Here is a 115,343-nt window from a genome sequence, read left to right on the forward strand (position 1 = left end):
CAGCACCACATAATCCCGATCAGCTTGAACCACCGGTTCATCTTTGGGGTGAATAATCAGTGCGCCGTAATGACCATCCTGTTCCTGTAACGCACTATGCGCGTGATACCAATAGGTGCCATTTTGACGAAGCTTAAAACGATAAGTAAACGTTTCACCGGCTTTGATGGCTTCATAACCACCCAGACCTGGGACACCGTCCATTTCAGGCGGCAGCAGTAATCCGTGCCAATGCACAGATGTCGGCTCATCCAGTTTGTTCACCACATGGATAACCGCTTCATCACCTTCGGTAAACTCCATAATCGGGCCGGGAATGCCACCATTCACGGTGATGCGTTCTACTGTTTTGCCAGTGATATTGACCAGTTCACGGTCTATGACCAGTGTGTATTCCGTCACGCCAGCAATGGCTGCGGTATGGAATATTGCAGCTGATAACAGCATCAGCCAGCGACTAACTTGTTTCATGAGATCTATCCTCAGTTAATTCGGGTAGGTATCAGAGATACCGAACAGAAAAGAGGATTAGCTGCGGGGAGGGCGTTCTAGTTTGGTGGGAGATTGGCTAACAAGCTGCTCAGCAGTAATTGCCAAACGGCTTTGCGAATAAAGGGAGGCCATAAAAATCGGTTGAAAACCTAACACACCAGAAGCATGGCAGTTCGCTGCAGCACACTGACAATTGTCACTGGCGCAATGTGAATTGGTAGTGTGCTTTGGTTGAGGTTCAGCATCGGAATGACAATCATGCTGTTGCTCGCTCATTTCATGGTGCACAGCCATATCATTATCTTCTGCATGCGCAGCAGGCAGCAGCATCGACAGCATAAACAAGCCGATAAGCAAATAATGAAAAAGAGACTGTGGTTTTGTCATTAAACAATTACCAATAAATAACGTTTGGTTAGACACAGAATAAGCCAAAAGTTTTTTTGATGCCAAAATTCTTCGAGAAAAGTAGAGGCTAAAATGTACCTTGACAGTAATTGCAACGTAACTACAATGTAATTTATGAAACACCTTATCTTTGAGTGGGATCCAAGTAAGGATGCCGCCAACCAAAAAAAACATAACGTCACATTTCAAGAGGCAAAAACAGCCTTTACAGACGAGTTCGGTCGGCTTATAGCTGATCCAGATCATTCAGACGAAGAGGATCGTTTCATACTTTTAGGAACAAGCATTCATTCGCGTTTGTTAGTGGTGTGTCATTGCGTCAGAGAAGCTGACACCATTCGAATCATCTCTGCTCGTAAAGCAAATAGGCGAGAACGAAAAATTTATGAAGGATATAGACATGCGTGATCATTACGATTTTTCCGATTCAGTTAAGAATCCATACGCCAAGAAACTCAAAAAGCAGGTTACGATTCGGCTTGATGAGGATACCGTGGAGTATTTCAAGAATCTCGCTGAAGAGAAGAACCTCCCTTATCAGAGCCTTATTAATCTCTATCTGCGTGACTGTGCTCAATCGCATAAAGAGTTAAAGATTGAGTGGCAATAATCATTATGAGGCCAACTCATGCGAAACATTGAAGCTGTAACGCCAGGCGAATTATTGAAAGAAGAATTTCTTGATCCAATGGGGATCTCTCAATATCGTTTGGCTAAAGAAATTGGGGTGCCTGCTCAGAGAATCGGCCAGATTATTGCTGGAAACCGTTCTATAACTGCAGACACAGACCTGCGACTTTGTCGCTTTTTTGGTTTATCTAATGGCTACTGGTTGCGAGCTCAGGCTGCCTACGATACTGAGATTGCGGCAGATGCCCTTGAAGATAAGTTGAAGAATATTCGCCCTTGGAATGCTGTATCACAAACCGGGCATGGGGCATAAGCAACGGCTTAACAATGACTCTATACTCGAGTTTTTAAACAGATCTTAAATTTATTGAAAATGAGTAACGAAACCTTGAGCGCGGAAGAGCTTGGTAACAAGCTACTTCAATCAGTAAAAGAAATGAAAGCGGGCAAAGCCGCGCGGGTCAGTCGTGTTGAGCCCAATGAAGTGGCAGAGGCGCGTAGTAAAACGGGCCTGACACAATTAGAGTTTGCGGAGGTCCTTCATATCTCCCCAAGGACCTTGCAGGAATGGGAGCAGGGGCGTCGTAAACCTTCGGGACCAGCAAAGGCGTTAATTGATATTGCATTTCGTCATCCGGAAGTGATTTGGGGAGACCTCGAAATAAGAGTTAAAGATTGAGTGGTAATAATTATTATGAGGCCAAGGACCTCATTAACATGCTGATATGCAATAAGAGGTAAAAAATGAACAAAGGAGTATTGACGTTTTTTTGCGGAAAAATGGGAGCAGGGAAATCGACAAAATCGCTCGAAATCTCTCAGAAACGAAACGCCATACTGCTTTCAGAAGACGAATGGCTTGAATCAATGTTTCCGAATAGTATTGAGACCTTGGAAGATTACATTAAATATTCTGGTCGGCTTAAGCCCCAAATGAAGAAACTGGTTCAATCGATCCTGACAACAGGAACTGATGTGGTAATGGACTTTCCAGCAAATACGATTCCACAACGAGAGTGGTTTAGAAGCATTTTTTCAGAGATCCAGGCTCCTCATGAGCTAATCTACATTGACCAGCCAAATGAGATTTGCCTAGAGCAGATTGCAAAAAGACGCAAGGAACAACCACAGAGGGCGGCAACTGATACTGAACAGATGTTCGAGCTGGTTAAAAAGTACTTTGTTGAGCCCACCACAGATGAAGGGTTCAACCTAACTGTAATAGCAGAAAATGCATAACAATTTTTTGAAAACTGATGAGCTCACTAACATACTTAATCTTGCGGTAAAGCTCTAAAAAACCAATTGACATTAGTATCAATATTGGTATCATTTTCCCATGGCAAAAGTTCAAGATATTCTCAACCAGATGAGAGAAAATCCTAAAAGCATCAAATTCAATGACCTATGTAAGGTTTGTGATGCCTATTTCGGAGAGCCAAGACAATCTGGTTCGAGCCACAGAGTTTATCGGACCCCATGGAAAGGAGATCCCAGGGTAAATATTCAGAATACCAAAGGGATGTCTAAAGCCTATCAAGTGAAGCAGGTGCTTCAGGCTGTTGAACGGATGGAGGTGCAAAGTGGCAAAAAATATTGATCGTTATACGTACAGAGTGACATGGTCTGAAGAAGACCAGGAGCATGTAGGGCTGTGTGTTGAATTCCCAAGCCTTAGTTGGTTGGCTGAAGATCCTGAACATGCCTTGAAAGGTATTCGTCAATTGGTTCATGACTGCGTTGAAGATATGCGTAAAAATAACGAGCCAGTTCCCGAACCACTGTCGTCAAAACAATATAGCGGTAAATTCATGGTGCGCGTGCCACCAGAAACACATCGAATGCTAACGATTGAGGCAGCAGAGTCAGGAGTAAGTTTGAATCGGCTAATTTCCAGCAAGCTTCATCAACCTGGTATGTAACAATTTCAGGTAAATGAACACCGGGTTTGTTGATGCCGAGGTCGGTGGGTAGAGTCTTATTAATCTATATCTGCTTGACTTTGCTTAATCACATACAGATTTATCGGCAATAATTTTTCTGGATTTAAGAGAATGCAATTAATCTATGCATTAATAATTTTATTATTACCATTGCATTCTGCTTTCGCAGAAAAGTGTGCAAGTGATGAGCTGTTTACAGCTAAATATATGATATTAAATGGCGATGAAGAAGCTCAGCATATTGCTTTTAACTCACTTCATAAATCCAAAGACAGCATTAATACTGGCGAGGCAGAATTCTATTTATCTGTCATAAAATACAGACAGAACCAATCATCAGATGCTCTAGCTTTTATGCAACAGTCACATGAAAAACTTTTCTTTTTATCTAATGCCTTTTATGCCACGGCCTACTCACTAGGCTTATTTGGTTTTGATAAAAATGAAAATGAAGCTAATAAATATTTTGAACAGTATCTGGAGCTTGGTAAAAACTGCGAATCAATGACGAAAGAAATGCAACAACCTGAGCAAATTTTTACTTTGATTCTCAAAATATTTGGTGTTCCCACCCAAGAACGTCAATGAAATTTCTAATCGGACGAATCTATCTGTTGATTAGTGCATTTTGTATAACAAGCTAAATCATTAGCTACGATTTAACCTCAATCATATCGCCTACGACCATTCTTCCTTAGAGTCTGTCATATCAATAATCTATTAAAGAGATAAATGTTGGTATGAGTGACGACCCATCCAAAACAACTGATAGCGAGCAAACACCTGAGCCTGAAAATATTCAGACAGAACATGAGAGCGCTGATCAGTCTCTAATAAATCCAAAGAAACGAAGCATACGAGCCTGGTTACTTTTTGGTCTGTTAGCTTTATTAGTCGTTCTACTGACTGTGCGTGATGACTTAAGACAAAACGCAGCTGAAAGCAGCGAGAATGCAGTCCGATACGTTGCTTTTGATATTCTGGGATGGTCACCAAGAGATATCTTTGTCTGGCGTTTGCGATTGGCAGGATTGTTGGATAGTCCATTGGGGCAGCGCTGGGCAGAAGCTGTCGATCGAGCAGCTGAACAGCCTGTTCAAGCTGTGGGTCAGTACCGCACAACTGAATCCTTTGCGAGCGATGAAATTGAGGCACATGTTTATCAGGTGGCGCTTGAGCGAGGCGAAAAGCTGATATGGCAATTCTCACGAATGGATTCGTCTGAAAGTCGGCTTTACGCCAGCCTGGAACGGCGCGAAAAAAACGATCAAGAATGGTCAACCGTCACGGATTTGGACTCAGATGACTTAACCAATAGTCAGGTTGTGTCCAAAGCGGGTGACTACCGCATCGTTCTCCAACCAGAGTTATTTGCCAGTGCAGAATATTTATTGGCGATGGCTAATGGCGGTTCATTACCGTTCCCCGTAGAAGGGGCAGGGCAACGGGATATCGGCAGCGCCTTCGGTGTTGCTCGTGATGGCGGCGCCCGAAAGCATCACGGTGTGGATATATTTGCAGAGAGAGGAACACCCGTCACAGCGTTGATTGATGGCTATGTCCGAACCGGAACAGGTGCCAGAGGAGGCGAACATGTTTGGTTATCGGGCAGCATGATTGGATTCGGCATCGCCCGGTATTATTACGCCCATCTGGATTCATTCGCGGTTGAATCCGGCGATAAGGTTAAAAAAGGGGACATACTCGGATATGTCGGCAACACTGGCAACGCTATCACCACCCCACCGCATCTTCACTTTGGCATTTACTCAGGCGGGCCGGTTGATCCAGCACCGTTTCTGAAACCAGAGCCAGAGTTGCCAGACTAACGGAGGATGAATCATATGGTTAACCTAAAAAAGTATTTATCTGTTTTATTGCTTGTCCTGCCAAATTTCGCATTTTCAGCCGATCGTGAAGCGACCGTATGTGGATGGTTTAAAGAGCGATTGGTTTTTACCATGTGGAGTTCGATGGCCCCGACTCCAGATGCATCCAGGGTTGCCGGAAACGACCTTATACAGAGAACAGAATTTACCACCGCGGATAACAAAATTCTGAAAGGTTACAAATATCAGGCACAAGATGAAAACGGCTTAGCAACAGAACCTGAAGGCTACATTCTGGTGGCGATGGGTAACGCCATGATAGCCGACCTGATGATTACTACTTTAGAGCGCTTTTCTCAACGAGGTTACGATATCTATATTTATGATTATCGCGGCTACGGCGAGTCACAAGGCAAACGCAGAATTAACGCCATCATCGAAGATTACAAAGAATTAGTGGCTCATCTGAACACACAGTATGAGAAACAACTGCTTTATGGGATTTCGCTTGGTGGCGCTGTAATGGCAAACGTAATCGGAAGTGGAGCCCAGTTCGATCGCGCAGTGATTGACTCCAGCCCAAGCAGATTGTCCCCTCACGGCTGTCCAGAGCGTATTGATCCTGTAGCAAATATTCCAGATGATGCGATAAATATGCTGCTCATAATGGGCGAAAAGGATTCTGTTCTTGGCCCCGAAATGACCTCTGAGTTTAGAGAACGAGCTGAACAAAAAGGAGCGAGTGTTTATATCGGCTCGAATTATGCCCATCCTTTTATGGATAGCAGCCATGAGATACATAATGAACGGTTAAATCGGGTGATTATTTTTCTAGATGGCAGTGAAAGCAATTGATTGTTGTTTTTTTCCTTTTATTGAAATCCAGAGCTGGTGTTGCCTAATCGTTGAGCCTCTTAATGGACACCTTAAACCTGATTGCTCAACTACTTATCACTACTTAATTTGCTAGTAATTCAAATCTATGAAATATTCAGGCCATTACAATCAATGGATTGGATAAATGAATACCAGTTGGCTGACACGTGAAACACTAAAAGGAAATCTCTATGGCTTTGTATTTTGTAACCTACGATTTGAGAAATTCGAGGCGCTATCAGCCACTATATGATGAACTCGAAAATCTCAGTGCTGTACGAATTCTTGAATCTACTTGGTGCTTCAAGCAGATGAATACAACTGCCAAGGACTTGAGGGAACACTTTGCTCAATTCCTCGACAGCGATGATGGATTTGTTGTTTCCGAAGTTACAGGTTGGGCATCTCGAAAAACAGATGGAACTCCAAATGATCTCAAATAGCGCTGTTTAAGGATAATCAAAAAGGGGGGGCAGGCACATTCGAGTTACTTAGTGTTCTGGATCCGAAATGGATATTCCTCCCAAACAGAAATATCAATCGAGTCTGCTCCCTTGGTCCCACGCAGACGCTACTAGATGAATAAATTCAAAACTCTCTGCTCTAATTTAATCAAAAAATCATTTAAAGAAGCATGATAAAGAAAACTGTGAGAAGATCTTTCCTCTCTAGGATGGAGCATCAAATGAATTTTCGATTATCGCAATATGATGCGATTTCTTGGTTAAAATCAATAGAGTCAGAATCTGTTGACTTGGTAGTTACCGACCCCCCGTACGAATCTCTTGAAAAACATCGTAAAATTGGCACGACCACTCGACTAAAACAAAGTAAATCCTCATCAAACGTATGGTTTGAAATTTTGCCAAATGAAAGATTAGAAGCTTTAATGAGCGAGCTATATCGAGTATTAAAAAAAAATACACATTGCTACATTTTCTGTGATCAAGAAACTATGTTTTATTTAAAGCCTATTGGTGAAAAGGTGGGGTTTAAATTTTGGAAACCGATCGTTTGGGATAAACAAAGAATAGGAATGGGATATCATTACAGAGCACGTTATGAATTCATCTTATTTTTTGAAAAAGGTAAAAGAAAGCTAAACAATTTGGGGATTCCTGATGTACTTGGTTATCCAAGAGTACATAGAGGATACCCTACAGAGAAACCGGTAGATCTGGCAAAGGTGCTCATTGAACAAAGCACATCAGAGGGGGAATTAGTAATAGACCCTTTTTGTGGATCCGGAGCATTTGGTGTCGCGGCATTAGAATTGGATCGTGACTATTGGGGTAACGACACTAATGCAGAAGCAATAAAGCTTACGTCCACAAGACTAAATCAATTATAGACCTTTGAATTCTTCAATCCAGCGTTTGAGTGTTGCCCCTCTCCTTTGAGCTGTATTTTTACTCAGACCTCTACAGTGCTCAATCAAAAAATCTCCAGCTGCATTCTCATTTAAACTGGTAGCTGACGTTACGCCAGAGACATTCATCCAAATGTAGCCACACTCAGTTTCTTCAAATTGATTTTTTAATAAACCAACAAAATCATTACGTCCCAACTCAAGAGCCCTCAAACCGATTGGTGTTAATTTACCATAATCATGCAGTAATCCTAATAGGATTACTGCATCACGGTAATAGCTCACTTGACGGGGTGTTTTATCAAAAGTGTCAGCTGTCACATAACCATGTTGATTAATTAATTCAATATAACGCTTGATAGAATCTAAATGGTCCGCTTGAGGTACCATCGTGCTATCAAGATATATTGTCAGCTTTTCATCAAGCTCTGGTAAAAGATTTTGAACATCCTCGGCTCTTAACTTTAAAATAACCTCTGTGCTACTTTCTTCAATTAACTCAATATCAGTATCATTATCTTTAAGTAAACCGAATAACTTTCTCATACTCACTAAATCAATTTGTGCAGTCGCTATAATTTCTTGCAAACCTTCAAATGACGAAGCATTCCTGAATGTCGGGTAAACCTTCTCTTGCAAGTCAGAAATATTCGAAGCCTTGACCCTGAAATTAAATGAGCCTGAGGTTGCATCGATGGTTGCAAGACTTGAAGATACATTTTGAGACTTTCGTAGCGCGTTGTAATAATTAGAGAAAGCTTGAAAAAGTGCAGCCAATTTATCAGGCAAAAACTCATGTGAATTTTCTTTGCTTAGTCTCACACGATGAGTATGTTTACGCGAGCCATCGACATTGATATTGTCAACTATGTATACAGAGCTTTCAGGCAAAGTGAAGGGCAATTTTTTGCGAGTGGGTACATCAATTCTCTCAAGCTCACCTTTGTCATCAAATGGAAATCGGAACATAAATATATATTCATATCCAGAAGGTTTTATAAGCTTTGAAATAGGGAATTTTTTTTGTTCTAGTTTATTAATTAACTCTCCCGATACTGGGTTAATAATCCAATATTCAGCCTCTTGATCCTCCTTAATCCAATAGCAAAAGTACAGCTGACCAAATTCATTTTTTGCACTAAATATAGTTGGCTCGTCATAATAGGCATAAACATTATTAATTTTTAGACTGCCAAAAGGTGTAGTTGCAAATTCAATATCAAACATCGTTACACCTTAAACCCAGTAGGGAAACAGCCTTCATAAAACCAAAGACAGACATGCTTAGTTTCCTTCAAACTGAGCCCTAGCTCTTGGGAGACTGCCCCGTTAGTAATTAATTTTGTGGCAAAGCCATCGGGGTGCATTTCTTGTAATTTATCTAATTTGCGTTTACAGGTAAAAAATGACGTACCATAAAACCTTGGGTTATTTTGATGTTTTTTTCGATACCGGTCTGTGCATGGCTCATTACATCTTGCTCTGAAATCACTGGAAGTGGCTGGGCTAGCATCCGCAAATCTATACAGACATTCAAATGATTTTTCTGTTGCATCTTGATGTGGAACAGTTATGTGGGTTGGATAAAAACTCGGGAATTTTTTTGTACTCATATGGCACTTCCATGTCTGCATCTTTATAAGTGATAGTGGTACCGCTGTGTGAGTATATTAGCACTAGCAATATGTTGAGTGCACATATATGGCTAAATAAAGAGGAATGGACATAATCAGGTTCAGGGAAAAACTCAAAATTTGTTAGTTTTTTAGTTCATCCTGGACCAAAAGGGTCAGGGACCAAAAGGGTCAGAGTCAATTGAAATCCATCCGGCTATCAGTGATAAAGTCGTAATAAAAAACCAGTATCAGTTGATAGCCAACCGTCTACAAATCTATATTCGCTTGAGGTGCAAACATGGATGAATTAAAACAGAAAATAGCATTATTTATTGATGCGGATAATGCGCCCGCGAGTAAGTTTGAAGATGTTCTGAGCGAGGTCGCGAACTATGGTGTGGTCACTATCCGTAAAGCCTATGGCAATTGGAAGTCGCCGACGCTAAAGGCCTGGGAAGATCTGTTGCATGAATATGCGATTCAGCCCATCCAACAATATGATTTAACCAAAGGGAAAAATGCGTCGGATATTGCATTGGTTATTGATGCGATGGATGTGATGTATACCAAGCAGATTGACGTGATGTGTTTTGTGTCATCGGATTGTGATTTTACGCCGATGGTGACCAGAGCCTTAGCTGAAGGCAAGGTGGTATTGGGGTTTGGCGAGCGGAAGACACCATCGGCATTTGTGAACGCATGTTCTAAGTTTCTTTTTTTGGATCAAGAAAAAGAAGTCACCAAAACAGCGGTTAAACCCAAGAACATCAAATCCGATACCAAATTGATACATTTGCTGCGGCAGGCCATTGAGGCAACCGAAGATGAAGATGGCTGGGCGGCGCTTGGACCTGTTGGAGCAAACATCTCTAATAAAACCTCGTTTGATACCCGAAACTATGGCTTCAAAAATCTCAGTGGCCTGTTTAAAGCCATTGATTTATTTGAATTAAAACGTGGCCCCGGAAATTCGTTTTTAGTACGCAATGTACGGAATAAGTAAGACGGATTAAATCAACGCAGAGGGTTACCACTTTTCCAGATTTTTTGGTGAGCCTTAGTTCACATTAATTTCAAAATTAATAGAGTTGTCATAAAAACCCACTACCTTCATTTCTGATATCAATGTTCAGACTTGGAGGTAACGTGAGACATACACACAAATTAATTTTCGCTTCAGCACTGGCTTTGGTCAACGTGCCCGTTATGGCAGCAACCTGTATTCCGGGCGGCACTGCTGATTCACCGACGCTGCTCTGTACTGCGACAGACAGTGGCAATATCAATGACAACCGAAACAATTTGTCCGTAACCATCGAGAGTGATGCAGAGATTATCCGTGCCAGTGGGCGTCCGGTTCAATTGGAGGGCTCGAATCAATCGGTCAATAATCAGGGGCTGATTGAAAGCGGTAACGATGACGCGATTCGGGGCAAGGGCGCGAATCTGACAATTGACAATTCCGGCACCATTCGTGGCGGTGACCGCGGTATTCGCCTTCAGGATGATGCGGATAATTTCACATTGATAAACCGGGAAAGCGGGAAAATCTTTGCAGAAAATCAGGCTGTCAGGTTGGACAATGACGCTGAACTGGAAAATGCTCATATCACCAACTACGGCCTGATCCAAAGTACTGATGGGCGCGCCATCCAGAGTCGTGGACCGGGTGGTACCGTGATTAACCACGGTACGCTTCGTGGTGGTGAGGAAGTGATTGAAGCACGTGAGGATTTCACGCTTGAAAATCGCGGCACTGTCGCCCTGAACGGGTTGTCTTGGGATGCGGACACAAAGACCTGGACCAATACCGGTGCCACTGACGATGAAGACGGCGTACAATTCGCCAGCGGAACGGCAGATAACTATGGTGTGATTCTGGGTACCGATGACGGGATCGACATTGATGAGGGCAGAGTGCATAACCATGCCACTGGTGTGATTGTCTCTACTGGGTCTGCAAGTGATCCATTGAATGGCGGTAGCGGCATTGATGTTGACGCACTGTTCGAGCCTACACAGGGTGAGGTTCGCGATGCTGGTCCTCTGACCATTATCAACGAAGGTTATATCGAAGGTGTCCGGGCCATTGGTGCAGATGAAGCCAGCACTTCTGAGATCACCATTGAGAACAGCGGCACTTTAGTGGGCCGGGGAGGGAATGCCATCGAGTTTGCACCTAATCAGGGTAACAGCAGCCTGTTACTGACAGGCAACAGCGAGATTATTGGTAATGTTATTTTTGGCAGTGGCGATGACTCGCTTATCGTAGATGGGCTGACCTCGGGCATGCTCAGCACCGGCTTCTTTGATGGGGGGCTGGGTAATAACAGCGTTTTCTTTAACGACTTTTCACTATCCAATATTTTGTCATTTGATATGACTGACGCGCTGATATATATGTCCTTTGGCGTTTCGGGTGATGAACTGTTCTCAGGAAAATTCATCAACTTCTCTTCCTGGACGTTTGGTAATGATGGCACTTTCACCACCGCGGAACTCGCAAGTCAGTTGAATCCGGTGCCATTACCAGCGGCATTGCCGCTTTTCGCTTTCGGTCTTTTTGGACTGTGGGCTGGTCGGGCACGCCTGTTGGGGTAACAATCGACGAAGGACCGAACTAACAGCAGGTCGATTATGACTTAGGGTTTGGTTCCGGCATCAGCTTAATATTTAGGGTCAGTTTAAACACTCAATATGTTTGCACTGGCCCTAAATCATTTTGATATCTACGATAGAATTTTATAAAAAACGCAGGCCTTGATATTTTATGGCTAAAGCGTTTGTCCAGTTTTTTTAATTTTTAGGAAGTGAGTTATGCAACAAAAGCGTGTGGATCCGATAACCGAGGGCGCGACGGCGGTGATTACCCATCAGGTTGATAAGGACAAACACGCCGAGTATGAAGCCTGGCTAAATGAAATCGCCCCGCAATCTAAAAGTGCCCCGGGGCATCTGGATTTGAACGTTATCCGTCCCATTGCGGGGTTGACCGAAACCTACACGATCATTATCCGCTTTGATACGCAGTCACATTTGCGTGGCTGGATGGAGTCGGCCAAACGCAGTGAGTTGATAGCGAAAGTGTCACCATTGCTGGTCAAAGGCGATGATTTTTATATCAATAGCGGGCTGGATTTCTGGTTTACCCCGGAGCAAGCGAATACCAAAGTGCCCATTCGCTGGAAACAGGCATTGGTCACCTGGTCGGCTATCTATCCGCTGGTATTGATATTGCCGTTTCTGCTACTGCCACTTCACCAGCTGGGGCTGCCTGACAACCATTATCTGGATACCCTGATCATCACCGGCATTGCCGTATTGCTGATGGTCTATGTGGTGATGCCACGCTATACCAAGCTCATTCATGCCTGGCTGTTCCGTGGTTGTTAAATAAGAATTGCGCCACAGGTAAATTTGAGGCCGTGTAAGAATCGAAACGTGTTAGATTTTTACACCGCCTCCCAATAATTAATCTCGTTGCCCGGCCCGTTTTTTAACTATCAAAAGAAGTCCGAAAGCGTGCGGTGAGGTTGTTCATCGAATTCGCTTCGGTTTTCAATGCGATACTGATGGCTCTGCTGCCAGCGATGGTTTCACTGACGGTTGATGCATGATTATCAAGTGTTGCGAATCGCAAACCGACCCGGTCAATCTCTTCTCGTTGCATTGAAAGGGCTTGGTTAATGGTTGTTGTCCGTTGCTCTAAATCGGCAAACCAGTGATTCATGGTGGCAAGCTGTTCTTTAAGTTCGTTTAAAGTGTGGCGATTGCCATCCCCGGCATGTTTCATTTCTGTGATTTGGTCATCAACGGCTTCCACAACCTGAATCAGATCATGTACCCATTGCCGAATTTGTCCCGTAGAGTCGGTGGTGCGCTGCGAAAGAGTTCGCACTTCGTCGGCAACAACGGCAAATCCTCGACCATGTTCGCCAGCTCTGGCGGCTTCAATGGCTGCATTAAGCGCCAGCAGATTGGTTTGTTCAGCTATTTCGGCGATGACGCTAATGACTTTTTCAATTTTTGAGGTTGATTCTGTTAGTTCTTGTATTGAGCTCGTCACTCTTGCAATCACTTCAACGGTATTATCTGCCGCCATTTCGCTTTTTTTGAGGCCTGATTGAATAACAGCATTCGCTGTTACGGCAGATCGAAGGGTCTCAGTTGAGTCTTGCGTTGATGTTTCAATTGTAGAAGCCTGTTCGGCCATTGCCTGCATCGACAGGGTGACTTCCTGAATATGATCATGTGTCGTTCGGGATGCGGACTCCAGTTCTCTTGCCTGGCTATCAAGGTGATCGGAACGCTCATTCACGATTTTCGAGGCATTTCTGATATCGCCAATAAATCCCTCAAATCGGCCTACCAGTCGAATCAAAGCGGTCGCCACACCAGCTACTTCGTCGGAACCAGCCAGAGTCGGTGGGGTGGCCAGATCCGAATTTTTATCCATTGCCTGAATATCCTGCTCGATCCGTTGCAGCCGGAAAATAACGGTTTTTCTTAACCAGAAGGTCATCAACACAATTACGGTCAGAAAAAATATGAAGCCGCTGATCAATGAAACCTGTTGCCGGCCAAGATAATTTAGCAGTTCATCTGAGTCCTGGGAGATATGGTTGCGACTGGTTTCCTTGCGGATATTTATTTTTTCCAGCAGGGGGGACAGCACCGGAAAGAGGGAGAAATCCACGGTTTTCCCCGCCTGATAATAGCTCTGCTCGGCGATTCCTGCGCCCAGTTCGTCAAGATAAGCCGCCAGCGGTTCGCGAAGATCGGTGCTTTCGTTGTACCAGTTACGTAGTTGTGGATTTTGCTCAATCGCATGCAATTTGGCAGGAATTGATTGTGAAAGCACTTCAAATTGCTGGTTAATTTCACTCCATAGCAGTAACTGAGCCTTGGTTTTAAATGAGAGATCTTGCAAGTGACGGAGATCCTGTTCCAAATCAGTCAATAACCAGGATTCAGTCAGGCTGTTTTGGATAAGTTGTTCAGCGGAATTTTGCGCCTTTCCAATGATTGACCAGGACAAAAATGCCAGCGCTGAGAGCGCAAAGACAGAGAAAGAAGAAAAGAACAGAATCCTGCTACGAACCGTTTTAAGCATCATACCACCACATACAAATGGGAAATCATGATGCAGATTTGTTATGACATTACGATGACGGCTACCATTAAATTGCTTGTGGTTTACCTGTTTGATTTTTCAAACCGAACATCATACTTCGCACTCTCAAGCGGACGTTTATTCATCTTTCAAGGCAAAGCTAAATCTTAAAAAACTTTTACTTACCCAGAGGTAATACGACATGACATTGGAACGGAAAATTGCCGGGATTTTTAAGCTTGATGATGAAAACTGGATGCGACACGCCAATCCCGTGAGTGTCTGGACAAGATATTCTGTGCTTCCTTTTATCGTCATTGCGTTCTGGAGCAGGGAGTGGATTGGCTGGTGGTGTCTAGGGCTTGTTGATCTTTCAGAGCCGCCTCTGTTGTGACTGAAAATGCACCAATCAAGGCGCGAGGAGTGTGATTTAGTCGTTCTAAATAAACGACAAGCAACACAGGCCGGCGCGCGCCTCCCTGGCGCGCCGGCATACAGTCCATCCGTGGACATAAGTGGTGCATTTTCAGCCACAACCCGCAGGGCTGGGACTATTTTTCCGCCCCTCGGCGTTGGAAATGACTTATGTTGAACAACTACATCGCATCATTTCCGCCTTGTTGGACGAAAAAATAGCCTCCAGCAGTGGTGGCTCTGAAAGATAAACAAGCCCTAGTGCCAGGTCTGGCATCTTTGTTGTGGTTATTTTTCAATCCTATCTTGTTCAAAAAACCGAAATCTACCAAAAACTGGGCATCAAAAGCCGTTCTGGGCGAGCGCGTTTATTTAAACCGGGATATGGTTCCAATACCGGATCGGCATACCATTCCATTACATGGTTTTCTTAATGGTATTTCCTTCACAGGCTTGCTGTTAGCGGTCTGGGCTACTGTCTATTTTTCTGTCTGGGGCGCGATTCTGGGTGTGTCTTTGGCCTATCTTGGTAAAAGCTGGTTCCTGGATCGAATGGTCTGGCTTTACGAGGATATGAAGGAAGCGAACGAACTTTATCGCAGCTGGGAGTATTAGCAGAGCCAATAAAAGGTATCCAGCACAAACAAGGTGCCGAGTTTAGGGGAGCCGATCACGCTATCCTGTGTTGCCATGAAAAAGTCGTTACGACTTGAACCATAAAATTTGTTTATGCCGTCCATAAATATTTATGTCTTTTATTTATTGCGTTGCTGGTCTAGATTAAAAAACCATAAATAACGGGTCATCAGTGACACGCTTTTCCGCCTATGGAATTGCAAATCGAAAGGATGAATATTTTGGCATTACTAGATCTGGCAACAGCATGTAAAAACATTTCTTTTACGGTTGATCGAGGCGCCATTACTGGCATGTTGGGCGCTTCGAACTCAACCAATGTAAAGGGTAAACCCCAACTTCAGCGCGATATCATTACTAATGACATCCTGGTCGATTCCTTCTCGTGGACTGGCTACCTAGCCCGGAAATTGTACTCGTAACAAAGTCAAATCCGCCTCCCAATGTTCACCATCAAGGAGAAGGCTTAAATGTCTATTTCCCACCCGATTATTGCCGTTACCGGCTCTTCAGGAGCCGGTACTTCAACCGTAAAACATGCTTTTGAAGATATTTTTCGCCGGGCAAATATCAAACCCGTCGTTATTGAGGGCGATAGCTTTCACAAATACACCCGTGAAGAAATGCGCGCTGAAGTCATCAATGCTGAAGCAGAAGGTCGCTCGCTGACCCACTTTGGGCCGGAGGCAAACTGCCTGGATAGATTGGAAAAACTGTTCCAAACTTACTCTGAAACGGGGCGTGGCGAAAAGCGTCACTACATTCATGATCAGTGTGAAGCCACCAGATATAACCAACCACCAGGCACATTTACCAGGTGGCAAGAAATCGATAATGACAGCGATTTACTGTTTTATGAGGGGTTGCATGGTGGTGTTGTCACCGATGAGGTCAATATTGCCCAGTACACCGATCTGTTGATTGGTGTGGTCCCGGTTATCAATATCGAATGGATTCAGAAAATCAAGCGTGACTGCGCCAACCGTGGCTATTCGCAGGATGCCGTGGTAGACGTCATCCTCAAACGGATGCCGGATTATATTCATCATATTACGCCACAATTTTCGCGTACCCATATCAACTTCCAGCGGGTGCCGCTAATCGATACTTCCAACCCGTTTGTAATGCGCGAAATCCCGTCGGCTGATGAAAGCCTCTGTGTCATCCGTTTCAAAAACCCAGAAGTAGCGGATTTTCCTTATTACCTGTCAATGTTGAAAGACTCATTCATGTCGCGTCCCAACAATATTGTGGTGCCAGGCGTCAAGATGGGCCTGGCGATGGAAATCATTCTGACACCGTTCGTCGATAGGATAATGGAGAAACGCAAGCGTGGTTAAAGTCCTTGTAAAGGTCGATCAAGAGAGCGTTTCAGTCAGGAAGATTTGGATTAAGAAACGTTATGAATTTTTATCGACTTAAAATTTACACACCAAAAAAACGATAGAAATAACGTAGTTTTTCCTGAGCTTCTTCCAGCGAAATCTGTGTAAATCTCACTTCGGTATTGGCTTGCTGTTGCGCCAGTAAAAAAGCATCGAGCACAAACAGCGTGCCTAGTTTTGGGTAGCCGCCCATGGTCTGGCGATCTTTGAGCAGGATAATTGGCTGACCATCCGGGGGAAGTTGGATAGTGCCATAGGCAATGCCTTCGGAAATAATGCCTTGTACATTGGGAATAATCGGTTCGCCTTCAAGCCGGATCCCCATGTTATTACTGTGCATCGAAATGCGATAGGTCCAGTGATAGAGCTTTTCCTGTTCTGCTATATCAAAGTGATCGGTTTGGTCGGTGGGAATCACACTGAGAATTAAAGGTTGTTGATAATCCGGGATAAATAACGGCGGAACATGGGTTTTTAATCTGGGTCGGTTTTGACTGCACGGTAAAAAGTCATCTGCTTTTAAGGGATTACCATCGCCATCAATGCCACCCATTTTTTCGCGCATCACCGTGGCAACAGACCCGAAGCATGGCTCAAACTGAAAACCATCCTGTATCGCCAGATAGCTGCGGATACCTGATTTGGCATGAGCAAAGCTGAGTATATCGCCGGTGCTTATTGGGTGTGTTTGCCAGTTTTCCAAAGGCTCGCCATTAATGCTGGCCTGCATATCAGCGCCGGTGATGGCGATATTGGTATTGGTTAATGCTTCAAGTTGCAAGCCACCAAAGCAAATTTCCAGCGCTGGGTGATTGGGCCGGTTATCCAATAAGCGATTGGCCCATAAAAACGCATGTTCATCAGCTGCACCGCCGGGGGAGAGGCCAATATGTTGATAGGCAAAGCGGCCCAAGTCCTGCACCAGCGTCAGGATGCCGGGTTTGAGGACTTTTAAACCCGGCTGCTTCATTCCAGCTGACCGCCTGCCAGCAGAAATTCAGCCTTACTGACCGGGATAAATTGCACTCGATCACCTGGTAACACAGGGCATAATTTTGGACTTTGCCGATCAAACATTTTCATGGTGGTACGCCCCAGAATGTTCCAACCGCCGGGTGTGTTAATGGGGTATACCGCTGTTTGTTGATCGGCAATCGCTACCGAACCAGCAACGACATTGGGGCGGGGCGTTTTCAGTCTTGGTGTAGCGAGTTGATTGGAGACATTGCCCATATAAGCAAATCCCGGTGCAAAACCGATGGCAAAAATTTGATAGATGGTGTCACTATGGCGTTGAATGACTTCATCAATGCTGATCTGATGAAAGTCGGCCACATGGTGCAAATCAGGTCCGACATCAGGGTGATACCAAACCGGAATTTCAATCAATTTGCCCATTTCAGCATGGTTGGTATTCAAGTTTGAAAGGTGTTGCTGAATTTTATCCTGGATGCCTGGAAAGTCATTTTTCCGTGGGTCGTAACAGAGCATTAACGTAGTATAGCTCGGTACAAGGCCCCGAATTTCTTCCTGTAATTCTTTATGCAGCCGTTTGGTCGCGGCGCGAATCACGGGCACCAGATCGGTGTTTATCTGTTCACCAAAGCGAATCAATACTGCGTCAGGGCCTGCCTGTTCAATCTGAAACATGATCAGCAGCGGTATAGTTTGTTGAACGTATTACGGATATGTCGAACGGCCTTAACGGATTCGGCATTATCGCCATGGACGCATAGCGTATCGGCATCGAGCTTCAATCGCTGACCATTGCGGCTGATGACGCTGCCTTCGGTGGCCAGTAATAACGCCTGTTCAAGGATTTGCTGCTCCGAACGAAACACAGCGCCTTCCTGATTTCGCGGACGTAACAGACCGTTATTTTCATAAGCCCGATCAGCAAAGGCTTCGAATAGTAATTTGATACCAAACTCGGCCGCAATGGATTCGGTTTTGCGATTATCAGTTGATGCCAGAACCATTAAGGGCAGATTGCTATCGTAGGACGCTATCGCCTCCAATATTGCTCGCAGAATATCGGCATCACGCATCATATCGTTGTAGAGCGCACCATGCGGTTTGACGTAACTTACATGGCTGTCATGTGCCCTGCAAATTCCATCCAGTGCACCAATCTGATATTGCACCATCGAGATAATTTCCAGAGGTGTGCATTGCATACTGCGACGGCCAAAACCAATCAGATCCGGATAACTTGGATGGGCGCCAATCTGAGTTTGGGATTGTTTTGCTAAAAGCACCGTCCGCGTCATGGTGAGCGGATCGGAAGCATGAAAACCACAGGCGATATTGGCCATGTCCACCAAGGGCATCACCTGCTCATCCATCCCCATTGACCACGGTCCAAGACTTTCGCCCATATCACAATTAAGCAGCAGTTTTTTGATTGGGGGCTGGCGTTGGTTCATGGCTTGGCATGTTCAGCAAATTAAACGGTAGGTAAAGGATACACGCTTATTTTAGTGACAGAAATTAAGTCTTGGTTAGAAATAACATTTAATAGGTGGTTTGCTTATTTAGCGAGGTAATTCTTGCGGCATGAACTTATAAAAAAACCGATTTGTCACAGGTTTATTCGCTTGGCGTCAGCATCATAAAAAACTGAACGAGTGTGATTAATATCAAGCCAAGCGTTTGCCAGGAGAGAGTAGCTAACGTCAAAACGATGGGCTGTTTTCTGTTCGAAAATAATTAATTGATAACAATCAAGGGCAGGTGCTTATGGTATCCAACGATCTAAATAATAGTTCGACGCCTAACTGGGCCAGTATTCTTGGCGTAGTGGCGATCATGCTAGGCGTCTTTCTGACGGCGATGCATGGTACAGAGTTAATGAAACAATCTGTTATGACCTCAAATATGCCGGTTTCGGGGGTAATGCCTGAAGCCGATTGTCCTTTAGGTGAGCTTGATGAAGAAGGTATCACGCTGGAGCAGTGTGAATTTCTTGTTGATTATGTGCAAGGTATTGCACAGTCTACCCCCGACTGGTTTCCCGACACGATGATGAAACTGGCTTTAGTCGGTACATTACTTGCGTTTGCCTCAGTCATCATTGGTGGGGCATTAGTGAATTACACCCCGTGGTCTACGACGGCCGCCATCGCAGTGTTTATCGGACTGGCGGCAGTTGATTTGCTGCAGTTTGCTGCTGTGGTGATGACAGGGCCTTTATTGCGGGATATGTACCTGTGGAGCATCCTGCTGTGGTTCCTTCTGCACTTGATGTTACTGGTCGGCGCTATTGCAGGTCGGCATACCGAAGCGGCACGCATCCAACGCGACGTTGCCTGATTCTCACAAATAATTAATTGGAAGATAATTATGCAAAGACAAGGTTTTAACAGAGCGGTCGTTGTCCTTCACTGGTTGCTGGCCGTTTCAATATTTTTTCTCTTTATTTCCAGCTGGTGGATGATGGGCCTGCCATTACCCTCTGAAGAGCTGCAGTTCCGGGCATTCCCGTTCCAATTGCACAAGAACATCGGCTTGACGCTGGTAGTACTGTTGATCGTAATGCTTTACATGCGATTTAAATATCCACCTGCACCACCGTCGGCACAGGATATGACACCGTGGATGCATAAGTCAGCGATACTGGCGCACATTGCCATTTACGGGCTTATCTTTTTTGTCTGTATCAGTGGTTATCTCTCTTCGGCACATACCAAGTGGGATACAACTGTTTGGTGGTTATTTACGCTGCCACGCATTGCTGAAGCCAACGAAGATATGAATGAGTTCTGGGGTGAATTACATACCTATTCAGCATGGATTCTGCTGGCATTGATTGCGGTGCATGTCAGCGGGGCGATTTACCATTCCTACCGGAATGACGGCATTATCAGACGCATGATGCGGTGGTAATAAGCACGACTCGTGAAACAGAAAGGGCCGCTTAGCGGCCCTTTTTTTATCGGACAAGCTCAATCGAAATTTTCAAGGTTGTTGCAAATGTTCAATCAACGCCTGATGAAATCGATCCGGATCCTGGATTTGGGGTGAATGGCCTAAATCCTCAAACGTGACTAAAGTGGCATCCGGAATTCTGTCTGCAACTTCCCGGCTGATTTTAGAATAGTTACCAAGTGCAGATCGCTTATCCTCCGGGGCCAGGTTTTTACCGACCGCCGTATTATCTTTTTCGCCAATCAGCAGCAGAGTGGGCACTGGCAGATTCCCGAATTCATAAAATACCGGCTGAGTCAGTACCATGTCGTAGGTCAGCGCTGAATTCCAGGCGACACTTTCCTGCCCCGGGCCTTGAAATAGTCCGGCCTGCATATTAACCCAGCGATCATATCCCGGTTCCCAGGTTCCGGCGTAATAAGTACTTTTCTGGTATTGGCGAATGCCGTCGGCATTGGTTGTTAATTCACCTTGATACCAGTCATTAATTTCACGGTAGGGCACACCTTTGGCCAGCCAGTCTTCCAGACCGATAGGATTGACCATAACCAATTGTTCAACCTTTTCAGGATTAAGTAATGCATGACGGGTTGCCAGCATGCCACCCATCGAATGGCCCATGATGATGTAGTTGTCAATATCCAGTTGAGCAAGTAAGGCGCTGGTATTGGCAGAGAGTTGATGAAAACTGAACTGATAATGTTCGGGCTTGCTGGATTTACAAAAACCGATCTGATCCGGTGCGATAACACGGTAGCCATTGTCTGTCAGAAAGTGAATAGTCCCTTCCCAGGTGGCGGCGCAGAAGTTTTTACCATGCAGTAACACGACGGTACTTCCACTAGGTTTTTCAGGTTGAATATCCATGTAAGCCATTTCATGTTGCTGGCCCTGAGAGGCCAGTCGAAATATTTTTACCGGAAAAGGATAGTTAAACCCCTCCAGCTGCGGACCGTAGGTTTTCTGTTCAGCCAGAACAGGAAAGGCAACCACGAAAAACACTATGTAAATAAAACGGGACATTGCTGTTTTCTCCCAAAAATTCAATAGACCCTTGTGAGCCCGAGAGTTCGATGCAAATAGCAAAATGCCCGCGAGGCGGGCATTTTAAATGGAAGCTGACTGAGAACTTAGCGTTGTTGCAGTAACTGCACAACCTCACTGCCCATAGTACGGGCTGAGTTCGGGTTTTGGCCTGTGACCAGACGCTCATCGACACTGACTTTTTCCATAAATGGAATCCATGACTTGCTGACATTAGCTCCGCGTTGTTCCAGGCGGGTTTCCAGTAAAAATGGCATATCACTGTAGAGTCTGACGATGCGTTCTTCAATATTGGTAAAGGTGCTGACCTCACGATTGGCAACCAGGTACTCGCCATCCGACAAGGTGACATTCACCAACGCCGCCGGACCATGGCAAACTGCTGCCACAACACCATTATTTTCATATATTTCTCTGGTCAGACGTTGAATATCGGCATTGTCCGGAAAGTCCCACATGGTGCCGTGCCCACCGGCAAACACAATCGCAGCATAGTCGTCTGATTTGATCTCTTCCAGTCGCAATGATGTTTCCATTTTGCCCCAGTCTTCGGGCGTTTCCATAAAGCGTTTGTTGTCATCATCCGATAATTTATAGCTACCGGGATCCATTGGCGGTAATCCCCCTTCAGGGCTGGCAATATCAATCTCAAAACCGGCCGCTTTTAATTCGTAATACGGGTGCGTGACTTCAGACAGGAAGTAACCGGTATCCTTTTTACTGGAGGCTTCATCTTCACCAATATAGCCATGGCTGGTGACGACGATAAGTACTTTATCGCTGGCCATGGCTGTCAGAGACAGCATACCTAACACGATAAACAGCAAGGGCTTAAAAAAACGATAGATGGTATTTGTCATGATAAGTTCTCTCTCTGGTTGAGTATAAGCCGCTTTATCGTTGTTATTAAATGAAATCAGGTCGCGGCAAAACAAGTTACTACTTATAACAAAATACGTTCATGGTTTAGTTATTGATTGCGGATATCAGCAGTCCGAAGATCCAGCTGATGAATACAATCAGTAGAACCAGAATGCCCAGTAATAATCCAATAAACAAGATGTTTTGAATCAATGATTTGCGGTAAACCTGTTTGGGTTGTTGCTGATAATCGTCCAGTAAGACGACATTACGCTTGTTGGCTTTCCAGACAAAGTCAAATACATCACCAGCAACAGGAATAGCACCCAATACCGTGTCGATCACCATATTGATAATCATTCTGCCCAATATCATTCGTGGCACACCCAGTTGGTGAGCTTTGTAAATAATGACGCTGGATAACAGTCCACCAATAAAATCGCCGATACCCGGTATCAGACCAATAAAACCATCCAGACCGATTCTATAGCCACCGGGCAGGGGGATACTCTCATCCAGAAACCAACTTAAACGTTCGATAAAGCGACTTTTTGTTTTCATGACCCGCTATCCCTTTCCATTGGCATCACCTCATTCAAGCCTTGACGATAAAACTGATAACGCAATGGTGCCTGAGGTTTCACTAATTCACCTTTGAGTGATAGTTAACCATTTTTTACCGGAATGTTTTTTAATTTCAGTCAGCATGAATTTTAATACGATTTAAGTACTTGTCTTTTATGGATAAATACCTTAAAAGTAAATTTGTTTATTCACTAGGAATGGCATGGGGGGGGGTGGGATGAAACAGCTCAAAAAAGTAATGTTCGGCTTTTTTTGTTTTAGTTTTATGACAACAGCAATTGCCGACGATTTTGATATTGTAGGTCTTAAATTAGGGATGAGTTTTGATGAAGTGCAACAGACGCTATTAACGCACGGAGCAAAACCGGAAAGTATCCAGCAGCAACATCAATATTTTCAGTACCACGACGGAGCAGAGGTCCACAAAACAGAGTCCTTTCTGCATAGCGTGACCGCCGGAAAAGATGTGATGGGAGAAAAAGGGCGGAACCAGGAGAGTTTCAATGTGTTTTTTTCACCCCCGCCTGAACAGTCAAGCGTCGTGGCGATTATCCGAACCATTAATACGCGTAATAATCCCACCACAAAAGGCCAATACATGACAGCCCTTAACGATAAATATGGTGAACCCCAGACTATCGGCAGTCGACTGGTCTGGTGGTTTCCTGAGGGAAAACAGAGTTGTTATGCCGCTACCAATCTGGTGATGATGCCGGATATTGATCAGATTATGAATGGTATCTTTTTGTCGAGTGGTAAACGTTATTTTCTGGATCGGTTTCAAAATACCAAGCTCACCAGTATTGATGATTGTGCTGGATATCTGGTCTATGACATGGGCATGTTGCAACCTGATTCACCCGCAAATAGAGTCACTGCCACCATGATAGATGCCCCGACCTGGGTGAAAGCCAACCTGAAATCCATGGAGTGGGTTGAACAGCTGCAAACGGAAGCGACTGAAGCCAGACTTGCTGGCAGTAGTAAACCTACTTTATAAGGAATAAGCAGATGAAAAAAATACTTATTATTAGTCTGTTTTCTCTCTGGCTGACAGCCTGCGGCTCAGGGCTTGAAGGCACTTATACAGATGACCTTGGCATCTATCACTTCACGTTTGAACCGAATGGCAAAGTCATGATTCGTGAAAAAGGTCAGATGCAGGAATATGAATATAGAGTTGATGGTGACGAGGTGTTAATTGAGTTGAGTGAAGAGGACGAAGAGGTCTTGGTCATTAACGAGGATGGTTCTCTGTCACCTAAAGGGTTGAAAAATGTTTATTTGATCAAGCAGGAATGAATTCGGTAATTTAAAATTGCACTTTTGAAAAGGCGCTTTTTTGCGCCTTTATCTTTAAATATCAATGAAGTTTATGAATATCACAGTAGTGACATTGCTCGGTTTCATGCTACTAAGTTGCCCAAATTGATATTGAATTTCAAGGGGACTGACTGACCATTATTTGTTAAATAAACACCATCAGTATTCGATTCTGCCGAAATTACTGACAGGCTGTTGCCAATAGACGATATCACGTCCCACTGCCTCGGCCAGACCGGAGAGAATCAGTGGTATGGTCGACACATTAACAATCAGTTCGTATTGAGAACGCTTGCGCCTCCCCGAGACCTGCTCTGCCACGCTAAGCCCATGCTGCTGACCATGTCCGTACACTGTGTATGAGCTAAAGCCCACAATCTGCTCAATGGAAAGCAGGTAGTCAACCAGATCTTCCTCAAGCTCCGGTGCAATGTTGAGCATCAGTATGCAGATTTCCTCGGCGGTTTGTTCATGCGTTGACGTGTTCATACACTGTCTCCAGAGCTGTTGAGGGGACGATGAAATGCCTTATAAATGATCGGAAGCATAAAAAGTGTCAGCAGTGTGGAGCTTATCAGTCCACTGATCACTACGATCGCCAGTGGTCGCTGAATCTCCGATCCTGGGCCGGTAGCCAGTAACAGTGGCACCAGTCCGAACGCACAGATTGTGGCTGTCATCATCACTGGACGCAGCCGACGAAGTGCTCCCTCGGTTACTACTGTGGCAATATCCAGACCTTTGGCTCGTAACTGATTGAAGTAAGTCATCATTACCACGCCGTTCAATACTGCAATACCCAGCAGGGCGATGAATCCCACCGAAGCTGGCACAGATAGAAACTCACCGGTCAGCCACAAACCGATTAGTCCGCCTGTCAGGGCAAAAGGAATGTTAGACAGAATGATTAGCGTCTGTTTAATGGAATGGAACGTCAAAAATAGCAACAGTGCGATCAATGCAAGTGCAAGTGGCACCACGAGCATTAGACGTGCGGCGGCGCGCTGTTGATTTTCGAACTCACCGCCCCATTCCAAACGATATCCATCCGGCATCTCGACATTATCTGCGATCAGCTTCTGTGCCTCTTCTACAAAGCCCACCAGATCACGTTCTGCTACGTCAGTGCGGATCACGCTGAAGCGCTGGCCGGATTCACGGGAGATAATAATTGGGCCTTCGACACGGGCAACGGTTGCTATCTCTGACAGCGGAATCTTGCCACCATCAGGCAAGTCAATAAAGCTGTCGCTAAGACGCGTCAGGCCGTCACCTTCAATAGCTTCGTAGCGCAACATCAGGGGAACACGCGCGCTGCCTTCAATTACATTGCCCACGTTGACGCCTTCAATCTCCGCACGCAGACGGGTCTGCAGTGCATCAGCATCCAGTCCCAGCCGCCCGGCCATGATGCGGTCGATACTCACTTGCAGATATTGAGCGCCCTCATTAAGTGTTGCAAAGGTATCAATAGCACCGGGAATAGCTTCCACTTGCGTGGCGATCTGCTGTGCGATGGAGTTTAGGGTGTCCAGGTCTGGACCGAACAGTTTGATAGCAACATCACCACGCGAGCCGGTGAGCATCTCCGATACACGCATGTCGATCGGCTGTGTAAATCCATAGTTAAACCCAACGAAACGATCCATGACCTCGCGAAGATGCTGTTCAAGTTCTGTCTTGGTCGCGACACGCCATTCTTCGACGGGACGCAACTGCAGGAAAATATCAGTCTCGTTTAGTCCCATCGGATCCATGCCCATCTCATCTGAACCGATACGTGAGACGATGCGTGCTACTTCCGGAACCTCATCAAGAATCGCACGTTCTACCTGAAGCACGATACGAGTGTTTGCCTCGAGACTGATCGAAGGAATTGTTTCCAGCTGGATGAGAATGTCACCCTCATCCATAGTAGGCATGAAGGTCTTGCCAACCAGTGGAAACACCACAAAGCTGGCAGCCAGCAATACTCCTGCGGCTCCTAAAACCAGGGCAGGATGCAGCAATGCCTTGCGCAGCAAAGGTTCATAAGTTTTTGCCAGGGTCCGGCTCAGCCATGGTTCGGCATGAGCATCGGAGCGGACAAGGAATGACGCAATGACGGGAATCAATGTCAGGGATAACAGCAGCGATCCCAGCAGTGCGAAGACGATGGTTAACGTTACCGGGCCGAAAAGCTTGCCTTCAAGCCCTTCCAGTGTCAGTAGCGGCAGGAACACGATGACGATGATAATGATGCCGGAGGTCACAGGTGCTGCCACATCACGCACCGCACGGTAGATAATATGCAGATGTGGCAATCGTCGTATGCCGCGCTGGTGCGCAAGTGAGGAGACAATGTTTTCGACGATTACGATAGACGAATCCACCAGCATACCGATGGCGATAACCAAGCCCCCCAGGCTCATCAAATTGGCCGACATCCCCATATTTCCCATCATGAGAAATGTGAACAAGGCTGATAAGGGCAGGATGATAGCCACAGTGAGTGCGGCACGCACATTGCCAAGGAACAGACCAAGCAGAATAATAACCAAAACCACAGCTTCCAGAAGGGCAGAGGATACCGTACCTACGGCACTTTCAATTAGTACCGTACGGTCATAAAAAACTCTGATCTGTGTGCCTTCTGGTAAGGTGTCTTGCAACGCCTGAAGCCTGGATTTAACGCCTTGCACAACTTCACGGGAATTGGCGCCACGCAGCCCGATCACCAGGCCCTGCACTGCTTCTGCTCCACCATCCGCCGTAACTGCGCCGTAGCGCTCCATACTCCCCGTGGTGATATGTGCCACTTCGGCTAGCGGAATGCGATCACCCTCAGCGTTTACGACATAGGTATTGCTGATGTCTTCAAAGCCGTTAATCGCACCTTCTACGCGAACCAGAATGACTTCCTCTCCCTGATCAATCCGTCCAGCACCATCATTTTTGTTGTTGGCGCTGAGTGCGTCGGCGATATCCTGCAAGTTAACGCCCATTGCCCTCATGGCTTCACGAAGAGGTTTGACTTCATAGGTGCGAACAAAGCCGCCGAGCGAGTTCACATCAGCAACCCCAGGCACGTTACGCAGCGCCGGACGAATGGTCCAGTCCAGCAGGAAGCGCTTTTCCTCCAGGGTCATGGATGGATTGTCGATGGTGAACATAAACATGTCGCCCAGTGGTGTGCTCATCGGCGCTAGTCCACCGCTGATGCCGCCGGGTAGATTGTCCCAGACATTGCTGAGTCGTTCGGTGACCTGTTGGCGAGCCCAGTAGATGTCGGTACCGTCCTCAAAATCCAATGTGATGGAGGTCAGTGCGTACTTGGAGATGGAGCGCAGCATGGTTTGGAACGGGATGCCCAGCAATTCCACTTCAACAGGTTGCGTAATAAGCGATTCTACTTCTTCCGGGGTCATTCCCGGCGCCTTGATGATGATCTTTACTTGTGTCGGCGAAATATCGGGGAAGGCATCAATAGGTATATTGAGCAGTGCTCGACCACCAAAACCAATCAACAATATTGACAGCAATAAGACCAGCAGACGCTGGCTGAGGGACCATTGAATCAGTGAAGACAGCATTACTCAGTCCCACCCAATCCGAGTTGAATACCCTTGAGAACAGCCGTGCCCTGAATGGCGATCTCCTCGCCAACCGCAATGCCTTCGGAGGCCAGATAGTCATCCCCGATAGATTGCAGTTCCAGAGCACGTGCTTCAATCCCTGCGGCCGTTCGCACATAAATTATCGTCTCACCGCCAGTATGCACGACCGCACGGTCAGGGATGAGCACACCCTTACCGACCGGTGGCAGCACAATAGATAAGACCTGCCCCGTGGTGAAGGAAGTATCGGCGTTAAACTCCGCCAGCAACTTAATTGTCTGATTACTGCTGTCGATGACCAGATCCTTCTGGCGCAAGGTCAACGTCTCGCCACTGTTAGCAATACTCAGCTGATGGCCAATCTCCAATGCGTCTGCTGCTTTGGCAGGAATATGAGTGCTGGCCCAACGGCGAGTGCCTGCATTCAGCGTAGCGATGATTTGCCCAGCCTCTACATAGCTGCCGATGTTATACATGCGCTGTGACAGGACGCCATCCTCCTGCGCAACCAAATAGAATTCTCCCAGGCCTGATCCATGCTTTCGCAGCACCTCGAGTTTTGCTGTATCGAAACCGCCTTGTGCCAGATGTGATCGCGCAGTGCGTTCAGCGAACACCGCCTGTTGTTTTAGCAGACGGGTTTTTGTCAGACGCTGTTTCGAGATAACGCCCTCAGTGTATAGAGACTCGTCTTTGCGCAGTTCGAAGTCGGCTCCTTCCAGAGCAGAGACGGCATCGATCCAGGTGTTTTGCAGTGGCAAGATGGAAGGGCTACTGAAAGTGGCGAGAATAGTGCCCGCACTTGCACTCTGTCCGGGTATAAGAGCCCATGAAACCAGTGTACCTGCCCAGGGCGTTGTCACACTTGCGGCGCTGTCTGGTGAGTTGACGACTGTCGCGGCATATCGTGCGCCGGTGCTTGTGTCTACTGGGATAGCCGGAGCAAAGACAATGCCCATCCTGGTTACATCTTCGCTGTTAATGGGCACGATTTCCTGAGCATTGAGGGATGCGGAAAAAATTGCCAAAACAGCCACAACGAATTTCTTGCGGGAAAAAAAGCTCATGGCAGGACTCCAACGATTTGGTTAAATTCAGTAATCAGGCGGGTTTGTCGCAGAGTAATCACTTCAAGATCACGGGCGCTCCGGCGCTTCTGCTGCAAGGCGATGACTACCTGACTTATATCGGTCTCGCCGGAAACGAAAGCGGTTTTTGCCATCTCCCACTGCTGACGTGCCAGCTGGGCCTGCTCCTTGCTGAGTGGCAGAGATTCATTCAAGGTGAAAAGCTCGTGTGCAACTTCGTGAAGTTGCAGGTTCAATTCACGGTAAGTATTGAGGTAGCGCACATCAGCGTCGACCTTATTGCGGCGCGCCGAACTGGTGGATGCATTGACATGAGCGCGACCACCAAAGGGGATGGTTACTGAGAGTGCCAAGGCATCTTGATAATCGTTCTGATTACCCGCTCTTTGTCGACGTGAGCCAATGCTGATAGTGGGGTTACCTAGTGCCTCCAATTCTGTCTTGTTGATTTCGGCGGCTGCCAGATCGATATCGCTTCTTAACAGTCGCAATAGAGGATGTTCTGGGCTAACCTCTTCAGTCGTTTGAAGGGTTTCGATATGCGGCTTTTCTGGTCGGATATTCAGACCAGTCAGCATCTGGTATTTACGTTCAGCATCAACACGGGCTGCCTCTGCTGCCAGTTCATTTCGTTGCTGGGCCAGCAGCAATGTTTGAGCCTGCAAAACATCACGCCGTGCAGTTTCGCCCGCAGAGTGCAAGGACTCAGCAATTGACAGTAATTGCCGGGCATCTGCTGTAGCGTGTTGTTCTGTTGCCAACAGAGAATCTGCATCCTGCATGTCTGCCAGTACCTGGCGTAGTCGTCCTGCCATCGTCAGAGTAAAAGCTTCTTGCCACGCTGCTACCTGGACATTGTATTGTTGTCCCCGGGCTTGCATGGTGTTCCTCTCACCAGATCGCCACAGGGGTAAAGTGATGCCATAAGTGAGCTCGCGTTCACCGAGGTTACTGAGCATTTGATCGTCGATATAGTCTAGTTGCGCGCTTGGCCGGCCAGCAATCCAGCTTTCACCAACATCTACCATGGCCTGCGCCTGCTCTGTCCGTACTTCGGTTTCCAAAGCTTCAGGGGCATGTGCCAACGTCTGTTCCAGCAGGGTAGTAAAATTTAAATCTTGAGTCGTGATAAGTGGCGCATGATCGAGTTCCTGAGCGTGGAGATTTGGCGTGGCCAAGAACGCAACTAAAATGGTTAGTGTTGTAAGGCGTTGTAGGTGTGTTTTTTTCACTTTGTAAAGTTTCCCTTTATCAGTTGGGATAGGGTGAAAGCTTTTACGTCAGCCTAAGTCAGAAGTTGTAAATAAATTGTCAACCCGTTGAGTTGACTTTTTTTTGACATGGGCCGATTGACACTGACAAAGTTATTAATTGGTGTAAGGAGGTGGCAGTGAAAGTGCTGGTAATCGAAGACAATCGCGACATCGCAGCAAACATTGCTGACTATCTGGAGCCCAAGGGGCATGTGCTCGATTTTGCTGCGACTGGACCACATGGTTTGAAGCTCGCGCTGAGCGAGCGTTATGACGTGATTGTCCTTGACATTATGTTGCCAGGACTTAATGGCATGGAGGTATGCAGACGTCTGCGGAATGAAGGCAGCAACGATGTGCCGGTGCTGATGCTGACAGCGCGTGATCAGCTTGACGATAAATTAGAGGGATTTCAGGCGGGGGCCGATGATTATCTTGTGAAACCTTTTTCCGTGAAGGAGCTCGAAGTGCGGCTGCAGGCACTCATAAAACGTGGCAGCTCTCACACACCACGGACATTGATAGTGGGCGATTTACACTACGATCCCCAGACTCTTGCTGCTACAAGAGCTGGTCAGCTGTTGGAACTCAATCCAGTGCAACGCAAAGTGCTGGAGCTGTTGATGAGAAATACGCATCGTGTTGTCACCCGTGAAGAACTGGAGCAGCACATCTGGGGAGATATGCTGCCCGATAATGATGTGTTGCGCATGCATATCTATAGCCTGCGCAATGTGGTTGATAAACCGTTCGCCACCAAGCTGATTCACACTATTCATGGAGCGGGCTACCGACTGGTTGCCGAGCCATCACTTCCATGAAATCTAAAGCATCCGTTAAATTTCGAATACTCACTGCACTTGTACTCATCGTCAGCGTCACTAGTTTTTTGTTTGCAGGAGGCGTGTTGCTCATCAAGTCACAACTGGAGGCAAGAGTTTTCGGTGACATGGTCGCTGAGCAGTTGCGGGTGCTAACGGCGCAACTGGATGATGGCACTTATCATGAAAATGCATTATTCACTGGCTGGGAATTTCTTATTGGTGGTAAAAACACAAATATTGCCCCAGAGTTCGCTGAGTTGGAGCCAGGATCACATCACACGGTCTCGATGGGAGGTTCGGTTTATCAGGTTGAAGTGGGCGAATGGAATGGGAGTCCTGTTTATTTGACCTACGATATTACCGAATGGGAAGCACAGGAACATGCTGTATTACGTATGCTTCTCTATGGCCTTTTTCTGGTATTGATCGTGGCAATTGCCATGGGTTTGAGTGCTACACGGGCTATATTGGCACCGGTGCAGAATCTGTCGCGGCGACTCACCGATATTGAGCCGGGACAAACGGGCTTACGTATTGCTGATGATTATGTCGGTACGGAGATCGGTCAGATTGCTTCCTCGTTTGATAAATATCAGGAACGTTTGGAGAAATTTGTCGAAAGGGAGCGATCTTTTACTGCAGCGGCAAGTCACGAGCTACGCACACCGCTGACAGTGATGATGGGCGCCCTGGATGTACTCTCGGCCGATACTCATAGCCCGGCGTCGCAGCGAGCGTTGGAACGTATAAACCGAGCCTGTACAGAAATGCTTGCCTTCATCGAAGCGACGCTTCTTTTATCGCGCGAAGAAAGCAGCCAGATCTATCAGGACAGCTCAATAGACCTCGCGGCTCTGGTAGAGCAATGTCTGGAAGATTATGCCGGACAGATCGCTGACCAATCATTGTTGATTGAACGTAATTATTTGGGTTCACCACAATTATTTCTGCCCGTTAATCTGGTGCTGATAACCGTTAGCAATCTACTGCGAAATGCTATCGAGCATACTCAGGGAGGAATCATACGGATTCACATTAGCGACAATGAATTTTCGATCAGCGACACGGGTGAAGGTATCCCAGCTGACAAGCTAACTCAGGTGTTTGAACGTAGTTACAGTACCAAGGTTGGTGGAACAGGGCTGGGACTAAATCTCGTCAAAAGGATATGTGATCGATTGCACTGGACTATTAACTTAGATAGCACCCTTGGTCACGGAACAGTAGTCACAGTGGTTTTCCAACAAAAAGAAAAGGAAATCCCTAATCCACTTTAAGGTTTTTTTTCGGCAGGACAGCTTAAGAATCGCGTCCCAGAAGGATCTCAAACTCCAAAAAAATGACCAACCAAAGCCGTCAGTCCCATTGCCAATGCCCCCCAAAACACAACACGTGAGACGGCTTTTGTAACGGATGCTCCCCCAATCATTGCTGATAATGCGCCCAAAATCGCTAATGCTATTAAAGCACTGATGGAAACACTTATTATCAATCGATTACTTGAGACCAAAAGCACCACCATCAAGGGTAATAACGCGCCAACCGTAAAGGTAGCCGCGGATGAAAATGCTGCCTGGACTGGTTTTGCGGTGAAGTCTTCTGATATGCCAAGCTCATCTCGAGTATGAGCAACTAACGCATCTTTATCCATCAGTTGTTTTGCTACTTGTTGAGCAAGCGATTTATCCAGACCGCGATGAATGTAAATCGCGGTCAATTCTTCATACTCATGAAGCGGATCAGTTGCTAACTCGACGCGTTCACGCTCAATATCGGCTTTTTCAGTATCAGCCTGAGAACTAACGGAGACATATTCTCCTGCCGCCATGGACATAGCACCTGCAACCAGGCCTGCTACACCTGTCATAAAGATGATCTCAGTTGATGCGCCTGCAGCTGCTACACCAACAATAAGACTGGCTGTGGAAACAATGCCATCATTTGCCCCCATTACCGCAGCACGAAGCCAACCAATATGTTGCGTTTTATGAGCTTCAGTATGTTTTTTCATTATGATTTTCCGATTTTATTTTCAGGTGTGTGGTTATTAAATCAGCAGACTCTTTACGGATAACGTTATGTTTTAAAGAGGTTATTCAGCGAGATTGTTGATAGGAAAAATCACTACAGTATTCATTTTCTTGCTTTTTAATGTATCTAAATAAACTTAAGTTTCCCTTAAGCATGAAGACTGACAATGCCACTTCCTTTCCTTATCAGAGTGAGCATGTCATAGATGTCAAACCTGGATACCAATCAACTTGAATTTTCAGAAAAATATAATGAACTTCATGCCAAAGCCTACTTTTATAAGCATGCAGATGGTTTAGCAAGAAAATTGTCAAATTGGCGAGATCAGCAGATCGCCAGAAAAGCCTTAAAAATTGCGGGTGATCCACTTAGCGTGCTCGATGTACCTTGTGGAACAGGACGCTTTTGGAAGGTACTGACTGAAAACCCTGAAAGAATTGTCTTCGCCAGCGATAACAGTCAGAAGATGATTGATATCGGGTTACAGTATCGTGAAAAACAACTCTCAAAGAAAGTACATACCTTTAAAGCGTCTGCTTTTTCATTACCGGTAAGTGACGGTTATGTAGATAATATTTTCTGCATCCGTTTATTACACCATATTGGTCAATCCGAAGACCGTCTTAAGCTGTTAAAAGAATTTCATCGTGTCAGCAAATCAACTGTGATTGTTTCATTGTGGGTGGATGGAAATTTTAAAGCATGGCGGCGAAAAAAACTCGAGTCCAACAGGGCAAATCGAGATTATCAAAACCGATTTGTCATTCCAAAAAACATTATTGAAAAAGAATTTACGCAAGCGGCTTTTCGTATAAAAGCCCATCTGGATTTTCTGCCGAAATACGCGATGTGGCGGACTTATATTCTCGAAAAAGACGAGAACCTGTGATGCCAAATAACATGAGTCTATCAGGCTTTGCCGCAGGCCAGAACAGCGATACTTTCGATGCCTTTTGGCGTAATAACTCACCTTGGTTTGAAGCACCCAATATTCGTCGTGGAGGCTGGAGTGGTGTTGTGAAATGTGTGGTTGATAGCTTCGGTCAACCGCAAAAAGTCTTTATCAAAAGACAAGAAAATCATGTGACGAAAACGCTAATGCACCCGATTAAAGGCATTCCAACGTTTTTGCGTGAATACCGCAATATTCAATTACTTAATGCTAAAAACATCCCAACTTTGGATGTTTTATATTTTGAAACAAAAGCATCCAAAGCTGTTCTGGTTACCAAAGCGTTAGAAGGCTATGTCAGCCTGGATAAAATTGATTTTCAGCTGTTACCTTCGTGTGACAGAAAAGCTCTGCTAACAAGCACTGCCAAATTGATCCATCATCTGCACCAATACCACTATCAGCATAATTGTCTCTATCCAAAACATATTATGGTTCGTCAGCTAGCCAACGAATGGGATGTAAAACTTATCGATCTTGAGAAATTAAAATATCGGTTATTTAAAAAACGTGCTGCGATCCATGATTTAACAACCTTTATTCGGCATTTGAATGGTCTATGGAGTGCCAAGGATATAGTGGTGTTTTTCCAAGCTTATTTCGGCCAACCTAAAATATCACTCCATTCAAAAAAAATTATTCATAAGATGTGCAAAAAAATCCATCGTAAAGCTCAAGCCAAACAACATGTCCAGTCAGTGTTTACCTCTTGATGACGGTAACAAAAACAGATTTGCCCCGTGCGGATGCGTTTTACAATAAACTTCTGATACTGGGTGCAAAGATAATGGTTTCTGCCTGATATCTTGTAATCAACATTATACTTTCAATAAATGGCGCTTTGGCGCCTTTTTCATGTTTATCTGATGAAGGTACTTTTATGAACCGCGTAGCGCTGATTTTTATTCATTGTGGCTTATTCTTATCTGCAAATACATTCGCTGAAGTGGATACAGAAGTTCGGCCAGACTGGCAGACAATTTTTGATAACCATGCTGCACAAGGCACGATAGTTGTGTTGGATCAGCGCATGGGGAATTCAAAACTAATGGTGTTTAATGAGCCGAGATCTCAACAGCGTTTGCCACCGGCATCGACATTCAAAATTCCCCATGCTTTGTTTGCCCTTGATGCGGGTATCATCAAAGATGAATTTCAGATTTTTCCATGGGATGGTGTGGAGCGTAGTTTTGCCCCGCATAATCAGGATCAGGATTTGCGTTCATCAATGCGCAATTCTGCGGTATGGGTCTATGAGCAATTTGGTGAACAGATCGGTGAGGAAAAGGCGCGTGACTATCTGAACAAAATTGATTATGGCAATGCTGATCCAACTGGAGACTCCAGTACTTACTGGATTGATGGCAATTTGCGAATCACAGCTCAGGAGCAGATTCAGTTTCTCAAAAAGCTTTACCAGAACGAATTACCGTTTGATAAAGCGGATCAGCGTTTGGTGAAAGATATTATGATTGTTGAAGCCGGACGAGAGTGGATACTTCGGGCAAAGACGGGTTGGGAAGGACAAATCGGCTGGTGGGTAGGCTGGGTTGAATGGCCAACCGGACCGGTGTTTTTTGCCTTGAATATGGATACACCAAACCGGCTTGAGGACTTATACAAACGCGAAGCAATCACTCGCAAAGTGCTGCAAATCATCGAAGCATTACCCCGAACTTAATTAAACAGATAAATAATGTCGCCTGAACATAAAACAGATACTAACCTCAACAGTATCACAGACTTTTTTCTTGAACTGGACGCACTTAAACATGTGGAGCGGCGTAGTTTTATTACCGGTGGTAAACGTCGTGAGAACTCGGCAGAACATTCCTGGCATCTGGCAATGGCATGCTGGTCAATCGCCGAACATTTCAATCTTCAACTCAATATGGAAACAGTGTTCAAACTGGCTTTGGTACATGATTTGGGTGAAATTGATGCAGGCGATACGTTTTTGTATGCCAGGGTTCGCAGTGCTGCCCACCATGCCGAACGCACTTGTCTGCAAAGGTTAAACGCTCATCCGGGAAACAGCATTAACGATCTGACTGATTTATGGGAAGAGCAGGAGCTGGGTAACAGCGACGAGGCAATGTTACTTAAGGTTGTTGATCGAATACTGCCATTTTTATTGAATATTAATAATGATGGCAAACCGTGGAAAGAGCACAAAGTAAGAAAGTCGCAGGTCGCAGGAGCGCATGCTTTCATTGCAGAGTTGTTTCCGGAGATTCACCAGTGGATAACACATAATATCGAACGGGCAGTGGCAAAAGGCTGGTTACTCGATCATTGACCAAGCATAATGAAGAAGATATGACTTATTTTTCGCTCACTATTCTCTTGTGAATAACCCATTTTGTTCAATGTGGCGAACGCGTAATGATTGAGTTTTCAGCACAATTCCATCTTCAGCTTTGGATTAAGGGAAACAAAACATGCTGAATGTGATCTACAGCAATTCGATGTCGCAACTGGCTGCGCATCTGGCTGAAACCCAGCAGTTAAATCCCTTACCGCCATTACAAGCTGAAACCGTGATGGTGCAGAGTAATGAGCTGGCCCGCTGGCTTAATTTATTCCTGGCTTCTAATCAATCGATTGCTGCACATATTGAATTTCCGTTTCCGTCTGCATGGTTATGGAAGCTTTTCCGCCAGGTCTGGCCGGAAATTCCCCGCGAGTCGCCGTATTCAACCGATGCGATGAGCCTGAAAATCTTCGAACTGCTACCAACGATCGGAAAACAACCAGAATTTGAAGCGATCAGTCGTTATCTTGGTGAAACTGATGATGCTCGTCAAATGCTGGATCTGGCACAGCGTATTGCCGATAGTTTTGACCAGTATCTGATGTATCGCCCGGACTGGATTGCTCAATGGGAAACGGGTAAAACAAATAATTGGCAAGGCGCTTTGTGGCGATTGCTGACACAGGATGATGACGAACCGATGCATCGGGCGCGGCTGTTACAGAAGATGCAACAGGCACTGAAAAACAAACAGTTTCCAAGCTCAATCTTACCGCCACGAATTGCCATTTTCGGTCTGACAGCGATGCCACCGATTTATTTGGATTTGCTGGCCGAAATCGCTGAATTTACTGACGTCTCGATTTATTTTCTGTCACCCAGCGAGGGCTATTGGGGCGATTTGCTGAATCAAAAATCTCAGGCCAAACAACGCCTGTTATTTGATGAGGAAGAGGATTTCACTGATAACGGCCATCCTTTATTGGCCAGTCTGGGCAAACTGGGTCAGACCTTTTTTGAACAGTTGCAGGCCATTCCACATGAAGCGGAAATGCTCTACCTGCAACCCCAAGCCAGCGATTTACTGAGTCAGCTAAAGCAGGATATTTATCAGCTCGACAGTGATAACCAAAAGTTTACCGTTTCTGCCGATGACGACTCAGTGCAGATCCACAGTTGCCATAGCGCGATGCGTGAAGCGGAAGTGCTACACGATCAATTATTGGATCTGTTTGAAAAACATGCTGATTTATCCCCCACCGATGTGGTGGTGATGACGCCGGATATCGAAAAATATGCACCGGTAATAGAAGCAGTGTTCAGCAGCCAACCCGCCGAGCGTTTTATTCCTTTCAGCATTGCCAACCGAGGTGATGCCCAGCAGCAAACGCTGATTTCGGCCTTTACTGATTTGCTGGCTTTGCCACAGTCACGATTTGATGCTGAAACCATTATGCGTCTGCTGGAATGTGCTGCTATTCAACGACAGTTCCGACTGGATCATACTGATCTCGACACCATCCGAGGCTGGTTACGGGAAACTCATATACGTTGGGGACTGGACGGTCAGGATAAACAAAAACTTGGCCTGGCAGCGTTGGATGCCAATACCTGGCGGGCCGGACTTGACCGCTTATTGCTGGGCTATGCCTTGCCACCGGCAGAACGTGATCAATGGCAGTTATTTAATAACCAACTGCCGATCAGCGGGATCTCCGGTGAACGTGCCCAGTTAATGGCACAGCTTAATGCCTTTATTGATCAGCTCAGTCAATTACGCGATGTGTTAAACAGACCGCGTAGTCCAGCTGACTGGCAAATTGTGTTGGCGGATTGGCTTCGCAGGTTGTTTAAAATTGGTGACGAAAACGAACAGCTGCAATTGGATGCCGTTTTAAAAGGCATCAATTCATTGACCGAATCTGCCCAACAGGTCGGCTTTGAACAAACTTTATCGATTGATCTGGTGCGCGACTGGCTGGATTTGCATATTGAATTGCCCGGCGCCGAACATCAGTTTATGGGCCGTGGCCTCACATTCTGCGACATGGTGCCGATGCGCAGTATACCGTTTGACGTGGTTTGCCTGATTGGTATGAATGACAACAGCTATCCACGTCGCCAACCCAAACCAGGTTTTGATTTGCTTTCCAATGATTACCGGCGGGGTGATCGCTCACGTCGCGATGATGATCGTTATCTGTTTCTCGAGGCGATTCTGTCGGCTAACCGGCATCTGTATATCAGCTATGTCGGGGCCAGCATTCATGATAATGCGGTAATTCCACCTTCGGTGTTGGTCAGTGACTTTAACGATGTACTGAGCAGACGCTTTCAGACAGAGCAGGGTGGCGAGATCTGGGAGCAGTTACTCACACGGCATCCATTGCAGGCCTTCAGTCCACGATATTTTTCTGCTGAAGATAACAAACTGTTCAGCTTTAACGCCGATGCCTGTCCGCCACCACAAAAACAGGCTGAAACCGAAAGCTGGTTTACTAATAAACTGCCGGATGCCGATGACAGCTGGCGCTTTGTCAGTCTCAAGCAACTGATACAGTTTTTGAGTCATCCGGCAAAGTTTCTGGCACAACATCGTCTGGGCCTTTTTTATGAAAATGAGGATGCCACGCTGGAAATTCGCGAACCTTTTGCTTTGGATGGACTGGAAGCCTGGTCAATGCGTCAGCAAATGCTCGATGGCCGTTTAGCGAAAATAGACCAGAGTCAGATTCAACCGGTGATCAACGCCAGCGGCGTATTACCACATGGCTATTTTGGTGAACTGCTGTTTGACCAGCAACTTGAAACTGTGGATGCCTTTACTGACAAATTACAGCCTTTGAGAACTGCTGAGCCGATACCGCCACTGGCATTTGAGTTTGACTGTGAGGGCTTTACGCTCACCGGACAGCTTGAAGGGCTTTCAAAATCAGGACTTTTGCATTACCGGCTGGCGAAAATGAAAGCCAAGGATTTATTAGGGTTGTGGTGTTCACATCTGGTATTGAACTGCTTGCAACCGGAAGGCGTGGCCTTACACAGTCAGCTGCAATGTGAAGATAATTATCTGATGTTGCAGCCAGTTGAAAATCCACAACAACTTCTGGTTGAGTTATTGGATATTTATTGGCAAGGCTTGCATCAACCTATCCCATTTTTACCAAAAACCAGTCTGGCTTATGCTGCAGCGGAGCTCAATGCTGGCAAGGCGGACCCGGAAAAAGAAGCTTATAAGGCATGGACGTCAGGTTTTACTGCAGGTGAAGATGCTGATCCTTACCATCAATTACTGTTTCAACAGTCGCCATTAACGGATGAGTTCCAGAGTTTGAGCTTGCGGGTTTATCAACCCATTTGGGATGCCATGGCAGGAGACAAACTATGAAGCAGTTTGATCTCGATACCACCCCGTTACATGACGTCAATCTGATTGAAGCCAGTGCTGGTACTGGCAAAACCTTTACGTTGGCCGGATTGTATCTGCGTCTGATTCTGGAACATCAGCTGAATGTCGATCAGATTCTGGTGGTGACCTATACCCGTGCGGCGACTCAGGAGTTACGCGATCGGTTACGCAAAAAACTGAGTGATGAACGCAAGCTGATTCTGGATAAACAACCACAGCGCACTGCGGATTTAAAACGATTGGATGTAGCGATTCAAAGCTTTGATGAAGCGGCGATTTTTACCATTCACAGTTTTTGTCAGCAGGTATTGAAAGACTTTGCTTTTGAGTCCGGCAGTCCGTTTGAAATGGATTTGATTGGCGATGACCGTGTATTATTACTTTCTGTTACCGATGATTTCTGGCGTAAAAATGTGGTGCAGGCCGATAACGATTTCAGCGCTTATTTATTAGCCAAAAAACAGACACCGGAAACGCTGCTGCAGTCGATTCGCAATCTGGTAGGCAAACCGTATCTGCAGATTCAGGATTTGCCTGAAGTGGATACTCACGCGGCAAAACAGGCTGCCAGCCAAAGCTTTGAGAATGTTAAACGACTCTGGCAACAACATCGTGATGATTATATTGCGATGCTGAACAATAAAAAGATCCTTAGCGGTAAAAAATATCGTGCCGATTGGGTTAAATCCTGGGTTCAAATGCTGGAGAACCTGCTCAATGAAACCAGTTTGCCTTCCATGGTGTTTGAGCAGTTTGACCGGTTTACCGTTAGTCGACTTGAAGAGGCTTTGGTTGACGGACAGGAGTTACCCTATGCCGAGTTCTGGCAGGCTTGCCAGGATTTTCATCAGGCCTTTAGCGATTATCAGAATCAAAATGCACTGGCGCTGCAACATTTAAGATTGCAGTTGCTGACGTTTATCCGTGAGCATTTACCCCAGCAGAAAACCCAGCAGCAAGTGCAGTCTTATGATGATCTGTTAATTAATCTGTCGCAGGCTTTGCAGGGTCCACAAGGAGAGTGGCTGGTCACCAGATTGCGGGAACAGTTCAAAGCCGCGTTGATTGATGAGTTTCAGGATACTGATCCGGTGCAATACGATAATTTCCGCCGGGTCTTTTCAGCCAGCGGCTTACCGGTATTTTTTGTTGGCGATCCCAAACAGGCGATTTACAGTTTCCGTGGCGCAGATATTTTCACCTATCTGCAGGCTAAACAGGATGCTCAGCAAACTTACACATTAGGCAAAAACTGGCGCTCACATATCTCGCTGGTTGAAGCAGTGAATAGCCTGTTTATGCAAAAGCCATCGCCTTTTATCTATGAGCAGATTCCGTTTGTCGAAGTCGATGCGTCACGTGATAAACAGCCCGCTTTACAAGTGGATGACGGCGAGCAGGCAGCTTTACAGTTCTGTTATGTAGACAGTGATAAACCCCTGACTAAAGAAGTAATGACTGCGGTAGCCGTTGAACAAACAACCAATGAAATTGCCCGCTTATTAAATCTGGCTGCCGACAATAAAGCACGGCTGTTGGATGAAGACACGAAACATATACGACCGTTAACCGGTGGTGATATTGCTGTGTTAGTGCCTAATCACCGGCAAGCCCAGTTGATTCAACAGGCGTTACGGTTACGGGGCATTAACAGTGTGCAGCAGGGCAAGGAAAATGTGTTTGCCTCCAAACAGGCGTCGGATATTTTCTGTTTATTGCTGGCATTGGCACAACCGGATCATCAGCAACGTCTCAGCACGTTATTAGCCGGACCCTTATTTCAATATTCTGCTGAGGCACTGTATGCCATTCAGCAGGATGAATTACGCTGGAATGCTTTGATGGACCAGTTGCAGCTGTTACAGCAACGCTGGCAGCAATCGGGTTTTATGGCAATGTTCCGTGCTTTATTGCAATTGGATAATGGTCTGCAACGTTTGCTTAAACAGGATGATGGTGAACGGCAACTGACCAACTTTCTGCATCTGGCCGAACTGGTTCAGGCCGAATCGGCACGGCAGAATCATCATATCGAATCAGTGATTCAGTGGTTTGCCAGACAGCAGGAAGCCAGTGCAGCAGAAGATGAAACCGCACAACTGCGACTGGAAAGTGATGCAGCGCTGGTCAAAATCATGACCATTCATTCGAGTAAAGGACTGGAATATCCCATCGTGTTCTGTCCGTTCAGCTGGACTGCCAGAACCGCCAAAAACAAAACCGATATTGTGGAATTTCATGATCCGAAAAATCAGTATCAACCCAGTGTCGCATTAACTGACCCTTTATTATCTGAAGCGCAGCAGGTTGCTGAAGAGGAACAGCAGGCAGAGGCGTTGCGTTTGTTATACGTGGCCTTAACACGTGCCAGAGAGCGCTGCGTTATTGTCTGGGGCAATGTTAAGGAGATACAGCAATCCGCGTTGTATCAGCTATTACATACCGAAAACGCTGCCGGTATGCGTGAGGATTTACAGGCGTTGGCCGCCAGTAGTGCCGGCAACATTGCCGTGACCGATTATCAGCCACTAACACCGCTGGCCTATCAGGGCGATCAATCTGCAACTACGGGTTATCAAGCCAGAAGTTTTGAAGGCGTGATCCATAAACCCTGGCGCATCGGCAGCTTTTCATTATTAAGCCGCGGTCATGTTTCTGAACAACCGGACTATGATGCCGAACTGGTCACAGCTGATATTGAAACGCTGAGTAAACGAAATGTGAAAGATCGCTTTGCTTTTGAGCGTGGCCGGCAGGCCGGTAATTTCCTGCATAAATGTCTGGAAAATATTGAGTTCGATACGGCAAACCCTCAGCAGATATCACAAACCGTTGAAAGATTATTGCCCCAGTTTGGCCTTGATATCCAATGGACAGAGGTTGTCAGTCAATGGCTGCAGGACGTATTGAAAACCCCACTGGATGCTGACAATAAGCTGCGCCTGTGTGATTTACCAGCCAGCCAGCGAATTAATGAAATGGCGTTTTATTTTCCGGTGGCCGGCTTGACAATGCCAGCGCTGAAAAAAGTCCTGCAGCAAACCGCCAGGGATTCGGTCTGGCAGAAACTGGCAAACGATCTGACTTTTCAGGATCTGACCGGCTTTATGAAAGGCTTTATTGATTTGGTGTTTGAGTCTGAAGGCCGCTTTTATATCGCCGATTACAAATCCAATCATCTGGGATCTGACCCATCTCAATATCAAGGTGAAGCATTGCAAAATGCCATGCTTAGCCACAGTTATCCGTTGCAGTATCTGATTTACAGCCTGGCGCTGCACCGGCATTTAAAACAGCGCCTGCCGGATTATGATCCGGAGTTGCATTTTGGTGGTGTGTATTACCTGTTTTTACGCGGTATGCAACCGGAGTGGTCACAAACCGGGGTGTATTTTGATCGGCTGGATCGGCAGTTATTGGAAGCACTGGATCAGCTGATGGCAGGTGATTTATGAGTGCGTTGAAACTGCTGAGGGAAGCCGGGTTTTCTGAGTTGGCTTACCAGTTTGCGGCTTACATTTGTCGTCAACAGCAAACAGAAGAACCATTGGTGACTTTAACCGCAGGATTGCTCAGCGAAACCATAAGCGAAGGCCATGTGTGTCTGAATCTGCATGACTTTTATTCACTGAATCCGGCTATCCAGGAGGCGTTACCTGAGTCTTCGCAATGGTTAAAACAATTGCAAAACACTGAGGTTGTGGGGCAGCCGGGTGAATTCAAACCATTGATTCTCACAGCTGATGGCTTGCTGTATCTATATCGCTACTGGCAGTCTGAGCAGCAGGTAGCAACAGCCATACAGCAACGACTGACAACAACGGATGTGCTGCCGGAAACAGCAAAGCTGCAGGTGTTTATGGCAGATTGGCAGAATGATCTGCCTGATATTGACTGGCAGAAAGTGGCGGTATTAAGTGCTTTGCAACGCCAGTTGTGTGTCATTTCCGGTGGGCCTGGTACCGGTAAAACCACCGTGGTGTTAAAGGTGTTGCAGTGTCTGCAATTACTGGAGTCCACACCGCGTATTGCGTTGGCAGCGCCTACCGGTAAAGCCGCAGCACGTTTGCAGCAGGCCATCAGTCAACATACTGGCGAACAATACGCCGCCAAAACCTTGCATCGTTTACTGGGCATCAGTGCCCGTTTTGACCAGGGACGTTATTCAGCAGAAAGGCCATTACCGGTGGATGTATTGATTGTTGATGAAGCGTCGATGATTGATATCAATCTGATGGCGATTACCTTGAAAGCCTTACCGTTACATGCACGATTGATTTTATTGGGGGACAGCGATCAATTAGCCTCAGTTGAATCCGGCGCAGTGCTCGCTAACTTATGTGCCGATCAACCGAGCTTTTCTGCTGAGTTCAGCTCCTGGGTCAAACACATCAGCCAGATTGATTTACCCCCTGCAGGCAACATAAATCCTTTGCAGGATAGTCTGGTCAAATTACAGCACAGCTATCGTTTTGCTGCGGGCGGGCAGGTTGGTCAATTAGCTTTGGCCGTTAATCAGGGGGATGCCGCTCAGGTCACGGATTTATTGGTCAATCAAACACCTTCCGCTTTGGTTGGCCCCACCACAGAACATATCCATGACCAGTTAATAACTGGCTACCAGTTTTATATCAATGCGATTGAACAGCGTGCTGATACCGTCAGTTGTATTCAGGCATTTGAACAGTTTCGGGTGTTATGCGCAGTTAAACAGGGAGGCCAGTCGGTTTATGCAGTCAATCAGATGATGATGAATTTGCTGGCGAAACGGGGCTGGCGAACAGCACAGCCGTTTTATCCCGGCAGACCGATTATGATCACGCAGAATCATTATCGGCAGAATCTGTTTAATGGCGATATCGGGCTGATATTGCCCAATGTCGATGGCGAATTGCAGGCTTGTTTCCTGTTTGGTGAGGAATTACGTTGGTTGCCACTCAGCCGCTTACCGGCACATGAAACCGTCTTTGCGATGACGGTACATAAAAGTCAGGGATCAGAATTTGACCAGATTGCTTTGTTGTTACCGGAAGAAGATTCAGCGGTATTGAGCCGGGAGCTGGTGTATACCGCGCTGACCAGAGCGCGGCAAACCGTGCAGATTTTGTCGACACAGCCTGTATTACAGCAGGCTGTGCAACGTCGACATCAGCGTGAAAGTGGTTTGGCGAAGTTACTTATGGAAAACAATTAATAGTCTTTTAAGGCTGCTTTAGCCTTGAGTTTTTCTTCATGCAGTTTCAGATCTTCAGTCAGCTCGGGTACGACGTGCTTATTTGCATCGGGACCATCTAACAAAGCACCGGCACGATCCGGTAACACTTTGTGTTCAGTGAAATTACCCAATTTGTCATAGCCTTCCGTCAGATGATCGAACATCTCTTTGTAGGGCGCTGCAATGGAGACAAATAAATTTGCAGTTTTCTCATGATAAGCATGTACTTCTTCCTGATAGGCATCCAGTTCAGCCTGAACCTGCGATAATTGACGTTCATGTGCCTGGGTCAGTTGCTTCAACTGTTCAGGGCTGCCAACAGGCTGGCGGCGCCCCACCAGAAACCCCACAATCCCTGCGATAACAACTGCAACAATGCCGATGGCCCATAATTCAATTGATGTCATGACAAATCCCTAATGATATCTTTGCAAAAAAGCTTATTATTAAACGTTACGGTGAGGCGGATAACCCGCTTTGATAGATACAGCATAGCTTGCATCATAATAGTCCGCAAACAGATAACGTGTTTGCAGGACAATAAAGTTGACCATATTTTGCTGTTGAATATCCCACCCAATAGAGACTGATGATAAGGAGAGCACATGGCGCAACCAATGTTTGTAGGACAGGCTGACCAAGCAGTTTTTTTACTGCCACAAATGGCCAATCGCCACGGACTGGTAGCGGGCGCAACCGGTACCGGTAAAACAGTGACCTTGCAGGGGCTTGCAGAAGGTTTCAGTAATATTGGTGTGCCGGTGTTTGCGGCGGATATCAAAGGTGACCTGTCCGGCATCAGTCAACCCGGTAAAACGCATCCTAAAATCACTGAGCGCGTTAATTTGATGCAGCTGGATGATTTTCAGTTTTCAGGTTTCCCGACAACGTTCTGGGATATGTTTGGAGAGCAGGGGCATCCGGTTCGCACCACCATATCGGATATGGGGCCTTTACTGTTGTCACGGCTGATGAATCTCAATGACACTCAGCAGGGTGTATTAACGCTGATTTTCCGTGTAGCCGATGACAACGGCTGGCTGGTGCTGGATCTGAAAGATTTACGTGCCATGCTGCAGTTTGTTGCAGAAAATGCCAGCGAATTTCAGACGTTATACGGCAATATTTCAGCGGCCAGTGTCGGAGCCATCCAACGTCGTCTTCTGGTACTGGAAGATCAGGGAGCAGACAAACTGTTTGCCGAACCGGTTCTGAATCTGGACGATCTGTTGCAAACCGATGCACAGGGCAAAGGCATCATCAATTTACTTGCTGCTGATAAATTAATGCAGTCTCCGCAGTTATACAGTACGTTTTTACTATGGCTGATGGCTGAGTTATTTGACCAGTTACCGGAAGTGGGTGATCCGGAGAAACCCAAACTGGTGTTATTTTTCGATGAAGCGCATTTGTTATTTGATGATGCACCAAAGGCCCTGCTGGATAAGATTGAACAGGTCGTGCGTCTGATTCGCTCCAAAGGCGTTGGCGTTTATTTTGTGACCCAGAATCCGACCGATATTCCTGACAGCGTGCTGGGACAATTAGGTAATCGTATTCAACATGCACTTCGGGCTTATACCGCCAAAGATCAGAAAGCGGTTAAAGCCGCCGCTGAAACCTTTCGTGACAATCCAGCCTTTTCGACCACGGAAGTCATCACCGAAATGGGTGTGGGTGAAGCGCTGGTTTCCATGCTGGATGAAAAAGGTCGTCCACAGATTGTGCAGCGAACCATGATTAAACCACCACAGGGACAGATTGGCCCCATCACACCACAACAACGTCAGCAATTAATGCAAAGCTCTTTGGTGGCGGGTGTTTATGAAAAAATGCTGGATCGTGAATCAGCCCATGAAATTCTTGCCGAACGCGCTGAAAAAATGCAAAAGGCAGCACTGGCCGAACAAACTGAAGCGGCAAAAGAATCGGTCAAACCGGCTCGTAAAAGTAATCGCGAGTCAGTATTCGAAGCGTTTGCCAAAAGTGCGATGCGCTCGGTGGGCAGTCAGATTGGCAGACGTTTGGTGCGGGGAATATTCGGGTCGTTATTAAACGGAAAATGATTTTTTTCAGTTTGGGGCAGTTAATTGGTTAAAAACGATTTTACTTTTTGTAGCGTTTTTTATTTGTAACTTTCGCCATAATTTTTTGGATCTGGGTGAAAGCTTTTCTTCCTGCTGATAAGTTCGGAAAAAAAATATTCGATCTTTCTCGGACCAGTTTCCAACAGAGTGGCGATACAGCGTAATCAGATCGCGATGAATGGCCCTGGTTTTAAACAGTTGCCATTTAAGTTTTTCCAGATCAATAAAACGAACCCGCCATTCACCATTCACGTATTTAACAAAAATATGCTTTGGATAAAGACAGTTATGCTGGAAATGATACTGATGCATCAGCCTTAAATTTTTGGCTACCTGGGTGAGTAAGGCTCGTTTCTGCAGACGATCCAGTTTCCGTGATGCGATATCCAAAGGTTGATAATCATTAAGCGCTTTAGTCACTAAGATGGCTTTCATACCTTGTTGTTCAAAGAACAATGGCTTGAGCGTCGGAATGTTCTTTTTGGTCAACCTCAGGATATTGCGATATTCCTTGGAGAACGTCGCTTCTCCCTTGAAGGGGTGAAGCCATGTTTTACTCAGGTGATTTTCCTGGCGCTTTATAAAAGCATCAACGGCACCGGTATTTGTATTGACAGCTTGCCTGATGACGCCACTCCAGCCACCCCGACGAATATTGGGGGCTTCAAACCAATTAGTGTAAAGATGCCAAAGTGATTCAAAATCAAGAACACCTTCACAGGATTGGTTTTCGGTCAGCCGTTCTGATTTTGCCTGCGTCATCATTATCAATAAGTTGAATAGATGGGGTGAGAATATTCCAAACCTTTATTGTTATTCAAGTTATTTGTAATATTTTTGTCATATTTGAACTTTTATCTCTGAACCATGCAATTATTTATGCAAATTTTTGCCTGAAGTAAGTCTGAACTTGGAAGTTTTTCAGCTACCCGTCCAGCAGCAAAATTTCAGTAAGTTTTCCTTTCCCGTAGAATAGACAATGAAACATAAACAGACCCCTGGACTCTAGATCAAAGGAACCAACATGATTGATCCGAAAAAACTTGATGAAATTGCCGACACCATTACCCGTGCCTTGCCACCCGGCTTGTTGCAGATGCGGGATGATGCCGAAAAGAATATTCGTGCTGCGATGACCTCCACGTTCAATAAACTGGACTTAGTCACCCGTGAAGAATTTGAAGTGCAATCGCAGGTTTTATTGCGTACTCGTGAAAAACTCGAAGCGTTGGAAAAACGTGTCGAAGAGCTGGAGCAGTTAACCAATAAATAAAAGCTTTACCATAACTAAATAAGGAAGTTAGAGAGAGATGAAAAAAACAGCTATTCTGATTCCATCAGCCCTGTTGATGTTAACCATGCCAATGATAGCAACTGTGCAGGCAGATACGTCTTCACAATCAGCGACCACCATCAGTCAAAACCAGCAGCAGAATTTGCAGGGACACTGGGTGGATACGTCCGGTCGTGGTGTTTTAACATTTGATAACGGCATCGCTTTTTTATCACCGACCGGTGAAGCTGATCCGCAAAATACTTATCAGGTGGAATTATCCGGCGATGGTCAGTTAACCATGACTCCGGCTGAAGGCAGCAAAGCCTCAAACAAAACCATCGAGACGCAGGTGGATTGGCAAAAACAAAGCTTCAGTTTCAATAACGGACTTTATAACTTTGTGCGTCCACCACAGATTAGCGAACAGGAACTGGACGGCTACTGGCATGAAGAAGCCGATATGCAGGGCGCAAAACATATTCGTGCCATGGAATATAAAAACAATGCTTCCAGCTATGATTATCACTGGTGGCGCGTGACGCCCGCGTTGGGTACTTTCCAGAAAGGTGTGGATCGTGATGTGTCATTAAAAATGCAGCATGGTTTTGTCTTTACCGATCCTAAATCAAGCAGCCCTTATGTGCATTACGCTATCAAAAAAGACGGCGATACGATTCATTATGTCGATCGTAACGGTGCCACCTGGTCAGAAACCAAAACCGACAGTCTGTATGTCTATGAAGTACCTAAAGGGTATAAAGAGATGAAAGACTGGATGACAGCCCGCTAACTCAGGCGTATATTCCTTCAAATTTTTACTAGAGAGAGCCGTATGTCTACATTCGAAAATGTCACGGTGACCCGTGAAGCCAATATCTATTTCGATGGCAAAGTAACCAGCCGCAAAGTGACATTTGAGGATGGCAGTTATAAGACCCTTGGCATCATGATGCCGGGCGAATATAAATTTGGTACCGAGAAAGCCGAGTTAATGGAAATTCTTGCCGGACAATTGCGCTACCGTCTGGATGGTGACACGGATTGGACGCCGATTACCTACGGTCAGTCATTCAATGTACCGGCCAATTCATCATTCGATATTGAGATCACTGAGTTAGTCGATTATTGCTGCAGCTATCTCGATTAAGTTTTCAGTTAATCTAAGTGATAAAAAACCGCCGTCTGTTATGGACCGGCGGTTTTTTTATGTCGACTGGTCAGTCACCTGTCATCAAATGGTCATCTAATCTTCATTTGCCAGTCATATTTACACCTTAGCATTCCATTGTGAACCGCAATACTGCGGTGCTTAATATTGCGAAAGGTGATGAAATGACGTTTAAAAAAACACCTCAGCCGATTCTCTCGATTGAGAATCTCGGGATTACCTATCCCGGTGGAATCGAAGCATTACGTTCAACCTCAATTGATTTTCAACGTGGCGAATTCAATGTGCTGCTCGGGCTCTCCGGTGCCGGAAAATCTTCATTATTACGCGCGCTTAATCATTTAGTGAAGCCCACCTCGGGCAAGGTAACTTCAGCCGAATTCGGTGTGCTGGATAGTCAGCGTACTTTACGTCGACATCGGCGTAAAACGGCCATGGTGTTTCAGCATCATCAACTGATCCTGCGTCACACCGCTTTGCAGAATGTACTGATGGGCCGTCTTGGATATCACTCTTTTTTGCGAAGCCTGTTGCCGATGCCTCACGCTGATTTGGAGCTGGCATTACATTGTCTGGATCGCGTCGGACTAGCCGACAAAGCCTTGTCTCGTGTCGATCAATTATCCGGTGGACAGCAACAACGTGTTGGTATTGCCAGGGCTTTGGCACAGCAGCCAACCATCATTCTGGCGGATGAACCGGTCGCCAGCCTGGATCCTTCTACCTCTGAAAAAGTCCTGTCCCAGTTAAAACAAATCTGTGCTGAAGATGGCATCACCACCATCGTTTCCTTGCATCAGCTGGAATACGCCAAACGCTTTGCAGACCGCATTATCGGCCTGGCGAATGCACAGGTTGTATTTGATGCCGCACCGGATCAATTGGACGACACACAACTGGCATTGATTTATCAGCAACCGTCTACGCTTAAAAACGATAAATCAGCCAAAGACAAACCCCGCTTATCTGCTCAACAAAACTTACCCACTAAAACTGCAACACAACTGGAGATTGCCTGATGAAACTGTTTAAACAATTACTGTTAGCCACATCCATGCTAGTGACAGCTATAGCACCAAGTATGGCTGCAGACGCTGATCCGGATATCCTGAAAGTCGCTTTACTTCCCGATGAAAATGCGTCAGAACTCATCAAGCGTAATCAACCTTTAAAAGATTATCTTGAAACAACGCTGAATAAAAAAGTAGAACTGATTGTTACCACCGATTATTCCTCAATGATTGAAGCCATGCGTTTTGGACGTATTGATTTGGCGTACTTTGGCCCGCTTTCTTATGTCATGGCCAAATCAAAAAGTGATATCGAGCCGTTCGCCGCGATGGTGATTGATGGGGTACCAACGTATCGATCAATCATTATTGCCAATGCCGATTCGGGCATTGAATCCTATGCCGATATCAAAGGTAAAAAAATGGCTTATGGCGATCGTGCTTCAACCTCCAGTCATTTGATTCCTAAAACGGTATTAATTGAACAAGGCGGCATCGAAGCCGACACCGATTATGAACAGCATTTTGTCGGTACTCACGATGCGGTTGCCGTGAATGTCGCTAACGGTAATGCCGATGCCGGTGGTTTGTCTGAAGTGATTTTCAACTTCGTGGTGGAACGCAAGCTGATTGATCCGGCCAGGGTAAAAGTGTTGGGACACAGCAAACCTTATCCGCAGTACCCATGGGCAATGCGCTCTAATCTGAATGATGATTTGAAAGCTAACATCAGAGATGCGTTTGTCAGTCTGGATGATGAAGAAGTGCTGAAGAACTTTAAAGCCGAAGGGTTTGCACCGATTACCGACGCTGATTATGACGTGATTCGCGATATGGGCAAATTACTCAATCTTGATTTTTCCACGATGTAAGGACGTTTTATGAGTACGCAAGTCATTACACATCAAGATGCACTGAAACGTTACAGCCAGCGCTGGAAAAAACAAACTCTGCAGGTGATGGCCTTACTGGCCATCATTCTGCTGGCTGCCTGGTATGTGAATGTACTTAACTTTGAATTACTGGCAAATGGTCTGCCAGCGATTGGCACCCTGGCTGGTGAGTCGTTTCCCCCTGACTTTACCAATATCCGTAACTGGTTTTCCCCATTGTTAGATACGCTGGCAATGAGTATTGCCGGAACGGCAATAGCTGTGATGTTTTCGGTTCCGATGGCGTTTCTGGCCGCACGCAATACAGCGCCACATGGTCTGGTATTTCAGCTGTCACGTATTGTGTTAAATGCACTGCGATCGGTGCCTGAACTGATCATGGGTATTATTTTCGTGGCCGCAGTGGGCTTTGGTGCGTTGCCGGGTGTATTGGCATTGGCATTACATTCAATTGGTATGGTCGGTAAATTTTTTGCCGAAGCGATTGAACATGTGGATGAAGCTCCGGTTGAAGCCGCCCGTGCAGCCGGTGCATCGCCGATGCAGGTGTTATATCACGCGATTCTGCCACAGGTGATGCCGCAGTTTGCCGATGTGGCGATTTATCGCTGGGAATATAACTTCCGTGCTTCCACAGTCATGGGCATGGTCGGTGCCGGTGGTATCGGCTTTGAGCTGATGGGCTCATTACGCATCATGCAATATCAGGAAGTATTTGCGATCCTGCTGGTGATTCTGCTGATGGTCACATTAGTTGACGCGTTAAGCGGTGTGTTACGCAAAAAATTCAAGTAAGGGATGACAATGAAACCCAAACTGGTGATTACCCATAAAGTACACGATGAAGTGCTGCAAATGCTGGCGCCGCATTGTGATTTGATAACCAATCAGACGACTTTCAGTTTGTCCCGAAACGATACTATGCAACTGGCACATGATGCTGACGCACTGATGGTGTTTATGCCGGATAGAGTGGATGCAGACTTCCTGAAAGCCTGTCCGAATCTGAAAGTGATTGGTGCGGCATTAAAAGGCTATGACAACTTTGATGTCGATGCCTGCACTGCAAATGATGTCTGGCTGACCTTTGTACCGGATTTGCTGACAGTTCCTACTGCCGAACTGACGATCGGTCTGATGGTTGGCCTGATAAGGCATATCCGGGCAGCAGATGAGCATGTTCGAAGCGGCTATTTTAAAGGCTGGCGTCCACAGTTTTACGGACTGGGTGTGGAAGGTTCAACCATTGCCATTATCGGTATGGGGGCCATTGGACAGGCCATTGCTCAACGGCTTAATGGTTGGGACGCTAAGCTGGTTTATACCGATCAACAAGCATTATCTGCTGAGCAGCAGGATGCATTAAATCTTGAGTTTATGACTCTGGATGAAGCGCTTGCCAAGGCAAATATCGTCATTATGGCATTGCCATTAAACTCACAAACCAAGCATCTGATGAATCAACAGCGTTTACAGCAGATGCAGCCGGGATCTTTTCTGGTGAACCCCTGTCGTGGATCGGTGGTTGATGAAGCTGCTATTTTGCGATTGCTGGAGAGTGGTCACTTAGCCGGTTATGCCAGTGATGTGTTTGAAATGGAAGATTGGGCCCGTGACGATCGACCCAATGAGATCGATCCCAACTTCTTAGCACATCCCAATACGTTGTTTACAGCACATATCGGTTCGGCGGTAAGCAATATTCGTCTGGCCATTGAAAAACGTGCTGCTGAAAATATCCTCAGGGTATTGCATGACGGGCAGCCATTGGATCCAGCCAATCAAATACGCATAGAAAGGAAACAATCATGCTCAATCTAGTCTGGCTGAAAAGTTTGATAACGGTGATTGAACAACACAGTTTTCAGGCGGCTGCTATTGAATTGGGATTGGCGCAACCGACGGTAACTCAGCACATTCAAAAATTGGAAGACATGCTGTCAGTATCATTGATTCAACGTGGCCGAAGCGGATGTCAGCCAACCGAGCACGCATTGCGTCTGTTGCCTTATGCGGAGAGCATGTTACGTCTCCACGATCGGGCTTTACAGGCGATGCTGACGACACCCTCTGTAAAAGTAGGGGCCAGTTCCAACATCGGTATTTATCTGTTGCAACCCTATTTGCAGGATTACCTCAGCAGTCAATCACTGGAGCAGGAAAAACTGGATCTGCTGATTGATGCGAATCCAAGCATTGCCGAAAAACTGGAAAATGCTGAAATTGATATGGCATTGATGGAGTGGTGGTCACCTAAAGCCGGATTTGAATCGCATATCTGGAAAACGGAACCGTTGGTGTTGATTGCACCACCCACACATCCGTTGGCAAAGCTGCCGGTTATCACGAAATCCATGCTGGCAGGGTTGAATTTAATTGGCGGTGAATCCGGCAGTGGCACCGGTCGTTTACTGAAAAACTATCTGCATGAATTTCAGCAGATGCCCAGCATCACGATGCAGTTGGGCAGCACTGAGGCAGTCAAACAGGCGGTCAGAGCCGGTTTAGGCATCTCACTGGTATTTGCTTCTGCGGTAGTGGATGAAGTCAGACACGGAAGTTTAACGGCCATCCCTCTGGAGGATAATACGCTGCAAAAGTCTATTCAGCTGGTCTGGCGTCAACACCCGACCGTTCAGTATAAACGGCCGGGGTTTGTTGAACATTTACTGCAAAACGCGATGGTACAAAATACGCTGAGTTAATCCCAGTCATACACCAGATTCAGCCGATAGTTGGTATCCGTTGTTTCAGCATCTAATGCAGGTTGGCTGTTGTACTGGCTTCTCAGGCTTGCCCGTAACTTCCAGGCTTCGTCATTGGTAATCGGCATTTCAGCACCAAAATTAGTGACTAATAAATAGTTTTGGCCTGGGCTGCTGAAGGATGGATAGTAGGTCAAATCGTGAAACAGATTTAAACGGCTATTGAGGTTATAGTTGGTCTCATAGCCGAGAACACCGGTTGGATCTTTTTCGGTGGTGCCATCAGAGTAACTTTCAAAACGATAACCGACACCGGCAAAGCCTTTGAAGATTAAATCCGGTTCACGAATAAAAAATCGCCCCAGACTGGCTGTGGTAATCGCTCGTAAATCCAGCTCTTCAAAATCATCAATCTCAAAATCAGCACTGCCACGGGCAAAATAGTTTTCACTGATATCACGTTCCAGTTTGATTCCGGCCAGTTTTTCATTTTCGGTCTGCTCGTCATCTTCCTTGGCGTAGTTGATTTCCAGATACATGCCCAGTCTTTCATTTGCTGTTTCCCGATGCAGTTCCCCTCGGCCAGTGACCGCCATTCTGTCAGTGTTACCACTGGCACCTTGTACACCAAATGCCAGACTTCCACTCCACGGATCCAGCAAGGCTTCACGTTCTGCCCGAAGTTGCTGCACTTCGGCTGTGTAAGTTTCTTCCAGCTCGGCTTTCTCCTGCGCCTGAGCGGTTTTGATTTGCTCAATTTTCTGCTGATATTGCTGTTCCATTGCCGCAGTTTGCGGTTGCACCGCATCGGTTTCCCACAGTGTATTAATGCGTTTCGGATCAATATCCACTGTGCCAAACGCTGTACCAGTCAATTGATGCTGGCCCTGTTCATTAACCGTCAGCTGACCCAGAACCCGGTCACTGCTATCCAGTTCAATCAGGTGTTTCTGATCGGTACTGATTTGCGTTACCCGACTGAAATCAACGGTGACTTCATCGGCAAAAGCGGTATCCATAATGACTTTGCCTTCAGAAATCTGTTTGATAGACCCTTTAAGAATACTGCCATCATCAAGCAGAATCTGATCCGCTGCGAGGCTGGTGGAAGTGAGAAGAAGAATGGTGGAAATAGCGCTGCTCAATCGACGTTGAAGCATGATTTCTCCGTGTTTTATTAAGGTCTTCCGTGAATCTATGCTGATTGTGTGATGGATAACCTTTGGTTCAAAAATGCTTTACCAAGGATGCGAAACGGCAACGATATAAAACGACTGTAGGAAAAATTAGCTAGACGATTTATTCGCGGTTTGGAAAAACGACTCTGAAAGACCCTAAAAAATAAAACGTGAAAATAGTGTGAAGGTGAAAACAGGTTTAATTAATTTTTTAACTAAAAAACAATAAATTTGTATATAGTCTTGATGTATATATTGTATTATATATACAATGACTCTATACATTTTGGAGAGCAATTTATGGCTACAGGATCAGTATTCGAAAACAATAAAACTCAAGCAGTGAGGCTGCCTGCAGAAACACGATTCCCAGAGGGTATTAAACGCGTTACGGTTCGGGTGTTAGGTTCAGAAAGGGTATTGTCGCCGGTCGATAATACGTGGGATAGCTTTTTCCTGGCACAACAGACTGTGACGGATGACTTTATGACTGAACGAGCAGACCAGCATCAAACTGAACGGGAATCGTTTGATGATTAAATATATGCTCGACACCAATATCGTGATTTATGTCATAAAGCGTAGGCCAATTGAAGTTTTAGATATTTTTAATCGGCATGCAGGACAAATGTGTATCAGCAGCATCACTATGGCTGAATTGCTGCATGGTGCAGAAAAAAGTGAACGAACTGAGCATAATCTAAAAGTAGTCGAAGACTTTGTTTCGCGTTTGGAAGTAATGGAATACGGTATTAAAGCGGCGTCACATTACGGCGATATTAGGGCTAAATTGGAAAGTAAAGGTACGCCCATAGGCGTGAACGATATACATATTGCGGGTCATGCTCGAAGCGAAGGACTGACCTTAGTCACTAACAATATCCGCGAATTCGAACGAGTTGAAGCATTGAGGTTGGAAAACTGGCTGATAACCAAATAAACATTTCGATAGAAACTGATAACCCGTTTTGATTAAGCCAGGATTGAACTTCATCCTCTGGCTTATATCCGCTAGAATCAATTTAAACTAATTTTCCAGGGAAGGAATATGAGTATTGCCACGGTTTACAGTCGTGCTTTGACCGGTATTTATGCTCAGGCAGTGACGGTTGAAGTGCATCTTTCCAATGGTCTGCCCAGTCTGTCGATTGTGGGTATGGCGGAAACGGCGGTCAAGGAAAGCAAGGATCGCGTTCGTTCGGCGTTGATAAACTCTCAGTTCACTTTTCCTCAGCAACGCATCACCATCAACCTGGCTCCTGCAGATTTGCCCAAAGAAGGTGGTCGGTTTGATTTACCAATTGCCTTGGGCATTCTGGCGGCTTCCAATCAAATTCCGGTGCAATCATTAAGCAACATGGAGTTTATCGGTGAGTTGGGTCTGACCGGTGAATTACGTGCGGTTCGGGGTGTGTTACCTACTGCGTTAGCGACGTCTGAGGCCAACCGACAATTAATGGTGCCGTTTGAGAATGCGGAAGAGGCGGCGCTTACTGAACAGGGTGAGAGTTTTGCTGCGAAGACTTTATTGGAAGTCTGTGCACATTTGCATGATCAATTACGTTTATCGCCCAATCTGAATAAACAACAGCAAAGTCAAAATAACTATGCTGATTTAGCCGATGTGCGTGGTCAGGCATCAGCAAGGCGGGCATTGGAAATTGCGGCTGCTGGCTCGCATAGCCTACTTTTCGCTGGACCTCCCGGTACGGGTAAAACTATGCTGGCCAGTCGTTTACCGGGCATTCTGCCGCCAATGAGTGAGCTGGAAGCCATTGAAACGGCGACAATCCATTCAATCTCTTCTGCAGGGTTTCAGGTAGAAAACTGGATGCAGCGTCCTTTTCGGGCACCGCATCACACAACTTCGGCGGTAGCTTTGGTTGGTGGTGGCAGTCAGCCTAAACCGGGTGAAATTTCTTTAGCAAACAACGGTGTCTTATTTCTTGATGAATTGCCGGAATATGACCGTAAAGTATTGGAAGTATTAAGAGAACCAATTGAATCCGGAAAAATAACGATATCCCGTGCTGCCAATCAGGCGGAATTTCCTTCACAATTTCAATTGGTTGCTGCGATGAACCCCTGTCCCTGCGGTTATCTGGGGCAGGCAAGATGTCATTGCACAGAAGAGCAAGTCAGACGCTACCGTGGTAAGATCTCCGGCCCGTTATTGGATCGCATTGATATGTTGATGGAGGTGCCGGCAGTGGATAAAAAACTGTTGCGGCCTCAGCCTGATGATGTTCCTCCTGAGTCCAGTGAAAAGGTTCGTCAGCGGGTGATTCAGGCACGGCAGATTCAACTTGATCGTGCCAACAAAGCCAATGCGTCCCTGCAACATAAAGAACTAGAGGTTTTTTGCACCTTGTCAGATCAGGATTTTCAACTAGTAGAAAAAGCCATCAGTCGTTTTGGTCTGTCGGCCCGTGCCTATCATCGTATTTTAAAAGTGGCCCGCACCATTGCTGATTTGGCCGGTTCACCCGACATTCAAACAGTCCATTTAACAGAAGCCATCGGCTATCGACGCCTCGACACAGCGAATTAATATTTAGTGAAAGATCTCAATCCGCAACAGCGGGAAGCTGTGCGTTACATCGATGGACCGTTGTTAGTGTTAGCCGGTGCCGGCAGTGGCAAGACGCGGGTGATTACCCGTAAGATTGCCTATCTGATCGAGCAATGCGGTATGAAAGCCAGCAATATCGCTGCCGTAACTTTTACCAATAAAGCTGCTCGTGAGATGAAAGAGCGGGTTGCTGATTTGATGTCTACCCGACAAGCCTCAGCGCGAGGTTTGATGGTATCCACATTCCATACGCTTGGTTTGAATATCCTGCGGCGTGATGGAAAATCACTAGGCTATCGTCCCGGCTTTTCCATTTTTGATGCCCAGGATTCTTTGGCGGTTTTTCGCGATCTGATGGGACGTGATTTTGCGGCTGACAGTGATCATGCACAGGAAGTGCAAAACCTGATTTCAAACTGGAAAAACCAATTAATTTTGCCCGAGCAGGCGGCCCAGATTGCCGACGGTGCTCAGGAAGAATTCGCTGCCAGGGTTTACCCACGTTATGTGCAGGCATTGCAGGCCTATAACGCCGTAGATTTTGATGATCTGATTTTAAAACCGGTGATTCTGTTCCGAGAACATCGTGATGTGTTACAAAAATGGCAGGCCAAAATTCACTATCTGCTGGTGGATGAATATCAGGATACCAACGGTTGTCAGTATGAACTGGTTAAACAACTGGTCGGCATCCGTGAAAAGCTCACCGTAGTAGGGGACGATGATCAATCAGTCTATTCCTGGCGTGGCGCCCGACCAGAAAATCTGGTGCAACTGCAAACTGACTTTCCACGATTAAAGTTGATTAAACTCGAACAGAATTATCGGTCGATGGGCCGTATCCTGCGAGTCGCCAACACGTTGATAAGTCATAACCCTCATATTTTTGAAAAGAAACTGTGGAGTGCGATGGGTGAGGGTGATGCGATTCGGGTAATTGGCTGTCGTGATGACGAACATGAATCAGAAAAAGTTATTTCCGAGCTGCTTTATCACAAGCTCAAACACCAGGCCAGTTTCAAGGACTATGCGATTCTGTATCGCAGCAATCATCAATCCCGTTCGCTGGAAAAAGTGTTACGTGAACATAACGTGCCGTATTTTCTGACCGGTGGCACCTCATTTTTCTCGCGGGTTGAAGTCAAAGACATCATGGCCTATCTGCGCCTGCTGGCCAATCAGGATGATGATAATGCCTTTTTACGAGTCATTAACACGCCACGTCGAGGTATCGGTTCATCTACCTTACAGGCGCTTGGAGAATATGCTGCCAAGCGTAACACCAGCATGTTTGGCGCCTGTTTTGAAATGGGTCTGGCTGAAAGCCTGCCGCCTAAATCAGTACAGAATCTGGAAGTCTTTACCCGCTGGCTGATTGATATTGCTGATCGTGCTGCCCGTGGCAATCTGCTGGATGCGATCAAGGATATGATCGAGGAGATCAATTACCGCGGCTGGCTGGAAGAAGTCAGTGGCGATCCGAATAAAGCCAATCGACGTATGGAAAATGTCGATGAACTGGTCAGCTGGATCGAGCGAATGATTGATCAGGACACCGAAGAAAAATCGATTGGCGATATTGCGGCACGTTTAACGTTGATGGATATCATGGACCGGCAGGCTGATGAGAATCAGGCCGATGCAGTACATTTGATGACATTACATGCCGCTAAAGGCTTGGAATTCCCGCATGTATTCATTGTCGGTATGGAAGAAGAAATCCTTCCACATCGAACCAGTATTGAAGAGGATTCCATTGAAGAAGAACGACGTCTGGCGTACGTTGGCATAACAAGGGCACAACGCAGTCTGGTGATGACGCTGGCCAATACCCGTAAACGTTATGGTGAAAAGGTGGACTGTGAAGAAAGTCGTTTTCTTCGAGAATTACCAGCGGAAGATCTGATCTGGATGACCGAAAAAACTCAGGTTGATCCGGAAGAACGAAAAGAGCGTGGCAAAGCGCATTTATCCAATATTCGGGATATGCTTAAGTAATACCACTCGGATAAAACAAAACGGGTGCTAACCCACAATGGAAATCAGGTTGGAAAAATGATGAAAAATAAACTTTTGTGCTTGGCGATGTTGATACCCGGTTTGGCAAATGCTCAAGTGTTTCTCGAGCAGACTCAGGCGGAAAGTGGCAGTTATTACAAGGGCGTCCTGGCAGTAACCGCGGGTTGTGATGGATCGGGGACTACCCGCATCACGGTTGATATTCCGGAAGGTCTGCAATTTGTGCAACCCATGCCCAAAGCGGGCTGGCAGCTGGAAGTCGTCAAAAAGCCGGTTGAACGCCCATTCTTTAAGGATGGGGTCGAGATAACCGAAGCTGTTCGGCAGATTACCTGGTCAGGTAATACCTTAAGTGATATTCATTTTGATGAATTTATTTTCCGTGGGCGGATTGGTGTGGGTGCCACCAGCGTGCTGACTTTTCCGGTCACGCAGAAATGTGAATCAGGCGAATTACATTGGGATCAAATTGCCGAAGCAACCGTCGAAACCCGGGGACAAGTGCAGGGTCAATATCGTGAAATGGATTTTGAAGAAGATGAATTACATCAACAACATGATGAGATGGATCAGCAAACAGATCCATCAGGTGATCACAGTCAGCATAAAGCGCATCAGCATCAACACCAGCATGGCCAAACTAAGGGTGAATCTGAGCATTCCGTGGATCATAGTCAACATAAAAGCCATCAGCATCAACATGGTCAGGCTAAAGATGAAACCGATCACTCAGCCCATCAACACCACCATGATCCTCAGATGGATATGACTGAGGAAGATAGTGAAATGGATCATTCAGCTCATGCTGGCCACGGCGGCCATGGTCAATCCACTCTGCAATATCCAGCACCGTATGTGACCGTGGTGGATGGCACGGGTGATCATCATCACCATTAATGCTCTAGCAGCATAAAAAAGGCCTCGTTTTTAATACAAACGGGTGTAGATTCAAGTGATCATCGCAACACCCTTACTAATCATGTGTGATGGTGTTTTAAATTTCAATGTTTTCCTCGGGCGTTCGTTTAACTGAGTTGCAAGACCATTCAGCTGTTCTTGTGTGTGCGGTGATAGATCTGTTTTTTTAGGCAAGTATTGACGAATTAGGCTGTTGGTATTTTCGTTTGTGCCCCTTTGCCAAGGGCACTGAGGTTCACAAAAGTACACAGGAATGCCAATTTCTTTTGTAAAGTCAGCATGTTTAGCCAACTCCATGCCTCTATCCCAAGTCAATGATTTACGATATTCAACTGGCATCTTTTTAAACGTTGCTAACAAGGCTGTATGTACTGATTCAGCATCCTTTCCTGCCAGTTTGAGAATGATGGTAAAGCGTGATTTCCTATCGACTAACGTAGCGATGTGTGTGTTTTTCGAGCCTGACACCAGATCACCTTCCCAGTGACCAAGGGACTTTCGGTTATCAATGTTTTTAGAGCGATCATGGATCGACAAGCCGTTAACAATTTTAGTGAAGCTCCTATCGCCACTTCGACGATGATATTTGCTGTGACGCATCGGCCTGCTACGACGCAGATGTTGCGTGAAAGCGTGATGGATAATACCTTTGGCTCGCACGTATATTGATTTATAAATGGTCTCATGTGAAACCTGCATTTGCTTGTTTCGTGAGAATTCTATGCTTAACCAGCCAGATATTTGCTCGGGGGACCACTTCAACTCAAGCTTTGACATGATGAGCCGTCGCAAAACTGAATTAAGCTCTAGTATTCCAAGTTTAGGCCGTTTGGCCATGCGCCTTGCACGATTATCTGCATCAACCGCTTTGTAGTAGCGCCTTCCTCGGTTACGCGCAATTTCTCGAGATATGGTTGAAGGGGAGCGGTTTAGCATCCTGGCGATAGCTCTGAGTGACATCTTCGCCGATAATGCGACTCTTATTTCCTCACGCTCAGCAATTGTCAGATGTTTGGCATTTCTGGTTCTGGTTCTGGGTTTGATGCCACCGGTTTCACGTAATGCTGTGAAAACTGTACCGGGTGCTGCGTCCAATACTCTTCCAATATCACTGAAACCGGTGCCTTGTTTCCATAAATTAAATACCAGTTCTTTCTCATCTTGAGTAAATGTTCGTTTTGCTCGTTTCATCAAATGTGCCCATGCAAATCAGTATTTTAGTAAAACTGTTGCTTTGACCATTTGAATCTACAGCGGCGTACTTTGCGCGAGACCTGAAGTGAAGTACGCCTTCATAAAGAAGCACAGCGATGGCTATAAAGTGGGCCGCTTGTTGCGAACACTGGATGTTTCCCCCAGTGGCTATTACGGCTGGTTAAATCGGCCTGAATCAGCAAGGGCCAAACAGAATCGGGCAATCGCTGCCAAAATTCGGGTTTTCCACCAAGCTAGCCGCGGAATATATGGTTCGCCACGTATTCATAAGGATTTAGTGGCGTTTGGCGAATCTGTTGGTTTGAACCGTGTGGCACGGCTTATGAAGGAGCACGGCATTCAGTCCAAAATGGTCAAGAAGTTTGTCATCACAACGGATTCCAAAAATACGATGACGCCTGCACCCGATCGGCTTCAAAGAAACTTCCAGGTAAGCGACAAGAATCGGGCATGGGTATCGGACACTACTTTTATTCCAACGAGACAGGGTTGGCTGTACCTGGCTGTGGTGATTGACTTGTATTCTCGCATGGTAATTGGGTGGTCCATGAGCGAAAAGAACAACGCTCAACTTGTCTCCGATGCGATAACTATGGCGGTCTGGCGCAGAGGTCGTAAAGACGGCATCGTGGTCCACTCTGATCAAGGGAGCACCTACGCCTCGGGAAATTACCAAACTCTTTTGGCCGAATCGGGCTGTGTTTGTAGTATGAGTCGCAAAGGCGAGTGTCTGGACAATGCTGTGGCTGAAAGCTTCTTTGGCACACTGAAGACCGAATTGGTCGATCATGAGGACTACCTAACAAGAACAGCGGCCAAATAAAGCCTATTCGAATATATCGAAGTCTTTTACAATCGAAAGCGGCGGCACTCGTATTTGAACTACGTAAGTCCCGAGGAATACGAGGCAAAATGTGCCTCTCACTAAACCCGTCCGTTTTATTGGGGGAATGTCAGAGAGATATCAAGGGGCCAGCAAACTTGATATGAAGTATTTTTTTTCACTGAACTAAAGTTGATATATCTTTTATGAAATTTACTCTTTCGACAAATTTGAGGACCATATACCTTACATTTATGGTTATTTATAAATAATAGCTATGGCTAACAACTGGTCAGATTCAGAAGTTGAGGCGGCTGTTGAAGATTACTTCAGGATGCTTCGACTTGAACTCTCTGGTCAAAAGTTTAATAAATCAGAGCATCGTCGAGCTCTGATTGAACAGCTGAATAACCGCACGGATGGATCGATCGAGTTAAAACATCAGAATATTAGTGCCGTTTTGATCGAAATGGGTATTCCATACATTGACGGTTATAAACCCCGATTCAATTATCAACGCTCTCTTTTACCTCTCGCAATTACAGATTACCTTGAGAGGCATCCTGAGATTCAGCTGCTATTTGAGAAAGACTCGGCATTCATCCCATCTGTTCCGACTATAGAAGATTTCCTGGCCGCCCTGGAACAGCCTCCGGCTCCAATAGATCGCAAAGAGAGCGGTATTGCAGAACCCAAGATTATTTATAATCCTGGTGGGGTAAATTATCTTGAGCGTGAAGCTCGAAATCAGTTGTTAGGTGATGCTGGAGAACAGTTTGTTATTAACTTTGAACGTGCTCGTTTGATTCGTGCGGGTAAAGATTCTCTGGCTGACAAGATAGAACAAATCTCAATAACTATTGGTCCATCTGCTGGTTATGATATTCGTTCGTTTGATGATAATGGAGCTGATCGTTTCATTGAAGCAAAGACAACAAAATACGGAAAGAACACGCCATTTTTTGTAACACCAAATGAATTACGTTTTTCCCAGAAGAATTCCTCTCGTTATTATCTATATCGAATCTTTAAATTTCGCGATACTCCAAGGCTTTTCGCTTTACAAGGAAATCTTGAAGAACGCTGCATCCTTGCGCCGTCAGAATATATGGCGAGAACAGCATGAAATTTAATAAGAGATCTTTGGATTAGATAGTAGGTCAGTTCCATCTAACTTTATATAAATAATGATATTGATATGACAAATGAACAGAATGACTTAGAATCCATCGCCAGTCAGAGCGTGGGTAAAATAATATTCGCGTTATCCCAATTAGAATTTAATCTTAATCTTTGTTTTCAGTGGTTAATTCGTGCTGAGAATTTTCACACAGTAAATCCTCTTGTTGAGCGGCTTTCTTTCAAAAGCAAGATTGATGCTCTGAATGAGATTATAGAAATTAAATTTTCTTCTAGCCCAGAGTGTATTTCTGATTTCAGTTCATGGACTAAAAAATTAGATAAATTTCGAGTGAAGAGAAATTCATTTATGCATGGTCGCTGGAGTTTTCAGCATGAGAATAAAGAAATTATTAATGTTGCTCCGGGGATGATTGGAACCAAAAGTTTAAAAGAAACTCGCTACAGTGTTGATGAATTAAAGATGGAGCTACTTTTAATCGAAGCCATATCAAATGAATTTATAAGTATTAGGGAAAAGTGGCATATTTAGATTATTTAAAGTCACTATTAAAAAATCAAGGGATCAGCAAACTTGATATGAGACCAACGCTATTTGAGGATGAAAATGTCTAAACATTCTATCTTCACCATGCCCTTTGCAAAAGTTTATCTGCTGTATATTCAAAAGGCTGAACGCAAAAATCGAACGAAAGCGGAAGTTGATCAAATCATTTGTTGGCTGACTGGTTATGACCAAGCGAGCTTAAAACAGCAAATCGAATTGGAAAATGATTTTGAAACCTTTTTTGCTCAGGCTCCGGCCATTCATCCCAATAGCTCTCTGATTAAAGGCGTGGTGTGTGGTGTGCGGGTTGAAGAGGTTGACGATCCATTGATGCAGAAAATTCGTTATCTGGATAAGTTGATTGATGAGCTGGCTAAAGGTAAAACGATGGAGAAGATTCTCCGGCAATAAAACCAGCTATCAACAGACTAGATACCTAATTAATTATGCGCGTGTTCTGGATGAGGTCGATGATCTTCGACCCATTGTTCGTCCATACGTGGATCCATTTCTGCAAGCACATCGCCGGATGTGGCTGGAACGGCAACATAGACATTCATATGGTCTTCTGAGATTCGCTCGCTTTGTAATGCGTAATATCCTAACGCCAAGGCAAACAATGTCAGTACGGTAAAGAATGCGATCGCGGAAAATCCCAGTACAAACCCTAACAATAACGGTGCGATAAATGACCCTAAGCCATACGAAAACAGCAAGGTTCGGCTAATCTCGACCAGGTCTGTGTTTTCATCAAACACATCATTGGCACGCGCCACACTCAACGGATAAATGCTGAACAAACTGACACCAAGCAAAAAGCCCACTGTATAAAGCAACGTCACGCTTTCACGCCAGATCAAAGGCAAAACCAGCATTAATAGAAAAACACCCGCACCGAAAAATCCAGACCAGGCCAGCATTTTCCGGCGTCCTATTCGATCCGATAACATGCCCACAGGTAATTGCGACATTAGCCCACCCAGAATGGTAATGGTCATAAACAAGGAGACCACTTTGGGTTGGTCAAACACATTTAAAACATACAGCGGTAGCATGGTATAAAACGCGCCAATAAACACCCCGCCAATAAAACTACCAACCAATGCCAACGGTGCTATCGATAACAGTTTTGGCATGCTGTATCGTTCAAAGGGTTTTAAAACCGGTTGTGAGACACGGGTGATGGCGACAAAAATTAGCGACCAGAGCACCAGAATGGAACCCAGAATGAAAATGGTATTGGCTGGCATTTCCAGCATAAGCAGCAGTTGTCCGAAGGCTAACGCCAGGAAGAAAACGATGGTGTAAATCGCCAGAATTTTGCCGCGGTCTTCGGTGGAGCTTTTTTCATTAAGCCAGCTTTCTAAGACGATCAACATGGCATAAAAGGCAAAACCGGATACCAAACGCAATGTGGCCCAAAACCAGGGATCGAACCATAAGGCGTGCCCCAAAAATGCCATGACCATAATTGCAGAAAAAGCCGAAAAACTACGTGCATGACCTACTGTGACAATCAGTTTTTGACTGAAAACAGCGGCTAACATCGCGCCCAGGAAAAAAGCGGAATTGATTAAGCCGATAGCGCCCTCATTGAGGCCTTCCTGTTTCAGGAATATGCCGATGAACGTCATCAATAAGCCATAACCCGTTGCCAATAACGCAATTGAAAAGAACAACGATGAAATGGGTAATAAGGCTCTTTGAAAAAACATGCGGAATCCTGAAACGAAAAAAGCTTACTGCGGATAAACAATAAGGCACTATTCTAGTGCTTATTATTTTCAAAACAAATTGACGGGAGGGTAGGGTACAGCAAAATTGATTTTGGTGGACTATGTTTGTAACTGATAACTCTGTGTTCTATGGAGTGGGTATTAGTCTCTTCTAAATTGAAGGTATGACATATTCTCCCAATTCCTGAATTACCTCTTTCGCGGGACGTTTTCCATACTTGAGGTTGATCGTAACGTGATTAACACCTACACCCTTGAGATGTAATAAATAATTCAACAGAGCTTTAATACCAGTACGGATTCCTAAATGGATGGGAGTCGGTAGGGTGCTTGGATCTGCAACTAAATCTACGTAGAGAGACTGTGCAAACGGTTTGAAAGGTTGATTATTCTCATCCAATATTCGATACCACTGTTTGACAATTCGATCATGAATTGCGAGTGGTCTAGGGTAGGTAATCCATCCATCTGCATTTTTTGCAACCCAGTCTAAGCTTTGTTGGCTATGTCCAGTGACAAATAATGGAATCACTTCTTTTGCCTTAGGCAGACTGTCCGCTCGCCCGTCCAAGACTCCATAAGAATTGTTGTAACGTGGTAACGTATCGTACAGCAATTTTTTAAGTGTCTCGAAATGCTCTCTAAACAATTTCCCCCTTAATTCTGGGTCAACCCCAAAAGCGGGAAACTCAACTGGTCGATCACCTGATGCAACACCCGCTACAATACGACCATTGCTCAGTATATTTAGCGATGCTAGTGATTTAGCCAGATGTACGGGGTGTCTTAATGGCAGTATGAGCGAGCCTGTCGCCAGTTTGATTGTTTTAGTATGTGCTGCAATCCACCCCATATACACTAGGGGATCATAAATTTGTCCTACATCGCCGAACATTGGATCTCGCAAAGGAACATCTCTAAACCAAAGTGCAGAAAATCCTGCCTCTTCTGCCAAGCAAGCTAATGATTCCTGATCGGCCATAGTGGGAACATCCCCTTGATATGATTCAAGGGGAAACATAAGGCCTAAACTTAATTTTCCTTCATTAAATAGGCTGTTTTCAGTTGTCGGTTTATTCTTCATGTAACCATGCTCCATTAGATTCTTGTCGAAACAAATGTTCGACCTCGTACTTTTTCATACAAGAGGTCAATTGCTTGCTCTGTGACCTGCATCTAAAGAAATGTCCTCAACTATCACTTCGATTGTTTCGAATTTAAGGCCTTGAGAAAACCTGAGACGAGCCTTTGTCCTCTAGAAGACATTATGCTCTTAATGGCTACTGTTACACTTTTTAATATGAATGGAGCAACACTTGCTGGACCTGCGGTCATACCACAAGCGGCAACAACTTCACCTTATTCTGTTGAGATGCAAGTCTTTGCCAATATATCTCTGTGACTTGACGGGTAAATCGTCCGATGCAAATCCAGGTTTAATGTTGTGATAAAACATTATTTAACACTTCAACTGAGTGGATAACATGAGGATGGCAAATCTAGCTTGAGTATTTATTGGTGTAGATTTGGTCTTAAAAATCTAATGTATCGTGTGTGCCTATGAAGATATTATGCAGAAACCCCGACAGTGATGGCTGCCGGGGTGTGTTGAGATGTCAGAAGTCCAGTTGGGCTCCCAGTTTGATGGTGCGTGGTGCGCCCTGAGCGATGCTTGAGCTGCCTGCAGAGGTCAGCCAATAGGCTTTATCGGTCAGGTTTTCAACATTTAATCGTAATGTCAGCAATTGTTTGTTGAGGTCAATTTCATAGCGTGCGCCCAAATCAAACAACGTTACCGAGCCCACTTGCCACTGGTTGAAATTATCCAACGGTATGCTGCTGGTGTATTGCGCGCCACCCGTGAGTGTCAACCGGGTATTTGGCACCTGATATTCACTGTATAAACGGAACTGTCTGTCAGCGACGCCTTGTATCGATTCGCCTTCCAGACTCTCATCAGTAGTTTTTCGGTTGGTGGCATCCAGCCACATTGCACTGGCACCGACAAGCCATTGTTCATTGAGTTTGCCTCGGGTGGAGATCTCAAGTCCTTCGTAGCGGGCTTCACCATCCTGACTGAAGACATCATTCCCATCCGTGTAGGTGAGACCTTTTTGCAGCTGAAATACCGCCATATTGGCTGACCAGTTATCATGCTCTATCTTAACGCCGGTCTCGACCTGTTTGCTGATTAATGGTTCAAACACTTCGCCGGCATTGGCTGCAGTATTGGGTGCAGTGGCACCTTGTTCAAAGGCTTCTACGTAACTGGCGTAAATTGAAAGCCATTCGACTGGCCGATAAATAGCTGCGACCGAAGGTGTGATTTCACTTTCTTTGTAATCACCATATTTATCTTCAAGACTGCCGTAGCGGGCGCCAAGAATAAAATCCCAGCTATCGCCGACATTGAGCGTATCGGAGATAAAAGCTTCTTTACGGGTGATTCTGGAATACTCGTTAAAGCTGGCATCACTTTTATCCAGATGGCTCACCGGACGGTCGAATTCAACCGGGGAAGATAAATTGCCCGACCCCAGCGGAATCGCCAGTGTGCCAATACCAGAGCTATTGGATGAAATGGTACGGGTATGCGATAAACCCAAAGCCACATTGTGGGTGACAGGGCCGGTTTCGATGATGCCACTCAGCACATTCTGTGTCTGATAGCTTTTGAACAGATTGTTGTAATTGTAGAGCGTTGCGGAATAGTTGCCATCGCCATCGACATACAAAATGGGCATCAGCGGATTACGATAGCTGGTGGAGTAACGGTACGACAGTTTATTGTTCCAGTTATCGTTAACCTGCCAGATTAAATCACTACCCGTGGTAATGTGTTCCGATTCATAGCGGGTCCAGTCCGGGACCAGGCGTTTATCACCGTCAATTGGGCTGACAATGTTGCTGACTGTGCGATCAGTAAATGAACCGTCCGAGTTGGGCGAAATAGAAAAATAGCCGCCATAGCTTTTACGCTCAGATACCAGTGCATCTGCCTGCCAGGTCAGATCCGGCGTGATACGTAAATCAACTGCGACAGAAGCCGATTTACGATAGGCCTTAGCGTCATCGACATAGGTGTCACCGCCTTCTTTAACGACATTGACGCGATAACCAAACATATCCTCTGGACCGACACGCCCACCGATATCGCCATGGGCCATGAGCAACCCACTATCCATTAATTGGGTGGATACACTGGCCTTGAATTCGTCAGTCGGGCGTTTAAGCACATAATTGATGATACCGCCGGGGGCAGCGAAACCGTAAAGGAAACCACCGGCACCTTTGAGGATCTCAACCCGCTCAAGATGTTCCAGCGGCAGGTCTTTGGCACGGCTGCGGAAATTCATTCCGTCAAGTTTCTGTCCGGTATCAAAATCCGGGCTGATACCACGAATGGAAAAAGCATTATTTTCTGTGATCAGATTATTGCCTGATAGGCTGATAGCCGCATCAAATTTAGTTAATTCACCTAAGGATCGGGCCTGCAGATTAGCAATGTAATCTTCAGAATAGGTTTCGATAGTAAATGGCGTATTCTGTTTGGAAAGATTACCCAGTGCACCGGCAAAAACATCGCCAACCCGATAGGCATTGGCGGCAGAACCATTCATTCCCAGCCCCTGAACCTTCATCGTAGATAACGTAACACTTTGACCTTGTTCATTGATTTCCTGCAAAGCGTAACTATTGTCGCCCTGAGCTACGGCCACCAGACCGCTGTCGGTGAGAATCCGGCCAAGGGCATTTTCAACTGTATAAGTGCCTTGCAAACCTTCACTGCTTTTGCCACTGGCTAACTCTGATGCACCGACAAGATAGATGCCGGCCTGTGCCGATAAACGGGCCAGTACCTGACTCAGTGATCCGGCAGGGATATTAAACTGTTGCGTGGCTTGAGCCGTAGCCTGACTTGTTTCTGCCTGTGCAGCAGGAAGCCATCCCAGTGTCCCCATGCTGGAAACAGCAACAATATGTATTGAAAGCGCCAGGGGTTTGAGCCGGTTTTTAGCTGGTTGTTTGTGGTGGTGTTGTTTCACCATTCGTATTACCTCATCTATTTTTGTGTTTACACAGATAGAAACGGGTGAGGTGTCAAAATCCGGAACTATTATTTGAAAAATAATTTAAATACTTGCAAGATGTTGATTTTATTTGTAATTTAACTTCGGCTTGGTTCCAGTTTAATCCACCCTGGAAAAACCTGACGCACCTGGATGGGTAAAACTCTGGTCAGCATAACCAGTACGCGATCTGTATCACTGAGCGGGAAACTGCCATAGACTTTCAGCTGAGCAATCTCATCAGAGATATTGATATAGCGGTGTTGATAACGATTGAGTTCGGCAATCAGCTCTTTCAGCGTCATATCTTCAGCCACTAAAAGACCTTGTCGCCAGGCTTGTCGGGCTGTGATGACAGGTTGTTTTGGCTGAATCTGGTGGGTACTGAAACGGGTTGTTTCACCCTGCTGAAGTTTTGCTTGCTGATCATTATTGGTTTGAACGGATACCGCACCTTGATAGACAGCGAGTTCGATATCTTTCTGATGGTTCAATACATTAAATTGTGTGCCGAGAGCGGTTAACCGGCCATGCGTTGTGTCCACGATGAAGGAACGGTTGAGGTCTTTTGCTGTTTCAATATAGATCTCGCCATGAAGTAACTGAATACGTCTTTGCTGTTCAGAGAAGTCCACATTGATCGCGGTAGCCGTGTTCAGCCAGATTTGGCTGCCATCTGCCAGGGTGATATTTCGCTGTTGGCCGACACCTGTGTGATAATCAGTCGCCAGAGCCATGACGCTGTTGGGGAGCCATTTTTTATTCCAGCTGAGTTGGCCGAGAAAACCAATGACAGCAATACTCATCATGCCACTCAGAAGACGCCGCCGTTGGCGTAGTCGTTGGTTGGCACTGTATAGATTGTCTGCGGTGGCATGCGGGTCCGGGGTTTGTTGCAACGCTTCGAAATTGTGGCTGATTTTTTCCACGAACCCCCAGGCCTTTTTATTCTCAGGCTTGGCATCAAGCCATTTACGCCAACTGGACTTATGTTCATCACTGGCTTGGCCATCACGAAGTATGGCATACCATTCAGCAGCCTCTTCAAGTGTTTTGTGAGAGGGCTCAGCCATATAAACGTGGCTCGGAAATGAGCTCACGGGTGGTTTGGGATGCCTGTAATGTCAGACAGGCCAACATGGCCTTTGCCACGTATTTACGCACCATGCGATCTGAAACACCCAATTGAATCGCTGTTTCAGCATCCGTCATCTGGCAGACCACGGCTAACAGAAAGGCTTTGGCTGCTTTGGTCGGTAACTCACTTAACATCAGGTTAATTTCTTCCAGAGCTTCCAGCACTGCCGCCTGGCGTTCTGCTGATGGGGCTGTTTCTTCGGGATAACTTGAGAGCGTATCGTGCCAGGCTTTTTCAATTTCCTTTCGACGCCAGAGATCAATACAGAGATTTTTCGCGGTAGCACATAAAAAATTGCGAGCATGTTCATTGCTGGAAAAGTGACGTGACGCAGGCAAACCGAGCAGACGAAGAAATGTATCCTGGGTCAGATCGGCGGCTTCTGCACTGTTACCTAATCGTTGATATAGCCAGGATTTCAGCCAGTTATGATGTTCGCTATACAGCACCTGCACGTTAAAGTGGCTGACAGAGTGGGCACTGCTCACAAAAGGCTCCTGAATGTTATTTGGTAATGAGAATCAATAGCATTCTATTGCTTTAAGCCAAACCTCGCAAGCGAGCTTTTGCGGTAAGCTGATTCAAGAGTTGGGTTATCGTGGCTTATGCGTTGTGGAAGGATAGGGAGTAAAAAATAAGAGGGATAAAATAGGGGTGGGTTGAACCGGGCGGCAGTTACTTATGGTGATCGTCTTTAGTCACTAGAAACTCGAGCCCGGCACCGATATCTTCTTCACCGCAAGCAGCCATGTCATCAGGGCTGGCAGCCTGTGCTTCTTTATGTGTCAGAATCAAATCACGACGTTCTTTAAACGGGTCATTATTTTCATCACTTGATTTGTTGCTGACATCAACTGAGTTTTCAAGGATTATCTGGCTGTCGTCAGTACTGGCAATAGGGACGTTAAGATTCTTTGTCTGAGAACGTTTGGATTTATTCATGGTGTTTTACCTTTAGCGCCTCTGTGATTAAGACTATGGGTAAACCGGATTTAATTTGAATTATAAACCCAATAGACAAGACTGCATAACAGGTTCAGCTCAACGCCTGGCTTTCTGTAACCACTTATCCAGCTGATTGCCAAAGGCCTGCCGGTCGCGTTGATTAAAGGCTGGCGGGCCACCCATTTGTTCGCCGCTGCTGCGCATGGTTTCCATAAAGTTACGCATGGTGAGGCGGGCACTGATGGTATCGGTGGTGTAGAGTTCGCCTCTGGGGTTGAGGGCTAAGGCCCCTTTTTCAATCGCCTCGGCGGCGAGGGGAATATCTGCGGTGATGACCAAATCACCTTTCATCAGACGTTCGACAATTTCATTATCGGCTACATCAAAACCGGATTGCACTTGCTGGAATTTGAGAAACGGTGAGGGCGGTAAACGTAAACTGTGATTGGCAATAAAAGTGGTGTGAGTCTCTGTGCGGGTGGCAGCGCGGTAGAGAATTTCTTTAATCACTACCGGACAGGCATCGGCATCGACCCAGATTTGGGGCTTGCGTATTTCCGACACGTTAATCTTCAAGCTGGCGGGTACGTTCCACCTGTTTGACTTTAATATGAATGGCCGCTTTAGCCATCAGATGAGCACTTACCGGGGCAGTGATAAACAGGAATAAAGTCACCAGAATTTCATGCAGACTGACTCCATCTGTTTTCAGACTGAAATGAATCGCTGAGGCAATCAGAATCGCTCCAACGCCCAGGGTACTGGCTTTGGTCGGGCCATGTAAGCGCATATAAAAATCAGGTAGTTTGAATAAACCAATCGAACCGACCAGCGTAAAAAACGCCCCGACTATAATCAAAATCGCTAATATCCACTCAAGCATAATCGTCTCTATTCCATTATGTCGCCGCGCAGCAAATATTTGCTCAGCGCCAGCGTTCCCATAAAACCCATGACAGCGATCAATAATGCTGCTTCAAAATACAGGGCACTCTGCAGGTTAATTCCCAGCAGAATCAGCAGGGCAATGGTATTGATATACAAAGTATCCAACGCCAGGATTCTGTCCGGCACACTGGGACCGATAATCAGCCGGATAAAACTCAGCAGGATCGCAATCGCGACCATAACAAATGCGATTGATAAGGCCAGATTCAGCATGCGACAAATATCTCCAGCAATGGCTTCTCAAATTTTCGATGAATTTCAGCTTTGATCTCGGCTACATCATCAATATGCAAAGCATGAATCAGTAAATACCGACGATCTTTACTGAGATCACAACTGACTGTGCCCGGTGTTAATGAAATAGTATTGGCTAACAGGCTGATGCCCACCGGACTGGTTAATTGCAATTCATAGTGCAGGAAGCCGGGGTTAAGCCTTTTTTGCGGACCGAGAATCAATTTAGCGACCACCGCGTTAGCGACCAGAATTTCATACAGGACTTTCAGAATATAAAGCACCAACATCCATGGATGACGGATGATGATTTGTTCCGGCCAGTAACTAGACGTCAACCAGGGTATAAAAATCGCCAGAGCAGCACCCAGCACAATATGACCCGGATCCATGCTGTTATTCAGTAATAACCAGATAGCCCATAAAATCAGGGTGAGTAAAGGATGGGGAAATACGCGCCGAAACATCATTTGCCGGTTTCTCCATGAGAAAGCGTGTCTAATACTGCATTAATATAAGCCTGTTGATCGTACAACTGTGCAGCGATTTGAGCACTCATATTGTTTAATGGCTTAGCGAATATCACCATTAACGGGCTGACCAGCATCAGCATCACCACGGCAATAAACGCTGATTTATTCAAAGGTGAAGTCTGTTGCGATTTATCCTTCTGCACACTGTAAAACAGTAAAGAACCTGAACGACATACCGCGATGATCATGATTAATCCGCCAATCAATACCACACTTAAAATAGCGGCAAACCAGGGGTGAGCCAGAGCGGAATTCAGAATCATCACTTTACCGAAAAAGCCTGAGAGCGGTGGCATACCGGTTAAGGCAATCCCCAGCAGCATAAACACCGAACCAACTAACACTGGACGATCAACCGGAATGGCTTTGGTAAACGAATCGGCATAGATACCGCGTCCTCTCAGAATCACGTCGGCGATTAAAAACATAGCTGCACCGAGCAGAGTCGAGTGAATAAGATAATAGAATGTTGCGGTTAATGCGGCTTCGCTATTAATGCCGATAGCAATCATCAACGTCGCCACCGACGCTAATATCAAATAGGCGACCTGACGGCGTAATGCTCTGGCTGCCAGTACACCTAATGCGGCTAATGCCAGGGTGATTAAACCCAGTAACAATACCCATTGAATATGCACAAACGCTAAATCGCCAGCGGCTTCACCAAACACAGTCCCGTGAACACGGATAATCGAATACAAACCGACTTTGGTCATGATGGCAAACAAAGCAGCCACTGGGGCCGAGGTATAGGCATAAGCGCCTGGCAACCACAGATAAAGTGGAAACATCGCTGCTTTAATGCCGAAGACGACCAGAAGTAAAACGGCCGCTGTGGCGACAATGCCCTGATCTTCTGCAGAGACGTTTTGCACCGCAATGGCCATATCGGCAATATTCAGCGTGCCTAGAATGCCGTAAAGCGTACCGACAGCGAACAGGAACAGCGTCGATCCCACCAGATTGATGACCACATAATGCAGACCGGCGCGGGTACGCAGACGTCCACCGCCGTGAAGTAATAAACCGTAAGAGGCGAGCAGTAATACTTCGAAGAAGACAAACAGATTAAATACGTCGCCGGTCATAAACGCACCGTTCAGACCGAACAGCTGTAACTGGAACAAAACATGGAAATGCTGTCCCTGCTTATCGGTATCGGTGCGTATGGCATACCATAATGCGGCTAAAGCCAGTAGGGAGGTCAGTAGCAGCATCATTGCCGATAATCGATCCAGCACAATGACGATACCAAACGGCGCCTGCCAGTTACCGAGTAAAACCACTTGCATGACATCAGTGCTTGCCAGTTTAAAGCTGACCAGACTGACGCCAACCAGCAAGCTGATTAATATCAGGCTTAAAATGCGTTGTGTCTGAATACCGGCTGGACGTGCCATCAACAGCAAGATGCCACCAATCAATGGTAATAACACCGGCAGAATAGTAAACGGACTCATGATGTACTCCGTTCAGAATCAGATTTTGCTGAGTTGTGCTTGGTGGCTTTAAGTTCATCGTCGGATCGATGCAGCCCGTCGACATGATCATTGCCTAATTCGCTACGGGCTTTTAATGCCAATACGATAAGAAATGCGGTCATACCGAAGGCAATCACGATAGCGGTTAATACCAGGGCTTGTGGTAAAGGATCAGTATATCCAGCGGCGGCCGGATCGATCACGGCCGGAAAGCCGATTTGCAAACGACCCATGGTAAATAAAAAAACATTTACTGCGTAAGCGAGCATGGTTAATCCCAGTACTACCGGGAAGGTTCTGGCTCTTAGCGTAAGATACACGCCGCAACCGGTCATCACGGCTATGACGCTGGCAATTAGCCATTCCATTAGTTAACTTCCTCATGTTTGACGTGATGCGAGGCGTGACTGAGTTTGCCCAGTTCGACCAGAATCATTACCGTGGCCCCCACGACGACCAGGAATACACCTAAATCAAAGGCAATGGCACTGGCCACTTCAAATTTACCGACAACCGGCCAGGTTAAATAAGTAAAGGCGGTTGTCAGGAACGGATAACCGATCAACATAGAGACAACACCGGTCAGTGTGGCAACCAGCAAGCCAATCCAGATCACCCGATGCATATCTATCCGCAGGCGTTCATTGGTCCAGTCGATACCGTTGGCAAGATATTGCGAGATAAGAGCAACCGAAGCGATCAGGCCGGCAATAAATCCACCGCCCGGAAGGTTGTGACCGCGCAGGAAGATAAACACTGCCACCATCAGCATCAGTGGAAACAGTAAGCGGGTAAGGGTCTGCATAATCGGTGGATGCGGATCATGACTCCAGACCAGACCATCAACATCTTTTGCTGGAGCCGCAAGCTTCAGGCCTTCCAGCATGGCAAAGACACATATACCTGCCAATGCCAGCACGACGATTTCTCCTAAAGTATCAAAGCCACGGAAATCGACCAGAATCACATTGACCACATTTGTGCCGCCACCACCGGGTTTGGCGTTATCAATAAAGAAGCCGGATATCGGTGAATAATCACGACTTAGTACGGCCATAGTCAAAAAGAATACCGACACTGCAGCCGCTACAGAAATCACGCCATCCCGCGTGAAACGAATATAGCTACGCTCCTGTGGCGTGTGTTGTGGCAAAAAGAATAAGGCTAATAACAACAGGACAATGGTGACCACTTCAACGGATAACTGGGTCAGCGCCAAATCCGGTGCTGAAAACTTCACAAAGCCTAAAGCCACCACCAGACCGACAACCCCGATAGCAATCAGCGAAACCAGCCGTTTATGGTGAAGCATTACTGTCAGGATACTGGCAATAATCAGTACTGCCGACATTAAAAAGGTAATGACATCGGCTTCCATCAATACCCGATCGCCAAGTAAAGGTGAGTTGAACTGGAAGAAGGTGATGATACTCAGCATCAATGCGCCACCAATAACCCAGGTCACGGCGGGTTGTAAGGTGGTTTGATCAAATGCATCAGTAATTTTTTTCGATAGACGAATGATTTTCCACAGTACCCAGTCAAAAACCGCTTTACCCTCGAGGCCATGCAGACATCTGTCGTGCCAGGCAAATAAGCGATGGCGCATGCTGTAAACGGCCACACCTAATACCAAAGCAATGAAACTCATCATTAACGGCAGGTTGAATCCATGCCAGATAGCCAGACTGAATTCAGGCGCTGCCGTTTGCAGACTTGAAGCTACGGCAACGGTCAGTATTGGGCTGATCAAAAACATGGGCGCAACGCCGACCAGTAAACATAACACCACCAGAATATCGACCGGAATTTTCATAAACCTGGGGGGCTCATGGGGTGTTTTTGGCAAATCAATCGGTTCGCCGTTGAAGAAAACATCATGAATAAACCGTAGTGAATAAGCGACTGAGAAAATGGCGGCCAAGGTCACTAATACCGGAATGGTCCAGGCGGCTAATGTGGTTCCCGATGCACTGATGGCCTGTTCAAAAAACATCTCTTTGCTGAGGAATCCATTTAACAGCGGTACACCGGCCATCGCGGCAGCAGCAATCATCGCCAGCATCGCAGTATGCGGCATCATTTTGAACAGACCATTGAGTTTACGCATATCACGGGTGCCGGATTCATGATCAATAATGCCGGCAACCATAAACAGTGAACCTTTGAAAGTAGCATGATTGATGATATGGAAAATCGCGGCAACCAGTGCCAGCTCACTGCTGAAGCCGAACAAAAGGGTAATGAGGCCAAGATGACTCAAGGTCGAATAAGCCAGCAGACCCTTTAAATCATGTTTGAATAAAGCGACGTAGGCACCGAGGAGCAGCGTGATCATCCCTGCTGTGCCTACCATCCACATCCATTCTGGTGTACCGGAGAGCGCCGGGAAAAATCGTGCCAGTAAAAAAATACCGGCTTTCACCATAGTGGCGGAATGCAGATAGGCCGAAACCGGAGTTGGAGCTGCCATGGCATGGGGCAACCAGAAATGAAACGGAAACTGGGCCGATTTGGTGAATACACCAAGCAGAATCAACACTAAAGTTGGCAGATATAAATCATGCCCTTTGATTAACTCCCCGGAAGCCAGTACATCGCTTAATTGATAACTGCCAACAATGTGCCCGAGTAATAACACACCACCTAGCAATGCCAGACCACCAGCACCTGTTACGGCAAGTGCCATACGAGCACCCTGGCGTGCATCCTGACGATGCTGCCAGTAGCTGATCAGCAGAAACGAGGTGATTGAGGTGAGTTCCCAGAACACCACCAGTTGTAACAGATTTTCGGATAATACAATGCCCAGCATAGAGCCCATGAACATCAACATATAGGCGTAAAAACGCCCCATGGAATCTTTTGCCGACAGGTAATATCGGGCATAAAAGATGATCAGCAGACCAATCAGCAGGATCAGTAAGGCAAACAGCAGAGCCAGACCATCCAGACGAAAAGCGAGATTAAACCCAATTGAAGGCAGCCAGGACCATTGTTGAATGAGGGTTTCGCCAGCAAAGATAAACTGCATGGAGGGAAACAAGATGGCCAGCGTCAGCAAGGTTGTTAACCCAGCAACCCAGGCAGAGGCTAATCGGTTGTACCGCGTGGCCCAAGCGGCAAAAGGCGCTGCAGCAAAAGGCAATAAGGCAACTATTGGAAGATTAAAACTGAGTAAGCTCATGGCGGCTGGTGTGATCCCTGTCAATGCTAGACGATAATCGGTTCAGCATAAGGCTTAATGACTACAAAAATTCTTTTGCTATGTATCTCAACAAGTTAAGCCGGAAATGACCGGCTTAACTTGTTGGCTATGAAATGATTAATTCAGTCGGCAGATGAAATCATATAATCGACAGCCGCTTTGACTTCATCATCGCTCAATTTTGGATTACCACCCCGAGCAGGCATCATGTTAAAGCCATTAATTGCATGTTCGTAAAGGGTATCCATGCCTTTTTCGATGCGTGGAGCCCAGTCGGCAGCATTGCCGATTTTCGGTGAGTTCATCATGCCAGTGCCATGACAGACAGCACAAACCTGTGTTGTTACTTGCTTGCCAACGCTATTTTCATCAGCGCTGCCTGCAGTATCTTCAGTTTCATCAGCAACAGGAGCCTCTGCAATCTGTTCTTCACCAATGTTTTCCCGTGCTACTGGCTTTAATCTTTCAGCAATCGCTTCAGCATCCATGGGTTCAGGCTCGATGACTCCATCAGCAATAGCCAGCATATTGGACAAAATCAGGTTAGCGATGACGAACAGTACTGCGACAACAATTAAACTGCCGATCAGGTACTTAGGTGAATTAGATGATTGCATGGTTTACCTCTGACTCCATAATAGTGGTACTAATTATACGGGCATATGCTCAGCCGCGCTACGCATCAGACAGCGGCCCGAGCGTGATTTTTCCGATTGTTTTTCCATGGCTGACTAAATCATGAGCCTGTTCAAGTGTTTGAGGTGTCAGATTGTCAAAATGTTGTAGCGATACTGGATATAACTGGTTTAAATCAGCCATTTCAGCAATACGTTTAAGAATCAGTCCTTGTTGGCTGATATCTGTCGTTTTTAAATGGGGACGGGTGAACATGAATTCCCAGACCAGCCCGGCACTTTTGGTTTTCAGCAGATTCAAATCCACAGGTTGCTGAAAGCTGACCACCAGGGCTATCAGGCCTTGTGGCGCAATCAGTTCAACCATTTGCGGATAGTAATAATCACTGTCATTCAGACACAGAATATAATCCGGCGCTGGCAGGTTTGCTTGCTGATAATTGTGGGTTAAGGAGCCTTGATGGCTGACCACGGCATCAGCCCCCAGTATTTCACACCATTCTGTGGTTTCCGGACGCGAAGCGGTCGCTATGACCCTGAGATGGGTGAGCTGTTTAGCCAGCTGAATTGCCATTGACCCCACACCACCTGCAGCACCGATAATTAACAGGGTTTTACCCAGATCCTTCTCCACATTAATTCTGAGTCGATCAAACAGACTTTCCCATGCGGTCAGACTGGTTAACGGTAATGCGGCTGATTGATGTATCTCAAGTGATTGCGGCGCTTTGGCAATAATGCGTGAATCCACCAGTTGGTGAGAGGCAAAACAGCCATCACGGCCAACATCTCCGGCGTAGAAAACTTTATCTCCGGCCTGAAAATCATGACATTTTTCGCCTACTTCTACGATGGTGCCTGCGGCATCCCAACCAAGAATCTTGCCAGTCAATTCAGCATCAATGGTTGATTTAACTTTCAGATCGACCGGATTTACGGCGACGGCTTCCACGGCAACTAATACATCATGACCGGTTGGTTTCGGCGTCGGTTGATGGATCAGTTGAGACATAGGCTGAGCATGCTGAAACTGTAATGCCTGCATGTTTACTTCTCCGCTAAATGTTTAAGGGCTCTGAGATAGGCGGTTTCTGAGGGTGGTTGCTGTTGCTGCTGAGCCAGCCAAAGTTGCTCAGCCAGACAATCAATCATTAAATGCTCTGCAGCGTGTGGGTCAGCCGTTTTAGCCATTAATTTTTGATGAGCGATCACAATACCAGCCGGGCGATCGGTGGAAATCTGTTCATGCACCGCGATATGCAGGCCCATATGCAGATAGGGATTGGTCTCACCGTTTTCCACAAAATACTCCTGGCCTGATTGAATCGGGGAGGAGAGTAACTGGTGGTATTCAGGATGCAAAACAATGACATCTGCAATCATTTGTTCCAAAGCACTGAGTATTTGACCGGATTGCATTTTTTGCCAGACATCATGATATTGCTGGCGCAGTGCATCACGATCCTGACTGAAAACTGCCATCAGGCGGTTTTCCTGGAGGTGGTTTGCATGCGACGAAATTCATCGCACAGGTCGGTCACAATACATTGATCGCAATGCGGTTTTCTGGCGGTACAAACGTAACGGCCATGCAGGATCAGCCAGTGATGTGCATCCAGTTTGAATTCGTTGGGGATCACTTTCATCAAGCGATCTTCGACTTCACGGACATTTTTACCTTTAGCCAGACCGGTGCGATTCGCCAGGCGGAAAATATGCGTATCCACCGCCATAACGGGGTGCTTGAAAACGGTATTGAGAATAACATTGGCGGTTTTACGACCGACACCAGGCAGGGCTTCCAGCGCTTCCCGATTATCTGGAACTTGACCATTATGTTTGTCGATTAGCTGCTGGCAGGTTTTGATAACGTTTTCGGCTTTGCTGTTAAACAGGCCGATGGTTTTGATATAGCTTTTCAGTCCAGCAATACCTAAATCGAGAATCGTCTGTGGTGTATTCGCCACCGGATACAGCTTGTCGGTGGCTTTGTTAACACCGACATCAGTTGCCTGAGCGGAGAGAATCACGGCGATCAGCAATTCAAACGGTGAGTTGTAATTCAACTCGGTTGTTGGCGCCGGATTGTGAGCGCGCAGTCTGCTGAAAAACTGTTGCCGCTGCGTTTGATTCATCGTTAACCTGTCGTGGTTTGCGGTGTCAGCGCTTCAACTTCCACTTTCACTGCACGATTGGCAACACGGGCATCGATGACATTTTTCAGTGCCACGATGAGTCCCAGACCGATAAAGGCACCCGGTGGCAAAATGGCGATAAGAAAGCCACGGTAATCATCAATTACAGTGATTTCCAGACCACGCGCAGCTTCACCAAACATCAGATGTGCCTGGCTCAGCAAGGTGCCCTGACCAATTAATTCACGCATTCCGCCCAGCAGGACCAGCACGGCGGTAAAACCAATACCCATCATCAGACCATCCAATAACGAAGGGGTGACCGGATTTCGCGCTGCAAAGGCTTCAGCACGGGCAATGATTGAACAGTTGGTGACGATTAACGGAATGAAGATGCCAAGGATCAGATACAGTTCATGAAACCAGGCATTCATTGATAATTCGATAGCGGTCACAATCGAAGCAATGATCAATACAAATACCGGTAACCGCGCTTCATCAGGAATCTGATGGCGCAACATGGAAATAATGCCGTTAGACGCAACCAGGGTCAGAATAGTCGCCAGCCCAAGCCCAAGCCCATTAATCAGGGTATTAGTGACCGCCAGTAAAGGACACAAACCTAACAATTGCACTAACGCGGGATTATTTTTCCACAGACCTTCTTTAATAATCTGATTGTAGATTGTCATGTGTTTTCCTCTGCAGGGATAAACAGCTTATCCTGATTGGCTTCAAAAAATTCCAATGTTCGTTTGATGGCATTGACCACTGCTCGTGCAGTAATCGTTGCCCCGGTAAATTGATCAAAATCACCGCCATCTTTTTTAACTTTCCAGCGTGATTTGTCCGGTGAAGATAGCGACAGACCAGCAAATTGCAGGATCCAGTCATCGCGCTGAGCATCAATCTTATCACCAAGCCCCGGTGTTTCTTTATGGCTGATAACCCGCACACCTGACAGATTGCCATCGGCATAAACAGCTATCAGAATTTTGATACTGCCACTGTAACCATCTGGTGCCACACTGGTTAATACGGCCGCCACCGGTTCATTATTTTTTCTTGCACGGAACACCGTTGTGGGTTCTTCAGTCCCTAATTGCGGGGTAGGTGGCAGTACAATTGTGTCATTCAGAATAGCATTGTCATAAGCCTGTTTGGGCACCAGAGTATTTATGGCTTCCAGTAACGCCAGACGTTCATTTTCTTTAATCTGAGTGCGAGTACTTTCTTCAGTAAAGGCCACCAAAGTGGTCGCTACAATCGCAAACAGAGCCAGCATCAGGCCAACCCGAAAAGCTGGTTGATTCCATAATGCTTTCATCGTGCTGCACCACCATAGATCCGTGGCTGCGTGTAATAATCAATCAATGGCACCAACATATTCATCAGAATAACGGCAAATGCCACGCCATCCGGATAGCCACCCCAGATACGAATCACATAGGTCAGAATTCCGACTCCGGCACCAAACACGATACGGCCTTTTAATGTAGTGGAACCTGAGACCGGATCAGTGGCAATGAAGAATGCCCCCAGCATGGTGCCGCCACTTAACAAATGAAACAGTGGTGAACCGGAAACAGTCGGATCAATCAGGGTGGTGATACTGCTGATTATCAGCAACGCCAGAAGCATCGCGACCGGCACATGCCAGCTGATAATTTTACGATAAATCAGCCAGATACCACCCAGGGCAAACCAGATATTGATCCATTCCCATCCCAGGCCACCGGCCATACCGAACAGTGGCTGGCTACTGATAAACTCTGGATGTTGTTGCAGTACAATTTGCGTTTTCATGGCATCAAGCGGAGTTGCACCGGAATAGGCATCAATACCCAGACCATTAAACTGACCGGTGAAAATCAATTGCAGTGCGCTCATCCAACCCATCGGCTGCTCCGCCATTGATTGCACAGGCAACCAGGTCGTCATTTCCAGAGGAAAAGAAATCAATAGCAAAACATAACCGACCATGGCGGGATTGAACGGGTTATAGCCCAGACCACCATACAAATGCTTGGCAAACACGATGGCAAAGGTCACCCCGATAACGGTCATCCACCAGGGTGAGAGAGGGGGGATTGCTAAAGCCAGCAATACGGCTGTAACGGCAGCACTGCCATCACTCAGAAAAGGCTTTAATGGACGGTCACGCAGTTTCAGCATCACTGCTTCAGTGATTAATGCCACTAACACGGCCAGCGCTACATTAATCAAAACTCCCGGACCAAAAAAGTAAGTCATGGCGATGACTGCCGGGATTAATGCAATAATCACTTGCAGCATTTGCAATGTGACGCGGTTTGCGCCAGCAAGAAACGGTGGGCTCAGCCGAAAAATAGGCATCAGGCTTTTTCCTCAGTGACCGAATCTGCAGATTCTGATGTTTTGGTCGATTCTTCTTCCTTGGCTTTTGCCGCTTTGGAGGCTGCCAATGCTGCCTTACGCTGGCGCTGACGTTCTTCTTTTTCCTGCTGCTCACGCTCGAGACGCGCCAGACGGCTTTCATGGCGTTCACGCGCAAGATCGGATTTATGCCGCTCACGTTCCTGATTCATGATTTCTGTTTTGGCAAAACGAAAATAGGAAACCAGCGGAATTTTGCTGGGGCAAACATAATCGCAGCAACCACATTCGATACAATCAAATAAGTTGTAATCACGGGTTTGGTCAAAATCCTTGGCACGTGAATACCAGTAAAGCTGTTGAGGCAATAAACTGGCAGGACAGACATCGGCACAATCACCACAACGAATACACGGTAATGGCTGTGCCGGTGGCGCGACATCGTCTACTCCTACCAGAATACAGTTGGCGGTTTTGGTGATTGGTAAATCGTCACCGGCCAGGCTGTACCCCATCATCGGACCACCCTGAATAAAGGGTTCATCAGGTTGACGCCTTGTCTCACAAAACTCCAGTAAGTCTTTGATCGGCGTGCCAAACAAGGTTTCAAAGTTACCGGCATGCGTCACATCGGTACCCGTAACCGTGACCACCCTTGATATTAATGGCTCACCATGCAAAATGGCCCGGCCCACGGCATAGGCGGTGCCCGGGTTGTGACAGACAATGCCGATATCAATCGGTAATTTATTAGTGGGTACCTGTTTGCCGGTGACAACCTGGATTAACTGTTTTTCACCACCGGTTGGATAACGTGTCGGTACCACGACAATCTCGGTCTGTGTCAGATGAGTTCTGGCAGAGAGCGCGAAGCGCATCGCCGCAATGGCTTCAGGTTTGTTATCTTCAATTGCCAGAATGCAACGCGCGGCCCGCAAAGCAAATAACATGATCTCAACACCATCAAGAATGCCTTCTGCGCGTTCGCGCATCAGCATGTCATCACAGGTGATATAGGGTTCGCACTCAGCACCGTTAATTAACAGGGTTTCAACAGTGTGATGAACACCCGGATTGAGTTTGATAAAGCTGGGAAAACCTGCGCCACCTAAACCGACAATGCCGGCGTCACGAATGATTTGGCGTAATTCATGGGCTGAATGCTGACGGAAATCCGCTATCTGCTGGCGCTCAACCCATTGATCTTCACCATCGGTTTCGATGGTAATGCAGGGGGCTGAAAGACCGGATGGATGAGGTATTGCATGATCACCGATAGCGGTTATCACTCCGGAACTTGGGGCGTGCAGGCATACCGATACATGACCTTCAGCACGTGCAATACGTTGTCCCTTAAGTACTTTTTCACCAACATCAACAATCGGTACTGCTGCAGCACCGATATGTTGCTGTAAAGGCAACACCAATTGTTTGCTGAGCGGTGTTTTTCGAATCGGTCCCTGAGTGGAACGTTTTTTATGCCCTGGCAGTTTGAGGCCGCCGGGGAAATCACTTAACGGCGCACTCATGATCCGGTTCTCCGTTGCAAATCAACATGTGACGGATCCGGCCAGCGCCACGTATGCGGATTCGGCTGTGTTTCGACCATATCAATACAATCTACCGGACAAGGTTCAACGCATAATTCACAGCCAGTACATTCATCAGCAATGACGGTATGCATATGTTTGGCGGCGCCGAGAATGGCATCTACCGGACAGGCTTGAATACACAACGTGCAACCAATGCAACGGTCTTCATCAATGACGGCCAGCATTTTAGGTTTTTCAACGCCGCATTCTTCATCCAGCGGTTTGGGTTCTACATCAAGTAAATCGGCCAAAGCCTGAATAGTGGTTTCGCCGCCGGGGGGGCAACGGTTAATATCGACTTCTCCGGCCGCAATGGCTTCTGCATAAGGTCGGCAACCGGCAAAACTGCATTGGCCGCATTGTGTTTGCGGCAGTATTTTATCGATTTGATCGACAATCGGATCACCCTCGACTTTGAAACGGATGGAAGCAAATCCGAGCACAAGTCCGAGAATCAACGCGAGCAGCGTGATGGCGATAATGGCTGTTAACATAACTTAGACCTTAACCAACCCGGCAAAGCCCATAAAGGCCATCGACATCAGTCCGGCAGTTATCAAGCCAATCGCAGCGCCCTGAAAGGGAACTGGCACATCAGCCGCCGCCAGGCGCTCACGCATTCCGGCAAAAATGATTAACACCATCGAGAAGCCAACAGCAGCACCAAAACCGTATAAAGCTGATTCAAGAAAGCCGTGTTTTTCCTGCACGTTCAATAAGGCAACACCCAGTACAGCACAGTTGGTGGTGATTAATGGCAGAAAAATGCCAAGCACCTGATAAAGCAAAGGACTGGTTTTATGCACCACCATTTCGGTGAATTGTACGACCACGGCAATGACAAAAATAAAGCTGATGGTGCGCAGGAATTCCAGGCCCAGTGGAGACAGCAGGTATTCGTTGATCAGATAGCTGCTGATAGAAGATAAGGTCAATACAAAGGTAGTTGCCAGCGCCATGCCCATGGCCGTTTCCAGCTTGCGAGAAACACCCATGAACGGACACAGGCCGAGGAATTTCACCAGCACAATGTTGTTCACCAGAATGGTGCTTATCAAAATTAGGGCATAGTCAGCCATGTAATAACCTACTGATTTTCTCAGGAATTCAGTTAAATTAGCGCTTAAAACTGATCCAAATACAAATTATGAACCGAATATTATAGCTTAATAACGCTTTTTATGTAGCGTTGCGATAGAGGTTAAGGCTTGGTGGTGAAGGTCTTAGGGCCTGTTGAGTTTATATCACCACCGCTACTGGATGTTCATTTCGTTTAACTGGGTCTCGTATCATTGCAACGAGTTGGCAATCTGACTATGGGAATGGTCGGAAATTCCATAACGCTTTATCAGACGGTGGACGAAGTCTCGCGGCGCTGTCTGACGGCTGCAGCCAAGTCACGTAATAACGGTTCGCTGTTTTCCCAGGCCATGCATGCGTCAGTGATACTTTGACCGTAAACCAGTTCTTTATCGGCTTCGACATTCTGTCTGCCAGCAACCAGATTACTTTCCAGCATCAAACCGATAATGCGTTTGTCACCTGCAGCAATTTGCTCAGCCAACAGACGGCCAACCACTTCCTGTTGCAAGTGATCCTTGCCACTGTTGGCATGACTGCAATCCACCATAATACGAACGGATTGGCCGCTACGACCAATGACTTCAGCCGCTTCATCAATACTGGTTTTATCGTAATTAGGCTTTTTGCCTCCACGCAGAATCACATGACAATCCGGATTACCGGTGGTGGAAAAAATTGCAGAATGCCCATTTTTGGTCAGTGACATGAAATGATGCGGTTTAGAAGCAGACAGGCAGGCATCGACGGCAATCTGCAAACCACCATCAGTTGCGTTTTTGAAACCGACCGGGCAGGACAAACCGGACGCCAGTTCACGATGCGCCTGACTTTCTGTGGTGCGTGCACCGATTGCGCCCCAGGAGATTAAATCGGCGATGTATTGCGGACTGATCAGGTCCAGATATTCAGTTGCTGCCGGAACCCCCATTTCAGCCAGATCCAGCAACAATTTTCTGGCAATATGCAGCCCGTCATTGATTTTGAAACTACCGTCCAGGTAGGGGTCATTAATCAAACCCTTCCAGCCGACGACCGAACGCGGTTTTTCAAAATAGACGCGCATAATGATATGCAGATCATCAGCCAGCTCTCTGATTAACGGTTGTAAACGACTGGCATAGTCACGTGCTGCATTTGGGTCATGGATGGAGCAGGGTCCGATAATGACTATCAGCCGATCATCACGCTGATGCAAGATGTCCTGACAGGCTGTACGTGCATTAAACACAGTTTCAGATGCCGCATCCGAGATGGGTAATTGTTCATGCAATTGCGCTGGAGGCAAAACTTCCTGAATACCAACGATGCGTAAATCATCTGTGTTGTAACGCATTATCACCCTGATTTGTGTTCAAAAAAATAATCGGCAATTGTAATACTTCGGGGCCGTTTTCGCTATTTCAAGTTGTTTGGGCCTGTTGATCTGTCATCTTCTGTGGTAATGATGACCCTTAAAAAAATAAACAGACCCTACGGCAATGCAATGGAAAATAAATCAGCATTCAGCCAGAGATGTACCCAGATACTGGCGATGTAGCCAAGTGCAATGGCCCAAATCCATTTCAAATGAGCAACAAAGGTATAAATACCACGGGCTTGCCCCATTACAGCGACACCGGCAGCTGAGCCGATAGAGAGTAATGAACCACCCACGCCTGCCGTTAAGGTCGCCAGTAGCCATTGTCCATGACTCATGTCAGGCATCATTGATAACACAGCAAACATGACAGGAATGTTATCGATAACTGCGGAAATCAGGCCAACCAGGATATTGGCAGTGGTCGCGCCTAACTGACCGTATAAAAACTCAGATCCCACGCTCAAATAACCAATGGTGCCTAATCCCCCCACACACAAAATAATGCCGTAGAAAAACATTAGGGTGTCCCATTCCGCGCGTTGCAATTGGTCGAAAATGTTGAACGGCACTTTCTGCTGGGTTTCATCCTGGATATTAAATGCAGTCTGTCCATCATTCTCGCGTTTATCGAGCAGGCGTTTGTCACGCATTTTCAAAACATATCCGTGAAGTTTAAGTAAACCAAGGCCCGTCATCATGCCTAACACAGGTGGTAAGTGCAGAAAGTGATGACTGCTGGCGGCCATCGCAATTGTCAGAATAAATAAACCGACGACAACCCGAGCTCCGGATTTAAGCGGGGCATATTCGTGCATCGGAATTGAAGCGACATTTTTGATTGCCAGTGATAATAAAACGGCCGGTATTAACCAGTTGACCAGTGAAGGAACAAACAACGCGAAAAACTCATGAAATGCCAGTACACCTTTCTGCCAGACCATCAAAGTTGTGATATCACCAAACGGACTGAAAGCCCCACCAGCATTGGCTGCGACAACAATATTGATACAGGCGACAGCAATAAATTTATGATTATTACCGGCGACAGCCATTACCACAGTGGCCATCAATAACGCTGTAGTGAGGTTGTCTGCGACTGGCGAGATGAAAAACGCCATTAAACCGGTCAGCCAGAAAATGGTTCTTAACGTAAAGCCTTTATTGACCAACCAGGCCCGAATGGCATCAAAGATGCCACGTTCGCCCATGGTGTTAATGTAGGTCATTGCAGCCAGCAGGAATAAAAATAACTCAGCATATTCCAGCAGGTTGTGACGAATCATAATGCCGGCAGTTTCGTGAAATACCGGATCAGTTTGCTGGGCGTACATAAACGCAATGAGGCCCCAAATCAGACCGGCTGCCACAATGACCGGCTTGGACTTGCGCATGTGTATTTGCTCTTCGGCAATGACTAATGCATAAGCAAGGAAGAATATGGCTAAAGCTGCAAAACCTACCCAGTGGCGAGTGAGATCAAGTAATGCCACATTCTCTGCTGCCCAGATTTCCGGAGAGAAAAATGCGATCAAGACAAATAGTGACCAGCCAGAAAAAGACTTGGATAGGCCTGATATGGGCATAGTTGCTTCCTGAGATGGGGATCAAAAAAGCCTAGATGATACCCCTCATCTCAGGAATGACAACCGTTATTTTAGGTGCCTGTCGATATTACCTGCCTGCTTCCGTTGTGACAGAAAAATAGACCTATTTAGGTCCCAGAACAGTTTTATAGAAACCTTCAGCAGCATCAGTGACTAAATCAAATACATGATTAAAGCCATTTTCCCCACCGTAGTAGGGATCCGGTACATCCGTTTCGTCACGGCCATCGGCATAATCAAGAAACAACTTAACTTTGTGTTGATATTCGACAGGGCAGGCTTGCTGCAGAATATCCAGATTGTCCTGATCCATTGCCAGAATATGATCAAAATGCCCAAAGTCTTCATGGCGAAACTTACGGGCTCTGATAAAGGATAAATCGATACCACGCTGTTTCGCGGTATGCTGAGCACGTGCATCAGGCGGTTCACCGACATGGTAGGCATGCGTTCCGGCCGAGTCCACCAGAAACTTTTCACTGGTGCCTCTTTCTTTTAATAGACTGATAAAAACACCCTCAGCGGTAGGGGAACGACATATATTGCCCATGCAGACAAATAACACTTTGATTTGACTCATTCTTAGCTAGCTCCGTAGCTCGGCCAATAGTTGTGAAATCATGGCATCGGCCTGACCGAGATAGCCGCCGCCAAACAGATTAAGATGATTGATAATATGATATAGGTTGTAAAGAGTTTTGCGTGTACTGTAGCCCGGATCGACCGGACGAACATGACGGTAGGCTGCATGGAAATCACCGCCAAAGCCGCCGAACAGTTCTGTCATCGCCAAATCGGTTTCGGCATCGCCGTAATAACAGGCGGGATCAAATATCACCGGATTACCCTGCTCATCCCCGGCAGCATTGCCTCCCCACAGGTCACCATGTAATAACGAGGCTTGGGGCTGATAATCGGTAAAGAAGGCCGGTAATTCGTCAATGAGCCGTTCGCCGTTTTTTTGCAGACTGCCTCTAAAACCATTGCGAGCAGCAAATTCCAGTTGTTTACCTAACCGTTGCTGCTGCCAGAATTCTACCCAATTGTCAGAACGATCATTCAACTGTGGTGTACTGCCAATGGTGTTATCCATATGCCAGCCAAAATACGGTTGTGGGTGCTGGTGTAACATTGCCAGTTGCTCACCGAGTCTGCCATTGGCTCCACCGCGCATACTGCCTAATGTTATATATTCCAATACCAGATAACTGTGGCCATCTGCTGTGCCAAAACAGATTACCTCCGGTACGCGCACGGCATTAAGAGCCGCCATTTCCTGCAATCCCTGGGCCTCTGCCTCAAACATCTCCAGTAGATCTGGACGATTAACCTTGATAAAAAATTGTTTGTTCGGCGTTTTCAGTTGATAGGCAGTATTGATGCAGCCACCACCGACCGTGGAGAGTTGATTTGGTTGGCAGCTGAGTCCGGTGACACTTTCAATTTGCTGGATGATTTCATTGAGTTGGGCCATGTTTTTCTCCATGAAAGGTGAGCAGACAGTTTAACCATGCTAAGCTGAAACGACTATTTTGCCAAAACATTCAAGGAGTTTGTCAATGACCAATACTACTGAGGCAAATCCGCCGAATCCCAAGCAACAGGTGGCGATTAAAGCTGCTGAAATTGTCGATAACGGCATGATTGTGGGGTTAGGTACAGGGTCAACCGCGAACCTTTTTATTGATGAACTGGCTCTTCGGCAACAAGAGCAGCAACTGGATATCCAGGTGGTTGCCAGTTCGGTTATCAGCCGGGTTAAAGCACAACAAGCTGGTCTGAACGTGTTATCTATTGAGCATTTAACCCATCTGGATATGTATGTGGATGGGGCGGATGAAGTGACTATAGACATGGTTTTATTAAAGGGACGTGGTCAGGATCTGGTTTGTGAAAAGCTATTAGCCAGTCATGCCACCGCTTTTTATGTCCTGGTAGATGACAGCAAGATGGTCAAGCAGATTGGCGATAAAAATCCTATTCCGATTGAAGTGATGCCCAATGCCGCCTCGCTGGTGCTGAATCGCCTGGCGAAATTGCAGGCGAAAGGCAGTTTAAGACTGAACGCAGCAGGTGATAACGTGGCTTACAGTGCGGCGGGAAATCTGATTCTGGATATGCAGTTTTCCGGATTGGAAACGGCGCAGATAAATGCCTTATTAACGGTTATGCCCGGTGTAGTTGAGCATGGTATTTTTGCTGATATTGCCAAAGCAGTACTGGTCGGGTCAGCTGACGGGGTCAAGCTATTGCAGGCCTGAATAAATGGGGCAGTGAGAAACCTGCCCCTTCCATAAAGATAATAAACTCGCGTACGATTATTTTTTTAATTCTTCGAGAATGGTTTCGGCTTTGGATTTACCAAACTCACCGGAACCCTCAACACCAATATATTTCACTTCGCCGTCGGTAATGATCATCGCAGCCCGGAATGCACGAACCCCCATTCCACCACCGGTTAAATCACGATCCAGACCTAATGCCTTGGTGTATTCAGCACTGCCATCTGCCATCATGCGTACTTTACCATTGGCTTTTTGTTCACGCCCCCATGCCGCCATAACAAATGCATCATTGACTGCCAAACACCAGATCTCATCTGCGCCGGCGGCTTTCAGTGCATCAGCATGTTCGACAAAACCAGGTAAATGTTGAGAAGAACAGAGCGGAGTAAATGCACCCGGTACAGTAAACAGTACAATGGTTTTGCCTTTCGCCATTTCACGCACATCCATCGGTGAAGGATTCATCGGGCAGCCATTCTGAGGATCAAACTCCACACATTCGGTGAGTTTGCCGTCTGGTATCTGTTGTCCAACTTCAATCGTCATAACACGGTCCTCTTAGATGAATTTAACAAACTGACTGATAAGCATAAGCTATCTGTCAGCAGATAAAAACACTGATTAATGCAGGGACTTTCAAGTTTGGTGCTGTTCACTTTAATCGTTATGATGAGCAACACATTGAGATTTAGTGGAGAAAAAAATGGCAGCAGAAAAAACGATTCTTAACTGGGGTATCCTCGGCGCAGCACGAGTCACCGAAAAATTAATTCCCGCCATTATTGAAGCCAATAACGCGCAGTTAATTGCTGTTGCCAGTCGTCGTACAGGTGCTGCGGCAGAGGTTTTGGCAAAACTGGCACCACAGAATAGTGCTATTCAGGCGCTGGATGATCCAGAAAGCTTATTAACCCATCCCGATATTGATGTTATCCATTTGCCAATGGCCAATGAAGAACATGCTGAATGGGCCTTAAAAGCGATAGCCAATGGTAAACATCTATTAATTGAAAAACCGATGGCGTTAACGGTTGAAGATATTGATGCCATCACGCAAGCGGCAAAAGAGAAGGGCGTTAAAGTCATGGAAGGCTTTATGTATCGCTTTCATCCACAGCATGATGCAGTTCGGGAAATCATTGAGTCCGGTGTGATCGGCGAAGTCAGAACTGTCAGTACCCGTTTTGCGTTTCCAATGAAACCGGCACGTTTATATCGGGTAAACCGGCCGATTGAAAACGGTGGTGGGGCGATGTGGGATATCGGCCCCTATGCTGTTCATACCGCCAGATTATGGTTTGAAGATGAACCCAAAGCAGTTACCGCGGTGGCTAAACTGAATGAACATGGCGCGGACCTTAGTTTAACCGGCATTTTTGATTATGGTGATGGTCGCTTTGCCCAGTTTGAAATGAGTTTTGAACACGCCCGTCGCAGTGTTTATGAAATCATTGGCACACTTGGCGGCGTCACCTGTCATACCACCTGGCAATCGGCAGATGAAAAAGCCGTTATTTCCTGGTGGACCGAAGCCGGGCAACATGAAACGGTAGAAGTGCCGGCATCTGACCAGTTTGTGAATGAAATCGAGCACTTTTCCAATTGTGTACTGAACAACACCGATCCGTTACTCAGCCTGAAGGATGCACGGGCAAACTGCCAAGCCATAGTAGCGGCTTTGCAGTCGGTAAAAGAGGGTAAGACCATACAATTGCGGTAAAACCAGCGAAAAAGCCGCTCAACTTGAGCGGCTTTGGTATGGTCAGAGCTAACTGGCCGTTTTAAATTTACTGATGGATTGTTGCAGCATTTCTGCCAATTGATTCAGTTCAGTACTGAGTGATGAGATCGACTGTGAACCGGCTTCGGCTTTGTCAGAAACATCGGTAATCCTGCGGAAGTTATTGTTAATTTCTTCAGCCACCGCCGATTGTTGCTCGGCCACACTGGCAATCTGGGCATTCATATCATTGATGGCCGTGACTGAACGACTGATAACGGCTAATGATTCCCCGGCATGCTCTGCTTGCGTCACACATTGATGCGCTTTGTTTCGGCCTTCTTCCATAACTTTTACGGCAATTAAAGTACGGCTTTGGGTTTTTTCGATTAAGTCTTTAATATTTAATGTTGACTCTTTAGTTCGACTGGCTAAGCCACGCACTTCGTCGGCAACGACGGCAAAGCCCCGGCCATGCTCACCGGCACGGGCGGCTTCAATCGCCGCATTTAATGCCAGTAGATTGGTTTGTTCGGTAATGTCAGCAATGACCTGGACTACGGTACCAATCTTTTTGCTGTCCTCAGACAATTCATCAATGACACGGGCGGCTTCCTCCACTTTGGTGGCCAGCTCTGCGATGCTGGCAAGTGTTTTCGACACTTCCTGATTACCATTAATGGTTTCTTTATCAGCCGTTTGTGCCTGCATCGCGGCCTCACTGGTCAGACGCGCAATTTCCTGTACAGAAGTCGAAATTTCACTGATGGCATTGGCACCATCCAACGTTTGTTGTTTTTGATCGATAACTAAACTTTGATTCTCTGCTGAGGTGGTATTCATCACCTTGGCCGCATCCGATACCTGGCCTGCCGAAGAACTGATGGCTTTCATAATCTGCGATAGTTCGCTGGACATGGTGCTCAATGCGCCGACAATACTTCTGGGAAAACGTGTTTGAGCCTGTTGAGTCAGGTCACCTGAGGCAAATACTCTGATTAACTGAGCTGCCGAATCTGGCTCACCACCTATGGTTGAATAGAGACGACCAATCAGGCGATAGCTGACAAAAATGGCAATGATGATGGCAATCAAAGTGACGGTAATCATCAACGCCATAAAACCACCCGTTTGCTGCCGAATATAGTCAACCTGATCGCTGATGGTTACTTCCTGATAATCGATAAACTGATTTACGGCAGCTAACCACTGAGTGTAAGCCGGAGAAGTGTTTTGCAGCAGATAATCTCGGGCATCAGCATTTCTGCCCTGATTAATCAGTCTGATGGTCTCAGCGGTGTGGGTCAGCGTTTGTTGTTCAATAGTTTTTATATTGTCTAACAGCGTTTTTTCCTGGGTGGTAAATTGCTGTGGATTACTGGTCATGGCTTCAAGGTTGATGGCTGACTCTGCATAAAATTGTTCCAGACGTTCAATATCTTGCAAATGCTGCTGTCGCTCAACGCTGTTTTCACTGAGTACCACATCCCGTATGGAAATCGCACGATCATGTACGCTGCCACGAAAGTTAATCGCTGCGCGTTGTTTGACACTATCGACTTCATTGATTTTACTCATGGTCCGATCAATTTTGCTGACCTCATTTACACCAATAATGGCAATCAACACCATTAATCCCAAGACGATGCCAAAACCGAGTTGAAGCCTGTTTTTGATAGTCACTGAATATTCCTGAATAATTTGAAAACATGCGCATCATCCAGCATGGCACGTGATTTTTATGTCAAAGCCGCATTATGAATACTCGTTTGACTTATAGAATCAGGAATTTTCTGTAATTGATTAGGAAAAGCGGACCTCAGGTGATAAACCCAGATTTCTTGTACACAGAATTTTAGTATTAAAACAAACGCATTTGGCTGCCTGGAGCCTGAAACAAATCACATCGTAATGGCGTTATGGAGCATTCAAGTTGCGTTCTTTTGTGAATATTTCGAAACCGTTGTTCTAATAGATCAGCAAAAATACCTTCACCACGAAGCCGATGACTAAAACGGGGATCATTATTTTTACCACCGCGTAAATCATGAATGCGGTTAAGAATATGTTGAGCCTGATTAGGGCGGTAAGTCTGCAGCCATTTTTCAAATAGCGGGCTGACTTCCAGTGGTAATCTAAGCAGAATGTAATTGACATCCAATGCGCCCGCCCGCGTGACGGCTTTGACAATATCCTCCAGTTCGGCATCCGTTAATACCGGAATCACTGGCGCAATCAATACGGTGACTGGAATGCCTGCTGCACGCAAGGTTTGAATAGTTTGCAAGCGACGTTTAGGTGCACTGGCTCTGGGTTCCATCACCCGCGATAAGGCCGGATCCAATGTGGTAATGGAAAGATGGACCCGTACTAAATCCTGTGATGCCATTTGTTGCAGAATATCGATATCACGTTCCACCATGGCCGACTTGGTCACGATATGACAGGGATGCCGGGTTTCATTAAGAACCTGCAGAATTTGTCGGGTGATTTGATAGTCACGCTCTATCGGTTGGTAGGGATCGGTATTCGCGCCCAGTGATATTGGCGAACATTGATAATTTTTCGCGGCTAACTCTTTTTTTAATAATTTTGCAGCATCGGGTTTTGCCGTCAGTCTGGTTTCAAAGTCCAGACCCGGGGAGAGTCCTAAATAGGCGTGGGAGGGACGGGCATAACAATAGATACAGCCATGTTCACAGCCACGATAGGGGTTAATGGATTGGCTAAATGGCAGATCGGGGGATTGATTGCGGGTAATGATGGTTTTCGGTGTTTCAATTTGCACCGTGGTTTTAGGGGGATTATCAGGTTCCTGAAACCAGCCATCCTCGACATTTTCACGTTGAAAAGTGTTATAACGTCCATCTATTTGAGTCGCGGTTCCTCGCCCTTTAATTGGAGATTCGCCAGCCACGCTTAATCTGACAAGTAGTATTCCACAGTAGAAACCACCCGAACTTTCTTTATATGTGGATTGTTTTTGTCACGGGCGGTGATACTGAACTGTCCTTGAGAAGCCCTGCGGATCTTGCCCAAATCACTGTCCGAATCCTGTGCGAATTTCTCGGCGACTTCGCGGGCATTTTCAGTGGCTTCTTCAATCATTTCCGGCTTGATTTCATTAAGCCGGGTAAACAGATATTCAGTCTGTGCCATATAGTTATCACCAGCCAGTACCAGACCTTGTTTGCCCAGATCGGCCAAGGCTGTCATTGCCTGACGAACGGCTTCAATATTTTCTGAATAAACCGTTATGGTTTGGTTTGCCGTATAGCGAAACTCTGCCCGCGGACCGCCACCATATTGTTGAGCTGATTTATCGATAATACTGGGTGAGTTAAAAGTGATTTCAGCTTCATTGATGCCACGCTGACGCAGAAACTCGCGTACTTTATTGCTGTTATCTTCTACCACTTTGTACAATTCGGGCAGATCATTGTTGGCTTCGATGAACTGGATCGGCCAAATCACCACATCGGCAGGATAGTCACGTTCAGATAACCCTTTAACGGTGACACTGCGTTCCAGCTGTTTAAAATCAATCAATGCTTTACCGAGTTGGAAGCCCAGCAAGGTTAACCCCAGAAATAATGCCCCACCCAGAATCAGTGCAGTTGATTTAGTTTGATTAGCCATCTTTTCGGACTCCTGTTAAATCAGTGACGATCAGTAAAGTGTTCCCTTGCATAAGCGACGCGATCAGCAACGCTCATTCTTTTCTTGTGACTGAGACTCTCTATTTGTCGAAGGCGTGGCAATAAGCCTTTGCCATTGGCAATCTGGATGGTAAGACCCGGACGGGCATTTAATTCCAGTAACATAGGGCCTTTAAAACGGTCCAGTACAATGTCAGTACCCAGATATCCCAGTCCCGACATTTCATAACACGATACGGCAAGATTTAACACTTCTTCCCAATGCGGTACTTTCAGCGTCATCATATTCAAACCGGTATCCGGATGTAACAGAATCGGTTTATCGAACTGTACCGCACGCAACGCATGTCCATCACCAATATCAAGACCTACGCCAACAGCACCCTGATGTAAATTGGCTTTGCCGTTTGAGTCAGCGGTTGATAGCCGCATCATTGCCATTACTGGGAAACCGCGAAAGACAATTACCCGCGTATCAGGCACGCCCTCATAGCTGAAACCACTAAAGCAATCATCAAAGTGGATCAAATCTTCAATAATCGCGACGTCGGCCCGGCCGCCCAGAGAAAACAAACCTGCCAGAATATTACTAACATGCCGTTCCAGATCGCTAATGGTGGCAAACTGGCCGTTGGATTTACGGTAACCTTCTTCGCTCTGACGAGTGATAACCATTATGCCTTTTCCACCGGAACCATGAGCCGGTTTAATACAAAAGCCACTTTCGCAGTTTTGCAGAATCTGGCTTAAATCTTTTACAGCGTGTTGCTCACTGATAACACCAATTAAATCAGGGACTTTCACACCAGCTTCTAATGCCAGTTCTTTGGTTTGCAATTTGTCATCAACCAGCGGGAACAGATGCCGTGGATTGTAGCGACTGATATAGGAAACGTTACGGCGATTCATCCCCAATACCCCGATTTTGCTGAGCGCACTGGGATGGGCATAGCGTTCTCGCAGGGTTTCAAACCAACCCATTTTTTTTTCAGCTGGTGCGTTCATTGGTTATTCAGCTTGGTCAGGGGCTTAAAGCGTTTTAATTCCAGTAATCGATAGCCAGTATAGCTGCCCGCAACTAACGTCAGTGCCATCAGAATTAACTGAATGCCCATAAAGTTAAACGTTAAATGGCGTACCCAATCGAGGTTCATGGCAAGGTAAGCGAGGATGGCGACCAGTAATGAGCCACCGCCTTGAATCATAACTTCCTTGGCGCCTTCTTCTTCCCACAGGATCGACATACGTTCGATGGTCCACGCGAGGATAATCATCGGGAAGAAAGTGATCTTCATGCCTTCGGTTAAACCAAATTTATAAGCGATGATTGAGAAGATGGCGATCATACCAATAACCATAATAATGACCGCGGATATTCGGGCGACCAGTAACAAGTTGAGATAGGACAAGTAGGATCGGATCATCAAACCCACACCGACAATCAGTAAAAAGCCGATCAAGCCGGTCAGTAAACTGGTTTGGATAAACGCCATGGCAATCAATACCGGCATGAAGGTGCCTGAAGTTTTAATACCCACCAGAATACGCATCAACACAACAATCAATACACCTACCGGGATCAACAAAATGCCTTTAAAAATGGCTTGTTCCTCAAGAGGCAAGGTATAGAGTGAAAAATTCAGCCATTCGTTATCAGCAAACTTTTGATTCAGGGCTATATTGAATGGTTGTTCCTGCGAAATCATCGAAAAAGTGACTTGAGCATTGGTGGCGCCAACCACTTCCAGTACCGGACCGGAATGGTATTGCCAGAGCAGCATATTTTCTGCCTGACCCTGTACCCCGGTTTCCGGGTTAAAAATCTCGTAATCATTGCCGTCAAATACCTGAATATATTCAATCAACGACTGCCGGCGGCGGCCATCTTCAAGTTCTAACGCATGAATACGTCTGGCTGGAACACCGGCTTCCTGAAGCAATTGTGCAATCCAGACGGTTTTGGGTTTGATCTGCGCAAGCAGTTCAGCGGTTTGTTGCTGGTTATTAAATTCATGAATCAGTTCGCGGGCTAATGTGTAGTTTGAAGAAGAACGTTCAGTGGCACGCTCCAGAATCATCTGCGCTGCCGTCGCATAAGGCTCTTTTTCGACATTAGGTTGTACATTGGTAACCGGTTCCTGGTCCGGTGGAATAGCAAACGGATCGACCAGCATATCGACTTTGTAATAAAGCGATTGATTGCCATTGGCTTCTCTTTTCGACCATTCTGCATAGGTTCCACCAGTGCGATCAACAAAAGACAATCCAAAGCCAGGGCTGGCTGTCTGTTGATTGAGCTGGGTAAAGCCCGGCTGGGTATTAGGAATGGCTAATCGTGCTGTCACCGGATCGCCGCTGGCTTCAAAATCTACTTTAGCTTCAATCGACCAGGTTTGACGCTGCTCTCCCGGGAACCATGGGATATCAAATGCAATATGCCGGTGTAAGGTTAGCGCTGTGCCAGCAAGAAACAGCAGACTGACCAGAATATAAAAAGGCGTACGTGATGCCATGATGGATCCTTACTCTTCGTCTGTTGCTTTTGGGTTGGCCTGTTTGGCTTTTTTGGGTATGGCTGATGCGCGATCTTTCAGTAACTCAGGTTTAGGCTGAACATTTTTCTTCGCAACATCCACTACAGCGATATCTTTTAAAAATTCACGACCCAGCAGAATCGGATAGCTCATATGCGATCGGTCGGTCAAGGTGAATTCTGCCGTATCAGTCATATTTCCAATACGAATGGTCAGTCTGACGACGGGACGTTTATCAATTTCGTTTGTGGACGATTGGCGGATATTGGCCGTTCTGGCTATTGGCGCTTCCACTTCATAGCTGTTATCACTGCCTTCCTCCGGAACGATGGTAAAGCGAGCCCATTTCTGACCATCCCGTTCCAGGGTTACGATATCCTGTGCAGTTAATGATGACGTAGTGGCTCCGGTATCTACACGCGCGGGGAATACACGATTCACGGCTTCAATCCATAGCCATTCGGTTTGCCCCAACACTAATTTATCGTTGAGAGTCATTGGTGCCGGGGGAGGACAGCTCTGGGAATCAATAGGCTGAACAGTTTGTGCTGCTTGAACTACTGCGCGTTGGGCGAGTTTTTCATTAAGCTGAACGACCTGTTCATTAATCTCATCTAACTGTTTACGGGTAATTTGCTGCTCTTTGGAAAACGATTGCAGTCCAGCCTGGTGCTTGTTCTGGTTATCAATGATTTTCTGGCATTGTTGACGGAACTGCGTTTCTAATCTGGATTCACTGTCGCTTAAAGCTGATTTTAACTGTTCGTTAGAAACACTGGGACGAGTCTCGTTTTGAATACAAGCTGTGGTGAACAGGCTTGATACTAATATGATGAGTGGTAGTTTATGTTTGAACATGTTTTTCCTAAATCTTTAAACGGACTATAACGTCAAAACGCTTTTATCATGGTAAAATTGATAGAACTGCATATTATGAAGTAATCCTTACTAATCCGGAGATTTTTTCTCAATCAGTAAATGTACGTAACGTCCCATGTCACGGTAGGTTGGCATACGGCAATATTGGTGCTCTAATGCCAGTAATTCCTGTTCATTTGTCTGGTTTCGGCTCTCAGAGTTCAAATAATCGCTGAACACACGAATTCCACTGTGCTGAATAATTTCAAAACCATTATTTTGTAAAAACTGAATTATTTCATTTGGATATTGTGGAAAGGGCGGACTGAGCTTATTTCCGATACCAATATAGCGATCATTGAGGATTGGTTCCAGTCTCCAGCCACCGCGAATGACATTTTTGTAGACCATGGCGTTGCGGTTGTAAAACATCAGTGACAGATAACCACCTGTTTTAACGCGATCCATTACCTGTTTCAGGGTCTCCAGGGGACTTGCCAGCCATTCCACTACCGCATGGCAAATCACCAAATCGAAGTTGTTTAACTGCGGGGATAACATTTGAATGGAGGTGTGATGAAAACGGGCCTGCAACTTGGCTTCAGCAAAATGTTGTTGTGCCTGCGCCAACAGTTTTCCAGAAATATCACATAAGGTCATTTGATGACCAAAGCCAGCCAGCCACAAACTGATTTGTCCGGCGCCACAACCGGCATCCCAAACGTTTAGGGATGTTGTCTGGGTAAACTGATGCAGATCCTGTTTGAGAATATCCAGCCGCAACTGACCTTTGAGGGTGTCATAAATACGCGCATTAAAACGCTCAGCCAAATCGTCAAAATTACGATCCTGTTGCATCAGGCGGCCGGCTTGAGCAGATTATCCAGCAGTGAATCAATCGCCAGAATGCGGCTTTCGGCATCCGGCATGTTATCGGTAAAACGTAATTTATCCTGACCATCCAGTTTGAAACGGGAAGGTTGTTTTTGAATCAGCTGGATGATGGTCATCGGTTCCACCTGAGGTTCTTTATCAAACAATAAGCGACCACCTTGGTCATAAACATCAATCTTACGAATGCCGATGGTTTTAGCTTTAAGACGTAACTCATGGACGGCAAACAGGGTTTGCACCGGTTCAGGTAACAAACCAAAGCGATCAATCATTTCCACCTGCAGTTCACGCAAGGCTTCCTTGTCTGCGGCGGCAGCAATGCGTTTATATAACACCAGACGGGTATGCACATCGGGCAGATAATCTGACGGAATCAATGCCGGGACATGCAGATCGATTTCCACTGTATGGCGAGCCATATTATCCAGATCCGGCGTTTTGCCGGATTTCAACGCATTGACCGCGCGTTCCAGCAGTTCGTTATATAAGGTAAAGCCGATTTCCTGCATCTGGCCGCTTTGTTCATCACCCAGTAACTCACCGGCACCCCGAATTTCCATATCGTGCGTCGCCAGGGTAAAGCCCGCACCTAAATCTTCAATCGACTCAATCGCTTCAAGACGTTTAATCGCATCGGCTGTCATGGCCTGTTGCGGTGGTGTGATCAGATAAGCATAGGCACGGTGATGCGAACGGCCCACACGACCGCGGATTTGATAAAGCTGGGCCAGACCTAATTTATCGGCTCTATCAATAAAGATGGTGTTGGCGGTCGGCACATCGATACCGGTTTCAATAATGGTGGTGCAGACCAGCACATTAAAACGCTGATGGTAAAAGTCGAGCATGACCTGTTCCAGCTCTCGTTCTCGCATTTGCCCGTGCGCCACGGCAATACGCGCTTCCGGCATTAAGGTTTCGAGTTCGCGTGCTACCCGATCAATGTCTTCCACTTTGTTATGCAGGAAATACACCTGACCGCCACGTTTGATTTCACGCAGCATACCTTCACGGATTTTGTCGGCATTCCATTGCAATACAAAGGTTTTAATGGCTAAACGGCGTGCCGGGGCAGTGGCAATAATCGATAAATCACGAATGCCGGAAATCGACATATTCAGGGTGCGGGGAATCGGCGTGGCGGTAAGCGTTAATACATCGATCTGGGCACGGTATTTTTTCAGTTGTTCTTTCTGGGTGACGCCAAAACGGTGTTCTTCATCGAGCACAAACAAACCCAGCCGCTTTGGATCGATATCCTGCTGCAATAGTTTATGTGTACCAATCACGATATCAGCCGTCCCTTCAGTGATCGCCGATTTGACATCATCCAATTGTTTCTTGCTACGGAAGCGTGACAAAACTTCAACCCGGATCGGCCAATCAGCAAAGCGATCTTTGAAGTTTTCATAATGTTGCTGAGCAAGCAGGGTAGTCGGCACCAACACCAATACCTGTTTGCCAGATTGAACAGCCAGGAATGCCGCACGCATGGCGACTTCAGTTTTACCGAAACCAACGTCACCACACACCAAACGATCCATAGGCGTTTCCGATTGCATATCGGCAATCACGGCATCAATCGCATCCTGTTGATCCGGCGTGGTTTCAAACGGGAAGGCGGCCGAGAAAGCTTCATATTGTTCATCTGGCGACTGCATCGGCGGTTTTTTATTAGCCGCGCGTTTGGCATAGATATCCAGTAATTCTGCCGCCACATCACGTACTTTTTCGGCAGCACGACGGCGGGCTTTTTCCCATTGGGTGGTGCCAAGTTGGTGTAATGGAGCCAGTTCCGGGGCAGAGCCGGAGTAACGGCTGATTAAATCCAGCGAAGCCACCGGCACATACAATTTGTCACCTTTGGCATATTCGAGTGTTACGTATTCGGTCGCTACATCGCCGACATCAAGTGTCTGCAACCCCAGATATCTGCCTACACCATGATCTTCATGGACTACCGCATCACCAATCGTGAGTTCGGCAAGGTTACGAATAATGGCATCGGAATCCCGCTTTTTACGGCTGCGACGACGGCGTTGCATAACCTGTTGGCCAAACAGCTGGGTTTCAGCAACAACCGCAATATTTTCAATCTGTAGCAGCAAGCCCTGTTCGAGCGGTGCCACGGTAATACACAGCGGCGCGATATCATTAATAAATGCATCCCAGTTGTCGACAACTTTCGGCTGCAGCTGGTTTTTACGCAGCAGATCCAGCAGCGTTTCACGGCGGCCAGCGGATTCGGCGGCGATTAAAATTCGCCCAGCGAATTTATCAATAAATTGATGCAGCGCTTCGCAAGGACGATCTTGTTTGGAGTTGAGCGGTAAAGATGGCGGTATTACCGTGGCATAGTTGCTATTACCGGCTGAGCCATCTAATTCAAAATTCTGACATTGCAGCCGTTGCCATTGCTTGAACTGACTGAATAACTCTTCAACAGGCACAAACACATTGATCGGCGGTAATAAGGGTCTTTCCGGATCAACACTATGCTGGCGGTAACGGATTTGGATTTCCTGCCAGAACTGTTCTGCGGCATGGAAGGTATCATTGAGCTGCACTAACAGTGTGTTATCGGGCAGGTAATCGGTGAGTCGGGCGGTTTGCTCGAAAAACAACGGCAAATAAAACTCGATACCGCCCGGCATATTACCGGCACTGACTTCGCGATAAATCAGACTGCGTTGCGGGTCGCCATCAAAAAACTGCCGGAACTGTTTACGGAATAAAGCAATGCTGTCGTCATTCACCGGAAATTCGCGTGCCGGTAATAACTGGATCTGATCAATATTATCGATAGATCGCTGGGTTTCCGGATCAAAAGTACGCAGGGTGTCGATCTCGTCATCAAACAAATCAATACGATAAGGCTGACGACTACCCATTGGAAATAAATCTATAATCGCACCGCGAACCGCAAACTCACCGTGTTCGATAACCTGCGCCACATTACGATACCCGGATTTTTCCAGTTTGAGGCGCCATTGTTCGATATCAAACTGATCGCCGATTTTCAGCTCAAGATGATTGCCATCGAGAAACGATCGGGGCGCAATGCGTTGCATCAGGGTAGCAATCGGGACCAGTAAAATGCCATGATTAAAATCGGGTAAATGATGCAATGTCTGCAGTCGTTCGGAAACAATATCCTGATGTGGCGAAAAACTGTCATAAGGCAGCGTTTCCCAATCCGGAAAATGCAATATTGGTAATTCGGCATTACCCAGATAAAAGCGGATTTCCAATTCCAGGCGATGAGCACTCGCCACATCATCAGTCACCACCAATAATGGGCCGTCATGTTGCTGAGCTGCTTTTGCTAACAATAATCCCTGTGCACTACCGTATAATTGTCCGGCACGAAGTTGATCTTTGGCTGATACAGGCAAGACAGGCTGAAGCAGGTTGGCTGGCAAAAGTGATACCTTGATAGTTAAATGAGAAAGCGCATTATTTTCCCATACTTGACCAAGTACAGCATCCAGCATTTTCAAACAAGATAATGTCCTTACAAACAATAAGTGTTAATGCTATAGTCAAAATTTTGCAACGAAGCGGAGATGGAACATGGTGAAACGGACGGAAAATGTTGTGTTATTAAAAGTAATTGGCACTGCTGAGTTATTAGCTGCCCTGGCCATGTTTTATTTTTATCACGAAAATGTTCCAGCAATAATCGGTGGATTAATTTTGTTAGGCTTGTCGGCCAACAGTTTTTACCAGGCGCACAAATGTTATCAACGTCAATATTCACCCAGAAAAGACGATAATTCTTAATTACGAAATTTAATGAGTCAGGCTGAAAACCCCACAAAAGAATTCCAATTCGATCCGGTCAGTTTTGTAAAATCACTTACCAGCCGGCCTGGTGTCTATCGCATGATCGATGCGGAAGGTACCGTTATTTATGTCGGTAAAGCCAAAAACCTCAAAAAACGTGTAGGCAGTTATTTTCGCAGCAGTGGTTTAACCAGCAAAACACAGGTGATGGTTGCGCAGATCGCGGCGATTGAGACCACCGTTACCCATACTGAAAACGAAGCCCTGATACTGGAAAACAACCTGATCAAGGAGCTGATGCCACGTTACAACGTGTTATTGCGTGATGATAAATCCTACCCATACTTATTGATTTCTGGTGATGACTTTCCACGATTAAGTGTGCATCGCGGTGCCAAGCGTAAAAAAGGCAAATATTTCGGACCTTACCCCAGTGCCGGTGCCGTTCGTGAAAGTCTGAATCTGCTGCAGAAACTGTTTCCGGTGCGTCAGTGTGAAGACAGTTATTATCAAAACCGCAGCCGGCCTTGTCTGCAATATCAAATCAAACGTTGCACGGCACCCTGTGTGGGGCTGATTTCTGAGAGTGATTACCAAAAAGATGTGCAGCACACCATCATGTTCCTGGAAGGAAAAAACCAGCAGGTTATGGATGAGCTGAGTAACCAGATGGATGTCGCTTCGCAGAATCTGCAGTTTGAACAAGCGGCTTCTATCCGCGACAAGATCATCAGCCTGCGACGAGTTCAAGAACGACAATATGTCAGCTCCATGCAAGGCGATTCTGATGTGCTGGCCGCGATTGTGCGTGATGGTCTTGCCGTGGTGGAAGTCAGCTTTGTTCGTGGGGGCAGAAACTTGGGCAGTAAATCCTATTTCCCCAAAGGTTCATCGGATCTGACCGAGTCAGAATTGCTAACCGCGTTTATCCCACAGTATTACTTAGGTAAAGATGTACCTGCCGAAATTCTGCTCAGCCATGAAGTGGAAGATGCTCAACTGTTACAAGATGTATTGCAGACTGAATCCGGACATAAAGTCATCCTGCGAAAACCGCAACGTGGACATGCAACCCGATGGCTACAAATGGCCATGACCAATGCCGAGATTAGTCTGACGCAGCGAATTAGCAGTCGTTCCAATCTGATGCAGCGTTTTGAAATGCTGCAGGATGCGTTGGCTCTCGATGAATTGCCTAAACGCATTGAATGTTTTGATATCAGTCATACCCGTGGTGAGCGCACAGTCGCTTCCTGCGTGGTGTTTGGTCTGGAAGGCGCGATTAAAAGTGACTACCGTAAATTCAATATTGAAGGCATTACGGCGGGGGACGATTATGCGGCAATGAATCAAGCCTTAAGCCGACGCTTTACCCGTTTGAATAACGGGGAAGGCAAACGTCCGGATTTATTATTGATTGATGGGGGCAAAGGCCAAATCAAAGAAGCTCAGGAAGTACTGGCTGAATTAAATTTAAGCGATTTACCAATTTTGGGTATCGCCAAAGGCCCGGCTCGTAAACCCGGCGAAGAAACATTATTTCTGGTTGGTCGTGCAGGCGAAGTTACTTTATCTGCCGATTCACCGGCATTACATTTATTACAGCAAGTGCGAGATGAGGCACATCGTTTTGCCATCACAGGGCATCGGCAACGTCGTGCCAAAGCACGAAAAACTTCCTCATTAGAAGATATTGCAGGGCTGGGACCAAAGCGTCGACAAAAAATATTGCAGCAATTTGGTGGTCTTCAAGAGGTTAAACGTGCCGGAGTGGAAGACCTGCAAAGAGTGGAAGGCATCAGCGCCGCTCTGGCTCAGAAAATATATGACCTGTTCCATCCGGACAATTAAATGCTGCATAGTGCTAACATAGGCATTATCTGTAGTTTTTAACGACATTAATATGCTGAATTTACCAAATCTGCTCAGTCTGCTCAGGGTCTTACTGATACCTGTTCTAGTCATTTTGTATTTTGTTCCTAATCCAAGTGCGACCGTTTGGGCAACCGTGGTGTTTGTGCTGGCGGGCATTACCGATTGGCTTGATGGTTATCTGGCCCGGCGCATGAATCTCACGTCACCTTTCGGCGCCTTTATCGATCCGGTAGCCGATAAGTTAATCGTTGTGGTCGCGTTATTGTTGATTCTTTATAAGTCACCGGTCTGGTTTATCTTGCTGCCAGTGATTGTCATTGTATTTCGTGAAATCACCATTTCCGCATTACGTGAATGGATGGCTGAAATCGGTGCCCGTCATGTAGTCCAGGTTTCCTCGATCGGCAAGTGGAAAACGACCTTTCAAATGATTGCCATTGGCTGTCTGATATTCTATAAACCGCTGTTTGGATTACCGGTTTTTGAGATTGGCGTGGGCCTCTTATACATAGCCGCTTTACTCACATTGACCTCAATGATCAGTTACTTGAAAGCAGCCTTGCCAGTGTTGGTAGATAAGGGTTGACAGAAAATATTAAGTGCCTATAATGCACGTCTTCCTAAGCGGGAATAGCTCAGTGGTAGAGCACAACCTTGCCAAGGTTGGGGTCGCGAGTTCGAATCTCGTTTCCCGCTCCAAGAATAAAAAAAAGCCGCGGTCAGTCCAAGTCACTACTGCGGCTTTTTAGTTTTGGATAGCTTAAGATGAAGTACCCTGGCTGGGTGGCAGAGTGGTCATGCAGCGGACTGCAACTCCGTTAACGCCGGTTCGATTCCGACCCCAGCCTCCATTTAAAACACCATACCTAAGGCGCTTACAGCGCTTTTTTTATGTCTTCTGTTTTTGCATTCCCACATTATTCAACAGTACTTATTTAAACAAACCCTGGCCACTCATCTATTTTGTATGTAATCCACTTACTCAAATATGCTATAAATTCTCCATCATAAATTTTGACTGGAGCAAGGCGATAAAAATGGATTTTTCACGAGTGACTTTCCCGATTAAAAACTTTATCAAAAAGCCTTTGGTCGCTGCCGGAATAGGTTTTATGGTATCTGTGCCGGCTGAAAATGCTTATGAGTCGGGTATGGCATTGATGTTTCCTGATTTGTTTGATGTGAGCGTTCAGGAGGTTATTGATATTCAACAATCTCAGTTTGGTGCATTGGAAGACTCTATTCAGGAACTCGCTGAACTAACGGTAGGAAATGCTGAAGCTCAAAACGTGATTAGCCAGTTGAGTCAAAACCTTAATCAGGCGATGCAAGCCAACCAATCCTTAACCAGTAAACTGGAAACGGTCGCTCATGATCGGGAAGTGCTTAGAAAAGAACTGTTGAATAAAAAAGGTGGGGATTTGATTCCAACTATCGCTTTGCCTGAGTTCCAGACTATTTATTACCCTGATTTAGGCGTATTAGCGTTACGGGATTACTATCAATCAAGTCGCAGTATTATCTTTACGATTAATGATCAAACTAAAAGGTTAAATGTGGGCGACAGCATTAAAATTGAGCAGGGTAATCAACTGTGTCGTCTGGTTTATCGTGGCATGCATGATGGTAAACATGGAGTGGAAAAAATCTGCAACAAAGCGTAATTGTTTTATTCAGCAATAATCTGGAAAACGTTATGTGTTTTGGCCTTAGTTATTTGGGATCCCTTAATCGTTCACGCCTTGCTTAACCAAAAAATAAACCGGCTATATGTCGGTTTTTTTATCTATGTGTTAGGTGAACGGGTTTAAAATCAGGACCTGTTGATCGTTCAGCGTCATAACAAAGGCACTTATGAAAGAGCAGCAGCCCCTAGACTTGATGGGGCCATATAATAGTTTACTGTGTCTTTAAACCTCAAACTAAACTAGTTTGTAGATGGTCTTACAGGCATACTGCAGTTCAGTTTTAATTCATTTTTGTTGGAGACAGCAGTGTTCAAAGTCAAAAAAATCATTTATGTGCCCCTGGCAATCATCGCGATTGCACTTGGCGGAGCGCATGCGGTCGCGAATAATCAGGCTAACCAGGCTGCGCAGGAATTGGTGGACGAATTAGTCACCAGAATTAATCAGAATGGTGGCCAGGTTGAAGTCGGTGAAGTGGCTGCGAATCCATATAACAAAAACATTTCAGTTAAAGATGTATTGGTTACTGATGACGCCGGTCGTAAACATCAGATTGGTTTACTAACACTGAGTGAGATTGAACTGAATCAGGAGCAGGATTTCATTTATGCAATGAATATTTCGACTCAGGATGCGTTATTTACCGTGACGGGTGGTGATGGTACGCCAGAACAGGAACAATCACTGGTGGATACTTTGCGAATCTTGGGGATTAACGAGGATAAAATAGGCCACAATCAACGTCTTGCTTATCGTTACAAACCGGTGGAACGTCAGTTAAGCCTGAATTTGCAGAATCAGTTTTATAATCCCGAACTGACAAAAAAAGACGCGGCTCAATTATTCTCAATGAATCTGCATACTGATTTCAGTCAGATCCCTGATCTGGAAAGTCAGATGCAGCGGCTTAGAAATAATGAGGATATGACAACAACCTCGGCCGAGTGGATGCAGACTGGCTTGATTAAAGCCTCTATCGAGTTTGAAGATCGTGGTGCCTGGCAACCGTTAATCGAGGAAAACGCTAAAAAAGCGGGTGTCTCACCAGAGGTTTTCAAAAACCAGTTGAAACAGCAAATGCTGCAGCAGTTTTCTGCATTACCGGCCATTTCGGCTGATTTGCAGTCACAATTAACTCAGGCCAGCACCCGTTTTATCGACAGTGATAAGCCTCAGGTGGAACTGGATATTAATTCGAAAAATCCACAGGGAACAGGTCTGATGATGACCTTTTTGGCCATCATGATGTCACCTAATGCATTGGAAAATTATTTTGACATCCAGGTTAAAGCGGACTAACAGAAATACTGTTATCTGTTCAGTTGCAACCTGACTTTAAGGGCCTGGTTGTCGTCTGGAAAGCATGATTTTCAATAGTGCCGGTGTTTCTCGGATGAATACAGGAACACTTCCTCAATCTGTGTTGACCTATTGTTATCATTAAAATCTGCTCTCTATAATGAGAACGATTATTATTAAGAACCACGGTTTCATCAGTTTATTTGATAGATAAACTGTCACCAACTGCAGAGGATGATGGTGAGATTTAATCATTCAGCAAAGTGGTGGGTCAGTTGCAGAGATCTGAATGGGATGAAACGGATTAGCATTAATGATGAATCATGTATGCACGCACACAACACGTTTAATTGATAACTGAATTTTGTTGGTGTGCTTATCTTGTGAAGAAGGCAATGTTGCCGGAATTATTGGGAGATCAAAATGAATAAGAATCGTTTGTTAGCCGCTGCTGCCGTATTTATGTTGTTGCCGTTTACTGCATTTGCCGATGAATGTGAATTGGTCATTGAAGGTACTGATCAAATGAGTTTCGACAAGAAAAAAATGTCGGTTCCTGCCAGCTGTGAAACCGTCAAGGTTACGCTTAAACATACTGGCTCAATGGCAAAAGATATGATGGGCCATAACTGGGTGTTAACTAAGACGGATGATATGCAGGCAATTGTGAAAGAAGGTGCTGCCGCAGGCCTGGATAATAATTATCTGCCAGAAGGTGATGACCGTATCATTGCTGCCACGGAAGTGATTGGCGGTGGAGAAACATCAGAAGTTGAATTTTCTACTGAAGGACTGGCTGGTGAGAAGCTGACTTTCTTCTGTTCATTTCCTGGACATAGCGGCATGATGAAAGGCCGTTTTGAAGTAAAATAAACAATGACCTCCCTCCAGAATTTAATTTGGAGGGAGGTTTTTTTATTTCTTTATTTCTGTCAGCGATAAAGTGCAGGATCAACGTCTGGCAACGCTTCAAACTGTGGTTTGGCAAAATAGTAGCCTTGAAATAAAGCCACGCCCTGATCCCGTATGAACTGAAACTCTTCAATCGTTTCCACACCCTCGGCAATCACGCTTATTTCCAGATCATTGCAGGTCATGATGATTGAACGCACGATGGATTGCCGAACTTTATCGGTATTAATGTTCCGAATCAGTGCCATATCGAGTTTGATAATGTCAGGCTGCCAATCAGCAAGTAGATTTAATCCGGCATAACCCGATCCAAAATCATCAATTGCCGTGGTGAAGTTATGCCGTTTGTATTCATCGAAGATATTTTTCAGGTGATTGTTGTCGTTTACTTTTTCCACCTCAGTGACTTCGAACATTAAATTCTCAGTCGGAAAATTCATCACCTCAGCCGCTTCCAGTGTCGCCCTGATACAGGTTTCAGGTCGATATACGGCATTCGGGAAGAAGTTGATGCTGAGCATACCCTGCAAATCCAGTTGTTTGGCCATCTGGATGGCCTTTACCCGAATGGTCTGATCAAATGAGTAGCGGTTGGTATCGTTCAGTTTGTCCAGTATTGTGTAGGCAGGCTCATTATTCACACCTCTGACAAGTGCTTCATAACCAAAAAGCTGTTTATCCTTAATATTAACAATCGGCTGGAATGCCATTGAAAAACTGAAATCCAGTCCACCACCTTCTAAACACTTATTACAACCTAACGGTTTGAAATTGGGCATTTCAATAGTCATTTGATTCGTTTTCTCTCTTTCTTTGTTCGTATATTGTTCGTATGGTCAGGTGATATCAGATAAATAGAGTCTGATCAGCATTTTTCTGGGATGGGCTATTCAGATAATGTTTCAGCTGAAAAGCAAATTTATCGGCATTATCACTGGATAACTTTTCAGGTAACTCCTGTCTCAGCCTGCGCATGTTACCTTGACTGATATCAATGTAGCCCATTGACCAGTCGTTAAAAATGTATTTATTGCTAAGGCAGATATTAATCAGTTTACAGTCATAATGACGGTCATCATCAAGGATTTTTTGATAGAGTTTAATGACCGCTGTTTCGGGACCTTCAAGTACCTGAATAAAATCGGAATGGTTATAGCAGAGGATGCCATGGATCTGGATTTGCCAATTGTTTTGTCGACTCTGTTGCAGCAGCTTTGTTAAATCGATTTCTGATAAACGCTGATGGGTTTTGCTGCTGTACAAAATTCTCAATAAGCTTTTTGTCAAAATACGGCATCCTGATAGTCATGACGAAAAGCTGTCGCATACCATTTCCGTCAATATTTCAGTTTAGTTTATGTCAGGGAAAGTACTACCACAACCTTAAACATGCATCAGACAGATCGCTAAGATTGTTCTGTTATCCGGTGATCAGTTTATACAGGATATGGTTGGACAGGTTTTATGGGAAATCGGCTCCAAGGCGAACATTTCCTCAAATGTAGACTGAATATTTTGATCGTCAGGTGCCAGTCGTATTGCACAGGCTGCGGAAGCCAAAGCGGTTTGATGACAGCCCATCGCCTTTAACGTATATGCCCGGTTATTTCTCAGTGAGGCTTCTTGCGGGAATTTTTCTGTTAATTGGCCATATATGGTATCGGCTTTAACAAAGCTGTCTTGTTGATAATACAGATTGGCCAATGCAATTCCGGGTTGTTTATTATCTGGCCAATGCGACATTGCTGCCTGGTAAGCTTGTTCTGCTGTAGCTGACTGACCGGTTTTTTCAGCGTCATAAGCGGTCTGTAACCAGGCGGCCAGATTGGCAGTGGATGGAATATTTTCCGGTTCAACGATGACCAGGGCCCAATGTTCAGTTCGTGCCCAGGTACGTTCAAAGGTTTGCAGAGTGGTTTGCCAGCGTTTGGTTTCTCCTGAACGCAGGATTAACTCACCTGAATCGATATTAAAACCCACTACTACGGCGTAATGCCAGAAGGGTTTCCAGTTATATCCTAGGTTTTGCATAACCAGAACCGGATTGCCGGCAGCGACCTCTGTCAGTAAATCTTCCATATCAGGTGCTAACGGGTAGGGCATTAAACCCTGCTTGCGGGTGGCTGCAATCATTTCTATCTGCAGACTGCCTTGCTTTTCCGGGATATATACCTGTTCGGTCAGGGTGTCAGGCAGGATGTCTATGCCACGGTATTGCATCACAGTGGCTAAAGCGGCGGGACCACATTGATACTGAGTCTGGGGGAAAAAAGGCACATCCTCCAGTTCAACCATACGGGGTTCAAACGCCTGCTGGTTTAGTTGATTGGTTTGCGGTGTATGACTACAGGCTGGGAGGATTAAACTCAGTAGTAATAAAACACCCAGCCGGAGCTGGGTGTTGGTAATGCCATAACCTTTTTGCATCATTGAAACCAGACTATCTGACCGGTCTGACAAATGGGAATATATCGGTTGCACCAATGGCATCGGTAATCACAAATACAACAAAAATAAGCACAATGGCACCAAGGATCCCGCCGGCTGGCATATCATTGATTTGCTGATTTAATTGGGCAATTTCAAAATCAGTCATGCTGTTGATGCGATCCTGGACTACTTCAGGAGCGACCCCCATTGATAATAATTTTTCCTGAACATCGTTACGATCCAGCATCGAAAATAACTGTTCACGATCATATTCGGATTGCTGTGACTGAATCACATCCGGCGTAGTGATCATGGCGGCCTGCACCGGTAAGGTGACGCTTCCAAAAAAGCCCAGTAACGCTATCCAGGCGAATATTTTTTGTTTCATGTACATCCCTCCGTTGGTTTATATCAGGTCAAAAACAAAGACCGTAACTGAGCTTAACATGAGTTTCAGATAAGCACTATAACCTATGTAATAAAGCCCCAGAACCCCCAGTTCTGATTGAGAAAAATCCTTCAGCCACTACTCTTATGTATCTGGAATAATCACAAAGAAGTCTGGACAGGTAATGCTCCAGATAATGTTTTGTTCGTAAATTCTGAACGGACGAGACTGAGAAAAATACCCGATAAATTAATTTGGCTGCGCCTTGTTTGACCTGATTTCAGTTCACTGCTGACGCAAACTTGAAAGCACAGAACACCCATGGACATAGCCAGTTATTAAACTGGGTATGTGATGAAGTTCCTTGGGTTTTGTTATGCTGTACAGGTAGAATTTCTGCATATATTGCGTAAGGAAAAGCTTAAGCAAAAATAGTGAAACCGCTTTTCGATAATAACGGACAGCATAGTATTCAACGGATCTGAATTTTAATGGAGCTGACGACTATTCGTACTCATCAGAGTTTATTACTCAAACCTTTTACGCTGGTGACATCATTTCTGGCCTTTCTATTTGGTTTGATCGTGACATTTTTTGTGGCAGGAAAAATGGCCGAAACAGAGTATGTTCGGCTCGAAGCCGCATATACACTGACATTTAACCAGGCTGTCAATGCTGTAGTCGGAAAAATAAATGCCTACGAGGAAATGTTGCGTGCAACTCAGGGGCTTTTTTATGTTGCGCCCGATTTATCTCGAAATGATTTTGCCAATTTTTATCAGAGTCTGAAACTCGAAGAAAACTATCGGGGTATTCAGGGACTGGGTTACGTTGTTGCCCTGACTCCAGAGCAAAAACAAACGCATATCAATGCCGTCAGGCAAACTGACTTGTTGAGTTATGACATTTACCCGCATGGTGAGCGTGATCAGTATTCTTCAAATCTGTATATCGAACCTATGACCAACAAAAATAGGCGGGCGCTGGGGTTTGATATGTATTCCGATGCCACCCGCAAGCAGGCAATGGATCGTGCGGTCAGTACCGGCAGAGCCACCATTACCGAGAAGGTTCCTTTGAAACAGGATGGCTCACCCTCAACCATTAATGGCTTGTTGATGTACCTGCCGGTGTTCATTGATCCCAGTGAGTCTGAACGGGCAATAGAACAACGCACTATTCCCTCAGGATGGGTTTATGCGGTGTTTCGGATTGATGATGTCATGCAGGATGTACTGGCAACGCATAAACATATTGGATCACTCAATATCTACGACGATACAGATGAAAACCTGGAAGGTTTATTGTTCACCCGAACGGGAACGACATCCAAT

119 protein-coding genes and 2 tRNA genes (2 of these 121 running past the window's edge) are annotated in these 115,343 nt (G+C 46.0%); 61 read left to right on the forward strand and 60 right to left on the reverse strand.

Annotated elements, in window-relative coordinates:
- Together B2337_RS04505 and B2337_RS04510 are read right to left on the reverse strand one after the other, a co-directional pair.
- Positions 1 to 471, reverse strand: partial view of a copper resistance system multicopper oxidase gene (locus tag B2337_RS04505; RefSeq protein ID WP_292414103.1) — the beginning only. It extends 1,230 nt beyond the left edge of the window; only the first 471 of its 1,701 coding nucleotides appear in the window; the start codon lies at positions 469 to 471; its stop codon lies beyond the left edge, outside the window.
- A gap of 57 nt (positions 472 to 528) precedes the next feature.
- On the reverse strand, positions 529 to 1,074 hold the full coding sequence (locus B2337_RS04510; RefSeq protein ID WP_292414126.1) for a hypothetical protein: 546 nt from the start codon (positions 1,072 to 1,074) through the stop codon (positions 529 to 531).
- On the opposite strand from B2337_RS04510, the gene B2337_RS04515 reads away from it, so the two are divergent.
- The 12 genes from B2337_RS04515 to B2337_RS04570 all read left to right on the forward strand — a co-directional run bounded on the left by B2337_RS04515 (position 1,015) and on the right by B2337_RS04570 (position 7,529).
- The gene (locus B2337_RS04515) at positions 1,015 to 1,308 is read left to right on the forward strand and encodes a BrnT family toxin (RefSeq protein WP_292414104.1); all 294 of its coding nucleotides are present in this window, start codon (positions 1,015 to 1,017) and stop codon (positions 1,306 to 1,308) included. The genes B2337_RS04510 and B2337_RS04515 overlap by 60 nt on opposite strands.
- The gene (locus B2337_RS04520; RefSeq protein WP_292414105.1) at positions 1,301 to 1,510 is read left to right on the forward strand and encodes a BrnA antitoxin family protein; all 210 of its coding nucleotides are present in this window, start codon (positions 1,301 to 1,303) and stop codon (positions 1,508 to 1,510) included. Before B2337_RS04515 ends, B2337_RS04520 begins: the two co-directional genes overlap by 8 nt.
- An 18-nt stretch (positions 1,511 to 1,528) precedes the next feature.
- Complete coding sequence (locus B2337_RS04525) at positions 1,529 to 1,843, forward strand: HigA family addiction module antitoxin (protein ID WP_292414106.1); 315 nt, start codon at positions 1,529 to 1,531, stop codon at positions 1,841 to 1,843.
- Positions 1,844 to 1,903: 60 nt separating this feature from the next.
- Positions 1,904 to 2,209, forward strand: coding sequence for a helix-turn-helix domain-containing protein (locus B2337_RS04530; RefSeq protein WP_292414125.1), 306 nt, complete (start codon positions 1,904 to 1,906; stop codon positions 2,207 to 2,209).
- A 65-nt stretch (positions 2,210 to 2,274) separates the two neighbouring features.
- Positions 2,275 to 2,769, forward strand: a complete 495-nt coding sequence (locus B2337_RS04535; RefSeq protein WP_292414107.1) for an AAA family ATPase — start codon at positions 2,275 to 2,277, stop codon at positions 2,767 to 2,769.
- Positions 2,770 to 2,869: 100 nt separating this feature from the next.
- Entirely contained in the window at positions 2,870 to 3,130 is a 261-nt protein-coding gene (locus B2337_RS04540) for a hypothetical protein (RefSeq protein WP_292414108.1), read from the forward strand.
- Positions 3,114 to 3,452 carry a type II toxin-antitoxin system HicB family antitoxin gene (locus B2337_RS04545; protein WP_292414109.1) on the forward strand — a complete coding sequence of 113 codons (339 nt, stop codon included), beginning with the start codon at positions 3,114 to 3,116 and terminating at the stop codon, positions 3,450 to 3,452. Before B2337_RS04540 ends, B2337_RS04545 begins: the two co-directional genes overlap by 17 nt.
- A 132-nt stretch (positions 3,453 to 3,584) precedes the next feature.
- On the forward strand, positions 3,585 to 4,061 hold the full coding sequence (locus B2337_RS04550; protein WP_292414110.1) for a hypothetical protein: 477 nt from the start codon (positions 3,585 to 3,587) through the stop codon (positions 4,059 to 4,061).
- Positions 4,062 to 4,213: 152 nt separating this feature from the next.
- Complete coding sequence (locus B2337_RS04555) at positions 4,214 to 5,302, forward strand: peptidoglycan DD-metalloendopeptidase family protein (RefSeq protein ID WP_292414111.1); 1,089 nt, start codon at positions 4,214 to 4,216, stop codon at positions 5,300 to 5,302.
- Between the two features lie 15 nt (positions 5,303 to 5,317).
- Positions 5,318 to 6,157, forward strand: coding sequence for an alpha/beta hydrolase (locus tag B2337_RS04560; RefSeq protein WP_292414112.1), 840 nt, complete (start codon positions 5,318 to 5,320; stop codon positions 6,155 to 6,157).
- A 212-nt stretch (positions 6,158 to 6,369) separates the two neighbouring features.
- Positions 6,370 to 6,621 carry a hypothetical protein gene (locus B2337_RS04565; protein ID WP_292414113.1) on the forward strand — a complete coding sequence of 84 codons (252 nt, stop codon included), beginning with the start codon at positions 6,370 to 6,372 and terminating at the stop codon, positions 6,619 to 6,621.
- A gap of 242 nt (positions 6,622 to 6,863) precedes the next feature.
- The gene (locus B2337_RS04570; protein ID WP_292414114.1) at positions 6,864 to 7,529 is read left to right on the forward strand and encodes a DNA-methyltransferase; all 666 of its coding nucleotides are present in this window, start codon (positions 6,864 to 6,866) and stop codon (positions 7,527 to 7,529) included.
- Here the strand turns inward: B2337_RS04570 and B2337_RS04575 are convergent.
- Complete coding sequence (locus B2337_RS04575) at positions 7,524 to 8,774, reverse strand: DUF6575 domain-containing protein (RefSeq protein ID WP_292414115.1); 1,251 nt, start codon at positions 8,772 to 8,774, stop codon at positions 7,524 to 7,526. The genes B2337_RS04570 and B2337_RS04575 overlap by 6 nt on opposite strands.
- 2 nt (positions 8,775 to 8,776) lie before the next feature.
- Entirely contained in the window at positions 8,777 to 9,160 is a 384-nt protein-coding gene (locus tag B2337_RS04580) for a hypothetical protein (protein WP_292414116.1), read from the reverse strand.
- 301 nt (positions 9,161 to 9,461) lie between these two features.
- On the opposite strand from B2337_RS04580, the gene B2337_RS04585 reads away from it, so the two are divergent.
- From B2337_RS04585 to B2337_RS04595, 3 genes are all read left to right on the forward strand, one after another.
- Entirely contained in the window at positions 9,462 to 10,166 is a 705-nt protein-coding gene (locus tag B2337_RS04585; RefSeq protein WP_292414117.1) for an NYN domain-containing protein, read from the forward strand.
- A 143-nt stretch (positions 10,167 to 10,309) separates the two neighbouring features.
- Complete coding sequence (locus tag B2337_RS04590; protein ID WP_292414118.1) at positions 10,310 to 11,764, forward strand: hypothetical protein; 1,455 nt, start codon at positions 10,310 to 10,312, stop codon at positions 11,762 to 11,764.
- A gap of 216 nt (positions 11,765 to 11,980) precedes the next feature.
- Positions 11,981 to 12,556: an antibiotic biosynthesis monooxygenase gene (locus tag B2337_RS04595; protein ID WP_292362498.1), complete on the forward strand. Its 576-nt coding sequence runs from the start codon at positions 11,981 to 11,983 to the stop codon at positions 12,554 to 12,556.
- 103 nt (positions 12,557 to 12,659) lie between these two features.
- Here B2337_RS04595 and B2337_RS04600 read toward each other — a convergent pair whose 3' ends face one another.
- Complete coding sequence (locus B2337_RS04600; protein WP_292414119.1) at positions 12,660 to 14,279, reverse strand: methyl-accepting chemotaxis protein; 1,620 nt, start codon at positions 14,277 to 14,279, stop codon at positions 12,660 to 12,662.
- Between the two features lie 199 nt (positions 14,280 to 14,478).
- On the opposite strand from B2337_RS04600, the gene B2337_RS14430 reads away from it, so the two are divergent.
- The 3 genes from B2337_RS14430 to B2337_RS04610 all read left to right on the forward strand — a co-directional run bounded on the left by B2337_RS14430 (position 14,479) and on the right by B2337_RS04610 (position 16,666).
- Positions 14,479 to 14,670 (forward strand): DUF6653 family protein, encoded by a 192-nt coding sequence (locus tag B2337_RS14430; protein ID WP_363105316.1) that lies wholly within the window; start codon positions 14,479 to 14,481, stop codon positions 14,668 to 14,670.
- 251 nt (positions 14,671 to 14,921) lie between these two features.
- Positions 14,922 to 15,305 (forward strand): DUF6653 family protein, encoded by a 384-nt coding sequence (locus B2337_RS04605; RefSeq protein WP_292742490.1) that lies wholly within the window; start codon positions 14,922 to 14,924, stop codon positions 15,303 to 15,305.
- Between the two features lie 491 nt (positions 15,306 to 15,796).
- Positions 15,797 to 16,666, forward strand: a complete 870-nt coding sequence (locus tag B2337_RS04610) for a phosphoribulokinase (RefSeq protein WP_292414334.1) — start codon at positions 15,797 to 15,799, stop codon at positions 16,664 to 16,666.
- Between the two features lie 85 nt (positions 16,667 to 16,751).
- On the opposite strand, the gene B2337_RS04615 is transcribed toward B2337_RS04610, so the two are convergent.
- Genes B2337_RS04615 through B2337_RS04625 form a run of 3 tightly spaced genes read right to left on the reverse strand, consistent with a single transcriptional unit; the run spans position 16,752 to position 19,137 of the window.
- Positions 16,752 to 17,681 (reverse strand): biotin-dependent carboxyltransferase family protein, encoded by a 930-nt coding sequence (locus B2337_RS04615; RefSeq protein ID WP_292414332.1) that lies wholly within the window; start codon positions 17,679 to 17,681, stop codon positions 16,752 to 16,754.
- On the reverse strand, positions 17,678 to 18,361 hold the full coding sequence (gene pxpB / locus B2337_RS04620) for a 5-oxoprolinase subunit PxpB (protein ID WP_292362502.1): 684 nt from the start codon (positions 18,359 to 18,361) through the stop codon (positions 17,678 to 17,680). The genes B2337_RS04615 and pxpB overlap by 4 nt, the downstream gene beginning before the upstream one ends.
- Positions 18,362 to 18,363: 2 nt before the next feature.
- Positions 18,364 to 19,137, reverse strand: a complete 774-nt coding sequence (locus tag B2337_RS04625) for a 5-oxoprolinase subunit PxpA (RefSeq protein ID WP_292414330.1) — start codon at positions 19,135 to 19,137, stop codon at positions 18,364 to 18,366.
- A 313-nt stretch (positions 19,138 to 19,450) separates the two neighbouring features.
- On the opposite strand from B2337_RS04625, the gene B2337_RS04630 reads away from it, so the two are divergent.
- Together B2337_RS04630 and B2337_RS04635 are read left to right on the forward strand one after the other, a co-directional pair.
- Positions 19,451 to 20,023, forward strand: coding sequence for a hypothetical protein (locus B2337_RS04630; RefSeq protein ID WP_292362503.1), 573 nt, complete (start codon positions 19,451 to 19,453; stop codon positions 20,021 to 20,023).
- A 30-nt stretch (positions 20,024 to 20,053) separates the two neighbouring features.
- Positions 20,054 to 20,596 carry a cytochrome b gene (locus B2337_RS04635; protein WP_136552849.1) on the forward strand — a complete coding sequence of 181 codons (543 nt, stop codon included), beginning with the start codon at positions 20,054 to 20,056 and terminating at the stop codon, positions 20,594 to 20,596.
- Between the two features lie 72 nt (positions 20,597 to 20,668).
- Here B2337_RS04635 and B2337_RS04640 read toward each other — a convergent pair whose 3' ends face one another.
- The 3 genes from B2337_RS04640 to B2337_RS04650 form a co-directional block, all read right to left on the reverse strand.
- Positions 20,669 to 21,661 carry an alpha/beta fold hydrolase gene (locus tag B2337_RS04640; RefSeq protein ID WP_292414329.1) on the reverse strand — a complete coding sequence of 331 codons (993 nt, stop codon included), beginning with the start codon at positions 21,659 to 21,661 and terminating at the stop codon, positions 20,669 to 20,671.
- Between the two features lie 107 nt (positions 21,662 to 21,768).
- Positions 21,769 to 22,542 (reverse strand): type 1 glutamine amidotransferase domain-containing protein, encoded by a 774-nt coding sequence (locus B2337_RS04645; RefSeq protein WP_292362505.1) that lies wholly within the window; start codon positions 22,540 to 22,542, stop codon positions 21,769 to 21,771.
- Positions 22,543 to 22,648: 106 nt separating this feature from the next.
- Complete coding sequence (locus tag B2337_RS04650; RefSeq protein WP_292414328.1) at positions 22,649 to 23,104, reverse strand: DUF4112 domain-containing protein; 456 nt, start codon at positions 23,102 to 23,104, stop codon at positions 22,649 to 22,651.
- Positions 23,105 to 23,345: 241 nt separating this feature from the next.
- On the opposite strand from B2337_RS04650, the gene B2337_RS04655 reads away from it, so the two are divergent.
- Together B2337_RS04655 and B2337_RS04660 are read left to right on the forward strand one after the other, a co-directional pair.
- Positions 23,346 to 24,128 carry a hypothetical protein gene (locus B2337_RS04655; protein ID WP_292414326.1) on the forward strand — a complete coding sequence of 261 codons (783 nt, stop codon included), beginning with the start codon at positions 23,346 to 23,348 and terminating at the stop codon, positions 24,126 to 24,128.
- Positions 24,129 to 24,139: 11 nt separating this feature from the next.
- Positions 24,140 to 24,430, forward strand: a complete 291-nt coding sequence (locus tag B2337_RS04660; protein WP_136552858.1) for a hypothetical protein — start codon at positions 24,140 to 24,142, stop codon at positions 24,428 to 24,430.
- A 180-nt stretch (positions 24,431 to 24,610) separates the two neighbouring features.
- Here B2337_RS04660 and B2337_RS04665 read toward each other — a convergent pair whose 3' ends face one another.
- From B2337_RS04665 to B2337_RS04680, 4 genes are all read right to left on the reverse strand, one after another.
- A complete protein-coding gene (locus tag B2337_RS04665; protein WP_136552860.1) occupies positions 24,611 to 24,940 on the reverse strand; it encodes a DUF3240 family protein in 330 nt (109 codons plus the stop codon).
- Complete coding sequence (locus tag B2337_RS04670; RefSeq protein ID WP_211116080.1) at positions 24,937 to 28,023, reverse strand: efflux RND transporter permease subunit; 3,087 nt, start codon at positions 28,021 to 28,023, stop codon at positions 24,937 to 24,939. The genes B2337_RS04665 and B2337_RS04670 overlap by 4 nt, the downstream gene beginning before the upstream one ends.
- Positions 28,023 to 29,036 (reverse strand): efflux RND transporter periplasmic adaptor subunit, encoded by a 1,014-nt coding sequence (locus tag B2337_RS04675; protein WP_292414322.1) that lies wholly within the window; start codon positions 29,034 to 29,036, stop codon positions 28,023 to 28,025. Before B2337_RS04675 ends, B2337_RS04670 begins: the two co-directional genes overlap by 1 nt.
- Before the next feature lie 74 nt (positions 29,037 to 29,110).
- Complete coding sequence (locus B2337_RS04680; protein ID WP_136552865.1) at positions 29,111 to 30,367, reverse strand: TolC family protein; 1,257 nt, start codon at positions 30,365 to 30,367, stop codon at positions 29,111 to 29,113.
- Between the two features lie 158 nt (positions 30,368 to 30,525).
- On the opposite strand from B2337_RS04680, the gene B2337_RS04685 reads away from it, so the two are divergent.
- Both B2337_RS04685 and B2337_RS04690 read left to right on the forward strand, forming a co-directional pair.
- Positions 30,526 to 31,209, forward strand: a complete 684-nt coding sequence (locus B2337_RS04685; protein WP_136552867.1) for a response regulator transcription factor — start codon at positions 30,526 to 30,528, stop codon at positions 31,207 to 31,209.
- Positions 31,206 to 32,489: a sensor histidine kinase gene (locus tag B2337_RS04690; protein ID WP_292414321.1), complete on the forward strand. Its 1,284-nt coding sequence runs from the start codon at positions 31,206 to 31,208 to the stop codon at positions 32,487 to 32,489. The genes B2337_RS04685 and B2337_RS04690 overlap by 4 nt, the downstream gene beginning before the upstream one ends.
- Positions 32,490 to 32,536: 47 nt before the next feature.
- Here B2337_RS04690 and B2337_RS04695 read toward each other — a convergent pair whose 3' ends face one another.
- The gene (locus B2337_RS04695; protein ID WP_211116081.1) at positions 32,537 to 33,223 is read right to left on the reverse strand and encodes a VIT1/CCC1 transporter family protein; all 687 of its coding nucleotides are present in this window, start codon (positions 33,221 to 33,223) and stop codon (positions 32,537 to 32,539) included.
- A 225-nt stretch (positions 33,224 to 33,448) separates the two neighbouring features.
- Here B2337_RS04695 and B2337_RS04700 point away from each other — a divergent pair, with 225 nt between their 5' ends.
- The 7 genes from B2337_RS04700 (at position 33,449) to recD (ending at position 45,052) form a co-directional block, all read left to right on the forward strand.
- Positions 33,449 to 34,132 carry a class I SAM-dependent methyltransferase gene (locus tag B2337_RS04700; protein WP_292414320.1) on the forward strand — a complete coding sequence of 228 codons (684 nt, stop codon included), beginning with the start codon at positions 33,449 to 33,451 and terminating at the stop codon, positions 34,130 to 34,132.
- Complete coding sequence (locus tag B2337_RS04705) at positions 34,132 to 34,908, forward strand: lipopolysaccharide kinase InaA family protein (RefSeq protein WP_136552982.1); 777 nt, start codon at positions 34,132 to 34,134, stop codon at positions 34,906 to 34,908. The genes B2337_RS04700 and B2337_RS04705 overlap by 1 nt, the downstream gene beginning before the upstream one ends.
- 167 nt (positions 34,909 to 35,075) lie before the next feature.
- Entirely contained in the window at positions 35,076 to 35,876 is an 801-nt protein-coding gene (gene blaOXA, locus B2337_RS04710) for a class D beta-lactamase (RefSeq protein ID WP_292414319.1), read from the forward strand.
- 15 nt (positions 35,877 to 35,891) lie between these two features.
- Entirely contained in the window at positions 35,892 to 36,494 is a 603-nt protein-coding gene (locus B2337_RS04715) for an HD domain-containing protein (RefSeq protein WP_136552878.1), read from the forward strand.
- Positions 36,495 to 36,636: 142 nt separating this feature from the next.
- A complete protein-coding gene (gene recC, locus B2337_RS04720; RefSeq protein WP_292414317.1) occupies positions 36,637 to 39,837 on the forward strand; it encodes an exodeoxyribonuclease V subunit gamma in 3,201 nt (1,066 codons plus the stop codon).
- Complete coding sequence (recB, locus tag B2337_RS04725) at positions 39,834 to 43,313, forward strand: exodeoxyribonuclease V subunit beta (RefSeq protein WP_292414315.1); 3,480 nt, start codon at positions 39,834 to 39,836, stop codon at positions 43,311 to 43,313. The genes recC and recB overlap by 4 nt, the downstream gene beginning before the upstream one ends.
- Positions 43,310 to 45,052, forward strand: a complete 1,743-nt coding sequence (recD, locus tag B2337_RS04730) for an exodeoxyribonuclease V subunit alpha (RefSeq protein ID WP_292414314.1) — start codon at positions 43,310 to 43,312, stop codon at positions 45,050 to 45,052. Before recB ends, recD begins: the two co-directional genes overlap by 4 nt.
- Here recD and B2337_RS04735 read toward each other — a convergent pair.
- The gene (locus B2337_RS04735) at positions 45,049 to 45,480 is read right to left on the reverse strand and encodes a YhcB family protein (RefSeq protein WP_136552886.1); all 432 of its coding nucleotides are present in this window, start codon (positions 45,478 to 45,480) and stop codon (positions 45,049 to 45,051) included. The genes recD and B2337_RS04735 overlap by 4 nt on opposite strands.
- 198 nt (positions 45,481 to 45,678) lie before the next feature.
- Between B2337_RS04735 and B2337_RS04740 the strand changes: the two genes are divergently transcribed.
- Positions 45,679 to 47,139 carry a helicase HerA-like C-terminal domain-containing protein gene (locus B2337_RS04740; RefSeq protein WP_292362518.1) on the forward strand — a complete coding sequence of 487 codons (1,461 nt, stop codon included), beginning with the start codon at positions 45,679 to 45,681 and terminating at the stop codon, positions 47,137 to 47,139.
- Between the two features lie 6 nt (positions 47,140 to 47,145).
- On the opposite strand, the gene B2337_RS04745 is transcribed toward B2337_RS04740, so the two are convergent.
- Positions 47,146 to 47,925 (reverse strand): lipopolysaccharide kinase InaA family protein, encoded by a 780-nt coding sequence (locus B2337_RS04745; protein WP_247869905.1) that lies wholly within the window; start codon positions 47,923 to 47,925, stop codon positions 47,146 to 47,148.
- 259 nt (positions 47,926 to 48,184) lie between these two features.
- On the opposite strand from B2337_RS04745, the gene ubiK reads away from it, so the two are divergent.
- The 8 genes from ubiK to B2337_RS04785 all read left to right on the forward strand — a co-directional run bounded on the left by ubiK (position 48,185) and on the right by B2337_RS04785 (position 54,212).
- Entirely contained in the window at positions 48,185 to 48,433 is a 249-nt protein-coding gene (gene ubiK / locus B2337_RS04750; protein ID WP_136552890.1) for a ubiquinone biosynthesis accessory factor UbiK, read from the forward strand.
- Positions 48,434 to 48,470: 37 nt separating this feature from the next.
- A complete protein-coding gene (locus tag B2337_RS04755; RefSeq protein WP_136552891.1) occupies positions 48,471 to 49,226 on the forward strand; it encodes a hypothetical protein in 756 nt (251 codons plus the stop codon).
- A 42-nt stretch (positions 49,227 to 49,268) separates the two neighbouring features.
- Positions 49,269 to 49,583, forward strand: a complete 315-nt coding sequence (locus B2337_RS04760) for a pyrimidine/purine nucleoside phosphorylase (RefSeq protein WP_069296893.1) — start codon at positions 49,269 to 49,271, stop codon at positions 49,581 to 49,583.
- A gap of 185 nt (positions 49,584 to 49,768) precedes the next feature.
- Positions 49,769 to 50,623 (forward strand): phosphonate ABC transporter ATP-binding protein, encoded by an 855-nt coding sequence (gene phnC / locus B2337_RS04765; RefSeq protein WP_292414342.1) that lies wholly within the window; start codon positions 49,769 to 49,771, stop codon positions 50,621 to 50,623.
- Positions 50,623 to 51,486: a phosphate/phosphite/phosphonate ABC transporter substrate-binding protein gene (phnD, locus tag B2337_RS04770; protein WP_292414312.1), complete on the forward strand. Its 864-nt coding sequence runs from the start codon at positions 50,623 to 50,625 to the stop codon at positions 51,484 to 51,486. The genes phnC and phnD overlap by 1 nt, the downstream gene beginning before the upstream one ends.
- A 9-nt stretch (positions 51,487 to 51,495) precedes the next feature.
- A complete protein-coding gene (gene phnE / locus B2337_RS04775; protein ID WP_292362521.1) occupies positions 51,496 to 52,302 on the forward strand; it encodes a phosphonate ABC transporter, permease protein PhnE in 807 nt (268 codons plus the stop codon).
- A 9-nt stretch (positions 52,303 to 52,311) separates the two neighbouring features.
- Positions 52,312 to 53,328 carry a phosphonate dehydrogenase gene (locus tag B2337_RS04780; protein ID WP_292414310.1) on the forward strand — a complete coding sequence of 339 codons (1,017 nt, stop codon included), beginning with the start codon at positions 52,312 to 52,314 and terminating at the stop codon, positions 53,326 to 53,328.
- Complete coding sequence (locus B2337_RS04785) at positions 53,316 to 54,212, forward strand: LysR family transcriptional regulator (RefSeq protein WP_292414308.1); 897 nt, start codon at positions 53,316 to 53,318, stop codon at positions 54,210 to 54,212. Before B2337_RS04780 ends, B2337_RS04785 begins: the two co-directional genes overlap by 13 nt.
- On the opposite strand, the gene B2337_RS04790 is transcribed toward B2337_RS04785, so the two are convergent.
- A complete protein-coding gene (locus B2337_RS04790; RefSeq protein WP_292414307.1) occupies positions 54,209 to 55,372 on the reverse strand; it encodes a DUF481 domain-containing protein in 1,164 nt (387 codons plus the stop codon). The genes B2337_RS04785 and B2337_RS04790 overlap by 4 nt on opposite strands.
- Positions 55,373 to 55,690: 318 nt before the next feature.
- Here B2337_RS04790 and vapB point away from each other — a divergent pair, with 318 nt between their 5' ends.
- The 5 genes from vapB to B2337_RS04815 all read left to right on the forward strand — a co-directional run bounded on the left by vapB (position 55,691) and on the right by B2337_RS04815 (position 60,878).
- Positions 55,691 to 55,930: a type II toxin-antitoxin system VapB family antitoxin gene (vapB, locus tag B2337_RS04795; RefSeq protein WP_292362525.1), complete on the forward strand. Its 240-nt coding sequence runs from the start codon at positions 55,691 to 55,693 to the stop codon at positions 55,928 to 55,930.
- Positions 55,923 to 56,330 carry a type II toxin-antitoxin system tRNA(fMet)-specific endonuclease VapC gene (vapC, locus tag B2337_RS04800; protein WP_292414306.1) on the forward strand — a complete coding sequence of 136 codons (408 nt, stop codon included), beginning with the start codon at positions 55,923 to 55,925 and terminating at the stop codon, positions 56,328 to 56,330. Before vapB ends, vapC begins: the two co-directional genes overlap by 8 nt.
- 108 nt (positions 56,331 to 56,438) lie before the next feature.
- Positions 56,439 to 57,941 (forward strand): YifB family Mg chelatase-like AAA ATPase, encoded by a 1,503-nt coding sequence (locus B2337_RS04805; protein ID WP_292414304.1) that lies wholly within the window; start codon positions 56,439 to 56,441, stop codon positions 57,939 to 57,941.
- A 6-nt stretch (positions 57,942 to 57,947) separates the two neighbouring features.
- Positions 57,948 to 59,960: a DNA helicase Rep gene (rep, locus tag B2337_RS04810; protein WP_292414303.1), complete on the forward strand. Its 2,013-nt coding sequence runs from the start codon at positions 57,948 to 57,950 to the stop codon at positions 59,958 to 59,960.
- 57 nt (positions 59,961 to 60,017) lie between these two features.
- Complete coding sequence (locus B2337_RS04815; protein WP_292414302.1) at positions 60,018 to 60,878, forward strand: YcnI family protein; 861 nt, start codon at positions 60,018 to 60,020, stop codon at positions 60,876 to 60,878.
- Between the two features lie 51 nt (positions 60,879 to 60,929).
- Here B2337_RS04815 and B2337_RS04820 read toward each other — a convergent pair whose 3' ends face one another.
- Positions 60,930 to 62,090 (reverse strand): IS30 family transposase, encoded by a 1,161-nt coding sequence (locus B2337_RS04820; RefSeq protein WP_292414300.1) that lies wholly within the window; start codon positions 62,088 to 62,090, stop codon positions 60,930 to 60,932.
- 55 nt (positions 62,091 to 62,145) lie between these two features.
- Here B2337_RS04820 and B2337_RS04825 point away from each other — a divergent pair, with 55 nt between their 5' ends.
- The 5 genes from B2337_RS04825 to B2337_RS04840 all read left to right on the forward strand — a co-directional run bounded on the left by B2337_RS04825 (position 62,146) and on the right by B2337_RS04840 (position 65,035).
- Entirely contained in the window at positions 62,146 to 62,937 is a 792-nt protein-coding gene (locus tag B2337_RS04825; RefSeq protein WP_292414341.1) for an IS3 family transposase, read from the forward strand.
- Positions 62,938 to 62,952: 15 nt separating this feature from the next.
- The gene (locus B2337_RS14435; protein WP_363105417.1) at positions 62,953 to 63,042 is read left to right on the forward strand and encodes an IS3 family transposase; all 90 of its coding nucleotides are present in this window, start codon (positions 62,953 to 62,955) and stop codon (positions 63,040 to 63,042) included.
- Between the two features lie 172 nt (positions 63,043 to 63,214).
- Positions 63,215 to 64,063, forward strand: coding sequence for a DUF3883 domain-containing protein (locus B2337_RS04830; protein WP_292414299.1), 849 nt, complete (start codon positions 63,215 to 63,217; stop codon positions 64,061 to 64,063).
- Positions 64,064 to 64,135: 72 nt separating this feature from the next.
- On the forward strand, positions 64,136 to 64,609 hold the full coding sequence (locus tag B2337_RS04835) for a hypothetical protein (RefSeq protein ID WP_292414298.1): 474 nt from the start codon (positions 64,136 to 64,138) through the stop codon (positions 64,607 to 64,609).
- 75 nt (positions 64,610 to 64,684) lie between these two features.
- Positions 64,685 to 65,035, forward strand: a complete 351-nt coding sequence (locus B2337_RS04840) for a DUF2200 domain-containing protein (protein ID WP_292414297.1) — start codon at positions 64,685 to 64,687, stop codon at positions 65,033 to 65,035.
- 29 nt (positions 65,036 to 65,064) lie between these two features.
- Here B2337_RS04840 and B2337_RS04845 read toward each other — a convergent pair whose 3' ends face one another.
- The 27 genes from B2337_RS04845 to B2337_RS04975 all read right to left on the reverse strand — a co-directional run bounded on the left by B2337_RS04845 (position 65,065) and on the right by B2337_RS04975 (position 91,155).
- Positions 65,065 to 66,339, reverse strand: a complete 1,275-nt coding sequence (locus B2337_RS04845) for an MFS transporter (RefSeq protein ID WP_292414295.1) — start codon at positions 66,337 to 66,339, stop codon at positions 65,065 to 65,067.
- A gap of 172 nt (positions 66,340 to 66,511) precedes the next feature.
- Complete coding sequence (locus B2337_RS04850; protein WP_292414294.1) at positions 66,512 to 67,444, reverse strand: LLM class oxidoreductase; 933 nt, start codon at positions 67,442 to 67,444, stop codon at positions 66,512 to 66,514.
- A gap of 532 nt (positions 67,445 to 67,976) precedes the next feature.
- Complete coding sequence (locus B2337_RS04855) at positions 67,977 to 70,409, reverse strand: TonB-dependent siderophore receptor (protein WP_292414293.1); 2,433 nt, start codon at positions 70,407 to 70,409, stop codon at positions 67,977 to 67,979.
- Positions 70,410 to 70,528: 119 nt separating this feature from the next.
- Entirely contained in the window at positions 70,529 to 71,503 is a 975-nt protein-coding gene (locus B2337_RS04860; RefSeq protein ID WP_292414292.1) for a FecR family protein, read from the reverse strand.
- Positions 71,496 to 72,056: a sigma-70 family RNA polymerase sigma factor gene (locus B2337_RS04865; protein WP_292362540.1), complete on the reverse strand. Its 561-nt coding sequence runs from the start codon at positions 72,054 to 72,056 to the stop codon at positions 71,496 to 71,498. The genes B2337_RS04860 and B2337_RS04865 overlap by 8 nt, the downstream gene beginning before the upstream one ends.
- A 187-nt stretch (positions 72,057 to 72,243) precedes the next feature.
- A complete protein-coding gene (locus B2337_RS04870; protein WP_292414291.1) occupies positions 72,244 to 72,510 on the reverse strand; it encodes a hypothetical protein in 267 nt (88 codons plus the stop codon).
- 99 nt (positions 72,511 to 72,609) lie between these two features.
- Complete coding sequence (locus B2337_RS04875) at positions 72,610 to 73,068, reverse strand: YaiI/YqxD family protein (RefSeq protein ID WP_414673660.1); 459 nt, start codon at positions 73,066 to 73,068, stop codon at positions 72,610 to 72,612.
- Between the two features lie 10 nt (positions 73,069 to 73,078).
- The gene (locus B2337_RS04880; protein WP_292362542.1) at positions 73,079 to 73,396 is read right to left on the reverse strand and encodes a Na+/H+ antiporter subunit G; all 318 of its coding nucleotides are present in this window, start codon (positions 73,394 to 73,396) and stop codon (positions 73,079 to 73,081) included.
- Positions 73,397 to 73,404: 8 nt separating this feature from the next.
- A complete protein-coding gene (locus tag B2337_RS04885; protein ID WP_069295891.1) occupies positions 73,405 to 73,674 on the reverse strand; it encodes a K+/H+ antiporter subunit F in 270 nt (89 codons plus the stop codon).
- Positions 73,668 to 74,165, reverse strand: coding sequence for a Na+/H+ antiporter subunit E (locus B2337_RS04890; protein ID WP_292362543.1), 498 nt, complete (start codon positions 74,163 to 74,165; stop codon positions 73,668 to 73,670). The genes B2337_RS04885 and B2337_RS04890 overlap by 7 nt, the downstream gene beginning before the upstream one ends.
- Positions 74,162 to 75,688, reverse strand: a complete 1,527-nt coding sequence (locus B2337_RS04895) for a monovalent cation/H+ antiporter subunit D (protein ID WP_292414290.1) — start codon at positions 75,686 to 75,688, stop codon at positions 74,162 to 74,164. Before B2337_RS04895 ends, B2337_RS04890 begins: the two co-directional genes overlap by 4 nt.
- On the reverse strand, positions 75,685 to 76,077 hold the full coding sequence (locus B2337_RS04900) for a Na+/H+ antiporter subunit C (RefSeq protein ID WP_292362545.1): 393 nt from the start codon (positions 76,075 to 76,077) through the stop codon (positions 75,685 to 75,687). Before B2337_RS04900 ends, B2337_RS04895 begins: the two co-directional genes overlap by 4 nt.
- On the reverse strand, positions 76,077 to 78,896 hold the full coding sequence (locus B2337_RS04905) for a monovalent cation/H+ antiporter subunit A (RefSeq protein WP_292414288.1): 2,820 nt from the start codon (positions 78,894 to 78,896) through the stop codon (positions 76,077 to 76,079). Before B2337_RS04905 ends, B2337_RS04900 begins: the two co-directional genes overlap by 1 nt.
- 143 nt (positions 78,897 to 79,039) lie before the next feature.
- Positions 79,040 to 79,534 (reverse strand): c-type cytochrome, encoded by a 495-nt coding sequence (locus B2337_RS04910; protein ID WP_292414286.1) that lies wholly within the window; start codon positions 79,532 to 79,534, stop codon positions 79,040 to 79,042.
- A 58-nt stretch (positions 79,535 to 79,592) separates the two neighbouring features.
- Complete coding sequence (locus tag B2337_RS04915) at positions 79,593 to 80,597, reverse strand: zinc-binding alcohol dehydrogenase family protein (RefSeq protein WP_292414284.1); 1,005 nt, start codon at positions 80,595 to 80,597, stop codon at positions 79,593 to 79,595.
- Positions 80,598 to 80,599: 2 nt separating this feature from the next.
- Positions 80,600 to 81,034: a DUF1841 family protein gene (locus B2337_RS04920; RefSeq protein ID WP_292362549.1), complete on the reverse strand. Its 435-nt coding sequence runs from the start codon at positions 81,032 to 81,034 to the stop codon at positions 80,600 to 80,602.
- Positions 81,034 to 81,687: an endonuclease III gene (gene nth / locus B2337_RS04925; RefSeq protein WP_292414283.1), complete on the reverse strand. Its 654-nt coding sequence runs from the start codon at positions 81,685 to 81,687 to the stop codon at positions 81,034 to 81,036. The genes B2337_RS04920 and nth overlap by 1 nt, the downstream gene beginning before the upstream one ends.
- Positions 81,688 to 81,689: 2 nt before the next feature.
- Positions 81,690 to 82,379 (reverse strand): electron transport complex subunit E, encoded by a 690-nt coding sequence (locus B2337_RS04930; RefSeq protein WP_292362551.1) that lies wholly within the window; start codon positions 82,377 to 82,379, stop codon positions 81,690 to 81,692.
- The gene (rsxG, locus tag B2337_RS04935) at positions 82,376 to 83,014 is read right to left on the reverse strand and encodes an electron transport complex subunit RsxG (protein ID WP_292414282.1); all 639 of its coding nucleotides are present in this window, start codon (positions 83,012 to 83,014) and stop codon (positions 82,376 to 82,378) included. The genes B2337_RS04930 and rsxG overlap by 4 nt, the downstream gene beginning before the upstream one ends.
- Positions 83,011 to 84,042, reverse strand: coding sequence for an electron transport complex subunit RsxD (gene rsxD, locus B2337_RS04940; protein ID WP_292414281.1), 1,032 nt, complete (start codon positions 84,040 to 84,042; stop codon positions 83,011 to 83,013). The genes rsxG and rsxD overlap by 4 nt, the downstream gene beginning before the upstream one ends.
- On the reverse strand, positions 84,042 to 85,571 hold the full coding sequence (gene rsxC / locus B2337_RS04945; RefSeq protein ID WP_292414279.1) for an electron transport complex subunit RsxC: 1,530 nt from the start codon (positions 85,569 to 85,571) through the stop codon (positions 84,042 to 84,044). The genes rsxD and rsxC overlap by 1 nt, the downstream gene beginning before the upstream one ends.
- Positions 85,568 to 86,128 (reverse strand): electron transport complex subunit RsxB, encoded by a 561-nt coding sequence (gene rsxB, locus B2337_RS04950; RefSeq protein WP_292362555.1) that lies wholly within the window; start codon positions 86,126 to 86,128, stop codon positions 85,568 to 85,570. The genes rsxC and rsxB overlap by 4 nt, the downstream gene beginning before the upstream one ends.
- 3 nt (positions 86,129 to 86,131) lie before the next feature.
- Positions 86,132 to 86,713: an electron transport complex subunit RsxA gene (rsxA, locus tag B2337_RS04955; protein WP_292362556.1), complete on the reverse strand. Its 582-nt coding sequence runs from the start codon at positions 86,711 to 86,713 to the stop codon at positions 86,132 to 86,134.
- Positions 86,714 to 86,982: 269 nt separating this feature from the next.
- Positions 86,983 to 88,050, reverse strand: coding sequence for a 3-deoxy-7-phosphoheptulonate synthase (locus B2337_RS04960; protein ID WP_292362557.1), 1,068 nt, complete (start codon positions 88,048 to 88,050; stop codon positions 86,983 to 86,985).
- Between the two features lie 137 nt (positions 88,051 to 88,187).
- Positions 88,188 to 89,660 (reverse strand): sodium:proton antiporter NhaD, encoded by a 1,473-nt coding sequence (nhaD, locus tag B2337_RS04965; protein ID WP_292362558.1) that lies wholly within the window; start codon positions 89,658 to 89,660, stop codon positions 88,188 to 88,190.
- A 124-nt stretch (positions 89,661 to 89,784) separates the two neighbouring features.
- Entirely contained in the window at positions 89,785 to 90,261 is a 477-nt protein-coding gene (locus B2337_RS04970) for a low molecular weight protein-tyrosine-phosphatase (RefSeq protein WP_292362559.1), read from the reverse strand.
- A 6-nt stretch (positions 90,262 to 90,267) separates the two neighbouring features.
- Positions 90,268 to 91,155: a fructosamine kinase family protein gene (locus B2337_RS04975; RefSeq protein WP_292414278.1), complete on the reverse strand. Its 888-nt coding sequence runs from the start codon at positions 91,153 to 91,155 to the stop codon at positions 90,268 to 90,270.
- Between the two features lie 85 nt (positions 91,156 to 91,240).
- Between B2337_RS04975 and rpiA the strand changes: the two genes are divergently transcribed.
- Complete coding sequence (gene rpiA, locus B2337_RS04980; protein WP_292414277.1) at positions 91,241 to 91,942, forward strand: ribose-5-phosphate isomerase RpiA; 702 nt, start codon at positions 91,241 to 91,243, stop codon at positions 91,940 to 91,942.
- A 57-nt stretch (positions 91,943 to 91,999) separates the two neighbouring features.
- Here the strand turns inward: rpiA and B2337_RS04985 are convergent, their stop codons facing one another.
- Positions 92,000 to 92,512 (reverse strand): peroxiredoxin, encoded by a 513-nt coding sequence (locus tag B2337_RS04985; RefSeq protein WP_292362562.1) that lies wholly within the window; start codon positions 92,510 to 92,512, stop codon positions 92,000 to 92,002.
- Between the two features lie 157 nt (positions 92,513 to 92,669).
- Between B2337_RS04985 and B2337_RS04990 the strand changes: the two genes are divergently transcribed.
- The gene (locus tag B2337_RS04990) at positions 92,670 to 93,686 is read left to right on the forward strand and encodes a Gfo/Idh/MocA family protein (protein WP_292362563.1); all 1,017 of its coding nucleotides are present in this window, start codon (positions 92,670 to 92,672) and stop codon (positions 93,684 to 93,686) included.
- 48 nt (positions 93,687 to 93,734) lie between these two features.
- On the opposite strand, the gene B2337_RS04995 is transcribed toward B2337_RS04990, so the two are convergent.
- The 8 genes from B2337_RS04995 to mfd form a co-directional block, all read right to left on the reverse strand.
- Positions 93,735 to 95,369, reverse strand: a complete 1,635-nt coding sequence (locus B2337_RS04995; protein ID WP_292362564.1) for a methyl-accepting chemotaxis protein — start codon at positions 95,367 to 95,369, stop codon at positions 93,735 to 93,737.
- A gap of 178 nt (positions 95,370 to 95,547) precedes the next feature.
- Positions 95,548 to 96,603: a PA0069 family radical SAM protein gene (locus B2337_RS05000; RefSeq protein ID WP_292362565.1), complete on the reverse strand. Its 1,056-nt coding sequence runs from the start codon at positions 96,601 to 96,603 to the stop codon at positions 95,548 to 95,550.
- Between the two features lie 2 nt (positions 96,604 to 96,605).
- Positions 96,606 to 97,325, reverse strand: a complete 720-nt coding sequence (locus tag B2337_RS05005; protein WP_292362566.1) for an SIMPL domain-containing protein — start codon at positions 97,323 to 97,325, stop codon at positions 96,606 to 96,608.
- Positions 97,326 to 97,345: 20 nt separating this feature from the next.
- Entirely contained in the window at positions 97,346 to 98,350 is a 1,005-nt protein-coding gene (locus tag B2337_RS05010; protein WP_292362567.1) for an alpha-L-glutamate ligase-like protein, read from the reverse strand.
- Positions 98,347 to 99,858, reverse strand: coding sequence for an inactive transglutaminase family protein (locus B2337_RS05015; RefSeq protein WP_292414276.1), 1,512 nt, complete (start codon positions 99,856 to 99,858; stop codon positions 98,347 to 98,349). The genes B2337_RS05010 and B2337_RS05015 overlap by 4 nt, the downstream gene beginning before the upstream one ends.
- A 9-nt stretch (positions 99,859 to 99,867) precedes the next feature.
- Complete coding sequence (locus B2337_RS05020) at positions 99,868 to 100,737, reverse strand: ATP-dependent zinc protease (protein ID WP_292362569.1); 870 nt, start codon at positions 100,735 to 100,737, stop codon at positions 99,868 to 99,870.
- Between the two features lie 90 nt (positions 100,738 to 100,827).
- Positions 100,828 to 101,595, reverse strand: a complete 768-nt coding sequence (locus B2337_RS05025; RefSeq protein WP_292362570.1) for a methyltransferase domain-containing protein — start codon at positions 101,593 to 101,595, stop codon at positions 100,828 to 100,830.
- On the reverse strand, positions 101,595 to 105,125 hold the full coding sequence (gene mfd, locus B2337_RS05030; RefSeq protein WP_292414339.1) for a transcription-repair coupling factor: 3,531 nt from the start codon (positions 105,123 to 105,125) through the stop codon (positions 101,595 to 101,597). The genes B2337_RS05025 and mfd overlap by 1 nt, the downstream gene beginning before the upstream one ends.
- A 79-nt stretch (positions 105,126 to 105,204) precedes the next feature.
- Here mfd and B2337_RS05035 point away from each other — a divergent pair, with 79 nt between their 5' ends.
- The 8 genes from B2337_RS05035 to azu all read left to right on the forward strand — a co-directional run bounded on the left by B2337_RS05035 (position 105,205) and on the right by azu (position 111,152).
- The gene (locus tag B2337_RS05035) at positions 105,205 to 105,414 is read left to right on the forward strand and encodes a hypothetical protein (protein ID WP_069295918.1); all 210 of its coding nucleotides are present in this window, start codon (positions 105,205 to 105,207) and stop codon (positions 105,412 to 105,414) included.
- 12 nt (positions 105,415 to 105,426) lie between these two features.
- Entirely contained in the window at positions 105,427 to 107,268 is a 1,842-nt protein-coding gene (gene uvrC, locus B2337_RS05040; RefSeq protein ID WP_292414275.1) for an excinuclease ABC subunit UvrC, read from the forward strand.
- A gap of 52 nt (positions 107,269 to 107,320) precedes the next feature.
- Entirely contained in the window at positions 107,321 to 107,878 is a 558-nt protein-coding gene (gene pgsA, locus B2337_RS05045; RefSeq protein WP_292362572.1) for a CDP-diacylglycerol--glycerol-3-phosphate 3-phosphatidyltransferase, read from the forward strand.
- A gap of 38 nt (positions 107,879 to 107,916) precedes the next feature.
- A tRNA-Gly gene (locus tag B2337_RS05050) sits at positions 107,917 to 107,991 on the forward strand.
- A 78-nt stretch (positions 107,992 to 108,069) separates the two neighbouring features.
- A tRNA-Cys gene (locus tag B2337_RS05055) sits at positions 108,070 to 108,143 on the forward strand.
- Positions 108,144 to 108,329: 186 nt separating this feature from the next.
- Positions 108,330 to 108,956 (forward strand): hypothetical protein, encoded by a 627-nt coding sequence (locus B2337_RS05060; RefSeq protein WP_292362573.1) that lies wholly within the window; start codon positions 108,330 to 108,332, stop codon positions 108,954 to 108,956.
- Between the two features lie 330 nt (positions 108,957 to 109,286).
- Positions 109,287 to 110,279 carry a hypothetical protein gene (locus tag B2337_RS05065; RefSeq protein WP_292362574.1) on the forward strand — a complete coding sequence of 331 codons (993 nt, stop codon included), beginning with the start codon at positions 109,287 to 109,289 and terminating at the stop codon, positions 110,277 to 110,279.
- 423 nt (positions 110,280 to 110,702) lie between these two features.
- Positions 110,703 to 111,152 (forward strand): azurin, encoded by a 450-nt coding sequence (azu, locus tag B2337_RS05070; protein WP_292362575.1) that lies wholly within the window; start codon positions 110,703 to 110,705, stop codon positions 111,150 to 111,152.
- A gap of 59 nt (positions 111,153 to 111,211) precedes the next feature.
- On the opposite strand, the gene B2337_RS05075 is transcribed toward azu, so the two are convergent.
- From B2337_RS05075 to B2337_RS05090, 4 genes are all read right to left on the reverse strand, one after another.
- Complete coding sequence (locus tag B2337_RS05075) at positions 111,212 to 111,982, reverse strand: EAL domain-containing protein (protein ID WP_292362576.1); 771 nt, start codon at positions 111,980 to 111,982, stop codon at positions 111,212 to 111,214.
- A 55-nt stretch (positions 111,983 to 112,037) separates the two neighbouring features.
- Positions 112,038 to 112,478, reverse strand: a complete 441-nt coding sequence (locus B2337_RS05080) for a BLUF domain-containing protein (RefSeq protein ID WP_292362577.1) — start codon at positions 112,476 to 112,478, stop codon at positions 112,038 to 112,040.
- A gap of 144 nt (positions 112,479 to 112,622) precedes the next feature.
- Positions 112,623 to 113,621 carry a PA2778 family cysteine peptidase gene (locus tag B2337_RS05085; protein WP_292414274.1) on the reverse strand — a complete coding sequence of 333 codons (999 nt, stop codon included), beginning with the start codon at positions 113,619 to 113,621 and terminating at the stop codon, positions 112,623 to 112,625.
- Positions 113,622 to 113,631: 10 nt separating this feature from the next.
- Entirely contained in the window at positions 113,632 to 114,009 is a 378-nt protein-coding gene (locus B2337_RS05090; protein WP_292414272.1) for a DUF6627 family protein, read from the reverse strand.
- 491 nt (positions 114,010 to 114,500) lie between these two features.
- Between B2337_RS05090 and B2337_RS05095 the strand changes: the two genes are divergently transcribed.
- Positions 114,501 to 115,343, forward strand: the start of a protein-coding gene (locus B2337_RS05095) for a sensor domain-containing diguanylate cyclase (protein WP_292414270.1). 1,920 nt of this gene lie beyond the right edge of the window; 843 of the gene's 2,763 nt are visible here — the first part of the coding sequence; its start codon is at positions 114,501 to 114,503; its stop codon lies off the right edge, out of view.

It is taken from the genome of Methylophaga sp. UBA3192 (genome assembly GCA_002363955.1).
Taxonomy (GTDB): domain Bacteria; phylum Pseudomonadota; class Gammaproteobacteria; order Nitrosococcales; family Methylophagaceae; genus Methylophaga.

Bases quoted from the DNA above. Each gene is read 5' to 3' on its own strand.
- B2337_RS04515 (WP_292414104.1), top strand. From the start codon at position 1,015: ATGAAACACCTTATCTTTGAGTGGGATCCAAGTAAGGATGCCGCCAAC.
- B2337_RS04510 (WP_292414126.1), bottom strand. From the start codon at position 1,074: ATGTTTTTTTTGGTTGGCGGCATCCTTACTTGGATCCCACTCAAAGAT.
- B2337_RS04520 (WP_292414105.1), top strand. From the start codon at position 1,301: ATGCGTGATCATTACGATTTTTCCGATTCAGTTAAGAATCCATACGCC.
- B2337_RS04525 (WP_292414106.1), top strand. From the start codon at position 1,529: ATGCGAAACATTGAAGCTGTAACGCCAGGCGAATTATTGAAAGAAGAA.
- B2337_RS04530 (WP_292414125.1), top strand. From the start codon at position 1,904: ATGAGTAACGAAACCTTGAGCGCGGAAGAGCTTGGTAACAAGCTACTT.
- B2337_RS04535 (WP_292414107.1), top strand. From the start codon at position 2,275: ATGAACAAAGGAGTATTGACGTTTTTTTGCGGAAAAATGGGAGCAGGG.
- B2337_RS04540 (WP_292414108.1), top strand. From the start codon at position 2,870: ATGGCAAAAGTTCAAGATATTCTCAACCAGATGAGAGAAAATCCTAAA.
- B2337_RS04550 (WP_292414110.1), top strand. From the start codon at position 3,585: ATGCAATTAATCTATGCATTAATAATTTTATTATTACCATTGCATTCT.
- B2337_RS04555 (WP_292414111.1), top strand. From the start codon at position 4,214: ATGAGTGACGACCCATCCAAAACAACTGATAGCGAGCAAACACCTGAG.
- B2337_RS04560 (WP_292414112.1), top strand. From the start codon at position 5,318: ATGGTTAACCTAAAAAAGTATTTATCTGTTTTATTGCTTGTCCTGCCA.
- B2337_RS04565 (WP_292414113.1), top strand. From the start codon at position 6,370: ATGGCTTTGTATTTTGTAACCTACGATTTGAGAAATTCGAGGCGCTAT.
- B2337_RS04570 (WP_292414114.1), top strand. From the start codon at position 6,864: ATGAATTTTCGATTATCGCAATATGATGCGATTTCTTGGTTAAAATCA.
- B2337_RS04575 (WP_292414115.1), bottom strand. From the start codon at position 8,774: ATGTTTGATATTGAATTTGCAACTACACCTTTTGGCAGTCTAAAAATT.
- B2337_RS04580 (WP_292414116.1), bottom strand. From the start codon at position 9,160: ATGAGTACAAAAAAATTCCCGAGTTTTTATCCAACCCACATAACTGTT.
- B2337_RS04585 (WP_292414117.1), top strand. From the start codon at position 9,462: ATGGATGAATTAAAACAGAAAATAGCATTATTTATTGATGCGGATAAT.
- B2337_RS04595 (WP_292362498.1), top strand. From the start codon at position 11,981: ATGCAACAAAAGCGTGTGGATCCGATAACCGAGGGCGCGACGGCGGTG.
- B2337_RS04600 (WP_292414119.1), bottom strand. From the start codon at position 14,279: ATGATGCTTAAAACGGTTCGTAGCAGGATTCTGTTCTTTTCTTCTTTC.
- B2337_RS14430 (WP_363105316.1), top strand. From the start codon at position 14,479: ATGACATTGGAACGGAAAATTGCCGGGATTTTTAAGCTTGATGATGAA.
- B2337_RS04610 (WP_292414334.1), top strand. From the start codon at position 15,797: ATGTCTATTTCCCACCCGATTATTGCCGTTACCGGCTCTTCAGGAGCC.
- B2337_RS04615 (WP_292414332.1), bottom strand. From the start codon at position 17,681: ATGAAGCAGCCGGGTTTAAAAGTCCTCAAACCCGGCATCCTGACGCTG.
- pxpB (WP_292362502.1), bottom strand. From the start codon at position 18,361: ATGTTTCAGATTGAACAGGCAGGCCCTGACGCAGTATTGATTCGCTTT.
- B2337_RS04625 (WP_292414330.1), bottom strand. From the start codon at position 19,137: ATGAACCAACGCCAGCCCCCAATCAAAAAACTGCTGCTTAATTGTGAT.
- B2337_RS04630 (WP_292362503.1), top strand. From the start codon at position 19,451: ATGGTATCCAACGATCTAAATAATAGTTCGACGCCTAACTGGGCCAGT.
- B2337_RS04635 (WP_136552849.1), top strand. From the start codon at position 20,054: ATGCAAAGACAAGGTTTTAACAGAGCGGTCGTTGTCCTTCACTGGTTG.
- B2337_RS04640 (WP_292414329.1), bottom strand. From the start codon at position 21,661: ATGTCCCGTTTTATTTACATAGTGTTTTTCGTGGTTGCCTTTCCTGTT.
- B2337_RS04645 (WP_292362505.1), bottom strand. From the start codon at position 22,542: ATGACAAATACCATCTATCGTTTTTTTAAGCCCTTGCTGTTTATCGTG.
- B2337_RS04650 (WP_292414328.1), bottom strand. From the start codon at position 23,104: ATGAAAACAAAAAGTCGCTTTATCGAACGTTTAAGTTGGTTTCTGGAT.
- B2337_RS04655 (WP_292414326.1), top strand. From the start codon at position 23,346: ATGAAACAGCTCAAAAAAGTAATGTTCGGCTTTTTTTGTTTTAGTTTT.
- B2337_RS04660 (WP_136552858.1), top strand. From the start codon at position 24,140: ATGAAAAAAATACTTATTATTAGTCTGTTTTCTCTCTGGCTGACAGCC.
- B2337_RS04665 (WP_136552860.1), bottom strand. From the start codon at position 24,940: ATGAACACGTCAACGCATGAACAAACCGCCGAGGAAATCTGCATACTG.
- B2337_RS04670 (WP_211116080.1), bottom strand. From the start codon at position 28,023: ATGCTGTCTTCACTGATTCAATGGTCCCTCAGCCAGCGTCTGCTGGTC.
- B2337_RS04690 (WP_292414321.1), top strand. From the start codon at position 31,206: ATGAAATCTAAAGCATCCGTTAAATTTCGAATACTCACTGCACTTGTA.
- B2337_RS04695 (WP_211116081.1), bottom strand. From the start codon at position 33,223: ATGAAAAAACATACTGAAGCTCATAAAACGCAACATATTGGTTGGCTT.
- B2337_RS04700 (WP_292414320.1), top strand. From the start codon at position 33,449: ATGTCAAACCTGGATACCAATCAACTTGAATTTTCAGAAAAATATAAT.
- B2337_RS04705 (WP_136552982.1), top strand. From the start codon at position 34,132: ATGCCAAATAACATGAGTCTATCAGGCTTTGCCGCAGGCCAGAACAGC.
- blaOXA (WP_292414319.1), top strand. From the start codon at position 35,076: ATGAACCGCGTAGCGCTGATTTTTATTCATTGTGGCTTATTCTTATCT.
- B2337_RS04715 (WP_136552878.1), top strand. From the start codon at position 35,892: ATGTCGCCTGAACATAAAACAGATACTAACCTCAACAGTATCACAGAC.
- recC (WP_292414317.1), top strand. From the start codon at position 36,637: ATGCTGAATGTGATCTACAGCAATTCGATGTCGCAACTGGCTGCGCAT.
- recB (WP_292414315.1), top strand. From the start codon at position 39,834: ATGAAGCAGTTTGATCTCGATACCACCCCGTTACATGACGTCAATCTG.
- recD (WP_292414314.1), top strand. From the start codon at position 43,310: ATGAGTGCGTTGAAACTGCTGAGGGAAGCCGGGTTTTCTGAGTTGGCT.
- B2337_RS04735 (WP_136552886.1), bottom strand. From the start codon at position 45,480: ATGACATCAATTGAATTATGGGCCATCGGCATTGTTGCAGTTGTTATC.
- B2337_RS04740 (WP_292362518.1), top strand. From the start codon at position 45,679: ATGGCGCAACCAATGTTTGTAGGACAGGCTGACCAAGCAGTTTTTTTA.
- B2337_RS04745 (WP_247869905.1), bottom strand. From the start codon at position 47,925: ATGATGACGCAGGCAAAATCAGAACGGCTGACCGAAAACCAATCCTGT.
- ubiK (WP_136552890.1), top strand. From the start codon at position 48,185: ATGATTGATCCGAAAAAACTTGATGAAATTGCCGACACCATTACCCGT.
- B2337_RS04755 (WP_136552891.1), top strand. From the start codon at position 48,471: ATGAAAAAAACAGCTATTCTGATTCCATCAGCCCTGTTGATGTTAACC.
- B2337_RS04760 (WP_069296893.1), top strand. From the start codon at position 49,269: ATGTCTACATTCGAAAATGTCACGGTGACCCGTGAAGCCAATATCTAT.
- phnC (WP_292414342.1), top strand. From the start codon at position 49,769: ATGACGTTTAAAAAAACACCTCAGCCGATTCTCTCGATTGAGAATCTC.
- phnD (WP_292414312.1), top strand. From the start codon at position 50,623: ATGAAACTGTTTAAACAATTACTGTTAGCCACATCCATGCTAGTGACA.
- phnE (WP_292362521.1), top strand. From the start codon at position 51,496: ATGAGTACGCAAGTCATTACACATCAAGATGCACTGAAACGTTACAGC.
- B2337_RS04780 (WP_292414310.1), top strand. From the start codon at position 52,312: ATGAAACCCAAACTGGTGATTACCCATAAAGTACACGATGAAGTGCTG.
- B2337_RS04785 (WP_292414308.1), top strand. From the start codon at position 53,316: ATGCTCAATCTAGTCTGGCTGAAAAGTTTGATAACGGTGATTGAACAA.
- B2337_RS04790 (WP_292414307.1), bottom strand. From the start codon at position 55,372: ATGCTTCAACGTCGATTGAGCAGCGCTATTTCCACCATTCTTCTTCTC.
- vapB (WP_292362525.1), top strand. From the start codon at position 55,691: ATGGCTACAGGATCAGTATTCGAAAACAATAAAACTCAAGCAGTGAGG.
- vapC (WP_292414306.1), top strand. From the start codon at position 55,923: ATGATTAAATATATGCTCGACACCAATATCGTGATTTATGTCATAAAG.
- B2337_RS04805 (WP_292414304.1), top strand. From the start codon at position 56,439: ATGAGTATTGCCACGGTTTACAGTCGTGCTTTGACCGGTATTTATGCT.
- B2337_RS04815 (WP_292414302.1), top strand. From the start codon at position 60,018: ATGATGAAAAATAAACTTTTGTGCTTGGCGATGTTGATACCCGGTTTG.
- B2337_RS04820 (WP_292414300.1), bottom strand. From the start codon at position 62,090: ATGAAACGAGCAAAACGAACATTTACTCAAGATGAGAAAGAACTGGTA.
- B2337_RS04830 (WP_292414299.1), top strand. From the start codon at position 63,215: ATGGCTAACAACTGGTCAGATTCAGAAGTTGAGGCGGCTGTTGAAGAT.
- B2337_RS04835 (WP_292414298.1), top strand. From the start codon at position 64,136: ATGACAAATGAACAGAATGACTTAGAATCCATCGCCAGTCAGAGCGTG.
- B2337_RS04840 (WP_292414297.1), top strand. From the start codon at position 64,685: ATGTCTAAACATTCTATCTTCACCATGCCCTTTGCAAAAGTTTATCTG.
- B2337_RS04845 (WP_292414295.1), bottom strand. From the start codon at position 66,339: ATGTTTTTTCAAAGAGCCTTATTACCCATTTCATCGTTGTTCTTTTCA.
- B2337_RS04850 (WP_292414294.1), bottom strand. From the start codon at position 67,444: ATGAAGAATAAACCGACAACTGAAAACAGCCTATTTAATGAAGGAAAA.
- B2337_RS04855 (WP_292414293.1), bottom strand. From the start codon at position 70,409: ATGGTGAAACAACACCACCACAAACAACCAGCTAAAAACCGGCTCAAA.
- B2337_RS04860 (WP_292414292.1), bottom strand. From the start codon at position 71,503: ATGGCTGAGCCCTCTCACAAAACACTTGAAGAGGCTGCTGAATGGTAT.
- B2337_RS04870 (WP_292414291.1), bottom strand. From the start codon at position 72,510: ATGAATAAATCCAAACGTTCTCAGACAAAGAATCTTAACGTCCCTATT.
- B2337_RS04880 (WP_292362542.1), bottom strand. From the start codon at position 73,396: ATGCTTGAGTGGATATTAGCGATTTTGATTATAGTCGGGGCGTTTTTT.
- B2337_RS04885 (WP_069295891.1), bottom strand. From the start codon at position 73,674: ATGCTGAATCTGGCCTTATCAATCGCATTTGTTATGGTCGCGATTGCG.
- B2337_RS04890 (WP_292362543.1), bottom strand. From the start codon at position 74,165: ATGATGTTTCGGCGCGTATTTCCCCATCCTTTACTCACCCTGATTTTA.
- B2337_RS04895 (WP_292414290.1), bottom strand. From the start codon at position 75,688: ATGAGTCCGTTTACTATTCTGCCGGTGTTATTACCATTGATTGGTGGC.
- B2337_RS04900 (WP_292362545.1), bottom strand. From the start codon at position 76,077: ATGGAATGGCTAATTGCCAGCGTCATAGCCGTGATGACCGGTTGCGGC.
- B2337_RS04905 (WP_292414288.1), bottom strand. From the start codon at position 78,896: ATGAGCTTACTCAGTTTTAATCTTCCAATAGTTGCCTTATTGCCTTTT.
- B2337_RS04910 (WP_292414286.1), bottom strand. From the start codon at position 79,534: ATGCAATCATCTAATTCACCTAAGTACCTGATCGGCAGTTTAATTGTT.
- B2337_RS04915 (WP_292414284.1), bottom strand. From the start codon at position 80,597: ATGCAGGCATTACAGTTTCAGCATGCTCAGCCTATGTCTCAACTGATC.
- B2337_RS04920 (WP_292362549.1), bottom strand. From the start codon at position 81,034: ATGGCAGTTTTCAGTCAGGATCGTGATGCACTGCGCCAGCAATATCAT.
- nth (WP_292414283.1), bottom strand. From the start codon at position 81,687: ATGAATCAAACGCAGCGGCAACAGTTTTTCAGCAGACTGCGCGCTCAC.
- B2337_RS04930 (WP_292362551.1), bottom strand. From the start codon at position 82,379: ATGACAATCTACAATCAGATTATTAAAGAAGGTCTGTGGAAAAATAAT.
- rsxG (WP_292414282.1), bottom strand. From the start codon at position 83,014: ATGAAAGCATTATGGAATCAACCAGCTTTTCGGGTTGGCCTGATGCTG.
- rsxD (WP_292414281.1), bottom strand. From the start codon at position 84,042: ATGCCTATTTTTCGGCTGAGCCCACCGTTTCTTGCTGGCGCAAACCGC.
- rsxC (WP_292414279.1), bottom strand. From the start codon at position 85,571: ATGAGTGCGCCGTTAAGTGATTTCCCCGGCGGCCTCAAACTGCCAGGG.
- rsxB (WP_292362555.1), bottom strand. From the start codon at position 86,128: ATGTTAACAGCCATTATCGCCATCACGCTGCTCGCGTTGATTCTCGGA.
- rsxA (WP_292362556.1), bottom strand. From the start codon at position 86,713: ATGGCTGACTATGCCCTAATTTTGATAAGCACCATTCTGGTGAACAAC.
- B2337_RS04960 (WP_292362557.1), bottom strand. From the start codon at position 88,050: ATGCGTTACAACACAGATGATTTACGCATCGTTGGTATTCAGGAAGTT.
- nhaD (WP_292362558.1), bottom strand. From the start codon at position 89,660: ATGCCCATATCAGGCCTATCCAAGTCTTTTTCTGGCTGGTCACTATTT.
- B2337_RS04970 (WP_292362559.1), bottom strand. From the start codon at position 90,261: ATGAGTCAAATCAAAGTGTTATTTGTCTGCATGGGCAATATATGTCGT.
- B2337_RS04975 (WP_292414278.1), bottom strand. From the start codon at position 91,155: ATGGCCCAACTCAATGAAATCATCCAGCAAATTGAAAGTGTCACCGGA.
- rpiA (WP_292414277.1), top strand. From the start codon at position 91,241: ATGACCAATACTACTGAGGCAAATCCGCCGAATCCCAAGCAACAGGTG.
- B2337_RS04985 (WP_292362562.1), bottom strand. From the start codon at position 92,512: ATGACGATTGAAGTTGGACAACAGATACCAGACGGCAAACTCACCGAA.
- B2337_RS04990 (WP_292362563.1), top strand. From the start codon at position 92,670: ATGGCAGCAGAAAAAACGATTCTTAACTGGGGTATCCTCGGCGCAGCA.
- B2337_RS05005 (WP_292362566.1), bottom strand. From the start codon at position 97,325: ATGGCTAATCAAACTAAATCAACTGCACTGATTCTGGGTGGGGCATTA.
- B2337_RS05010 (WP_292362567.1), bottom strand. From the start codon at position 98,350: ATGAACGCACCAGCTGAAAAAAAAATGGGTTGGTTTGAAACCCTGCGA.
- B2337_RS05015 (WP_292414276.1), bottom strand. From the start codon at position 99,858: ATGGCATCACGTACGCCTTTTTATATTCTGGTCAGTCTGCTGTTTCTT.
- B2337_RS05020 (WP_292362569.1), bottom strand. From the start codon at position 100,737: ATGTTCAAACATAAACTACCACTCATCATATTAGTATCAAGCCTGTTC.
- B2337_RS05025 (WP_292362570.1), bottom strand. From the start codon at position 101,595: ATGCAACAGGATCGTAATTTTGACGATTTGGCTGAGCGTTTTAATGCG.
- mfd (WP_292414339.1), bottom strand. From the start codon at position 105,125: ATGCTGGATGCTGTACTTGGTCAAGTATGGGAAAATAATGCGCTTTCT.
- B2337_RS05035 (WP_069295918.1), top strand. From the start codon at position 105,205: ATGGTGAAACGGACGGAAAATGTTGTGTTATTAAAAGTAATTGGCACT.
- uvrC (WP_292414275.1), top strand. From the start codon at position 105,427: ATGAGTCAGGCTGAAAACCCCACAAAAGAATTCCAATTCGATCCGGTC.
- pgsA (WP_292362572.1), top strand. From the start codon at position 107,321: ATGCTGAATTTACCAAATCTGCTCAGTCTGCTCAGGGTCTTACTGATA.
- B2337_RS05060 (WP_292362573.1), top strand. From the start codon at position 108,330: ATGGATTTTTCACGAGTGACTTTCCCGATTAAAAACTTTATCAAAAAG.
- azu (WP_292362575.1), top strand. From the start codon at position 110,703: ATGAATAAGAATCGTTTGTTAGCCGCTGCTGCCGTATTTATGTTGTTG.
- B2337_RS05075 (WP_292362576.1), bottom strand. From the start codon at position 111,982: ATGACTATTGAAATGCCCAATTTCAAACCGTTAGGTTGTAATAAGTGT.
- B2337_RS05085 (WP_292414274.1), bottom strand. From the start codon at position 113,621: ATGATGCAAAAAGGTTATGGCATTACCAACACCCAGCTCCGGCTGGGT.
- B2337_RS05090 (WP_292414272.1), bottom strand. From the start codon at position 114,009: ATGAAACAAAAAATATTCGCCTGGATAGCGTTACTGGGCTTTTTTGGA.